Raw genomic sequence first — 114,667 nt, forward strand, 5'->3', positions numbered from 1 at the left:
CACCGACGCCTGCGAGGTGAGCTGTCGGGTTCGGGCCGGTTGAGTTGCCCGGCCGGGTCCCTCACGGGACTCGGCTCCACCCCTAGCCGCTCCGGCCGAACTGCCCGGTGCGGCGCTTACCTTGGGTCCCCCGCTCCTGCCTGCGGCGCTTGACGCGACGACTGTTCCCGTACCGCCGCTGGCAGGATTCGGCGTTGCGACGGCCGGGGCCCGCGATGGCGAGCGGTCACGACCGTAGACACGCGCTCCGCGGATTTTCAAAGACGATCACGGCTTCTGAGACCTATATCTCACGTGATCCAAAACGGACATACAGCCGCGAACCGTGACGCGAACTACCGCTGGTTTTCGTCCGGTTCGCCCACGACCGTGAGCGTCTGACCGGGCAGGATGTGGTCCGGGTCGGCACCCACGACGTCCTTGTTGCCGTCGTACAGGGAGCGCCACCCGCCGGTGAGGTCAAGGGAGTCGGCGATACCCCACAGGCTGTCGCCGGAACGGACGGTGTACGAACCGTCCGTGAGGCCGCGGGCGGCGTCCTCGCCGCGCGAGGCGTGCCGCCCGGACGACTCCGCGGTGCGGCCGTCCGCCGCGCCCTCCTCGGCGTTGCCGCCGCGATGCCGGCCGGTCGAGAACTCGTCGGCGCCGGTGCCCGCCGAAGCGGCGCCGCTCTGCCCCGACTTGTCTGACTCGTCACCGCTCGGCGCGGTGACGTCCGCCCCGCCGGACCCCCGCGCGCCACCGGCCGCCGGAGCGCCGGACGCGGAGGACGTGTCGGACTTGGCCGTTTCGCCCCCCGCGCTCGACGCGGCGTCAGGCGTGGCCGACGCGGACGGCGACGAGGACTGAGACTGGGACCGGGACGGAGAGGGAGTCGCCGAAGCGGACGATTCAGGGACGGACTTGGTGGAATCGGTCAGACCGGACGAGCCGGACGTGCCCGATCCGTCCGTTCCATCCTTGCGCGTCGACGCCCCGTCACCCGATGCCCGGGTGCCGTCGGTCACGCTGCCCGAGTCGTTGCCCAGCCCCGCGAGCAGGCCGCAGGTCGGCCAGGCGGCGATGCCCTGGTCCGCGAGCACCTTCTCGGCGACGGCGATCTGCTGCGAACGGCTCGCCTGGTCGGCGCTCGACGCGTAGCCCAGGCCGCCGTACCGCTCCCAGACGTCCTGGGAGAGCTGGAGGCCGCCGTAGTACCCGTTGCCGCCGTTCTGGCTCCAGGCGCCGCCCGTCTCGCACTCGGCGACCCGGTCCCAGTTCGTTCCGTCGGCCGCGTGGGCGCCGGTGGCCCCCAGCAGCGGGATCGCGATGGCGGAGCCGGTCACTCCTGCAGCGACGACCAGGGCGGGAGCCTGGCGGGGGCGACGGTGACGACCGTTCCCGGAGAGCATGCGACGACCTTTCACGAGACAGCGGGGACGGCGCGGCGAGTGAGGCTCGGCGCCACGCTGATCCGTGAAGGTATAGGCAGATGATCGCTTGTCACAAGTTCATGCCGCGCAGATCACGTGAAGATCACAGAGCTGAGCGCGTGTCATGTTTGCGGTGGCGACGGATTGCTCCCGGGCCGCGGCGCGACCGGTGTGAACGACACCGGGAGGGTACGCAGCCCCCGCATGATGAGCCCGCCGCGCCACCGCAGATCGGCCGGATCCGCGGCGAGGGCCAGGTCCGGGAGGCGGGTGAGGAGCGTGGCGAGCGCGGTCTGCCCCTCGAGCCGGGCGAGCGGGGCGCCGAGGCAGTAGTGGATGCCGTGGCCGTACCCGAGGTGCTGGCTGTCCCTGCGGGAGAGGTCGAGGGTGTCCGGGTCTGTGAACCGTTCCGGGTCCCGGTCGGCGGCGGCCAGGACGACGAGGACGGGATCGCCGGCGGCGATCTCCTGCCCGCCGATGGTGAGCGCCCGGGTGGCGAAGCGCCAGGTGGCCAGCTCCACCGGGCCGTCGTAGCGGAGCAGCTCCTCGACGCCGGTCTCCAGCAGGCCGCGGTCGCCGGCGGCGAGGGAGTGCTGCAGCCGGGCCCGCTCACCGGGGTGGGTGAGCAGGGCGTACGTGCCGTTGCCGACCAGATTGACCGTGGTTTCGAAGCCCGCGAACAGAAGGATGAAGGCCATCGCCGCGGCCTCGTTCTCGGTGAGGTGCTCTCCGTGGTCGGAGGAGCGGATGAGACCGGAGATGAGGTCCTCGCCGGGGCCCGGCTCGGCCGGCAGCGCGGCGCGCTTGCGGTGGATGAGGTCGGCCAGGTAGCCCCGCATCTTCTTCACCGAGCGGGCGACACCGCCCCGGGGACCGCCGCCGTGACGGATCATCATGCCCGCCCAGTCCCGGAAGTCGTCCTGGTCCTCGCGGGGGACGCCGAGCAGGTCGCAGATGGCGTAGATGGGCAGCGGGAAGGCGAACTCGTGGATGAGGTCGGCGGAGCCGGTGGCGGCGAACCGGTCGATCAGGCCGTCGGCGAGCTCCTGCACCCGCGGCGCGAACTCGGCGACGCGCCGGGGCGTGAACGCCTTGCTGACCAGTCGGCGCAGCCTGGTGTGGTCCGGCGGGTCGATGTTGAGCAGATGCGTCATCAGCTCGGCCTTGCGCTCGCCCGGGATGCCGGTCTTCCCCTTTGCGTGCGCGGGCTCGTCGTGGTGCGCCGGGTTCTTGGACAGCCGCTGGTCGGCGAGGGCCTGCCGAGCGTCGGCGTACCGGGTGACCAGCCACGCCTCCACGCCGCTGGGCAGCGTCGTCCGGTGCACCGGAGCGTGCTCGCGCAGCCAGGCGTACGCCGGGTAGGGGTTACTGGCGAACTCCCAGGTGAACAGCTCGGGAGCCGGACCGCCGGGGTCGGTGCGGGCGGTCACCCCTCGACCTCCCTGATGGCGTCCCGGTACGTCCGGGCCGCTGCCCTGAGGGCCGCCTCCGGGTCCGTGCCCTCGGACTCGGCGCGGGCGGCCAGGGCCAGGAGGTCGTAGCCGACGCCCTCGCCCGTGGGGAGCGGCACCCGGAGGCCCGCCGTGCGTACCCGGGAGGCCAGCTTGGCGGCGAGGGCCAGGCCGGGCTGGCCGAGGGGGACGCCCTCGGTGACCGAGGTGCGCCGCTTCTCCACCGCCTTGGTGCGCAGCCAGTGCTCCCGGACCTCCTCCGGCGTGGTCGCCGTCTCGTCGCCGAAGACGTGCGGGTGGCGGTGGATGAGCTTGGCGACGATGGTGGCCGCGACGTCGTCCACGGAGAACGGCGCCTCGGGGTCCTCCTCGGCGATCCGGGCGTGGAAGACGACCTGGAGGAGGACGTCGCCCAGTTCCTCGCGCAGTTCGCCGCGGTCGCCGTCCTCGATGGCCTCGACGAGTTCGTAGGCCTCCTCGATGGCGTACTTGGCCAGGCCCTGGTGGGTCCGCTGCGAGGACCAGGGGCATTCCACGCGGATGCGGTCCATGACCTGGACGAGGTCCAGCAGGCGGGCGCCCGGCAGGTCGTAGGAGGCGGGGAGCAGTTCCAGCTCGGGCATGGCGACGCGGCCGGAGCCGGCCAGGCGGGCCAGGCCGTCGGTGAGGGCGGGCTCGCCCTCACCGGTCGCGACCACGACCACGGTGCGGCCGCCCGCGCAGGCCCCGACCAGTTCCTCCGCCGCCGGGGACGCCACCTCGACCCGGGTGCCCGCCTCGCGCAGGTACGGCAGCTGCGGGTGCGCGGCGTCGGCGCACAGCACGCGGTCGGCCGTGCGCAGCGCCTGCCAGGCGGGCCAGGACAGCAGGCCGGGGGCGACGCGGTGGCTGGTGGTGAGCAGGACGATGCGGCCGGGGCCCGGGCCGGTACCGGGAGCGGGGTCGGCGCTGGTTGCGTTCACGGTCCGAACGTAACGCACGGCGCCGGCCGGCTCGTGAGCCGTCCGGCGGGAGGCGGTCCCCGGCGGGAGCGCTACGCCGGCTGGTTCCCGGCCTCCGCGACCTCCCGCACCCACGGTGCCGTCGCGTCGACGCGGCTGCTCTTCTGGACGTCCCAGGTGCCGTAGCGCGGGTTGAGGTCGATGTCGAGCTGCCTGGACGCCTTGGACAGGGCCTGCCAGAACTCGGGGCGGCTGGTGTCGGTGCCGAGGTGCTCGGCGAGCTTCTGGGCCTCGAGCTGGAGGCGGAGGTTCTCCTCGAGGCGCTCGGGGGCGACGCCGTACTGCTGGAGCCAGACGGTCTCCAGCTCCTTGGCGCCCCCGGCCTGCTGCTCCAGCCCGGTGCGCATCTGCTGGACCTCCTTGCGGGTGACGGTCACGCCCGCGTCCTGGGCGGCGCGGTGCAGGACGCGGTCGAGGACCATGCCGTGCAGGGTGTCGCGGGCGAGGGTGCCGCTGCGGGCGACGACCTGCTGGTACTGGGTCTCGTCCGGGACGGCGGCCCGCTGCGCCTCGCGTACCTCGTCGACCCGGTTCTCCAGCTGGGCGACGGTGATCCGCTGGTCGCCGACGACGGCGGCCGCGCCGGGATGCGCGTCGTTCCCGCAGGCGGTGAGCAGGGGTGCCGCGGCGGCGATCGCTGCGGTGAGGAGGAGCGCGGTGCGACGGCGGCGGTGCAAGGAAACCTCCCGAGGAGATTGTGCGACGGTGCACAAGGTCTTGCGATGATCGATGGTAGGCAGTGGCCCGGCTTTGGCCAACCCATTCGACCAACGATTCACGGGGACTTCGGGCACCGCCGCGCCGCCGCCGACGAGGCGGGCCGGTCAGCCGGTGACGGCCACCGGGCCGTCCCAGGCGTCGCGGTCGACGGTGAGGGTGTACCCGCCGCGCGTCTCCCTGCTGTTGACCTTGTACTGGTGGCCTCGGCTGTGGCCGGTGTAGTCCTTGGCGCCCCACGGCCAGTCGGCGGTCGTGGTGTCCTTGCCGTCCCACAGGGCGTACCAGAGGTTGCCGGGCAGGTCGGTACGGTTCTTCGCGGTGGCGACGGCCGTGGCGCCGGAGCTGGTGAAGCCGTAGAAGCCGGCGCGGTAGGTCCTGGCGCGCAGGCCCTTGTCGAAGGCGCGGACGTAGGTGAGGACGGCGTCGTTGCAGGACGTGTTCCTCGTGTCGTACGGCTCCATGTCCAGGTAGACGGGGCTGCCCGCCTTCATGCCGAGGGCGGCGGCCCGGGTGACGGCGTCGGCGGCGTCCTTGGCGCCGAGGGAGGCGGCGGTGGAGGCGGTGAGCTTCTCGGGGTTGCGGCTGTTCTGGCAGGGCGGCTGGGCGCCGACGTAGATCGGGACGAGTTTCCAGCCGGTGGCGCTGACGGTCCTGACCCAGGAGGCGGTGAGGTTGGGCTGGGCGCAGCCGCGGTTGCGGCCGCCGATGTAGACGGCGGCGGCACCGTAGTAGCCGGTGTGCCAGGCCTTCATGGCCGGGGCGGAGGGGGCCGTGCAGGTGTCGAAGGCGCGGCCGGTGTAGGTGCGCTGGGCGGGCCAGGCGGTGGCCGCTGTGGAGGTCTGGGCGGCGATGCCCGCGCCGGCGACGACGGTGGCGGCGGCGGCCGTCCACAGGGCGTATCTGTGCTTCTTCTTCTGACGATGGCTGGACATGGCCGTTCCCACCCCTGGTGTGTGCGTGTGCTGTGGTGTCGCGCTGTGCGAAACGCTGCGCAACGTAACCCGCGGCGTCTTCGGGTTCGGGAAACGCGGTCTCCAGGTGGGCCCAAGATTGTCCCTGGGCACGGCAAAAACTAGCCGCGTACCTGGCCGAGCCACTCGAGGGTGCGGCGGATCTCGGCCGCGAGGGGGTGTCCGGGGCCGTGGGCGCGGTCCACGTCGTGCAGGAGCCGGGCCAGTGTCTCGTGGGCGGCGGCGCGGTCGCCGAGGGCGAGGAGCAGGTGGCCGATGCGGCGGCGGACGTCGTGGGCGAGGTCGGGGTCGCCGGCGACGTACTGGTTCTCGTAGTACGGCAGCAGGGCGCGGTACTCGGCGAGGGCGGCGGCCGGTTCGCCGAGCTGCTCCAGGCACTGGGCGGCGTCGTAGCGGTGGCGCAGGGACTGCGGGTCGGCCTGACCGGCCTCGGCGGCGCGTTCGTCGGCGAGGCGGCGCAGTTCGGGCAGGGCGCGGCGGTACTGGCCGTCGTCCATGAGAGTGGCGGCGTACTGCTTGCGCAGGGTGCGCACGACCGGGGAGCGTTCGCCGTGCTGTTCGGCGGCGGCGGGCAGGATCGCGCCGAGGATGTCGACGGCCTGGGTGATGCGGCCCTCGCCGAGGAGGCGTTTGACGTCGTCGACGGCGCGGGCGACGTCGGGCTTGCCGGCCTCGGCGACGGGGGATGCCGGGGCGGGCTGGGGTGCGGGGGTGCGGGCGCGGTCGGGCCAGGGGGCGTGCGGGCGCACGAAGGGGCGGGTGGGGTCGAGGGGGCCGCCGGTGGGCATGCCGCGCGCGGGCAGCAGCAGGGCCAGGTGTTCGTAGACGTCCTGGGCGGAGGCGGGGCGGTGCTGCGGGTCCTTGGCGAGCAGGCGCAGGACGAGTGCTTCGAGGGCCTCGGGGACCTCGGGGCGGACGCGGCGCACGGGCAGCGGCGGTTCGTACAGGTGCCGGTGGAGGACGCCGAGGGCGGTGGAGCCGGCGAAGGGGACGTCGCCGCTGAGCAGTTCGTGCAGGAGGACGCCGAGTGCGTACAGGTCGGTGTAGGGGCCGACGGCGCCGCCCATCGCCTGTTCGGGGGCCATGTAGGCGGGCGAGCCTATGGGCGTGCCGGTGTGGGTGAGGCGGGTGGTGTCGGCGTCCATGACGGAGGCGACGCCGAGGTCGAGGACGGTGACGGTGCCGTCCTGTTTCACCATCACGTTGCGCGGCTTGAGGTCGCGGTGGACGATCGGCACGGCGTGCACCGCGCTGAGGACGGCGCAGAGCTGGGCGGCGACGGCGACCGCCCACTGCCAGGGGTAGGGGTCGTGCTCGGCGAGGTGGTCGGAGAGGTCGGCGCCGTCGACGTACTGCATGACGAGGAAGAGTTCCTCGCCCTCGCTGCCCGCGTCGTGCACGGTGACCAGACCCGGGTGGTCGACCTGTGCGGTCACCCGGCACTCGCGCACGAACCGGCGGCGCAGTTCGTCGGCCTCCTGGCCGGCGACCTTGTCGGGGCGCAGCAGCTTCACGGCGACGCGCCGGTCGAGCCGCTGGTCGTAGGCCGTCCAGACCTGTCCCATGCCGCCCTGTCCGATGAGTGTGGACAGCTCGTAGCGGCCGGCGACGACCCGTCCCGTCGTCACGGTCACCGCGGGCCCTCGTGGTCGCCGTTGCCGTCGTGCCTGCGGAGGTAGTCGCTGAGCTCGTCGAGTTCGGCGCGGACCTGGTCGATGCGGGCGGGGGCGGGGGTGTGCGGGGGCGGGGTGCGGGCCGGTTGAGGCGTCGGTATGTGGGCCGGTGCCGGCGGCATCGGGGGCGGGGTGTGGAGGGGGTGCGGTGCGACCGGCCGGTGGGCCGTCTGCGGGGCGGTGGTGGCGGTGTAGGGCGCCGCCGGGGACTGCGGGTAGCCGTATCCCGGTACGGGCCGCGGCGGGTGGCCGGCCCCGTAGCGGAGCTGGTGGAAGTGGCGGACGTCGGCCGCCAGGTAGTACGCCAGGGCGGCCACGAGCGTGCCGAACAGCAGGGCCATGCCCGTCCAGCCGCCGGCGGTGTGGATCTCGTCGCCGGGCTCGGTGCCGATGAGGACGAGTGCGAGGGCGTCGGCGGCGAGCGAGGCCACAAACAGGCCCCAGTCCAGGCCCTTGCGCGTGACGATCGCGAGGCGCAGCAGCATCGTCCAGGCCAGCAGGCCGATGGTGAGGATCGAGAGGGCCACGAACAGCACGCGCAGGAGGACCAGCCAGCCCGTCGGGGGTGACTGCTTCGACGGCTGCTGGTAGCCGTGGCCATGCATGGCTGCTCCTGGTACCTGGGACGTGGACCGACGTTGTCGGCATCGAGCGTATAGGCCGACAAGGACAACCGGCCCCGGGTTGTACCGAACCGTTGTCGTGCTGATCACTTCCCGCGCCCGGGGCCTCAGTCGGGGGTGACCGTGCCGTCCGTCAGGCCGTCGTACATGCCGCGTACGAGCTGTTCGCCGAGGCGGCCCGCGTGCCTGAGCGCCCGCTCGAACTCGTCGAGGGCGCGGAAGCGGGCTCCGTAGCGGTGCTGCGCGTCGAGCGGGAGCCGGGGGAGCTGGAGCCTGCGCACGTCGAGGCGGGTGGCGGTGGAGGCGTAGCTGCTGGCCTGGCGGTTGTTGGCGGTGCCGCGCAGGAACCCGGCGAGGAACCAGGGGTCGAGCGCGGCCGGGTCGGGGCGCAGCAGGACGAGGTGGCGTCCCAGGGCGGCGCCGGCGGTGGAGTCGTCGATCACGCGGGCGACGGAGTCGCCGCCGAGGACGGGCAGGACGACGTCCCCGGGCTCGGTGAGCACGGGTTCCTCGTCGCTCTCCGGGAGGGTGCCGGAGGGGCCGGTGCCGGCGAGGACGTCGAGGTCGGTGAGGACGGGCACGCGCGCGTGGCCGCCGTTGGTGCCGGTGCGCATCCTCAGGGCGCCGCCGCGGGCGAGTTCGCCGACGGTGGTGAGGGGCCAGCGGGGTGCCGTCCGTGCGGGGCCGGCGGGCGGCGGGGTGAGGTCGGCGGCCAGGCGCAGGGTCTCGCCGAGGCGTTCGCGTACGTCCGTGAGCTGTTCGGCGCCGTCGGCGGCGGTGGGCGGCGGCAGCCGGCGGGCGGGGGCCAGGTCGACGTCGTCGTCGAGGAGTTCGATGACGGGCAGGGAGCGGGCCAGGCCCGGGCGTTCGTCGAGGTGCCCGGCGCGGTCGAAGTCCCGCCAGGCGTCGAGCACGGCCTCCCGCACGGCCCGCCAGTCCGGTCCGCCGCGTCCCTCGCCGGCGAACTGGCCCACGTCGGCCAGGAGTACCTCGGGCTGCGCGGGCGCCTTCTCGGGGCGCCGCAGCACCCACAGGTGGAGCGGGATGTTGTACGGCGGCGCGGCGCCGACCGGCAGGGCGACGACGGCGCGCAGGGCGCCCAGGCGCAGCAGGCCGGCGCGGATGCGGCGGCCGGAGCGGCGGGAGGCGGCGGCGGGCGGCATGAGGAGGACGGCCGTGCCGCCGTCGGTCAGGCGGGCGAGGGCGTGCTGCACCCAGGCCAGCTCGGACTCGGTGCGGGCCGGGAAGCCGTACTCCCAGCGGGTGTCGTAGGCGAGTTCGTCGTGTCCCCAGTTGCGCTCGTTGAACGGCGGGTGGCACAGGACGGCGTCGGCGCGCAGCTCGGGGAAGGCGTCCGCGCGCAGGGTGTCGCCGGCGGCGATGCACACGGCGGCCGTCGTGCTGAGGGCGAGCCGCAGTCCGGTGAGCGCGGCGAGTTCGGGGGCGCTGTCCTGGCCGTACTGCTCCTGGCCGGGGCGGGCGGCGACGGCGCGGAGCAGGGTGCCGGTGCCGCAGGCGGGGTCGAGCACCGTCCGGGCGGGGCCGGCGAGTTCGGCCATCAGCTCGGCGAGGGAGGCCGGGGTGAGGGTGTAGTGCCGCGGGTTGGCGTCGAGGTGCCGGCCGAGCAGGAACTCGTACGTCTGCCGGGCGCCCTGGGCCGCGGCGAGTTCGGCGGTGCCGCGCAGGAGGGGGACGGAGGGGAGCAGCCGGGGGCTGACCGGGGTGGGGACGGTGCGGTCGCGGTCGGTGCCGAAGCGCGGGGTGAGCACCTGGTCGAGTGCGGCGGGCAGCAGGGCGGCGAGGCGCTCGTCGGAGCCGGCGCTCAGGTCCAGCCAGTCGGTGGGGCGGTCGTGGATGAGCAGGAGGAGGCAGCCTGCGTGGGTGAGGGCCGTGACCGGGCCGTCGGGGTGGCCGGCGAGTTGCTGCCAGACGCGTTCGCGCAGGGGGACCTCGGCGAGCTTGCCCTGGTCGCGCAGCCACCGCTCGACGTCGGCGAGGGCGAAGGAGGGGCTGGTCTCGGTGCCGCCGACGGGCTTGGGGAAGTCCGCGTGCCGGCGGCGCCAGTTGCTCACGGCGGCGCGGCCGACGCCGGCGAGCCGCGCGATTCCGGCGGCGGTCACTTCTGTCGCGTTGTCCTGCACCCGCACGCTCCCCTCGTCCAGTGTGGCGACGAGCATACCGAGGGCGCGTGGAGCGACGCATTCACGGGCGTGTACTCGCCCTACTCTGTGAACATGGTTGACTCGGTTCACAGCTTCTGTTCTTATTGACCTCGCCAACGAGCGAACGCCGACAGGAGGCGGTCGCCGTACGGGAGGGGACACAGCCATGGGCATGAAGGGCAAGGTCGCGCTGGGCGCCGTCGTGGGGATCGCCGTCATCGGAGCCGTCTCGGCGAACTCCGGCGGCGACGACGGCGGGTCCGACGCCAAGGGCTCTTCCGCGTCCGCGGGGCAGCAGGCCGGCAGCGGGAAGGACGCGGGTGCGGCCGAGGGCGCGGACACGGCGAAGGCGGAGAAGAAGGCCGCCTTCGAGGGGGACGGCGACTTCGAGGTCGGCTCGGACGTCAAGCCCGGCACCTACCGCACCACCGGCAACACGGACGGCATGTGCTACTGGGAACGGGCCAAGGACGCGTCGGGCGAGCTGGACTCCCTGCTGGCCAACGACAACGTGACCGGCACCTCCTACGTCACCGTCCAGGCCACCGACAAGTTCTTCAAGTCGAACGGCTGCGGCGACTGGGAGGCGGTCGACCCGAAGGCGAAGGGCACTCCCGCCGCCGAGATGTCCGGGGACGGCGGCATGTTCGCGGTCGGCACCGACATCGCCCCCGGCACCTACAAGTCCACGGGCAACACCGACGACATGTGCTACTGGGAGCGCACCAAGGACGCCGCCCACTCGCTCGAGTCGATCATCGCCAACAACAACGTGTCCGGCACGGCGGTCGTGCGCATCAGCACCTCGGACGCCTACTTCAAGACGGTCGGCTGCTCGGACTGGAAGAAGACCGGCTGACCCGCCGCGCACCCCCGGGCCCGGCCCCACCGATCCACCGAGGGTCCACCGCCGGTCCACGTCGCCTCCCCCTCACCGATCCACCCCCAGCACCATCAAGGAGCCCCCATGCGGCGCACCACACTCGTCGCCCTCTGCCTCGTGGCGACGACCACCGCCGGACTCGCCGGCTGCCAGTCGGGCACGGACGACGACCGGTCCGGCGGTTCGGGCACGCCGGCCTCCGCGTCCGCGTCGAAGCCGGCGTCGAAGGCCGCGTCCGCGGACCCGTTCGCCGGGCTGACCGGGGCGGAGATCGCCGACCGGGCCGTCGAGGCCACCACCGGGGCACGCTCGCTGCGCATGACCGGCAACGTCCCCGACGACGAGAGCGGCGGCACCATCCGGATCGACATGGCCATGGACCGGCAGGGCGAGTGCGCCGGCACGATGAGCATGGACGGGCAGGGCCAGGCCGAGCTGGTCAGGACCGGCGGCACGCTCTACATGAAGTACGACGAGAAGTTCCTGCGCGCCCAGAGCGAGGGCGAGCCCCAGGCGGACACCGACGCGGCCGTGGCGATGCTGGCCGGCCGGTGGACCAAGATGTCCGCCGGCGGCCAGGACGCCAAGGACATGACGGGCTTCTGCGACCTGGACACCATGCTCGGCGAGATGGAGGGCGCCGGCCAGGACGTGACGCGCGGCGAGTCCACCACCGTCGGCGGCACGCCCGCGCTCGTCCTGCACGAGAAGGACGGCGCGGACCGCAACACGCTCTACGTCGCCACCGAGGGCAAGCCGTACCTGCTGCGCTTCGACAGCGCGTCGAAGCAGGACCCCGGCACGATGACCCTCAGCGCCTACGACGAGCCGGTGGCCGCGAAGGCGCCCTCCGGGACGGTCCTGGACCTGGACGCGCTGGGCGGCTGAGGCGGCGCGGCCCGGCTCAGCCGCCGCACTGCCGCAGCATCGCCTGCCGGTCCGGCGCGGTCACCGCCAGTTCGTACTTGACGGCGACCTGGGCGAACCGGACGGCGTACGCGCACCGGATGCCCTTGCTCGGGGGCAGCCAGGTGGCCGGCCCGGAGTCGCTCTTGGCCGAGTTGGCCCGGCCCTCGACCGGGATGAGGTTGAGGGGGTCGTTCGCGAGCTGCCTGCGCTTGCTCTCCGGCCACCGTGAGGAGCCCAGCTGCCAGCTGTACGACAGCGGCACCACGTGGTCGATCTGGACCTCGCTCGCCTTCTGCTTGCGCCACTCGATGGTCGTGGCGGTGTACGGGTCGTCCAGCGTCATCGCGACGACCACGCAGTTGGAGCCGGACCGGAAGCGCACGTCCTGGCCGTCGCGTCGCAGCAGATCGTTGCGGGTTATCTCTATCGCCCTCCTGGCCTCGATGCACATGAGGCACAGCCGTAACCCCTTCGAGGGCACCGATCCGACCTCGGGCGACGTATGGGAGTGCGCTCTCATCGGGCTGACGGCGGGGCGCGGGCGCAGGTATACCGCCGTCCATGGCGACATCGACTTCCGTCCGGTGCGGCAGCGTTGGCTGCGGGAGCTGGTCAAGGAGTACGGCCGCACGGCGCGCCCCAGCGTCATGGACCTACGGCAGACCGTCTACGCGGCGACCATCGCGTCCTCCGCGTTGGCAGGCCGCCCCCACGGGGATGAGCCGGGGCTCCTCGCCATGGCTGACATGAACGCCGTAGTGGACATGTTCCGCATCACCAAGCGGCCCGAGGACGGGCACGACTACTCCACCAGCCACCGCAGAGCCCTGCTCCGCCACTGGCGCACGTTTCTGGACTACGCACGGCAGGCCGGGATGATGGATCACGTGCCCGGCGGGTTCGCGCTCAACCCCCGCTTCCACAGCATCGCCGCCGTGGAAGTGACCGAGGACGATCTCGGCCGTGCGATCCCCGAACACGTCATCGCCCAGCTCGACGCGCACCTCGATCTGCTGGGCACCTCGACGGGGTACGCGAGCGGAGGCTGGGCGGCCGCCGACTTCGCGCGGATGTACCAGGTGGTCTACGCGGTCCTCCGGGACACCGGCCGGCGTCCGGGCGAGATCACCAGCCTGCGCCGCGACTGCCTGGAGCGGATCGACGGCAAACCGACGCTGATCTACGACAACCACAAACGGCGCCGCCACGGCCGTCGGCTGCCCATCTCGGAGAGCACTGCCCAGGTGATCGAAGCCTGGCAGAAAGCACTCGATGCACTACCAGCCGTCCCGGCCTGCGACCAGTGGCTGTTTCCCTCGCCGGGACAGCGCAACCGTCCGCGCCGCGGGCATCTGAACGCTTCGCATTTCTGCAACCGGATCTTCCGGAACTGGGTCGACGAACTGATCCCAGACCTCGTGGACGACCGGCTCAGCAAGGACGGCACCCCACTCGCCTACGACCGCACCCAGGTCGTCCCGTACGGCTTCCGCCACGCTTACGCCCAGCGCCATGCGGACGCGGGCACCCGCCCCGACGTGCTGCGGGAACTCATGGATCACCGTTCGCTGGACGTGACCATGGGCTATTACAAGGTCTCCCTCAGCCGAAAGCAGGAGGCCGTGCGCACGGTCGCGGCACTCGCCGTCGACCGGCACGGAGCAGATCGCGGATTCGGCGATCCCCTCGCCTACGAGGTGGAAAGCGTCGGGGTTCCCTACGGCGGCTGCACCGAGCCGAGCAACGTCAAGGCCGGCGGCGGGCACTGCCGCATCCGCTTCCAGTGCGCCGGGTGCGACTTCTACCGCCCCGATCCCTCCTACCTCCCCGCCTTGGAACAGCAGGTCGCGGACTTGCGCGCCGACAAGGAAGCGGCCCTCGCCATGGAGGCCGCCGACTGGGTTGTGCGCAATCTCGACGACCAGATCCGCGCCTACTCGAAGTCGGCCGACGAGATGCGGCGGAAGCTCGACGCCCTGCCTGCCGAGGAGCGGGCCGCCGTCGAATCCGCCTCAAGCGAGCTGCGCAAGGCCCGTGCGGCAGCGGCCTTCATCCCTCTGCAGGCGCTGACGGCACGGAGCTCGGAATGAAAATCCCTGCTGCTTCCGGCGGCAACGACCGGCACGCCCGGGTCGAGCGGCTGCGCGTCAGCCGCGCCAAGGACAGCGAAGACAAGACCAGGCGTGCACTCGACACCGTGGACGGTCTTCTCCGCTCGGGACGACGGATCACCGTCGCCCAAGTAGCCCGGGAGGCCTCGGTATCCACGTGGTTCGTCTACAACCAGCCTCAGGTGCACCAGGCCGTTCAGGACGGCATCACCGCCCAGCGAACGCGGGGTCGCCGGAACTCCCATGCTCCGGAAGCGTCCCAGGTGTCTCCGGCCGGGTTGCGGACGGATCTCGCACTGGCCCGCGAAGAGATCAAGGACCTCAAGAAGGAGCGCGATCGGCTCCGTAACCGGGTCAGGCTGTCTCTGGGCGCCGAATTGGAGGGCGTGAACCAGCACGAGCTGGTCGAGCGGGTACAGCAGATCGAGCAGCGGAATACCGCGCTGGAGCATGCGTTGTCAGAGGCCAGGGATCAGATCGCCGCCCTGGAGGGTCAACTGCGTGAGGCGGAGGACGACCTCACCGCCGCACGAGCCGGTCTCCGCCGTGCCATGCGGGCTGTTCCGTCTCCGTAGCCCTTGCGATACCGCCCACTCGCGGCTGTCCGGCTTTCATACCGTCTTCGGGACAGCCGCGAGGAGGTCGGCGAAGTGGTCAGGAATTGACTCACGCGCCGGTCAGGACCGCGCTCAGTCGGTGTCCGTCGCGGCCAGCATCGCCAGTCGTCGGCGTTCTGGAGAGACCGCGACGAGGCCGATGTCCCAGGCCACACGGTCGAACCACTTGGTATCGGCGCCAAAGGCATACCAAGCGCATGCCCGTGCACTCGCCTCGACCTCTTCCGCGCGGCAGCCCTGTTCCGTACCGGAGAGGCTGGCCATGGACTGCCAGGCGGCCAGCCGGCCGTAGGCACCACGGACGCCGGAGTTGTAGGCACCGCCCGTGGATGCGGCGGCGAAGAGAACCCGCCATGGGTGCTCCGGCGGGCAGGCCGCAACCGATAGGGCGGCCTTCTTCGTCCCCGCGCCTTCCAAGCACTTCAGCCCGAGTGCCAACAGCATCCTCGGAACCGACTCGGCTTCCAGAGGAGCTGCCAGATCGAAGACTCGTGCTTCGATCCGGCCGTTCGACTCCTCGGCCCAGTTCGTCACAGCAACGCCGGTGGCCTTGGCAACGGCTTCGGTCGTCGTCTCCTCGACCGGCGGCACGGGCGCCCGGTCATCACACGGCACCTCACGGTTCGCCGGAGGGCCATACGGCATCGAGTGGCTGCCACCGCGCGCGCTGTAGCTCGGCAGATCCGGCTGGCCTTCCAGCTCCGACAGCGCCAACGGCAACCATCCCAGCGGATGAAGCCTCCAGTGCGGCGACGTCGCCCATCCGGCGACCCCCGGTGACTCCGTGACGTCCACGCCTCTGAGAACCAGCTCATGGACCAGGCACGCCCGAAGTTCCTCAGTGGCGTGTCCAGTGAACGCCACTGCGAGTTCCTCGACCGGCTGGCTGGAGGCCAGCAGGGAGGCGCTATAGCGGTCCAGCTTCCTGTCAGCGGCCTCTGCGCAAAAAATCAGCCGCAGTGCTTGGGCGACGTTGCCGGGACCAGGCGTGGTGGCCAGCAGCCGGAGCAAGTAGTCGAAAACGCTCCTGTACTGCCATATCCGACCGGCATCAGAGGCGTAGACCCCGGCGAGCGCAATAGCGAGGTCCGCGACGAAAGCAGCGTCTCCCCGCCCGAGACTGCGGTCAGCCGTCTTCCACACGTCGGTGACGCTCTTCATGCCGGGCAGCTTCGTCACGATCTTTTGTATGCGGTCAGCCACGGCAATGGACCCTATGCGGCCCACAGCCCGAAAGCGACGGCATTTCCCCAGTTCACCGCGCTCCTCTCAGATCCCGCACTGCTTGAGCATCACGCTCTTGTCCGGGGCTGTTACCGGGAAGCTCGTACTTTTCCGCTACCTGTGCGAACCGCACCGCGTACGAGCACCGGATCGACTTGTTCGGCGGCAGCCAGGACGCCGGGCCCGAATCGCGCTTGGCAGAGTTCGTGGAGCCTGAGACCGGCAGAAGATTGAGCACGTCGTTGGCCAGCTGCTCCCGCTTCTCCTTGCTCCAACGCGAGGCACCCATCTGCCAGGCGTACGACAGCGGCACCACATGGTCGATCTGCACCTCGGCGGCCTTCGCCTTCTTCCAGGCGATGTCTTTGCCGGTGTACGGGTCGTACAGGTCCATCGACACGACCACGCAGTCGGAACCCCTACGGAACTCGACGTCCTGTCCATGAAGTTTCAGCAAGTCGTTCCGCGTGTCGCAACCGTTCCGCGCCAGCGGCACCCCGTCCGCCGTGTCCATCCACGCATAGCCGAACCTGTCCCGTTCGTAGCCCGTCTTCGGCCCACGTCCCTTGACCGTGAGTGCGTCGACGAGCTTGCGCGCGTTGGCCTTGTCCGCCTCCGACGTGAGCGCGCCGAGCCCCGGCTTCGTTCCGTCCGGATTCGTCAGCGGGCTCGCCGCCTGCCCGGCAGCGGCGTCCGGTCCGGATCCCGCGGAGCTTCCGCCCGGCTCCAGGCCATCACAGCCTGCGACGAGCGTGACGGCAACGGTGACCGTGAGGACGCCCCTCTTCCCGCGCGTAAGCAGCGGCCCGTGACTCATGTGCCTCTCACTACGCACAGCTGACCACACCCCACGTACGCTGCGAGAACAGATCCATCACGGCGCGAAGCATAGAGATAATGCGGGTGTCGCAGCCGTTCCTCGCCAGCGGCACCCCGTCGGCGGTGTCCATCCAGGCGTAGCCGAACTCGTCCCGGTCGTAGCCGGTCTTGGGGCCGCGCCCCTTGGTCTTCAGGCTCTCGATGAGCTTGCGGGCCGTGGCCCGGCCGGCGTCGTCCGCGACCGGGGCGAGACCGGGCTTGGTCCCGTCGGGGTTGCGCAGCGGGCTGACGGCGCGTCCCGCGGCCGGTGCCTCGGCGCCGGCGCCCGGCGACGAGGTGCCGTCGCCCCCGAGGCCCTCGCACCCGGTGACCAGGGCCAGGGTCAGTGCCGCCCCTGCGGCCCATGCGGTACGGATTCTGCTGCGCCGGCTCATGCGCGCCCCTCCCCTTGCGTTTTCTCGGCACCACCGTAGCGAGGAAGAGGTCCAGACCATAGAGGGCTTTACTGGGCATGCGGGACATATCTGCCGTACGGTCGAGGGTGAGTCCCGTCTCGAAAGGAGCGCCGCATGGGCTTCCTCGACAAGATGAAGAGCATGGCCGGCAAGGACAAGGACCGATCACGGAAGATGTCCGACGCCGCCGAGCGCCAGGTCAACCAGCGGACCGGCGGCAAGCACGAGAAGCAGGTCGACGCCGCGCAGCAGCGTGCCGAGGACCAGCTCGGTTTCGGGCGCGAGCGGGGCGGTGACCGTCCGGAGCGGCCGTAGGCCCGCCGCTCCCTCGCACCACGCACGGAGAAAGCCGTCCGGTGACGGAGGTCCCCGGACGGCTTCTCGCGTGTCGGCCCGCGGGCAGGTGGCTACGAGCCCAGGATCGAGGTCAGGAACTCCCCGACCCACGCCAGCAGTTCCCGCCCGAGGAGCGGCTTGCCGCCCACCTTCGCGGTCTTGGGGCGCGGCACCAGCACCTGGTGGGCGGTCTCCTTGACGACCGTGCCCGGGTACAGGCGCTTGAGCCGCAGCTCCTGCGACTCGCGCAGCTCCACCGGGGCGAAGCGGACGTTGTTGCCCTGGAGGACGATCTCGCCGACCCCGCAGGCCCGCGCGAGCATCCGCAGCCCCGCGACCAGCAGCAGGTTCTCCACCGGTTCGGGCAACTTGCCGTAGCGGTCGACGAGTTCCTCGCGTACGGCCTTGACGTCCTCCTCGCTGTTGGCCGAGGCGATGGCGCGGTACGCCTGGAGCCGCAGCCGCTCGCCGGGGGCGTAGTCGTGCGGGACGTGCGCGTCGACCGGCAGCTCGATCTTCACCTCGAGCGGCGGCTCCTCCTCGACACCGCCCTCCAGCGAGGCCCGGTAGTCGGCGACGGCCTCGCCGACCATCCGCACGTACAGGTCGAAGCCGACGCCCGCGATGTGACCGGACTGCTCGCCGCCGAGCAGGTTGCCGGCGCCGCGGATCTCCAGGTCCTTCATCGCCACGTACATGCCCGCGCCCATCTCGGTGTGCTGGGCGATGGTCGCGAGCCGCTCGTGCGCGGTCTCCGTCAGCGGCTTCTCCGGCGGGTACAGGAAGTAGGCGTAGCCGCGCTCGCGGCCGCGGCCGACCCGGCCGCGCAGCTGGTGGAGCTGGCTGAGGCCGAAGTTGTCGCCGCGCTCGACGATGAGGGTGTTGGCGTTGGAGATGTCGATGCCGGACTCGACGATGGTCGTGGAGACCAGCACGTCGAACCGCTTCTCCCAGAAGTCGACGACGACCTTCTCGAGGGCCTGTTCCGACATCTGGCCGTGGGCGATGGCGATGCGCGCCTCGGGCACGATCTCGCGCAGCCGCGCCGCGGCCCGGTCGATGGACTCGACCCGGTTGTGGATGTAGAAGACCTGGCCCTCGCGCAGCAGTTCGCGGCGGATGGCGGCGCCGATCTGCTTCTGCTCATAGGGGCCGACGAAGGTCAGGACCGGGTGGCGCTCCTCGGGCGGGGTGGTGATCGTGGACATCTCGCGGATGCCGGTGACCGCCATCTCCAGGGTGCGCGGGATGGGCGTCGCGGACATGGTCAGGACGTCGACGTTGGCGCGGAGCTTCTTCAGCTGCTCCTTGTGCTCGACGCCGAAGCGCTGTTCCTCGTCGACGATGACCAGGCCCAGGTCCTTGAACTTGGTCTCGGAGGAGAACAGCCGGTGGGTGCCGATGACGACGTCCACCGAGCCCTCGCGCAGGCCCTCCAGGACCGCCTTGGCCTCGGTGTCGGTCTGGAAGCGGGACAGCGCCCTCACGTTGACCGGGAACTGGGCGTACCGCTCGCCGAACGTCCCGAAGTGCTGCTGCACCAGCAGGGTGGTGGGCACGAGGACGGCGACCTGCTTGCCGTCCTGGACGGCCTTGAAGGCGGCACGGACCGCGATCTCGGTCTTGCCGTAGCCGACGTCGCCGCAGATCAGGCGGTCCATGGGGACCGTCTTCTCCATGTCCTCCTTGACCTCGGCGATGGTGGTGAGCTGGTCGGGCGTCTCCGCGTAGGGGAAGGCGTCCTCCAGCTCGCGCTGCCAGGGGGTGTCGGCGCCGAACGCGTGGCCCGGCGCCGCCATCCGGGCGCTGTAGAGCTTGATCAGGTCGGCGGCGATCTCCTTGACCGCCTTCTTCGCGCGGGCCTTGGTCTTGGTCCAGTCGGCGCCGCCCAGGCGGTGCAGGGTGGGGGCCTCGCCGCCGACGTACTTGGTGATCTGCTCCAGCTGGTCCGTCGGGATGTACAGCCGGTCGCCGGGCTGGCCGCGCTTGGCGGGGGCGTACTCCACGACCAGGTACTCGCGGGTGGCGCCCTGCACGGTGCGCTGGACCATCTCGATGTAGCGGCCCACGCCGTGCTGCTCGTGGACGATGTAGTCGCCCGCCTCCAGGGTGAGCGGGTCGATGGTCTTGCGCCGCCGGGCCGGCATCCGGGCGCCCTCGCGGCCGGCGGCCTTCTGGCCGGTCAGGTCGGTCTCGGTGAGCACGACGAGCTTCAGCGCCGGGTCGACGAAGCCGTGGTCGACCGAGCCGCAGGAGACGTGCACGACGGCGGGGGACAGCTCGTCCAGGTCGTTGTCGAGACGGGCGGCGATGCCCTCGCCGCCCAGCACCTCGACGGTGCGGGACGCCGGGCCGTGGCCCTCGGTGAGGTAGACCGCGCGCCAGCCGTCGGACAGCCAGCCCTTGGTGTCGGCCAGCGCCCTGGCGGTGTCGCCGCGGTAGGTCTCGGTGGCGCGCATGCCGAGCTTGAGCGTGTCGGCTTCGTCGAGGGCGTCATCGGCGGCGAACGGCGACACCGACCACCACATCATGTCGAGCTCGCGGGCCCGGTCCCGGACGTCGGCGATGGACCACAGGGAGGCCGCGTCGACGTCGATCGGCGCCTCGCCGCCGCCCGCGGTGGCGGCCCAGGACGCCTGGAGGAACTCCTGGCTCGTGGCCACCAGGTCGGCGGACCGGGTCCGCACCCGCTCGGGGTCGCAGACGACGGCCATGGCGCCCTTGGGCAGCACGTCCAGCAGCAGCTCCATGTCGTCCACGAGGACGGGCGCGAGGGACTCCATGCCCTCCACGGCGATGCCCTCGGCGATCTTGCCGAGCAGCTCGCCGAGTTCGGGGTGCTCCTCGGCGAGGGCGGCGGCACGCTCGCGGACCTCGGGGGTCAGCAGCAGCTCGCGGCAGGGCGGCGCCCACAGTCCGTGCTCGGCGATCTCCAGGGAGCGCTGGTCGGCGACCTTGAAGTAGCGGATCTCCTCGACGTCGTCGCCCCAGAACTCGACGCGCAGGGGGTGTTCCTCGGTGGGCGGGAACACGTCGAGGATGCCGCCGCGCACCGCGAACTCGCCGCGCTTCTCCACCAGCTCCACGCGGGCGTACGCGGCGGCGGCGAGGGCCTCGACGACCTCGTTCAGGTCGGCGTTCTGCCCGGTGCGCAGGGACACCGGCTCCAGGTCGCCCAGGCCCTTGACCTGGGGTTGGAGCACGGAGCGCACGGGTGCGACGACGACCGAGACCGGGCCGGTCTCCGGGTCGTCGGGCCGCGGGTGGGTCAAACGCCGCAGGACGGCCAGGCGGCGGCCGACGGTGTCGCTGCGCGGGCTGAGCCGTTCGTGCGGCAGCGTCTCCCAGGACGGGTACTCGACGACGCCCTCGGGCGGCAGCAGCGAGCGCAGGGCCGCGGCCAGGTCCTCCGCCTCGCGGCCCGTCGCCGTCACCGCCAGGACGGTCCGGCTCGTCTCGCGGGCCAGCGCGGCGACCGAGAAGGGGCGGGCCGCGGGGGGACCGACCAGGTCGACGTGCATGCGGTTGCCGTCGGCGGCCGCGGTGATCGCTTCCGCGAGTGCGGCGTCCTTGACGACGGCGTCGAGCAGACCGTGCAGGCTCATTCGGGGGCGCTTTCCGTCCGGGGATGTACAACACGACGGGCCCGACGCGCGCTGCGGGCCGGGGGGTCTCCAGCGTACGTCGCCGCGCGGGCGGGTGCGGGAGCTGTGGACGGCGTCCCGCCCGTGTACGGGTGCCCCGGGACGCCCCACGGGCACCAGGGCGCTCCGCCCGCCTTCGCCCACTCACCACCCGGCTCGGCCGGCCGGAAGGCGGGCGATCGAAAGGAGCCCGGCGCCCGAGTCCCGTGGGACTCCGGCGCCGGGCCTCTCCTCCGCAACCCCCGTGTGCGGTGGCTGTGGGGTGCTACTCGGTCGCGATCGCGTTCAGGACGTTCATCCGGCCCGCCCGGAAGGCCGGGATCAGGGCGGCGAACAGGCCCACGAAGGCCGAGCCGATGAAGACCCCGATGATCGTCGGCCAGGGGATGTCGAGGACGTTCAGTCCCTCCAGGGCCAGCAGCTTCTGCGCCGTGGTGCCCCAGCCCATGCCCAGCCCGAGCCCCAGCAGGGCACCGAAGAGGGCGATGACCACGGACTCCATGCGGATCATCCGGCGCAGCTGGCGGCGGGAGAGGCCGATCGCCCGCATCAGGCCGATCTCTCGGGTCCGCTCCACCACCGACAGCGCCAGGGTGTTCACGACGCCCAGGACCGCGACGATGATCGCGAGGGCGAGCAGTCCGTAGACCATGTTCAGCAGCTGGCCGACCTGGTCCTTGAGCTCCTGCTTGTAGTCGGTCTGGTCCCGCACCTGGTACTGCGGGTACTGGTCCAGCGACTTCTTCAGCGCCGCGTACGCCGCGGTCTCCTGGCCGTCCTTCGCCTTGGCGAACATGATCATGTTCGGCGGGACGCGGTCGGCCGGCAGATACTTCCGCATCGTGTCGATGCCGATGTAGCGGGCGCCCTGGTCGATGGCCACGTCGTCGCTCGTGATCGCGGCGACCTTCAGCCGGGCCGTCCCGCCGCCCTTGAAGGCGACCGAGATCGTGTCGCCGACGCGCACGCCGTGCTTCTCGGCGTAGTCGGAGCCGACCGACATGGCGTCGGCGCCGTAGGCCGCGGCCAGGTCGCCGGCGGTGGTCTCGCGGCGCACGTCCTTCGCGTACGTCGGGTCGGCGGCGGTCAGGCCGTCCTCGTCCTTCTTGCCGTCGGGCGAGGTCAGCGTGGCGTCGAGCACCTTGTAGCGGGTGACGTGCTCCAGGCCGGGCGTGTCCAGCATCTTCTTCTCGGCCTGCGGCACGATCCGCTGGTTGCCCTCGACGATGAAGTCCGCGCCGACCGTCTTGTCCAGCTCGCTCGTGGCCGAGGTGACCATCGAGGAACCGACCACCGACAGGCAGGCCACCAGGGCCAGGCCGATCATCAGGGCGGCGCCCGTGGCGCCGGTGCGGCGGGGGTTGCGCAGGGCGTTGCGCTCGGCCATGCGGCCCACCGGGCCGAAGGCCCGCAGCAGCACCGCGCTGATCACCCGCACGACCGCGCCGGCCAGCAGCGGGCCGATCACGACGAAGCCGATCAGGGTGAGGACGATGCCCACCCCCAGCATCGACGCGCCGTCGCTCGCCTTGTCCGCCGTGCCGGCCGCGTACAGGGCCGCGGCGCCGGCGCCGGTGAGGACCAGGCCGATCAGGCCGCGGATCCAGCCGGCCCTGCCGTCGGCCGGGGTGCCGGCGTCGCGCAGGGCGGCCATCGGGGAGACCTTGCCGGCGCGGCGGGCCGGCAGGTAGGCGGCCAGGACGGTGACCACGACGCCGAGGACCAGGCCGACCACGGGCGTCACCGCCTTGACGGTCAGGTCGTCGGTGGACAGGTTCATGCCCGCCGCGGACATCAGCTTCATCAGGCCGACGGCGATCCCCACACCGGCCGCGACACCGAGCACCGAGCCGACGACGCCGAGGAGCAGCGCCTCGACCAGCACCGAGCGGTTGACCTGCCGGCGGGAGGAGCCGATGGCCCGCATCAGGCCGATCTCCCGGGTGCGCTGGGCGACCAGCATCGAGAAGGTGTTGATGATCAGGAAGATGCCGACCAGGAACGCGATCCCGGCGAAGCCGAGCATGGCGTACTTGATGACGTCCATGAACTCGCCGACGTCCGCGCGGTTCTCGTCGGCGGTCTCCTTGGCCGTCTGCACCTTGTAGGAGCCGTCCAGGGCCTTCGCGACGCTCTGCTTGAGCCGCGCGTCCGGGACGCCGGGCGCGGCGGTCACATTGATCTGGGTGAACCGGCCCTCGGCGCCGAGCAGTTCGCGCTGGGAGGTCGGGGTGTCGAAGTAGACGACGGCGGCACCGGGGTTGGTGACGGTGAAGGAGGCGATGCCGACGATGCGTGCCTTGAAGTCGCCGGTCTGCGCGATGGTGCGCAGCTCGTCACCGAGCTTCAGGTGGTGCTTGTCCGCGGTGTCGGAGTCGATCATCGCCTCGGTCGGGCCGCGCGGAGCGTGCCCGGAGGTGATCTCCATCGACCGCAGGTCGTTCTTCGTCCAGTTGCCGGCGATCGTCGGGGCGCCGCTGGTGGCGCCCACGTTGTCGTTGTCGCTGTTGACGACGGTCACGTTCATCGAGGAGACCGCGCCCTCGGCGGCCGCGACGCCCTCGGCCGAGCGGACCCGCTCCAGGGTGGACGCGGGCAGCGACTCGGGCACCCCGTTCTGCGGCGTGTCCTCGGCCTTCGCGTCCTTCGGACCGACCGTCACGTCCGAGGACGTGACCGCGAACAGTTTGTCGAACGTCGTGTTCATGGTGTCCGTGAACACCAGGGTGCCGCACACGAACGCCACCGACAGCAGCACCGCCACCGCCGACAGCGCCATCCGGCCCTTGTGCGCGAAGAAGTTGCGCAGCGAGGTCTTCACGACGGTCATGACGTACGCCCCCGGGCGTCGAAGTTGGGGGTCTGGGGGTCTCCCCCGGAAAAACGCAGCATGCGGTCCAGCACGGCTTCCGCGGTCGGCCGGTGCATCTCGTCGACGATCCGGCCGTCGGCGAGGTACAGCACCCGGTCCGCGTAGCCGGCGGCCACCGGGTCGTGGGTGACCATCACGATGGTCTGGCCCAGCTCGTCCACCGACCGGCGCAGGAAGCCCAGTACCTCGGCACCGGCCCGCGAGTCGAGGTTTCCGGTGGGCTCGTCCCCGAAGATGATCTCTGGCCGGGCCGCGAGGGCCCGGGCCACGGCGACGCGCTGCTGCTGGCCGCCGGAGAGCTGGGTCGGCCGGTGCTTGAGCCGGCCGGCCAGACCCACGGTCTCCACGACCCGGTCCAGCCACTCCCGGTCGGGCTTGCGGCCGGCGATGTCCATGGGCAGCGTGATGTTCTCGATGGCGTTCAGCGTCGGCAGCAGGTTGAATGCCTGGAAGATGAAGCCGATCCGGTCCCGGCGCAGCTGGGTGAGCTTCTTGTCCTTCAGGCCGGTGATCTCGGTCTCGTCCAGGTAGATCTGGCCGCCGGTGACGGTGTCAAGGCCGGCCAGGCAGTGCATCAGCGTCGACTTGCCGGAGCCCGACGGGCCCATGATCGCGGTGAACTGCCCGCGGGCGATGTCCACGTCCACGTGGTCGAGGGCGACCACCCGGGTCTCCCCGCTGCCGTAGGCCTTGACGACCTGCCGCGCCCGCGCGGCAACGGCCGTACGTCCTCCAGTGCTCCCGTGCCGGGGAATGGTTACGGCCGATGTCATGTCAAGTCTCCTATGTCGGTCATCGAGTGAGCCGTCGGTGCCCGCGGTACGCGTACCGCCGAAGTGCCGTGTGTCCGTGCCGCTGCGCCGGTGGTGCCGGGTCCGCCGCGTCCCGTGTGAGAAGTCTGGCCGGAACCAGGGGCCGGGCGCGCTGGTGCTCAGCGCACTCTTCACCGGGGGAAAACCCCACCCCCACTGCTCCGGTTCGCCGCCCCCCAGCGGCGTAAAGCCAGATTAAGGACCCGCCGGGGCCCTTCTCGTCCTCCGCCGGTACGAACCCTCCCCGGGCCGTAGTACGGAGGTACCCCTAGGGGCTGTCCACCTGTCGGTGGAGTTCTCCTAGGGGTGGCACTCCACCCTCGGACGCACCGAGCCTCCACCCTCCCGCCGCGTGAGGCGCAAGCGGCGAGCCCGGCCCGGGCAGGTGGATGTACAGGGCACGCACGTGGCGCCGCGGACGTCCCCGGTGCCGGGACCGTGCCGGGGCCCGGTCGCGCGGGCCGGTTGTGCCGGTGCCCTGCGGAAGGGGCCCGACTCTGGGCCGCGCGACTGAGGTTGCGGTCTCCTCGGCATACCGACCACTCAGTCGGCCGATGAGGCACCGTCGCGCCGGACCGACGAGTAGCGTGCGTGGCCCTCCACCCCCCACCTCCCTGCGGTCCGTCCACGGACCCCAGCCGCGCAAGGAGCACCGGGATGTCCTTCGCCCCCTACCCACCACCACGGCACGGCGCGCCACCGTCGTACGAACCCGCCCCGCCCTGGCAGCCGCCCGGGCACCACGGCGACCTGCGCGCCCTGCGCGGCGCCCACCGCAGGCAGCGGCGCACGGCCACCTTCGCCGCGCTCGGCTACTTCCTGCTGTTCCTCGGCGTGTCCGCGTTCGCCCCGTCGTCCCTGACCGGCGAGGTCACCGACGGACTGCCCCTCGGCCTGCTGCTCGCCCTGCTCCAACTGCCCGTCACCTGGCTGGCGATCGTCCTGTACGAGCACACCGCGCGCCGCACCGTCGACCCGCTCGCCGACCGCGTCCGCCGGGACCGCGAAGCGAATGCCGGGCGGGGGGCGGTCCGGTGACGGGGTTCGACGACAACACGCAGGCGATGGCCCTGGTCGCCTTCACCGCCATCGCCACGGTCACGCTGCTGCTGTGCGTGATGACCGGCCCGGACCGGGACGACCTCGACGAGTTCTACACCGGCTACGGCTCCCTGTCGCCGATGCGCAACGGCCTGGCCGTCGCGGGCGACTACATCTCCGCGGCGACCGTCCTCGGCACGAGTGGCGTGATCGCCCTGTTCGGTTACGACGGCATCGTGCTCGCCCTGAGCACCGCGCTGTCCCTGCTGCTGCTCATGTTCCTGATGGCCGAACCGCTGCGCAACGCGGGCCGGTTCACCATGGGCGACGTGCTGGCCCGCCGCACCCCGGCGCGCAGTGTGCGCGTCGCGGGCTGCGTGGTGACCATCGCCGCACTGCTGCCGATGATGCTGGTGCAGCTGGCCGGCACCGGGCAACTGCTGTCGTTCCTGCTGGGGTTCACCAGCGAGACGGTGCAGACGGGCTGCATCGTCGGCGTGGGCGCGCTGATGATCAGCTACGCGGCGATCGGCGGGATGAAGGGCACCGCCCTCATCCAGATCCTGAAGATCGTGATGCTGCTCGGGTCGGGCGCGGTGGTCACCGTCCTGCTCCTGGACCGCTTCGACTGGAACCCGGGGGCCCTGTTCGACGCCGCCGCCCGGAACAGCGGCGCGGGCCCCGCCTTCCTGCACCCCGGCCTGGAGTACGCCGCCGGGCCCCGTCCCGGGCTCGACATGGTCTCCTCCCAGCTGGCCGTGGTCCTGGGCGGCGCCTGTCTGCCGCACGTCACGATGCGCATGTACACCGCCTCCAGCGCACGCCAGGTGCGCCGGTCGATGTCCTGGGCGGTGTCGCTGGTGGCCCTGTTCGTTGTCGTCGTCACCGTCGTCGGGCTCGGCGCCACGGCGCTGGTCGGCCGCGAGACGGTCGCGCGCGTCGACTCGGCCGGCAACACCGCCTACCTGCTGGGCTCGCGGGCCGCCTTCGGCACGGACGTGACGACGGCGGAGACCCTGCTCTTCACCACCGTCAGCACCGCCCTCTTCCTCACCCTGCTCGCCTCCGTCGCCGGCATGATCCTGGCCTGCGCCAACTCCCTGGCACACGACGTGTTCGCCACCCGGCCGCGGGAGCTGTCGCCGCGCCGCGAGATGACGCTGGCCCGGCTGTCCGCGCTGGCGGTGGGCGTGCCCGCGATCGTGCTCGCCACCCTGGTGCAGCACCGCAGCCTGCAGCCGCTGGCCACCCTGTCGTTCTGCCTGGGCGCGTCCGCCCTGTGCCCGGCCCTGGTCTACGGCCTCTTCTGGCGCCGCTTCACCCGTACGGGCCTGCTGTGGACGTTGATCGGGGGCACCGTCACGGTCCTGGTGCTGATGCCGGGCACCAGCCTGGTCTCCGGCACCCCTGTGGCGGCCTTCCCGGACGCCGACTTCAACTGGTTCCCGTTCACCACCACGGGGCTGGTCTCCATCCCGGCCGGCTTCGCCTTCGGCTGGCTCGGCACGGTGGTCTCCGGCCGCGGGCGGACGGAGGAGCAGCGCCGACGGTACGAGGCACTGGAGCCGGAACTCCTCGCGGGGGCGGTCCTCAGGACCGGCTGACAGGACGCCCCCGGCCGGGCACCCGGAACACCGCCCGGCCGCCCCGCCCGCGCGGTCACCGGGCACGGGACCCGATGGCGGGGGGCTGGGGCCGCGCTGCGCGAGGCGCGACGCCGCGGTGGCAGGTCGCGTCACTCCACACCGCGGGTCGTCAGGGAGCCCAGGTGGCCGCGGAAGGAGCTGATCTGGTCCTGCATCTCGTCCCAGCGCTCCCCGTGCTCGCGCAGCACCCGCTCCGTCTCGCGTGCGACCTCCTCCGCCCGGGCCCGCGCCGTCGCGACGATCTCCGCGGCCCGGGCCCGCGCCTCCTCCTGCCGGAGCCCGGCCGACTCCTCCGCCTCGGCCAGGTCCCGCCGCGCCTCCGCCAGCGCCCGCTCGGCGCACACGATCAGCTCCTCGTGGTGGGCGTCCAGGGCGGCCGCCCGGCCGGTCTCCTCCCGTTCGGCCTCCGCCCAGCGCGCCGCGAACTCGCTCTCCTGCCCGGCGAGCGTCGACGAGGTCCGGCGCCGCGCCTCCCGCAGCACGAACAGCGCCTCGCCGCGCTCGGTCCGCACCTCGCGCCGGGCCGCGATCCGCACCTCGTCGGCCCGCGCACGCGCCGCCAGGACCAGCTCCCCGGCCCACTCGTCGGCCTCGGCACGCACGGCGTCGGCATACGCCCGCGCGGCGTCCCGCACCTCGGCCGCACGCGCCCGTGCCCCGCTCACCAGTTCCTCCGCCGCGCGCCGCTCCCGCTCCCGTACGGCCTCGGCCTCCTCCTGGGCGAGCCGGAAGAGGCAGCGCGCCCGTTCGCCGAGCGCCTCGTAGCCCTGCGGCTCGAGCCCGGCCACCGTCTCCCGCAGCCGGTCCAGTTCCGTCCCCATCTCGCGGGCCAGCACCGTGAGCCGGGCGGCCCGCTCCCAGGCCGCGTCGCGCTCCCGCGAGAGGGCCGCGGCACCCGCGTCGACCTGTTCGGGACGGTAACCACGCCCCCGTACGGTCACGAAGCCGTGCGGCGACACCGATGCGCTGCTCATGCCGGAACCCCTGTTTCGCCCGATCCACTGACAGACTTCCGCGATGTCCGGACATCTTTACGGATCAGACGTAAACACGCATAACGCGACACTCCGTGCATACCGCGCGACTACGGCCGCCCGGCCCGGTCCCGGAAACGCCGACGGGCCGGGCCGGCCCCCGAGAGGGTGACCGGCCCGGCCCGTCGTTCCGCGTCAGCGGCGCCGCCTCACAGCAGCCCGTCCCACATCTGCTCCAGCAGCACCGACCACCAGCTCTCGGCCGAACCGAGCGCCGCCGGGTCGATCGAGGCCAGCTGCGCCTGGAAGTCCACCGTCCAGCGCCCCGCCTGCTCCTGGTTCAGACCGAACCTGAGCCGCCACATCCGGCCCAGCAGCGCCAGGCAGCGGGCGAACTCCGGCAGCCCGGTGTTCACGAACTGCGGCGGCACGGGCGCACCGCCCGGCCCCGCCTCCACCGGCACCGCCACGATGTGCGCCGTGCCGTACTGCACGCAGACCGCCCGGCCGAAGTCGCTGCCCACGACGAGGTACGAGCCCGCGTCCGAGGCCGGCTGCACCCCCCGCTCGGCGGCCAGTTCCGCCAGCGTCGGCACCGGACGGCCCGGCTGGGCCTGCGCCCAGAAGAACGGGCCCATGTCCATCGGCAGCCCCGCCGCCACCAGCGTGTGCGCCACGACGGGCGGCACACCCTGCCGGGACACGGCGGCCTGCTCGAACCGGAAGACGGCCGGCCCGAACGCCGCCGCGAGCTCCTGCCCGATGGCCTCCGGCGGGACCGGCGGCGCCGGCTGCACCTGCGGCAGCGGAGCCCGCACCGGCGCCGGACGCGCCGGCCCGTCGGCCACCTGGTGCAGCTCGCCCTGGTGCGCGAGCAGTTGCCGCATGCCCTGCTGCCGGCTCGCGTGGTCGGTGCCGTACGGCGCGATGGACGTGATCCGCGCCTGCGGCCACTGCTCCCGGATCATCCGCGCGCAGTAGGCGCCCGGCAGCTCGCACGACTCCAGCTCGGTGTGCAGCTCGAGCACCTGGTCCGGGGGCACGTTCATGGCCCGCAGCTCGTGGAAGATCTGCCACTCCGGGTGCGGCGTGCCCGGCGCCGAACGCCGGATCAGCTGCTGCTCGGAGCCGTCCTGCGCGCGATAGCGCAGCACGGCCTGGTAGCCGGGGCCGACGGTCGGCAGACCGGTCGGCGGCTGCGGACGGCCGTACGCCGGCGGCGGCACCGCACCGGGCGGCACCGCGCCCGGCGGCACGGGATGCCCGGCACCGGGGACGCCCGGAGCGCCCGGAGGCTGCGGCGGGCCGGGCACACCCGGCGCCGACGGAGGCGGAGGCACGCCGGGACCGCCCACCGGGGGCGCGGCCAGCACCGTCTCCGCGTGGTGCACGGCACCACGTCCACCGCCGGACGGACCCTGCGTGCCGGACGCCCCGGCCGACGCGGGCGCACCGGGAGCGGCGGGAGGCGGCGGCGTACCGGGCGCCCCACCCGCGGCCGGGACACCCGGAGCACCCGGGACGCCCGGAGCAGCGGGAGCACCCGGCGCGCCCGGAGGCTGGGGTGCCCCGCCGCCCGTCCGGCCCGGGTCGGCCAGCATCGTGGCGGCGTGGTGCACCCCGCCCGGGGGCGTCCCGCCGGGGGTGCTCGGCGGGGGCGGCGTACCCGGACCGGCCGGACCACCCGCCGCTCCGCCCGGACCTCCCTGACTTCCCGGACCTCCCGGAGCACCGGGGCCCTCGGGGCCGAGGGACGACACCATCTGCGTCGGCACGTAACCGCCCGCCGGCGCACCCGGCGGAGGCGTACTGCCCGGCCGCGCACCCGGCACGCCCGGAGCGCCCGGCGGAGGCGGCGTGACCGAACCCCCGCCGCGTCGCGGAGGCGCCGCCTTGCTGGTCGCGGCGTCGGCGATGTCCCCGGCGTTCGGCGCGAGCGGCCGGGCCGGCGTACTCGGACCGGCCTGCGGCAGAGGCGCACCCGGCGGCGGCGTACCCGGCACGGGAGGCGCACCCGGCGGCGGCGCACCCGGCACGGGAGGCGCACCCGGCGGCGGCGTACCCGGCACCGGGGGCGCGGCCGGCGGCGGCGTGCCCGCACCCGCGGGCGTCGCGGGCGTGCCCGGGGTGTCGACCGCCGGTGCGAACGCCGTCCGGGGCAGACCGCTGCCGCCCGACATCAGCGCCGTCTTGGCGTCCGGCGCCGCCGAGGGCGGCGGAGTGTCCTCGGCACCGCTCAGCGGCGATGCGAACACCGTCTCGGGCAACGGCACCGAACGGTCGTCACCGGCGTCCGCGTTGGTGTCCGTCCCGGCCCAGGGAGTCGCCCCGGCGGGCGCGGCCGGCGCACCGGACCGGCCGGCGCCGGTACCGGAGGCGTCACCGCCGCCCGCCCCGGCGGCGGGCCAGGCCGCACCACTGCCCCGCGCCTCCGCGGCATCCCCGGCGGCGGAGGAAGCCGCGGCAGGAGCGGAAGGACCAGCGGGCGCGGCGGGCGCGGCCGACGGCACCCCGCCCCGCGTCCCGGGAAGCGCCGCACCTCCCCCGGTGCCGCCCTCCGCGGCACCGTCACCGGCGTCCCGCTCGCCCCGCCGGTCCGGGATGCCCAGCTTGTCCGCCGCCTCCTGCAACCACTCCGGCGGGCTCAGCAGGAACGACGTCTGATTCAGGTCCACCCGCGCCGCGGGAGCGGGCACCGGCTCCTCCACCACGTCCGACCGGCCGTACTCCTCCTCGTAGCGGCGGATCACCTCCCCCACCGCCAGCGCCGGCCACAGCGTGGCCTCACCACTGTCCCGCGCGATCACCAGCCGCTGCGCGCCCCCGTCCGAACGCGGGCCCTCCGCACGGTCCTCGGCCCACACCACGAACCCGAGACCGAACTCCCGCACCCGCACCTCACGATGCTGGTACGCCGGCAGCTCACCGTTGATCCACTCTTCCGCGCGCTCCTGCGCCTGCGCGAACGTCACCATCGCCAGCTCACTCCCCTACCGGCGCCGAGGACGCCGACGCCACGGGCACCGCACGCGCGAAACCACCGTCCACCATCAGGTTCGCCACCGTCTCCAACTCCGGCGGCGACCCCGCCAGCCGCGACAGGAACGCGTCGAAGTCCTCACCGCACGGCAGCAGCAACCGCTCCACCCGCTCCGCCGGCGTCCACGACGGATCCACGTCCCGCGCGTCGTCGTACGAGCAGAACCACACCGAACCGATCCGGTCGCCCTTCACCTTCACCGCCAGCAGGCCGCCCTGGACGAAGGCGACTCCCAGGTAGTCCTTCGTCAGATGGTCCCGCAGGCACTTGTTGACGTAGACCAGGTCGTTGACCGCCGCCTCCTCACGCACCGTGAAGAACGGCTGGTCCACCAGCAGCCCCAGCTCCGCGTCCAGCGCCGTACCCACCGGCGCACAACCACCCGCCGCCTTCAGGAACGACCGGTACGCGCCCGGCAGCCGGTACCCCAGGTCCTCCTCGACCCCCTGCACCTGCTGCTCCGTCACCGCCACACCCGACTTCGGCAGCCCGAAATGCGCCGGACGCGTCTCCTGCAACGGCCGCGTCCCCCGCTTGTCCTGGTCCACCGCCGCCGTCGCGATGCCGCCGTGGTGCCGCAGCAACGCCTTCACCTCGACCGGCACCAGCTCCATGCGCCGCGAACCGACCGCGTGGTGCCACGTCCAGCCGTGCGGCGTCGCCACCGCCGGCACCGTGTCCCACAGCTCGTGCCCCGACGCCGACAACGCCGCGTTCGCCGACACGTAGTCCGTCAGCCGCAGCTCGTCGACCCCGAACCCCACCGGCGGCTCCGCGATCTCCGCGACCGCACGGGCGTACGGCGAGAAGACGGGGTAACCCCCCTCGTCCACCCGTACCCCTCTCGGGTGACGGGCCGCCCTCACCGGATCCGGGAAATGCACGACCTGCCCGGCGTAGGCCGCGTTCGGCGGCGCGATCTGCCCGAGCCGACCTGTCGTCATGGCGGTAGCCCCCTGCGGCGTCTGTCTGTCAGCACTGTCTTCCATCACCGCACGCGAACGCGGTGCCGACAGCCTATGCGGTACGCCGACACCGGTCACCGGCCCCGCACACCCACCCCCGCCCCCACCCGTGACCAGCCGTCACCCCCTCGTGACGGACCGCCCATACGTGGGCGTGTCACCCCGCCCCAGCTACCGCACACGCCACGGGATTTGGCACCCTGTGTCCTCCGGGGGGATGCCCAGGAGGGGAACATGACCATGAGTGCGACGCAGACGGAACCACACACCGGCAGCTCCGGCGACCCCGGGACCGGCGACCCCCGCATCGGCTGGAGCGCCCCCGAAACCCCCCAGGCCCCCACCCTGCGCCACCGCCGCGACGGCATACTCCCCACCGTCGCCGCCGCCCTCTCCGTCCGCGGCACCACCCTCACCGGCACCGCCACCCGCGCCGACGCCCCGCCCACCCTGCACCACCTCGTCCAGGACTTCCTCGACACCCTCACCAGCGGACAGCGCGACCGCTTCACCGGCCGCTGCGCCGAAACCATCCTCATCTCCCGGCACCTCACCACCGCCGACTCCGCACGCAGCAAGCGCGCCGCGCGCAGGCCCATGAGCAACGGCGAGGCCCGCAAGGCCCTCAAACACGCCAAACTGACCACCCGCCGCATCCGCGAGGACGGCGACCCCCTCCACGGCAGCTTCGCCACCCCCTGCCGCGCCTGCACCGCCCTCAGCGCCCACTTCGGCGTCCGCGTCGTCGACCCCACCGCCGACGACTGACCGGCCCCGCACGCCGAACGACACCACCGACACGGACCAAGGGCAGATGCACGCCGACCGCACCTCCACCACCCGATTCCCCGTCCCCGTCGACGCCGCCCTGCGCGACGCCGGCTGGCAACCGGGACGCTGGGACATAAAGCAGGCCGAGATCTGGGCCGACACCCTGCGCGACCACACCTCGCCCGCGGGACACCGCCACCACGTCCTCCCCGCCGCCGTCGAGGCCTGGGCCGAGTTCGGCGGCCTCCACATCACCCCCACCGGCACGGGACGCCAGATCGCCCCCGCCGCCCTCCACCTCGACCCCCTGCACGGCCTCCACATGGCCCGCACCCTCGGCGACCTCGGCCGCGCCCTCGACACCCAGGTCTGCCCCCTCGGCACCGAGACCGACACCCAGGCCCTCATCGCCATGGACAGCGAAGGCCGCGTCTACGCCCTCGACCACACCGGCGACTGGTACCTCGGCCCCGACATGGACCAGGCCCTCGCCGCCCTCGTCACCGGCACCCGGCCCACCCGCCTCACCACCGGCGGCTGACCCGCCGCTACGACGCCGGAATCACCGCCGACACCCGGAAACCCCCCGCGTCCGTCGGCCCCGACACGAACACGCCCCCCAGAGCGGACACCCGCTCCTTCATCCCCACCAGACCGTTGCCCCCCGACGGCAGCCGCGCCGACGACGCCGACGACACCTCCGGCGGCGGCTCGTTCTCCACCTGCATCGCGATCTCCGACACCCGGTGCGCCAGCCGCACATACGTCTTCGCGCCCGCCGCGTGCTTGTGGACGTTCGTCAGCGCCTCCTGCACCACCCGGAACGCCGTCGACTCCACCTCCGCCGCGTACGGCCGCTCCTCCCCCTCCACCGACAGCGCCACGACCATCCCCGCCGCCGTCGACTGCCCGATCAGCTCCTCCAGCTCCGCCAGACACGGACCCTCCGCGAGACGCCCGCCGTCCTCCGCCGCCCGCGACGCGGCCGCCGCAGCGGCCACCCCCACCGCCGCCAGCGGCACCGCCGCCCGCTCGGCACGCCCCCCGTCCACACCGGTACGCAGCACCCCGAGCATCTCCCGCAGCTCGGTCAGCGCCTGCCGCCCCATGTCCCCCACCAGCGCGGCGTTCCTCACCGCCTTCTCCGGGTCCTTCCGCGCGACGGCCTGCAGCGCGGCGGCGTGCACCACCATCAGACTCACCCGGTGCGCGACCACGTCGTGCATCTCCCGCGCGATCCGCGTCCGCTCCTCGCCCCGCGCCCACTGCGCACGCTCCTCCGCCCGCTCCGCGAGCAGCTGCAACTCCCGCTCCAGGCTGTCCGCCCGCTCCCGCAGACTCTCCATCAGCCGCCGCCGCGCCCCCACGTACAGGCCCAGCAGCACCGGAGGGGCGGTCACCCCCAGGGACGTGGCGATCGACGCGAACGGAATGAACCAGTCGCCGATGTCCAGGTCCTCGTGCGCCATGTCCTGCCGCACCCGCACGAACGTGACGATCAACGTACCGAGCAGCGACATCCCGGCCAGCGACCCGATGATCCGCCGCGGCATCTCGGACGCGGCCAGCGTGTACAGGCCGACGACGGCCATCAGGAAACCCATCTGCGCCGGCGTGATGGCGATCGCCACCAGCACCACCGCGATGGGCCACTTCCGCCGCACCACCAGCATCGAACCCGCCAGCACCCCGAAGACGACCCCCGCCGCCCACGGAATCCCGGCGTCCCGCGCGAACGGAACCCCCTCCGCCGCGCACTCCAGCGCGGACACGGCACCGAGACTCACATCGAGTACCGCACCGCGCCGCCTGTCCCACCACCAAGGCCCACCCCGGGCCGGTACATGGTCTTCCCCCGTCGTGGTCATGCCCTCCACCCTACGGGCGCGGACCGACCGCTTTCCGGTGACTTTCCCCGGGCGATACGACGCGATATCCCTCGAACTGGTGAACCCTCCACCGCCCAGCACCGGAGCCATCCATTCCGGCCGGACGGTATGCCCATGGCACTTTCACGGAACAAGTACGCGGACTTCGAAGGGCTACAGGAACGAGCGGTCGCCCTGCGACGGGCCGGTTACAGCCTTCGGCAGATCCGGGACGAGCTGAAAATCTTCAACAACGACATCCTCAGCCAACTGGTCAAAGGCGAGCCGCCGCCTGAGTGGACAAAGCGACCGAACGCCAAGGACGACTTGAGGGGGCGAGCACGGGACCTCCGCCGCCAGGGCTGTACGTACGACCAGATCGAGGCCGAACTGGGCTGCTCAAGGAGTTCGGTGTCGCTCTGGGTACGGGATTTGCCGAAGCCCGAGCCGCGATACACGCCACAAGAGCAGCATGCGTTGATGCAGGAAGGACTCGCACGCTTTCGCGCCGCTCAGGACGAGGAGCGACAGCGCACCAAGGATGCGGCCAAGTTGGCCGTCGGCGACCTGTCCGCTCGCGAACTCTTCCTGGTGGGCGTCAGCCTGTACTGGGCGGAAGGCGGCAAGGACAAGCCGTACGACCGCCGCGAGAACGTCGCCTTCGTCAACAGCGACCCCAACGTGATCAAAGTCTTCCTGGCCTGGCTCAGGCTGCTCGGGGTCGAACGCGAGCGCCTCCGGTTCACGGTGATGATCCACGAGAACGCCGACGTGGCGGGCGCGGAGCGGTTCTGGGCCGAACTCGCCCACGCCGATCGCAGCGCCTTCAACAAGACGACGCTCAAGCGGCACAACCCCAAGACCGTACGCAAGAACGTAGGAGACGCCTACCATGGGTGCCTCGTGATCAAAGTCCTCAAGAGCGCCGATCTTTACCGTCGCATCGAAGGCTCTTGGTACGGCATAGTGTTGGGTGCTGACTCGGCGACCTAACCGAATGTCCGGTTTAGCCGAGCTTGATCCCCCATGGTGTAATCAGGCAGCACTGAGGGTTTTGGTCCCTTAAGTTCAGGTTCAAATCCTGATGGGGGAGCTGCTGCCCCGTACGGGTCCTGACCGGCGAAAGCCGGCGTCAGGGCCCGCACTCATGTCGGCTGCAAACCACCCCGGTATCCTGCGGATGTCCACCCCCACCCCCTCAAAGCCGAAGGGCATCCCGTGAGCGCCATTCGCCCGGCAGCCGTCGTCGTTCTCGCAGCGGGTGAGGGCACCCGTATGAAGTCGGCCACGCCCAAGGTCCTGCACGAGCTGTGCGGACGTTCCCTCGTCGGCCACGTGCTCGCCTCCGCCGGTGAGCTGGAGCCCGAGAACCTGGTCGTCGTCGTGGGCCACGCCCGCGAGAAGGTCACCGCGCACCTCGCCGAGGTCGCCCCCGACGTGCGCACCGCCGTGCAGGAGCAGCAGAACGGCACCGGGCACGCCGTCCGCATGGGTCTGGAGGCCCTGGGCGGCGCCGTGGACGGCACCGTCGTGGTGGTCTGCGGTGACACTCCCCTGCTGACCGGTGAGACGCTGCGGGCCCTCGCCGCCACCCACTCCGCCGACGGCAACGCGGTCACCGTGCTGACGGCCGAGGTGCCGGACGCGACGGGGTACGGCCGGATCGTGCGGGACGGGGTCTCGGGTGCCGTCACCGCGATCGTGGAGCACAAGGACGCCTCCGAGTCGCAGCGGGCGATCCGCGAGATCAACTCGGGTGTCTTCGCCTTCGACGGGCAGCTGCTCGCGGACGCGCTCGGGAAGGTGCGGACGGACAACAGCCAGGGCGAGGAGTACCTGACCGACGTCCTCGGCATCCTGCGCGAGGCCGGGCACCGCGTCGGTGCCTCGGTGGCCGGGGACCACCGGGAGATCGCGGGGATCAACAACCGCGTGCAGCTCGCCGAGGCCCGCCGGATCCTCAACGACCGGCTGCTGACGCGCGCCATGCTGGCCGGTGTGACGGTGGTCGATCCGGCCACGACGTGGGTGGACGTGACGGTGACGTTCGAGCAGGACGTGATCGTGCACCCGGGTACGCAGCTCCAGGGGTCCACGCACCTGGCCGAGGGGTCCGAGGTCGGGCCGCACTCCCGGCTCACGGACACGCGCGTGGGCGCGGGCGCGCGGGTGGACAACACGGTGTCCCTGGGCGCCGTGGTGGGCCCGGAGGCGACGGTGGGCCCGTACGCGTACCTGCGGCCCGGTACCCGGCTCGGGCCGAAGGCGAAGGTCGGCACCTACGTCGAGACGAAGAACGCGTCGATCGGCGAGGGGACGAAGGTCCCGCACCTGTCCTACGTGGGTGACGCGACGATCGGCGAGTACACCAACATCGGTGCCGCGAGCGTGTTCGTGAACTACGACGGGGAGAGCAAGCACCACACGACGGTGGGTTCGCACTGCAAGACGGGTTCGGACAACATGTTTGTGGCTCCCGTCACGGTCGGGGACGGTGCCTACACCGCCGCCGGCTCGGTGATCACGAAGGATGTGCCGCCCGGTTCGCTGGCCGTGGCCCGCGGCCAGCAGCGGAATATCGAGGGTTGGGTGGCCCGTAAGCGTCCGGGGAGCGCGGCGGCGAAGGCGGCCGAGGCGGTGTCCCGGGAGACCGGTGGCGAAGGCTGACCGGAAACCGGCGCGTCGAACACGGCGTACCGTGATAAGTGCACATCCGCACCCCACCAGCTGAGACGCCTCCGGCACCCAGCCGGACGAGCCCATGAGGCTCAGCTGCGAAACCTCTGAGGAGAAAGTGCTGTGACCGGGATCAAGACGACCGGCGTGAAGAAGATGATGTTCTTCTCCGGCCGCGCCCACCCCGAGCTTGCCGAGGAGATCGCCCACGAGCTGGGTGTCGGGGTCGTCCCGACGAAGGCCTTCGACTTCGCGAACGGTGAGATCTACGTCCGTTACCAGGAGTCGGCGCGTGGTGCGGACTGCTTTCTGATCCAGAGCCACACGGCTCCGATCAACAAGTGGGTCATGGAGCAGCTGATCATGATCGACGCGTTGAAGCGCGCGTCGGCCCGCTCCATCACCGTCATCGTGCCGTTCTACGGTTACGCGCGGCAGGACAAGAAGCACCGGGGACGTGAACCGATCTCGGCGCGTCTGATCGCGGACCTGATGAAGACCGCGGGCGCGGACCGGATCCTGGCGGTGGACCTGCACACGGACCAGATCCAGGGCTTCTTCGACGGCCCGGTGGACCACCTGTTCGCGCTGCCGCTGCTGGCGGACTACGTGGGCGCGAAGGTGGACCGTTCGAAGCTGACGGTGGTGTCTCCGGACGCGGGCCGGGTGCGGGTGGCGGACCGTTGGTGCGACCGTCTGGGCGCGCCGCTGGCGATCGTGCACAAGCGGCGCGACAAGGACGTGGCGAACCAGGTCACGGTGCACGAGGTCGTCGGTGACGTGAAGGGCCGTATCTGCGTCCTGGTCGACGACATGATCGACACGGGTGGCACGATCTGCGCTGCGGCGGACGCGCTGTTCGCGCACGGTGCGGAGGACGTCATCGTGACGGCGACGCACGGTGTGCTGTCGGGTCCGGCGGCGGACCGGCTGAAGAACTCGAAGGTGAGCGAGTTCGTGTTCACGAACACGCTGCCGACGCCGAACGAGCTGGAGCTGGACAAGATCACGGTGCTGTCGATCGCGCCGACGATCGCGCGTGCGGTGCGCGAGGTGTTCGAGGACGGTTCGGTGACGAGCCTGTTCGACGAGCAGTAGGGGTTCGCCTGGTCCCTCCGGCCTCCGCTCCCGGGACCGTTGTAGATCGTTTTGGGTACGGCCTTCCTCTCCGAGTAGACTGCTGAAGTTGCTCGGCGAGGGAGGCCGTACTCGTGTTCGCGGGTGTGGCTGTCCGTTATCGACGCGCTCTTCGTAGCAGGCCGTTCGTGGCCGGGTGACCACGTCCGTCTCTACCTGTACGAGGAGTGATCATGTCCGAGGTGAAGCTCACCGCCGAGACCCGCAGCGAGTTCGGCAAGGGTGCCGCGCGTCGCATCCGCCGTGACAACAAGGTCCCGGGTGTTCTGTACGGCCACGGTTCCGACCCGATCCACCTGACCCTTCCGGGCCACGAGCTGCTGCTGGCGCTGCGTACGCCGAACGTGCTGATCGCGCTGGACATCGACGGCGAGACCAGCGAGCTGGCGATCCCGAAGTCGGTGCAGCGCGACCCGATCAAGGGCTTCCTGGAGCACGTCGACCTGCAGCTTGTGCAGCGTGGCGAGACGGTGGGCGTCGAGATCTACGTCCAGACCGAGGGTGAGTTGGCCGCGGGCGGCAACCTGCTGGAGTACGTGCTGAACCCGCTGCCGGTCGAGGCCGAGGCGACGCACATCCCGGAGTCGGTCACCGTCTCCGTGGAGGGTCTGGAGGCCGGCGCCTCCGTCCTGGCGAAGGACATCCCGCTGCCGGCCGGCACCAAGCTGGCCGTCGAGGGTGACACGGTGGTCCTGCAGGTTCTGGCCGCGCAGGCCGAGGAGCCCGCCGGCGAGGGTGAGGGCGAGGCGGCCGCCGAGGCCTGATCCTCTCCCGGTCATCGTTTGGTCGGCCGCTGTTCCCGTGCGGGGCAGCGGCCGACGTGCATGTGTGGACGGACGGGCAGGTAGGGAGACATGGACGTGACGACGGACGCGAGTGCGCCCTGGCTGGTGGCCGGTCTCGGCAATCCGGGCCCCGAGTACGCCGCGAACCGGCACAACGTCGGTTTCATGGTGGTGGATCTGCTGGCGGAGCGCATCGGGGCGCGGTTCAAGCGGCACGGCAAGGCGCAGGCGCAGGTGGTGGAGGGGCGGATCGGGCCTCCGGGGCCGGGCAACCGGCGGGTGATCCTGGCGAAGCCGATGTCGTTCATGAACGTGTCGGGCGGGCCGGTGACGGTGCTGCGGGACTTCTACAAGGTGCCGGTCGGCAACATCGTGGCGGTGCACGACGAGCTGGACATCGACTACGGCGTGCTGCGGCTGAAGCTGGGGGGCGGCGACAACGGGCACAACGGGCTGAAGTCGATCACGAAGTCGCTGGGGGCGGACTACCACCGGGTGCGGTTCGGGATCGGCCGGCCGCCGGGGCGGATGCCGGTGGCGGACTTCGTGCTGAAGGACTTCTCGTCGGCGGAGCGCAAGGAGCTGGACTACTTCGTGGACCGTGCGGCGGACGCGGTGGAGTGTCTGGTGATCGAGGGGCTGGAGCGTGCGCAGGGCACGTACAACTCCTGACTTGTCCGTGCTTGCCGCCCGGGTGAGTTGACCCACCGCATAGGTATGGCCAATGATCCCGGCCATGCCTGTCTCAGCCGTCGCCGCCGCCCGTCCCCGACGGGCCTCGCGCGCCTCGCGGGCCGCGCTGCGGTTCGGCCGGGTCGCGGCGATGGGCACGGTCGCGGCGTTGATCCTGATCGCCGGGGTGTGGGCGTCGTGGGGGACGGCGCAGCACGTGATGCTGACCAAGGGACGCGAGCAGGGCACGGTCGAGGTGACGCGGTGCGGGGACGGTGCGTGCAGCGGGCCCTACGCGCCGGTGTCGGCGGGGTCGCGGGCGCGGGTGAGCGTCGTGCTCGAGGACTCGGTGGCCGTGTCGGAGGGGCGTACGTACTCGGTGGTGGTGAAGCCGGGCAGTGACGACGCGGTGCGCTCGGGTCCGGCCGGGGTGCTGTACGCGTGGGTGCCGCTGGGCGGTGCGCTGCTGCTTGCGTCGGTCGTCGTGGCGGGCGGGCTGCGGCGGACCCGGGCGGCGTGGGTGCTGGCCGGGTCGGGGGTGGGGTTGCTGACCGCGGCGTTCCTCGCGGTGTGACGTGGATACGGCGGTGCCCCCGCGCTCGTGGTGAGCGCGGGGGCACCGCCGTGTCCGGGGTGGCGGGGCGTCAGCCGGTGTTGCGCAGGCCGGCGGCGACGCCGTTGACGGTGAGCAGCAGGGCGCGGGCCAGCAGCGGGTCGGCTTCCTCGCCGGCGGCGGCCGCTTCGCGCTGGCGGCCGAGGAGGGCCACCTGGAGGTAGGAGATCGGGTCCAGGTAGGCGTCGCGGATGGCGAACGTCTGCTTGAGGACGGGGTCGGCGTCGAGCAGTTCGTCCTCACCGGTGACGTTGAGGACCTCGGCGACGGTCAGCTCGTGTTCGGCCTTGATGGCGTCGAAGACGTGCTTGAGCTCGTCGGGGACGAGGGTGTCGACGTAGTGCTGGGCGATGCGCAGGTCGGTCTTGGCGAGGGTCATCTCGACGTTGGAGATGAAGTTCCGGAAGAAGTGCCACTGCTGGTGCATCTCCGCCAGGACGCTGTCCAGGCCGGCCTCGCGCAGGGCCTTGAGACCGGAGCCGACTCCGTACCAGCCGGGGACGATCTGCCGGGACTGGGTCCAGCCGAACACCCAGGGGATGGCGCGCAGTCCGTCGAGCGAGACGCCCGATCCGGGGCGGCGGGAGGGCCGGGAGCCCAGGTGCAGGTCGGCGAGCTGGTCTACCGGAGTGGAGGCCAGGAAGTACGTCGGCAGGTCGGGGTCCTCGACCAGCTTGCGGTAGGCCTGGTGGGCGGCCTCGGAGACGACGTCCATGGCGGCGTCCCAGCGGGCGAGGGCCTCGTCGGACTGGCGGGGGGCGGTGTGCAGGGCCGAGGCCTGGAGGGTGGCGGCGACCGTCAGTTCCAGGTTCTCGCGGGCCAGCGCCGGGATCAGGTACTTGTCGGAGATGACCTCGCCCTGCTCGGTCACCTTGATCTCGCCCTCCAGGGTGCCCCAGGGCTGGGCGAGGATGGCGTCGTGGGTGGGACCGCCGCCGCGGCCGACGGTGCCGCCGCGGCCGTGGAACAGCCGGAGCCGCACTCCGTACCGGTGGGCGACGTCGCGCAGGCGGCGCTGGGCGCGGTGGATCTCCCACTGCGAGGTGGTGATGCCGCCGAACTTGGAGGAGTCGGAGTAGCCGAGCATGACCTCCTGGACGTCGCCGCGCAGGGCGACGAGGCGCCGGTAGGAGGGGTCGGCGAGGAGGTCCTCGAGGATGGTGTCGGCGGCCTTGAGCTCGTCGGTGGTCTCCAGGAGCGGCACGATGCCGATCTTGGCCCAGCCGGCGTGCAGGTCGACGAGGCCGGCCTCCCGGGCCAGCACCGCCGCGGCGAAGACGTCGTCGGCGCCCTGGCACATGGAGATGATGTAGGACTCGACGACCTCGGGGCCGAAGACCTCCAGGGCGCGCCGGACGGTCTGGAAGACGCCGAGGGTCTTCTCGCCGGCCGCGTCCACCGGGGCGGGCGTCGGGGCCAGCGGCCTGCGGGAGCGCAGCTCCTTGGCGAGGAGCTTGGTGCGGTACTCGCGGGGCATGTCGGCGTAGCGCCAGGACTCCTCGCCGAGGCGGTCGAAGAGCTGGCCGAGGGCGTGGTGGTGGGCGTCGGCGTGTTCGCGGACGTCCATGGTGGCGAGCTGGAGGCCGAAGGCGGCGAGGGTGCGGATGGTGCGGGCGAGCCGGCCGTCGGCGAAGAGGCCGCCGCGGTGCTCGCGCAGGGAGGTCTGGAGGATCCGCAGGTCGGCGATGAGTTCGGCGGTGCCGAGGTAGTCGTGGCCGTCCTCGTGGGGGGTGCCCTTGGCGAGGCGCTGCTTGGTGTTCTCCAGCTTCTGCCGGATGCAGGTGGCCTTGAGCCGGTAGGGCTCCTCGGCGTTGAGGCGCTTGTAGCGGGGGCTGATCTCGGGGAGCCGGTCGAGGTCGGCCTGGAGCGAGGTGAGGAGTTCCTCCGTCGCGCCGGTGTAGCGGATGGAGTTGGACAGGAAGCCGCGCAGCTCGTCGATCATCTCCAGGGCGTCGTTGATGCCGTGCTCGTGCTGGAGGATGAGGACGTCCCAGGTGACCTGGGGGGTGACGTTGGGGTTGCCGTCGCGGTCGCCGCCGATCCAGGTGCCGAAGGTGAGGGGGCGGGTGTCGTCGGGGAGCTTGACGCCGGCGCGTTCGAGTTCGGCCGTCAGGTCCTCGAGGACGTCGCCGACGGCGCCGGCGTGGAGTTCGTCGAGGTAGTAGATGGCGTTGCGGGCCTCGTCGGCGGGTTCGGGGCGCACGACGCGGAGTTCGTCGGTCTGCCAGACGAGGTCGATGTTCTCGGCGAGGCGGGTGTCGAGGCGGCGCCGGTCGGACTCGATGACGGGGGTGTCGAGGAGGGCGGCGATGCGGCGCAGCTTGTTGAGGACCGAGCGGCGGGCGGCCTCGGTGGGGTGCGCGGTGAAGACGGGGCGCACGTTGAGGTTGCGGACCGTCTCGCGCAGGTGCTCGGGGTCGGCGTCCTTGAGGCGGTCGGCCGTGCGGGCGAGCAGTCCGCCCTCGGCGGAGCGCCGGGCGCGCAGTTCGCGGCCGCGGTGGACCTGCTCGGTGACGTTGGCGAGGTGGAAGTAGGTGGAGAAGGCGCGGACCAGCTTGGCCGCGGTCTGCAGTTCGGTGCCGCGCAGCAGTTCCGCGGCGGCCTCGCCGTCCTCTCGGGTGAGTCGGCGTACCTTCTCGACGAGGTCCAGCAGCTCGGGGCCCTCCTGCCGGACGAGGGTCTCCCCGAGGAGGTCGCCCAGTCGGCGGATGTCGGCCCGCAGTTCGGTGCTGGTGGTCGCCTGGGACACAGTCTGGTCGTCGGCACTGCTCACAGGTGCGGCTCCTTGCAGTGTTGAAGCTCGTCTGGGAGGGAACCCGGACGGCGTCTCGCGCGGCGGGCGCCGCTTACGGGGCTGGACGTCCGGGAAGAAATCTGAGCGGACCGCGCTGTCCGACCGCTCTCCAGGATAGGTGTCGACCGGGACGCGCAGGCTCTCGGGCTCTTGCCGCGGGATGACGCACTGCCATACTTACGTCGCCGTAGGTTACGGAACCGTAGGAAACTGTGCGTGGTTTCCGCGGTGTGTTTCCGCAGCCCGCGGCACGGCCACGACCCTCGACCCCCCAAGGACGCGCATGACCACGAGTTCCGATGTGATCCCGGACGCTCCGAAGGCCCCCGACGACGAGTCCGCGGACTCCGCCACCCTGGGCGGTGAGCAGAAGCGGTCGATCGAGCAGATCACCCTGCTGCTGTTCATCGCCGTCCCCTTCCTCGCGCTGGTGGCGGCGGTGCCGCTGGCGTGGGGGTGGGGGGTGAGCTGGCTGGACCTGGGCCTGCTGGTCTTCTTCTACTACCTGGGCTGCCACGGCATCACGATCGGGTTCCACCGTCACTTCACCCACGGCTCCTTCAAGGCGAAGCGGCCGCTGAAGATCGCGCTGGCGATCGCGGGCTCGATGGCGGTGGAGGGCCCGCTGGTCCGCTGGGTCGCGGACCATCGCAAGCACCACAGGTTCTCCGACGCCGAGGGCGACCCGCACTCGCCGTGGCGGTACGGCGAGACGGTCCCGGCCCTGATCAAGGGCCTGTGGTGGGCGCACATCGCGTGGATGTTCGACGAGGAGCAGACCCCGCAGGACAAGTACGCGCCGGATCTGATCAAGGACCCGGTGCTGCGGGCGGTCTCCCGCCAGTTCGTGCTGTGGACGGTGGTGTCGCTGGCCCTGCCGGCGGTGATCGGCGGGCTGGTCACGATGTCGTGGTGGGGTGCGTTCACCGGGTTCTTCTGGGGGTCACTCGTCCGGGTGGCGCTGCTGCATCACGTCACGTGGTCGATCAACTCGATCTGCCACGCGGTCGGCAAGCGTCCGTTCAAGTCCCGGGACCGGTCGGGCAACGTGTGGTGGCTGGCGGTCCTGTCCTGCGGTGAGTCCTGGCACAACCTGCACCACGCCGACCCGACGTCCGCGCGGCACGGTGTGATGCGGGGCCAGCTCGACTCGAGTGCCCGCCTGATCCGCTGGTTCGAGCAGCTGGGGTGGGCGTACGACGTGCGGTGGCCGTCACGCTCGCGTATCGATTCGCGCCGCGACGCGGACCATGGCGGCTCCCGCCGCCGGAAGGAAACCGTCGAGGCGGCATGATGGTCGGCGTGGCGACCGACTCCAGCACTCCCAGCAATGACAAGCCGCGGCGTGCGCGCCGTACCCGGATGACCGGTGTCGAGCGTCGCCAGCAGCTGCTGGAGATCGGTCGCACCCTCTTCGCCGAGAAGGGTTTCGAGGGCACGTCGGTGGAGGAGATCGCGGCGAAGGCCGGGGTGTCCAAGCCGGTGGTGTACGAGCACTTCGGCGGCAAGGAGGGCCTGTACGCGGTGGTGGTGGACCGCGAGATGCGGCGGCTGCTGGACATGGTGACCAGTTCCCTGACCGCCGGCCACCCGCGTGAGCTGTGCGAGCAGGCGGCGTTCGCGCTCCTGGACTACATCGAGGAGTACACGGACGGCTTCCGTATCCTGGTGCGCGACTCCCCCATCCCGCAGTCGACGGGCACCTTCGCCTCGCTGATCTCCGACATCGCCACCCAGGTGGAGGACATCCTGGGCCGCGAGTTCAAGAACCGCGGCTTCGACGCCAAGCTGGCCCCGCTGTACGCGCAGGCGCTGGTCGGGATGGTGGCGCTGACCGGCCAGTGGTGGCTGGACGTGCGCCGTCCGAAGAAGGCCGAGGTGGCGGCGCACCTGGTGAACCTGGCGTGGCACGGCCTGGACGGCCTGGAGCCGAAGCCGCGGCTGATCGGTCACCGGAAGAGCTGATGTACACGAAATAGTGCAACCAGTGACTCACTAGGTGCATCTTGTGGCATCCTGTCGGTATGACTGAGATCGCGATCAGCGCTGCCCGTTCCCAGCTCGGCGACCTGGTCCGCCGCGCCGCCCACAGCCGCGAGACCATCGCCCTCACCGACCACGGGCACGTGGCCGCGCTGCTCGTGTCGCCGCACGTCATAGAGGATCTCGAGGACGCTCTGGCCGTTGCCGACTACCAGCGGCGCAAGGCCGAGGGCACGCTTGGTCCGGGCATCCCCATGGCAGAGGTGCGCAAGCGGCTGGGGCTCGAAAAGAAGTGACTTACGAGATCATCTTCGAACCGCAGGCCCTCGACTCCGCCGCCCGGTTCCTGAAGGAGGATCCCGACGGCCTCGCCACCGTCCTGGACGCTATCGACAAGCTCGCGGAAAGCCCTCGTCCGACAGGATCGATCCCCTACGGATCGCCAGACATCCGTCGTCTGCATGTCGGCGACTACCGCGTGCTCTACGTCATCGACGACGACGTGGTCCGCATTCTCGTGACCCACCTGGGCCGCACCCCCTGAGTCACCCTTCCTTCCGGGCGACGGCGAAGACGCGGCGGAAGGGGAACGGGGTGCCGTGCGGGCCCGGCGGGTAGGCCTCGCGCAGGGCCGTGCGGTACTCCTCGGTGAACGCGTCCCGGGCCTCCGGGTCGTCGTCGAGCGCGGTGAGGACGGGGCGCAGTCCGGTGCCCCTGACCCAGTCGAGGACGGGGTCGTCCCCGGTCAGCAGGTGCAGGTACGTCGTCTCCCAGACGTCCGCCGTGCAGCCGAGGGCGGTCAGCCGCTCGAGGTAGGCCTCGGGGGTGTGGACGGCGTCGCCGTGCCGCAGGGTGCCGGCGAGGCGGTCCCGCCAGCGCGGGGAGCCGGCGATGTCGCGCATCAGCCGGTGGCTGGGGGCGTCGAAGTTGCCGGGGACCTGGAAGGCGAAGGTGCCGCCGGGGCGCAGGGCGCCGATCCAGTCGGCGAAGCGCTCGGCGTGGCCGGGGACCCACTGGAGGGTGGCGTTGCTGATGATCAGGTCGTGCGGTCCGGCCGGGGTCCAGGTGCGGACGTCGGCGCGGGCGAAGTCGAGGCGGCCGCCGCCCGGGGTGGGACCGGCGTGCTCGCCGGCCCGCGCGAGCATCTCGGCGGAGTTGTCGTAGCCGGTGATGCGGGCGGTGGGCCAGCGGTCCGCGAGCAGGGTGGTGACGTTGCCGGGGCCGCAGCCGAGGTCGGCGACGCGGGGCGGCGCGGTGGGGAGGCCGGGGACGCGTGCGAGGAGGTCGGCGAACGGCCGGGCGCGGTGACCGGCGTGGCGCAGGTACTGGGCGGGGTCCCAGGCGGGGGTGGTGGCGGACATGGTGCCTCCGGGTGGCGGCCGTGCGGGTCGGGTACCCAGCGTCACCGGATATTTATCTCGATGTCAAGATGGTTGACCTCAAGAGACTTCACATCGACACAACCACTACACTGATCGTCATGGAGGACGAGGTCGATCGGCTGGTCGCAGCATGGCGCCGGGAGCGTCCGGACCTCGACGTGGAACCGCTCGAGGTGCTGAGCCGGGTGAGCAGGCTCGCCCGGCACCTGGACCGCGCACGCCGGCTGGCCTTCTCGGAACACCAGCTGGAGCCGTGGGAGTTCGACGTCCTGACGGCGCTGCGCCGGGCGGGCACCCCGTACCAGCTCTCGCCGGGCCAGCTGCTCACCCAGACCCTGGTCACCTCCGGCACGATGACCAACCGCATCGACCGCCTCGCCAAGAAGGACCTGGTGGAACGCCTGCCCGACCCCAGCGACCGGCGCGGCGTGCTGGTCCGGCTCACGGACGAGGGCCGGGACCGCGCCGACCAGGCGCTCGCCGGGCTCCTGGAGCAGGAGCGCGCGATCCTGGGCGAGCTCTCCCGGGCCCAGCGCAGTGAACTGGCCTCACTGCTACGCCAGTTGACCGCCCCGTTCGACAACATTCCCGGTTAAGGGTTTCCCGGGCGGATCGGGCCGCAGACGCGAGGGCTCACCTGCGTCGATCAGGCACTGTTGCTCTCCTCCGACCCGATCCGCCCGGGAGGCCCCAGGTCCACCGGGCCCACCCCGGCCCGGCGCGCCAGCGCGACGGCGGCGAGGGTGGAGTGGACGCCCAGCTTGCCCAGCACGTTCTGCATGTGGGTCCGCACCGTGTGCGGGGAGAGGTAGAGCCGCTCGGCGACCGCCTTGCGGCCGAGTCCGGCGACCATGCAGCGCAGCACCTCCCGCTCGCGCGGGGTCAGCGACTCCACCAGCCGTTCGCTCTCGGTGCGGTGCTTGCGTGCGGCGGTCAGCTCGCGCAGGACGCCGGTGAGCAGCGCGGGCGGCAGATGCGTCTCGTCGCGCAGCACCCCCCGGATCACGCTGAGCAGCCGCGACAGGGAACAGTCCTTGGCCACCCACCCGCAGGCACCGGCCGCCAGCGCCAGGGCCGCGCGGCGGGGGTCGTCCTTCCCGGCGAGGACGACGATCCGCACGCCGGACTGCGCCGACCGCACCCCGGCGACCAGCGAGATGCCGTCCACCAGCCCCTCTTCGTTGCCCTCCCGCACCGGCACGGCCGGCCGGGCGCCGGGCACCCGGCCCCCCAGGTCGGCGTCGACGAGCAGCACGTCGAACCGCCGCCCCTCGGCCGCGGCGCGCTCCAGGCAGCGCAGCGCGGCCGGACCGCTGCCGGCCGCGGAGACGTCGACGTCCGGCTCGGCGGCCAGGGCGGCGGCGAGCGACTCGGCGAAGATGCGGTGGTCGTCGACGACCAGGACTCGGATACGAACCACGGAACCCCCTTCCCCACGCTCCCGCGGAGCAGGGGATACGTCGCATGAGGCGACACCTGCGCGGGCACGGAGCCCGAAGCCCCAGTGCCCGCCTTCGCGTTCGGTACCGGGGACGGGTCGCCGCGGCCGCACGACCGCCGCCGTGCGGTGACCGATGCCCCCGTCCCGGGTTCCGTACCCGGCCGTCCCGCCCCCTGATCGGCACCGGCCCCCACCGGCGCTGTGCATCAGAGTACGGGCGGGCGCCGGGAGCGGAAGGTTATTTGCAGAACTGACAGGCCCGCGCGTTTATGGTGAGCCGCATGTTTCGTCTTGTGACAGAAGTAGACAAAGCACGGCGCGATCTGCTGCGCACCCGCCTGCGGGAGACGAACACGGCCGCCTCCCCGATCCTGCGTACGCTGCGCGGCACCCCTCACGAACGCGAATTCCCCCTGCACGTCTGGGTGCTGGACGCCGACGGCGGCCTCGCGGGCGGTCTCGTCGGGCACACCTGGGCGACCTGGCTCCACGTGACCTACCTGTGGGTGGACGACCGGTGCCGGGGGGCGGGGCTGGGCGCCGCACTGCTGGCCGAGGCGGAGCGCGCGGCCCGCGACGAACGCGGCTGCGCGGCGGCGCGCGTGGAGACCTGGGACTTCCAGGCGCCGGACTTCTACCGCGGGCGGGGCTACGAGGTGGTGTGCGTGATCCCCGACTATCCGCCGGGGATCACCGAGTACACCCTGGTCAAGCGGCTGGGCTGAGCCGCCGCGCGCCCGCCGCGGGCACCGCCTCGAACACCCGGGGGGTGGTGAAGCCGGCCGCGGCGAACGCCTCCTCGACCGCCTTGGTGACGCCGTCGACGTCCGCCGCCTCCACCAGCACGATGGCCGAGCCGCCGAAGCCGCCGCCGGTCATCCGCGCGCCCAGGGCACCGGCCTCCAGCGCGGTGTCGACGACCAGGTCCAGCTCCGGGCAGGAGATGCGGAAGTCGTCCCGCAGGGAGGCGTGGCCCTCGACGAGGACCGGGCCGATGGCGCGGGTGTCGCCGGACTCCAGCAGCGCCACCACCCGCTCCACGCGCTCGTCCTCCGTGACGACGTGCCGGACCAGGCGGCGGACCTCCTCCTCGTCGCCCAGCCGCTCGAGCGCCGCGTCCAGCTCCCCGTAGGGCACGTCCCGCAGCGCGTCGACGCCCAGCAGGGCGGCGCCCTTCTCGCAGCCGGCACGGCGCTTGCCGTACTCGCCCTCGCTGTGGGAGTGCTTGACCTGCGTGTCGACGACCAGCAGACGCATGCCCTCGGCGGCCAGGTCGAAGGGGATCTGGCGCTGGGAGAGGTCGCGGGTGTCCAGGAACAGCGCGTGGCCGGCCTCGCAGCAGGCGGACGCCGTCTGGTCCATGATGCCGACCGGCGCGCCGACGTAGACGTTCTCGGCGCGCTGGCACAGGCGGGCGAGCTGCCAGCCGCGCAGGCCGAGGGAGTACAGGTCGTTCATGGCCAGGGCGACGACGACCTCCAGGGCCGCCGACGAGGACAGGCCCGCGCCCGACGGGACGGTCGAGGCCAGGTGGACGTCGGCGCCGGTGATCTCGTGCCCGGCCTCGCGCAGCGCCCAGACGACGCCCGACGGGTACGCCGTCCAGGACCTGTCCGCCTCGGGGGTCAGGTCGGCGACGCGCAGCTCGACGGGGTCGGCGCCGATGTCCGCCGAGTGCAGGCGCAGGACGCCGTCGTCGCGCCGGGAGACCGCGGCGACCGCGGTGTGCGGCAGGGCGAACGGCATGACGAAGCCGTCGTTGTAGTCGGTGTGCTCGCCGATGAGGTTGACCCGGCCCGGCGCCGCCCACACCCCCTGCGGCCGCTCCCCGTACAGCTCGCGGAACCGCTCACCGACCGTCCGCGCGACAGCCTCGCTCATGTCCTGACCCCTCGCCCTTTCCGCACTTCTCCACGTACCGCAGGTCTACTTCGCGTGCCGCTGCGCGAACTCCCACGCGTCGGCGACGATCCCCGCGAGGTCCGCGCGGGACGGGTTCCAGCCCAGCTTCTCGCGGGCGGTGCCGGCCGACGCCACCAGGGTGGCCGGGTCGCCGCCCCGGCGCGGGGCCACCACCTCGGGGATCGGGTGGCCCGTCACCCGGCGGACGGTCTCGACGACCTCGCGGACCGAGAAGCCGTTGCCGTTGCCCAGGTTGCAGATGAGGTGCTCGCCGGGGACGGCCGCGTCCAGGGCGAGCAGGTGGGCCTCGGCCAGGTCGGCGACGTGGATGTAGTCGCGCACGCAGGTGCCGTCCGGCGTCGGGTAGTCGTCGCCGTAGACGGAGATCGCCTCGCGCCTGCCCTGCGCGACCTGGAGCACCAGCGGGATCAGGTGCGACTCGGGGTCGTGCCGCTCGCCGTACGCGCCGTACGCGCCGGCGACGTTGAAGTAGCGCAGCGAGACCGCGCCGAGCCCGTGGGCCGCGGCCTCGCCGGTGATCATGTGGTCGACGGCGAGCTTGGAGGCGCCGTACGGGTTGGTGGGCCTCGTCGGCGCGGACTCGACGATCGGCACCTCGTCGGGCTCGCCGTAGGTGGCGGCCGTGGAGGAGAAGACGAGCCGGCGCACGCCCGCCGTGCGCATGGCCTCCAGCAGGGCCATGGTGCCGCCGACGTTGTTGTCCCAGTACTTCTCGGGCTTCACGACGGACTCGCCGACCTGGGAGAACGCGGCGAAGTGCAGGACGCCGTCGTAGGAGGAGTCCAGCCATTTGGCGGCGTCGCGGATGTCGCCCTCGACGAACGCGGCGCCCGCCGGGACGCCCTCCCGGAAGCCGGTGGACAGGTTGTCGAGGACGGTGACCTCGTGCCCCGCCTCCAGCAGGTGCTGGGCGACGACGCTGCCGACATAGCCCGCGCCACCTGTCACCAGGTACTTCCCACTCATGAACTCGCTACCTCTCGCAGTCGCTCGGCCGCGCGCTCCGGGGGCACGTCGTTGATGAACACGTTCATGCCGGACTCGGAGCCCGCGAGGAACTTCAGCTTGCCGGACGTCCGGCGAATAGTGAAAAGCTCCAGGTGCAGCGCGAAGTCGTCCCGCGTCACGCCCTCGAAGTCCTCCAGCTGCCCGAACGGGGCCTGGTGCCAGGCCGCGATGTACGGCGTCGGGGCCTCGCCCTCGCCGAAGATCCGGTCGAAGCGCCTCAACAGTTCCAGATAGACCTGGGGGAACTCTGTGCGCGCCGCCTCGTCGAGGCCGAGCAGGTCGGGCACGCGCCGCTTGGAGTAGAGGTGCACCTCGTACGGCCAGTGGGCCGCGTACGGCACGAAGGCGGCCCAGTGCTCGCTCTCCAGGACGACCCGCTCGCCCGCCAGTTCCTCCGCGACCACCGCGTCGAACAGGTTCTCCCCGCCTGTCGCCTCCTTGTGCGCGGCGAGCGAACGGAGCATCAGGGCGGTGCGGGGGGTGGTGAACGGGTAGGCGTAGATCTGCCCGTGCGGGTGACCGAGCGTCACACCGATCTCGGCGCCGCGGTTCTCGAAGCAGAAGACCTGTTCGACGGAGGGCAGATGCGACAGCTCCGAGGTGCGGTCGGTCCAGGCGTCGAGGACGAGCCGGGCCTGCTCCTCGCTCAGGTCGGCGAACGAGGCGTTGTGGTCGGAGGTGAAGCAGACGACCTCGCAGCGGCCGGAGTCGCCGGCCAGCGAGGGGAAGCGGTTCTCGAAGACGACCACGTCGTACGACGAGTCGGGGATCTCGCTCAGCCGCTCGCCCACGGACGGGCACAGGGGGCATTCGTCGGCGGGCGGGTGGTAGGTGCGGCCCTGGCGGTGCGAGGCGACGGCGACCGAGTCGCCGAGCAGCGGGTCGCGGCGGATCTCCGAGGTGGTGACGGTCCGCTCCAGCGGGCGGCGGTCCACGGCGTCCCGCACGGTGTCGTCGCGCAGGTCGTAGTGGATGAGCTCGCGACCGTCGGCCAGCCGGGTCGAGGTCTTCTTCACTGCCGCACTCCTCTGCACCCACACTCAGTCATCCAACACAATCAAACATAACACTTCACAACCTACCAGCGCCCCGATCATCACAATCAAACAAAGAACATCACCACAAGTGTTCATTTACTGAACGCGGAGGCGTAGGTTCCGCTGCGGATCAGTTCGCGCAACGAAGCGAGTTCGTATGCATACCCCCACATATCTAGCCGCGGAGCTTCGACTCCCCACCAACTGGCTCGACTACACGATCCTCGGGATCTACTTCGTCGTCGTGCTCGGCATCGGGTTCGCCGCCCGCCGCTCGGTGCGGACCAGCCTGGACTTCTTCCTGTCCGGCCGGTCGCTGGCCGCCTGGATCACCGGCCTCGCCTTCATCTCGGCCAACCTCGGCGCCACCGAGATCCTGGGCATGGCCGCCAACAGCGCGCAGTACGGCGTCTACACGACGCACTGGTACTGGATCGGCGCCATTCCGGCGATGGTCTTCCTCGGTCTGGTGATGATGCCGTTCTACTACGGCTCGAAGGTCCGCTCGGTCCCCGAGTTCCTGCTGCTGCGCTTCGACAAGGCGGCACACCTGCTGAGTTCGATCCTGTTCGCCTTTGCGGCCATCCTGATCGCCGGAGTGAACCTCTACGCCCTCGCGATCGTCGTCGAGGCGCTGCTCGGCTGGCCGGAGTGGGTGGCCATCGTGGTCGCCGGCTTCTTCGTCCTGGCGTACATCACCCTCGGCGGACTCTCCTCGGCCATCTACAACGAGGTCCTCCAGTTCTTCGTGATCATGGCGGCGCTCATCCCGATCACCATCCTGGGCCTGAAGAAGGTCGGCGGCTGGGACGGCCTGTCCGACTCCCTCACGCAGTCCCACGGCGCCGACTTCATGACCTCGTGGGGCGGCACGGGCATCGGCAGCGCGAACCCGCTGGGCGCCAACTGGCTGACCATCGTCCTCGGCCTCGGCTTCGTGCTCTCCTTCGGCTACTGGACGACGAACTTCGCCGAGGTGCAGCGCGCCCTGTCGGCGAAGAACCTCTCGGCGGCCCAGCGCACGCCGCTGATCGCCGCGTTCCCGAAGATCTTCATCGTCTTCCTGGTGATGATCCCCGGCCTGGTCGCCGCGGTGCTCGTGCCGAAGATCGGCACGCCGGGCTCGGACCTCCAGTACAACGACGCGATCCCGTACCTGATGCAGCAGTTGCTGCCCAACGGTGTCCTCGGCATCGCCGTGACCGGCCTCCTGGCGGCCTTCATGGCGGGCATGGCGGCGAACGTGTCCTCGTTCAACACGGTGTTCACCACCGACATCTGGGCGAAGTACGTCGTGAAGGACCGCGACGACGCGTACTACGTGCGCTTCGGCCGGCTGATCACGGTGATCGGTGTGCTGGCGTCGATCGGGACGGCGTTCCTCGCGTCGTCGTTCTCGAACATCATGAGCTACCTCCAGACGCTGTTCTCCTTCTTCAACGTCCCGATGTTCGTGGTCTTCATCATCGGCATGTTCTGGAAGCGGGCGTCGATGAAGTCCGGCTTCTGGGGGCTGATCGCGGGCACCACCGCCGCGATGGTCAACTACTTCGTCATCTACAAGCAGGGCATCGTCGACATCCCCTCCGACCAGGGCGCCAACTTCGTCTCGGCGATCGCGGGCTTCGTCGCCGGAGCGGTCGTCATGGTCGCCGTGTCCCTGTTCACCAAGCCCAAGCCGGTCGCCGAGCTCCAGGGCCTGGTCTACGGGACCCGCTCCCCGGGCATGTCCGAGCCGCCCGCCGAGGGCGACGACGCGTGGTACCGCAAGCCGGCCCTGCTGGGCTGGGGCGCGGTCGTGCTGGCCGCCGCCTGCTACATCCCGTTCTCGTTCTGACCGCGGGAGGATTGAGAGAGCATGTCCGATTCCTACTCCGACAAGAACGTCCAGGACGAGGTCTCCGAGCTGGAGGGCAAGTCCGCCACAGCAGCGCGGCTGTTCGACATCCGGCGGATCATCGGCGGGCTGTTCGTGGTCTACGGCGTCATCGTGACCATCGCGGGCTTCGCGGCGTCCGACGACGACATCGACAAGGCGCAGGGGGTGAACATCAACTTGTGGACCGGGCTGGGGATGCTGGTGCTGGGGCTCTTCTTCCTGGCCTGGCTGAAGCTCCGCCCCACGACTCCGCCGGCCTCGGCGGAGGAGCCTCCGCCGGAGTGACGGCCGCTCGGTGAACGCCGTCCCCGGGCGCCCGGCGTGGGCGCGGGGGGTGGGTCACGCGGCCCGGCTGCCCGAGGCGAGGCGAGCCGACGGCCCGCCCGGCGAGGCGGCTGACGGCTCGCCGCCACCGGCACGGCGTTCAGCCGCCCGCGGCGCCCGCGCGGTCCAGCAGGCCCGTGCGGGCGGCCAGGGCGGCGGCCTCCAGGCGGGAGCCCACGCCCAGTTTCATCAGCACCCGCTGCACATGCGTACGCGCCGTGGACGGTGCGATGCCCATGCCGGCCGCGATCAGCCGCGTGTCCTCGCCGTCGGCGACCCGGACCAGGACCTCGACCTCCCGCGGCGTGAGCATCGACAGCAGCCGCTGCCCCTCGTCGTCCGGCTGCGCCGCCGGATTCAGCAGCTCCCCGAACGCCCCCTGGAGCAGCGCCGGCGCCACCGCCGCCTCGCCCGCCCGCGCCTTCATGATCGCCCGCTCGACCCCCTCGATGCGCTCGTCGTGCCGGACGTACCCCGACGCCCCCGCCGCGAACGCCGCCGCGATCCCGCGCGGACTCGGCACCGGCCCCAGCACCAGCACCGCCACCTGCGGCCGCTCCCGCTTGATCCGGACCACCGGATCGAAGATCCCCGGCTCGGCCGGTGTCGCCGTGCCCAGCAGACACACCTCCGGCGCCCGGCCGATCACCAGCTCCGCCGCCCCCGCGGCGGGCGCCGTCGCGGCGAGCACCCGGTGCCCCCGCAGCTTCAGCGCCGAGGCCAGCGCCTCGGCGAGCAATCGGTGGTCGTCGACCACCATGAGCCGCACTCCCATAGAGCAACCCCCCAGTTCCCCCCGGTACTGCCCCCGGAAGCTACACGCAAGAGCGACGTCGCGCTGCCCCTACCGGCAAGAACCGCCCCCCGACGCCGAAACCCCGCACCGCGTCCCGCGCGCCACGGCCCCGCCCCCGGGAACGGGGGCGGGGCCGTGGCGCGCGGGACGCGGTGCGGGGACGGACCGGCTCAGCCGGCGGTGGCGAACCCGATGGCCAGGTACTCCTTCTCGTCCGCGCTGGTCACCTCACTGGCGTACACCTGCGACATGTACAGGTGCCCCTGGGAGTACAGGTACTCGGAGTACTCCGGCAGCATGCTGGTCTCCACGTCCCGCACCGCCTCGGTCGCCGGGTTCTCCAGCAGCGTGGTCGGCTTGAACGACCCGCCGTCGATGCTGACGATCTGGCCGCCCTTGTCGTACGGCGGGCGCTTGTACGCGATCACGTTGCCGCCGTCCATGCGCAGCGGGGTGATCGTGTAGCCGTCGCCGGCGTCGGCGCGCTGCCCGGTCTGCTTTCCGGTGGCCAGGTCGAGGGCGACGATCTCGTTGGTCTGGGAGTAGCTCTCGCCGCCGCCCTCGTGCTCCTCGGTCGGGATGTAGATGCGGTCGTTGCCGACCACGAGCCCGGAGCACTGCTCGATCTTGCTGATGGTGTCGCAGCGGGCGGCGTACTGCTCGCCCGGCGCCGAGATGCGGGTGCGCAGCTTGCCGGTCTTGTTGTCGATGGAGAAGAAGTCCGAGATACCGCTGCCGTCACCGGCGGAGTCACCGACGTCGGCGGCCACGACCAGGGGGTTGGTCGAGACGATGCCCGCGTACTCGATGCCCTTGGCCATCTTGTACTCCGAGAGCACCTTGCCGGTCTTCGGGTCGAGGGTCTGGATGTTGAGCTGCCGTGCGTCGTACGAGCCGCACTTGCGGACCGCGACCAGCTTCTCGCCACCGCCGTAGCCCGCGTCGTAGCAGGAGTCGGTCGTCTTCGGGGACCACAGGACGTCGCCGCTGGCGAGGTCCCAGGCGACGCCGCCGCTGGTGCTGCCGGCGGCGACGGTGCCGCCGCTGATCGTGACGTTGTCGAAGGAGATCGGCTGGTCACCGGACTTGGCGGACTTCGTCCACACGGTCTTTCCGGTACCCAGGTCGATCAGCGCGACCTGGCTGCAGCCGTGCGAGGGCTCGGCCTTGGTCGGCATGGCGGGCTCGTGGACGACGACCGCCTTGTCGTCCGCGGTGAGGTGCCGGCTGGTGGTGCAGACCGGGCCCGCCAGCGGGATGGTCCACAGCTTGCTGCCCTTGTCGGGGTCGTAGCCGACGATCTGGGCGATGCCGCTCTTGGCGTACACCGAGTCGGTGAGCCAGGAGCCGGCGACGACGACGCTGCTGTCGTCCTTGCTCACCGCGGGGGCCGGGACCTGGAAGAGGACCTTGGCGGCCGGGTCCGCGGGCACCTTCTCCTTGCCGCCGGAGGAGGTGCCGCCGGAGCCGCCCTTGCCGTTCGTGCCGCCCTTGCCGCTGGTGCCGCCGCTGGAGCCCGCCGTGTTGTTCTTGTCGTCGTCCTTGCCGGAGGAGCTCGCGTACCAGACCCCGCCGCCGATGATGAGGGCGATGGCGACGACGGCGGCCACGATGATGGCCATCGACGCACTGATCCTCCGCCCGCCGCCCTGCCCGCCGGCCTGGGCCTGCATGGGCACGGTCGCCTGGGGATAGCCGTAGCCCGGCTGACCGGGCTGCCCCGGCTGCCCGTACGGCGGCGTCGGCTGCGCGTACGGCGGCGTCGGCTGCGCGTAGGGTCCGGGCGGCGTCGGCTGCCCGTAGGGCCCGGGCTGCTGCGGCTGCCCGTACGGGCCGGGCCCGCCGGGGTAGCCGTATCCGGGCTGGGGCGTCTGCGGGGGCTGCGGATACCCGTACCCCGGCTGCGGTCCGCCCGCCGGCGGAGCCGGCGGTGCCACGGGCGGCTGCGGGGACGCCGGAGGCGTCCCCGGGGCCTGCGGGTAGCCGTACCCGGGCTCGGGGGCCTTGCCGAGGTCCGGTCCGCCGCCCGACGGCGGGGTGGGGGGCTGGGACGGCTGCGACGGCTGGTCCTGCGGCGGTCCGAAGCCCCCTGACTGCGGGGGCTGGTTCGGCGGCGGGGGCGGCGGCTGGGTCATGGCGTGAGTACCTCGGTGAGCGGGGACGACGGGACCGGCCGGGCCGGCCGGACGGATCCGGCGCGGCGGCGGACGGGGCGGGCGGCCGGGGCGGAGAAGGTCACTTGCCGTAGGCGAGCATCAACTTCTCCTTCGCGTCGTCGTTCCCGGTCAGGCGGGTGCTGGAGATGTAGAAGCGCCCGTCGGCCCAGTCGATGTCCCGCGAGTAGAAGCTGCCCTCGATGTCCGCGGTGCCCTCCGGGTTCTGCAGCAGCTTGGCCGGCGTGTGGGCGGCGCCGCCCGTCGGGATCGACACGACCTGACCGCCCGCGTCGTACGACGGCTCCACGTAGGCGACGAGGGCGCCGCCCTCGGCCTTCACCGGCAGCATCGACTCGTCCGCGGGGGACTTGGTGCGCCACTTCTCCTTGCCGTCGGCGAGGCCGATCGCGACGATCTCGTTGGCGCCGGTGGTCGCCTTGGTCGGCAGGTAGAGGGTGTTGTCGGCGACGACGACACCCGTGCAGCCCTGGAGGTCGCGCTCGAGGATGGCCCAGCCGCACTCGGGGGCGAAGTCCTCGTCGACACCGACCTGCGCCTGGACCCGTCCGGCGGAGGTGAAGCTGGAGATGTTCCAGACCTTCTTGTCCTCGTTGGTGGCGTAGACGACGAGCGGGTCGACGGAGTAGGTCCGGGCGACCTGCCAGCCCTTCTCGTACTTGTAGGTCCACAGGACCTTGCCGGTCCTCGGGTCGAGGCCCTGCATCTCGTCGTGCGCGTTGTCGCCGCCGGCGCCGCAGGAGGCGACCTGGACGAGCTTCGTCGCGCTGCCCGCGAAACCGGCGGGGAAGCAGGCGTCGCCGTACCGCTTCTTGTCGTACAGCTTCTTGCCGCTGGTCACGTCGTAGGCGGTGCCGGACTGGGAGCGGCCGACCATCAGGGTGCTGCCGCTGACGTTGAGTTCGAGGGAGAGCGTCGAGTCGAACAGCTCGCCGTCCGCGACCTCTTCCTTCCAGCCCTGCTTGCCGGTGGCGAGGTCGATCTGCTGGAGCTGGTTGCACTCGGCGCGGTCGCTGGAACCGCTCATGTAGGCGACGACGATCGTGTTCTGCGCCGTCGCCTCCGGGGTGACCGCGCAGATCTTCTGCGGGAAGGTGATGGGGTCCCAGGTGGGCTTGCCGTCACCGATGTCGTAGGCGAGGACCTGCTTGTACGCAGCCTTCACCGCGGCCTTGTCGGTGATCCACATGCCGTCGGCGTCGGCGCCGGAACCGGGGGCGTCGGGCGCCTCCTTGTACCAGAGCACCTTCGACTCGCCGGCTTTGCGGCCCTCGTTGAGGTCCTGGGTGTCCTCGGCGCCGTCGCCGCTGCCGTCCCCCGGGTCGACCGGGGCGCCGCCGGAGGCCGAGGGCTTGGGGTCGTCGCTCTTCCCGGCGACCGGCTTCTTGTCCGGGCCGTCGTCCCCGGTGCCGGTGACCGCCCACACGGTGCCGCCGATGACGAGCAGGGCCGCGACCGCGGCGCCGATCGCGAGGGCGGGCTTGCCCTTGAAGGGATTGCGGGATCCGGAGCCGCCGGGCGGCGGGGTGCCGGGGCCGCCGGGGAACTGCGGCTGCGGGTAGCCGTAGCCGGGCTGCTGACCGTACGGGCCCGGCTGCTGCGGCTGGGCGTACGGGCCGGAGTTGTACGGGCCGGGCTGCGCGTACGGGCCGGGCTGCTGGGGGTATCCGTACCCCGGCTGCGGGGGGCCCTGCGGAGGCTGGGGCATCTGGGGCGGGCCCTGCGGGGGCTGCGGCGCCCCGAAGCCACCACCCGGCGGCGGGTCCTGCGGTGCTCCGAAGCCACCCGGCTGCGGCGGCTGGTTGGGCGGCTGGCTCATCAGCGCGTTCCCCCTTATTGCTCACTGATTTCTCGCCACGTCCCGAGGTACGCGCTGGCCCCGGAAGCGTCGTCGGGCGATTGGTCAGACAGTCGTCAGACGGCTCTTTCTATCACCCGGTGCCGACAGCACACCGGGCCGCGTCCGCCCCTGTTCCCAAGGGAGGACCGGCCCGTGATGCCTCTGTTACGCGCCTTCACGCCCTCTTCACGCCTCGCGCGCCCCCGGCCCGCGAGGTGTCAGGCGTCCTCCGCCAATTCCAGCCAGCGCAGCTCCAGCTCGTCGCGCTGCCCGGCCAGGGTGCGCAGCTCGGCGTCCAGTTCGGCCACCTTCGCGAAGTCCGTGGCGTTCTCGGCGATCCGGGCGTGCAGTTTGGTCTCCTTCTCGGAGACCTTGTCGAGCTGCCGCTCGATCTTCTGGAGCTCCTTCTTGGCGGCGCGCACGTCGGCGGCGCTCTTCTCGGGCACCTCCGCGGCCGCTTTCGCCGCCGGCGCGGGCGAGTTGGCCGCCGCGGCCTCCTCCATGCGCCGGCGCCGCTCCAGGTACTCGTCGATGCCGCGCGGCAGCATGCGCAGCGCGCCGTCGCCGAGCAGGGCGAAGACCCGGTCGGTGGTGCGCTCGACGAAGAACCGGTCGTGGGAGATGACGATCATCGAACCGGGCCAGCCGTCGAGGACGTCCTCCAGCTGGGTCAGGGTCTCGATGTCGAGGTCGTTGGTGGGCTCGTCGAGGAAGAGGACGTTGGGCTCGTCCATGAGCAGACGCAGCAGTTGGAGCCGCCGCCGCTCACCGCCGGACAGGTCGCCGACCGGCGTCCACTGCTTCTCCTTGCCGAAGCCGAACGTCTCGCAGAGCTGGCCCGCGGTCATCTCACGGCCCTTGCCGAGGTCGACGCGCTCGCGGACCCGCTGCACGGCCTCCAGCACCCGCCAGGTGGGGTCGAGTTCGGCGACCTCCTGGGACAGGTAGGCCAGCTTGACGGTCCTGCCGACGCGCACCTGCCCGCCGGCCGGCTGCCGTTCGCCCTCGCTGCGGGCGGCCTCGGCGAGGGCGCGCAGCAGGGAGGTCTTGCCGGCGCCGTTGACGCCGACCAGGCCGATGCGGTCGCCGGGGCCGAGCTGCCAGGTGACGTGCTCGAGCAGCACCTTGGGGCCGGCCTGGACGGTCACGTCCTCCAGGTCGAACACGGTCTTGCCGAGCCGGGACGAGGCGAACTTCATCAGCTCGCTGCTGTCGCGGGGCGGCGGGACGTCGGCGATCAGCTCGTTGGCGGCCTCGACGCGGAAGCGGGGCTTGGAGGTGCGGGCGGGGGCGCCGCGCCGGAGCCAGGCCAGCTCCTTGCGGACGAGGTTCTGCCGCTTGGTCTCCTCGGTGGCGGCGATGCGCTCGCGCTCGGCGCGGGCGAAGACGTAGTCGGAGTAGCCGCCCTCGTACTCGAACACGTCGCCGCGCTGGACGTCCCACATGCGGGTGCAGACCTGGTCGAGGAACCAGCGGTCGTGGGTGACGCAGACGAGCGCGGAGCGGCGTTCGCGCAGGTGCGCGGCGAGCCAGGCGATGCCCTCGACGTCGAGGTGGTTGGTGGGCTCGTCGAGGACGATCAGGTCCTGCTCGTCGATCAGCAGCTTGGCGAGCGCGATCCGGCGCCGCTCGCCGCCGGAGAGCGGCCCGATGACGGTGTCCAGCCCCTGCGGGAACCCGGGCAGGTCCAGCCCGCCGAAGAGGCCGGTCAGCACGTCGCGGACCTTGGCGTTGCCCGCCCACTCGTGGTCGGCCATGTCGCCGATGACCTCGTGGCGGACGGTGGCCTCCGGGTCGAGGGAGTCGTGCTGGGTGAGCACGCCCAGCCGCAGCCCGCCGGAGTGGGTGACCCGGCCGGTGTCGGGCTCCTCCAGCTTGGCGAGCATCCGGATCATGGTCGTCTTGCCGTCGCCGTTGCGGCCGACGACACCGATGCGGTCCCCTTCGGACACGCCGAGGGACACGCCGTCGAGAAGTGCACGGGTGCCGTACACCTTGCTGACGTTCTCGACATTGACCAGGTTGACGGCCATTTCTCTCCTGCCTGGGGGACGATCGACCCTCCAGGGTAGTCCCGGCCGCGGGTGCCCGGGATCTGCCGTCGGATCGGGCCGGCCGAGGGGGACGGTGCGTCCCGGGCCGGCGTGGTCCGAACGGCGGGCCCCAGGTCCTGTCGTCGAACTCCCGTCGTTCGCCCGAAGGGCGGGCCTGGCGGCGTCAGGTGCGTGCTCTCGGCGCGCGGGGCTCTGAGCCTCGTACTGGATGTACTCGGTTCAGGGCCCCGTGCGGCGAGATTGCGTGCATGGCGTCGCCAGGCAGACGGGAGTTCGACGACAGGGCCTAGGAGCCGAGCACCGTCGCCCCCGCCGCGGGACCCGACGCCGTGCGCACGTCGCGGCAGGTGCCGGACGCCCGGAGCACCCCGGCGATGTCGGACGCGGACCCGGCGTCCGTGGCGAGGAAGGCCGTGGTCGGGCCCGAGCCCGAGACCAGGGCCGCCAGCGCACCCGCCGCGCGCCCCGCCGCGAGGGTGTCGGACAGCTCGGGGAAGAGGGACAGGGCCGCGGGCTGGAGGTCGTTGGTGACGGCGACGGCGAGCGCGGCGGGGTCGCCCTTGGCGAGGGCGTCGAGGACCGGCTGCGCGGCGGCCGGCTCGGGGATGTCCCGGCCCTCTCCCAGGCGGTCGAACTCGCGGAAGACGGCCGGCGTGGACAGGCCCCGCGCGGCCAGGGCGAAGACCCAGTGGAAGTCGCCGCCGGTCTCCAGTGCCGTCAGCCGCTCCCCGCGCCCGGTGCCGAGTGCCGCCCCGCCGACCAGGCTGAACGGGACGTCGCTGCCGAGCTCGGCGCAGATCTCCAGCAGCTCGGAGCGGGAGGCGCCGGTGCCCCACAGGGCGTCGCAGGCGACCAGGGCGCCGGCGCAGTCCGCGCTGCCGCCCGCCATGCCGCCGGCCACGGGGATGTCCTTGGCGATGTGCAGGTGCACGTCGGGTTCGCGGCCGTACCGCTCGGCGAGGGCGAGGGCGGCGCGCGCCGCGAGGTTGGTGCGGTCGAGCGGGACCTGGTCGGCGTCCGGGCCCTCGCAGGTGACGCGCAGGGCGCCGGCCGGGGTCGCGGTGACCTCGTCGTACAGGGAGACCGCGAGGAAGACGTTGGCCAGGTCGTGGTAGCCGTCGGCGCGGGCGGCGCCGACCGCGAGCTGGACGTTGACCTTGGCGGGGACGCGGACCGTCACGCTCACTTGCTCGTCACTCCTTGTGTTCGGCGATACGCGCGAACTCTTCCACGGTCAGCGCCTCTCCGCGCGCCTGCGGCGACACGCCCGCGGCGACGAGGGCGGCCTCCGCGGCGGCGGCCGACCCGGCCCAGCCGGACAGGGCGGCCCGCAGGGTCTTGCGGCGCTGGGCGAAGGCGGCGTCGACGACGGCGAACACCTCGCGCCGGGACGCGGTGGTCTTCAGCGGCTCGGTCCGCCGGACGAGTGACACCAGTCCGCTGTCGACGTTCGGCGCGGGCCAGAAGACGTTGCGGCCGATGGCGCCGGCCCGCTTCACCTCGGCGTACCAGTTGGCCTTCACGGACGGCACGCCGTACACCTTCGAGCCGGGTCCGGCGGCGAGCCGGTCGGCGACCTCGGACTGGACCATGACGAGGGTGCGCTCGATGCTCGGGAAGGTCTCGAGCATGTGGAGGAGGACGGGCACGGCCACGTTGTAGGGCAGGTTGGCGACCAGCGCGGTCGGGGCGGGGCCCGGCAGCTCGGTCACCTGCATGGCGTCGGAGTGGACGAGCGCGAACCGGTCGGCGCGCCCGGGCATCCGGGCGGCGACGGTGGCGGGCAGGGCGGCGGCGAGGACGTCGTCGATCTCGACGGCGGTGACCCGGTCGGCCGCCTCGAGGAGGGCCAGGGTGAGCGAGCCGAGACCCGGTCCCACCTCGACCACCACGTCGTCGGGGCGTACCTCGGCGGTGCGGACGATACGGCGGACCGTGTTCGCGTCGATGACGAAGTTCTGGCCGCGCTGCTTGGTGGGGCGCACGCCGAGGGCGGCCGCGAGTTCACGGACGTCGGCGGGGCCCAGGAGGGCGTCGGGGGTGGGGCTGCTCACCCGGCAAGGGTAGCCGGGGGCGCTCCCCGGCCGTCCGGGGCGGCCGGGCAGGGCCGCTCAGTAGCCGAAGGCGCGGGCCGTGTTCGCCGCGAGTGCCGTGGCCAGGGCGTCCTCGTCGATGCCGCGCACGGCGGCCATCGCCCGCACCGTGACCGGCACCAGGTAGGGGGCGTTGGGGCGGCCCCGGTAGGGGGCCGGCGTCAGGAACGGCGCGTCGGTCTCCACCAGGACCAGCTCCAGCGGGGCGACCGCGAGGGCGTCGCGCAGGTTCTGCGCGTTCTTGAAGGTGACGTTGCCGGCGAAGGACATGTAGTACCCGGCCTCGGCGCAGATCCCGGCCATCTCCGCGTCGCCGGAGTAGCAGTGGAAGACGGTGCGCTCGGGGGCGCCCTCCTCCTCGAGGACGCGCAGGACGTCGGCGTGGGCGTCGCGGTCGTGGATGACCAGGGCCTTGCCGTGCCGCTTGGCGATCTCGATATGGGCGCGGAAGGACCTTTCCTGGGCCTCCTTGCCTTCGGGCCCGGTGCGGAAGTAGTCCAGGCCCGTCTCGCCGACCCCCTTGACCTGCGGCAGCGCGGCCAGCCGGTCGATCTCCGCGAGGGCCTCGTCCAGTGCCGTGTCCCCGCCGGGCTGCCGCGCGCCCTGCCGGGACCAGCCGTCGGGGTCGCCGTGCACGATGCGCGGTGCCTCGTTGGGGTGCAGGGCGACGGTGGCGTGGACGGCCTCGTGCTCCGCCGCCGTCTCGGCCGCCCAGCGGGAGCCGGCGAGGTCGCAGCCGACCTGGACGACCGTGGTGACCCCCACCGACGCCGCTTTCGCGAGGCCCTCCGCCACCGTGCCCGACTGCATGTCGAGGTGGGTGTGCGAGTCGGCGACCGGTATCCGCAGCGGTTCGGGGAGCGGCGGGGCGTCGTTCTTGTCGGTCCGGTCCGAGGCGTTCGAAGGCATGCCCCGATCCTACGGAAGGAGCGTGCCCGTACGGTTCGCCCGAGGTCCCGGGGCGGTCAGCCGGCCCTGCGCTGGAGGTGGAGGGCCCGCAGCAGGTCGGACAGGTGCCAGTGCCGGTGCCCGGGCGAGAGCCCCGGCGCCCCCGGTCCCGGCTGCTCGGGCACCCGGGGGACCTGCAGCGGCCCGGCCGGCGGCACCCGGTGCACGCCGGCCGCGGTGCCGCGCACCGAGGCGACACGCCCCGGCCGCATGATCCGTACGACGTGGTTGTCGCAGATGGCGCACGTGGGCCGGCTCAGCGGGGAGGGCACCGGGCGGCCGTCCGCCCGGTAGAGCACGAACTCGTGGCCGTCGGCGTCCCGGTGGTGCTCTATCTCGAACGACTGCTCCCAGCCGTGCCCGCAGCGCATGCACGCGAAGGAGTACGACTCGTGGACGACGGCGGTGACCCCGGCCCGCAGGCCGGTCCGCCGGGTGATGTCACTCATGCCAGCTCCTGCTGTCCGCTGGACGCCGGGGACAGGTACGTCCCCCTTCGTCCAGTGGACGCCTCGTCCGACCGGAATGCATCAACCCTGTTGAGTATTGGAGCCTTTTTGGGCGTTCCTTGCCCGTTCACCCCCGGCGGGCGGGCCGGGGCTTTGCCTTGCGGGCAGGTTGTTTGCCCGGCCATGGGGCGCGGGCGCGCCCGGGCGGCGCTCCCCCGCGCGGGCGCCCTCGCGTCCCGCCGTCACGCGCCGGCGTGCTTGGCCGCCACCACCGCGTCGAAGACCTCCCGCTTGGGCACGCCCGCCTCGGCGGCCACCGCGGCGATCGCCTCCTTGCGCCGCTCGCCGGCCTCCTCGCGCACCCGCACCCGGCGCACCAGTTCCTCGGCGCCGACCTCCTCGGGCCCGGTGTCCGGCGCCCCCTCGACCACGACGGTGATCTCGCCGCGCACCCCTTCGGCGGCCCACGCGGCGAGTTCGCCGAGGCCGCCGCGCCTGACCTCCTCGTACGTCTTGGTCAGCTCCCGGCAGACGGCGGCCCGCCGGTCGGCGCCGAACACCTCGGCCATCGCGGCGAGGGTGTCGTCGAGGCGGTGCGGGGCCTCGAAGTAGACGAGGGTCCGGCGCTCCCCGGCGACCTCGCGCAGCCGGCCGAGCCGTTCGCCGGCCTTGCGCGGCAGGAAGCCCTCGAAGCAGAACCGGTCGACCGGCAGCCCGGACAGCGCGAGCGCGGTGAGCACGGCGGACGGGCCGGGCACGGCGGTCACCCTGACGTCCCGCTCGACGGCCGCGGCGACCAGCCGGTAGCCCGGGTCGGACACCGACGGCATGCCGGCGTCGGTCACCAGCAGCACGCGCGCGCCGCCCACCAGTTCCTCGACCAGTTCGGGCGTACGGGCGGACTCGTTGCCCTCGAAGTACGACACGACACGCCCCCTGGGCGTCACCCCGAGCGCCTGGGTGAGCCGGCGCAGCCGCCGGGTGTCCTCGGCGGCGACGAGGTCGGCGCCCGCGAGTTCCTCGGCGAGCCGGGGCGGGGCGTCCTGGACGTCGCCGATGGGGGTGCCCGCCAGTACAAGGGTTCCAGTCACGTCCCCCATCCTCCCAGGGGTGTGCGGACGGGGACGCATCCGGACCCGTGAGGGCCGTGCGCGGGACGCGCACAGAACGGTTCCCTACGATGGCGCGGTGACCAGTACCGCGTCCTCCACGGACCTCCGGCAGGACCAGGCCCCGCCCGGCGAGGGGCCCACCTGGCAGCAGCGGCTGCGCCGCTTCGGCTACACGGCGGGGCAGCCCGCGGGCGACGTCCGCGACCGGCTGGTGCCGCCGTACACGCGGCCCGGCCCGCGGCTGTGGGTCTTCCTCGGCCTGTCGAAGGCGGCGGCCGACCGGATCGGGCGCTGGTCCGGCTGGGGCGGTCCGCTGCTGGTCGCGCTGCTGGCGGGTGTGCTGCGGTTCTGGAACCTGGGCAGCCCGAAGGCGGTGATATTCGACGAGACGTACTACGCCAAGGACGCCTGGGCACTGATCCACCGCGGTTTCGAGGTCAACTGGGACAAGAACGCCAACGACCTGATCCTGAACTCGGGCGGGCACGTCCCGATCCCGACGGACGCGGCGTACGTCGTCCATCCGCCGGTCGGCAAGTACATGATCGGGCTGGGCGAGCTGCTGTTCGGGTTCGACCCGTTCGGCTGGCGGTTCATGACGGCGCTGCTCGGCACGCTGTCGGTACTGATGCTGTGCCGGATCGGGCGCCGGCTGTTCCGCTCCACGTTCCTCGGGTGCCTGGCGGGCGCGCTGATGGCGGTGGACGGGCTGCACTTCGTGATGAGCCGCACGGCACTGCTGGACAGCGTGCTGATGTTCTTCGTGCTGGCCGCGTTCGGGTGCCTGGTCGTGGACCGCGACCGGGCCCGCGGCAGACTCGCCGCCGCGCTGCCGGTGGACTCCGACGGCCGGGTCCGCCCGGACACGCACGTCGCCGGGTCGCTGAGGCTCGGGTGGCGGCCCTGGCGGCTGGCGGCCGGGGTGATGCTGGGCCTGGCCGCGGCCACCAAGTGGAACGGCCTGTACATCATGGCGGCGTTCTGCGTGATGGCCGTGCTGTGGGACGTCGGCTCCCGCCGGGTCGCGGGCGCCGACCGGCCGTACCTGGCGGTGCTGAGGCACGACCTGGGCTGGGCGTTCCTGTCGACCGTGCCGGTCGCCGTCGTCACCTACATCGCGACCTGGACCGGCTGGATCCTCTCCCCCGCCGACGGCTCCGGCGGCTACTACCGCGACTGGGCGACGGCCGGCGGGCGGACCAGCTCCTGGTCGTGGCTCTTCCCGGACTGGTGGCGCAGCCTGTGGCACTACGAGACGCAGGTGTACGAGTTCCACACCCACCTGACGTCTCCGCACACGTACCAGTCCAACCCGTGGAGCTGGCTCGTCCTGGGCCGCCCGGTCTCCTACTTCTACGAGTCGCCGGGGCCCGGCACGGACGGCTGCCCGGCCGACGCGGGCGAGAAGTGCGCCCGCGAGGTCCTGGCGATCGGCACGCCGCTGCTGTGGTGGATCGGCTGCTTCGCCCTGCTGTACGTCCTGTGGCGCTGGGCCTTCCGCCGCGACTGGCGCGCGGGTGCCATCGCCTGCGGGCTGGCGGCCGGCTACCTGCCCTGGTTCCTGTACCAGGAGCGCACGATCTTCCTCTTCTACGCCGTCGTCTTCCTGCCCTTCCTGTGCCTGGCGGTGGCGATGCTGCTGGGGGCGATCGTGGGCCGGCCGGGCTGCGGGGACACCCGGCGCGTGGCGGGGGCGACGGGCGCGGGCGTGCTGGTGCTGCTGATCGCCTGGAACTTCATCTACTTCTGGCCCCTCTACACGGGGACGGCGATCCCGATGGAGGAGTGGCGGTCACGGATGTGGCTGGACACCTGGGTCTAGCCGAGGATCCGCCGCTGAAGTTCGTACAACCTTCACCCACTGGCGCGTGTCTAGTTGTACACGGCATGTACCACGCCGTACTGAACTCAGGAGCACTCCTATGTCCAGCGATGCGCTGATGACCTTCAAGAGCCACATCGAAGGCAAGAACGCCGACGTGGCCATCTACAACGACCGGGTCGAGTGGGCCCGGAGCCGCGGTATGAGCGCCAAGAAGCTCACGGCCGGCTTCCTGACCGGTGGCGCATCACTCCTGGCCACGGGGGTCCGCAGCTCCGACGCAGGCACCGAGATGGTTCCGATCAAGAGCATCTCCAGCGTGGTGACCAAGCGGGACGGTCTGATGTACACCAAGGTGGTGGTGGTGGCTTCGGGCAACACGATCGAGTTCCGGGTCCCGCATGACTCGGCTCCCGGCATCAAGGCGCTACTCACCGACTTGGTGCTCGGAAAGATCCCTGCCCCTGACCAGGCTTCCTTTGCCGTCGCTCGCCCCGTTCCGGCGGCGGCCCCCTCGTCGCAGGCGAGTACACCCGTCGAGCAGCTGCGACAGCTGGCGGAGCTGCGAGATGCCGGCATCCTCTCGGAGGAAGAGTTCACGACCAAGAAGGCGGAGATCCTCGCCCGCATGTAACGCAATCGACGCGGCGGTCGCGAGGAGTGGCGGATGTGGCTGGACACCTGGGTCTGACCCGGAACGTCCGGATCCCGCCCGCCCGGGCCGGTCTCCGTTCGGCCAACATCCGGAAACATCCGTACCATCGGCCACCCTCTGCGCATAGAGTGCCACCCACAACTACTTCTGAACGCGTTCAAGAAAGCGCGTGCGGGGTCGAACGGGGAGGGGACTGCCGATGGGCAGGGGGGTGAAGGCCGCCGTCATAGGCGGTGTGTTCGCGGTGATGGTGGGCGGGGCCGCGTACGGGGCCTACAACGTCGTGTCGGCGCTCGACGAGGGCGGGGGCTCCGGCGCGGCCGGGGCGGCCACGAAGAGCGGGCCGCCGAGCGCGGACGAGGTCGAGGAGACCACCGGCGAGTTCTTCGCCGCCTGGGAGAAGGGCGACGCGACGACGGCGGCCTCGTACACGAACAACGCCTCGGTCGCCGGGACGCTGCTGGCGGCCTACGGCCGGGCCGCGCACATCACCGGCGTCGAGATCACGCCCGGCGAGCCGACCGTGAGCGGCATGACCGTGCCGTTCGCGGTGAAGGCGAAGGTCTCCTACGACGGCACCACCAAGCCGCTGACGTACCGCAGCCAACTGACCGTGGTGCGCGGGCAGACCTCCGGGCGGGCACTGGTCGACTGGGACCCGGCCGTCGTCCACCCGCGGCTGAAGGCCGGCGACACGCTGGTCACCGAGGAGTCGGCGACCCCGCAGATCCAGGCCGTCGACCGTGACGACACCGTGCTGACGCCGCAGAAGTACCCCTCGCTCGCCCCCGTCCTCGCCACCCTGCGCGAGAAGTACGGCGACAAGGCGGGCGGCACGCCCGGCGTCGAGCTGGTGATCCGGCACGAGGCCACCCAGGCCCCGGACACCCCGCTGCTGACGCTGACCGAGGGCAGGCCCGGCAAGCTGCGTACGACGCTCAGCGCGGGCGTGCAGGCGGCGGCCGAGAAGGCCGTGCAGCGGTACGGCGAGTCCTCGGTGGTCGCCGTCCGGCCCAGCACCGGCGAGGTGCTGGCCGTGGCGAACAACCGCGCGGACGGCTTCAACGCCGCCTTCCAGGGCAGGGTCGCCCCCGGTTCCACCATGAAGATCATCACGGCCGCCATGCTCATCGACAACGGCGTGGCCTCGATGAACGGCCCGGCGCCCTGCCCGGACACGGCGACCTGGCAGAGCCAGACCTTCAAGAACCTCACCGGCATGGAGCCCGACATGGGCGCCACGCTCGCGGGCGACTTCATGCGGTCCTGCAACACGGGCTTCATCAAGCTCATCGACGAGGACCCGCTCACCGACTCTTCGCTGACGCAGGAGGCCCAGGAGCGGTTCGGGCTGGGTCGGGACGACTGGCAGACCGGCATCGTCTCCTTCGACGGCAGTGTTCCCGCCGTCAGCGGCCCGGACCGCGCGGCGGGTGCCATCGGCCAGGGCCAGGTCCAGATGAATCCGCTGAACATGGCGTCGGTGACGGCGACCGCCATCACCGGCGAGTTCCGCCAGCCGTACCTGGTGTCGCCGGAGCTGGACGGCCGGCAGCTGGCCACGGCCAAGGGGCTGCCGCAGGGCACCGCCTCCCAGCTCAAGCAGATGATGCGGCTCACGGCGACCCAGGGCACCGCCGTGAACGCCATGTCCGGGCTCGGCGGCGACATCGGCGCCAAGACCGGCTCGGCCGAGGTCGACGGGAAGGCCACGTCCGACAGCTGGTTCACCGGCTTCCGTGACGACGTCGCGGCGGCGGCCATGACCGAGCAGGGCGGCCACGGCGGTGACGCGGCCGGCCCGATCGTGGCGGACGTCCTGCGGGCCGGCGGCTGAGCGGGGTTCCCCGGGGTGGGACGCCCTGGGGGACGCCGCGACGCCGCGGGCATGTGCCGGACACCCCCTAGGGTGGTCGCCGTCGTGGCAAGCGTGCGGCAGCAGGGTCCCGGGGATGTCCGGGCGACACGGAGGAAACGGGACGCGAGTGGGCAGCAGAAGGGCCGTCGCCGGGCGACGGAAGACGAGACCGGCCCTGGTCGGCGGGGTGGCCGCCGTGGTCGTGGGCGGCGCGGGAGTCGGCGCGTGGGCGCTGTACGGCGGCGGGGCCGCGGCCGAGGAGACCGGGCGGACGACGTCCGCGGCGGCCGAGAACAAGGCGCCGGCCGGCCCCCTGACGGCGGCCGAGGTCACCACGGCCACCCAGCGCTTCCTCACCGCCTGGCAGCGCGGCGACGTCGCCGGTGCCGCCGCCGCGACCGACGACGCCGAGGCGGCCGCGGCCCTGCTGACCGGCTGGACGAAGGACGCCCGGATCACGGGCGCGACGTTCACCCCGGGCACCCCGGCCGGCGCCCGGGTGCCGTTCTCCGTCAAGGCGAGCGTGGCCTACGAGGCCGGGGCGCGGGACGGCACCTCCCGGGCCGGGGGGATCAGCGTGCCGCTCGCCTACGACAGCGCGCTTACCGTCGTCCGCCGGGCCGGCGACGGCGAGCCGCGCGTCGACTGGCACGCCGCCGTCGTCCACCCGGAGCTGAAGGACGGCGACACGCTGGTCACCGGCGAGGCCGGCACGCCCCCGGTCAAGGCCCTGGACCGCGACGGCGGGGAGATCACCGCCGCGAAGTACCCGTCGCTCGGCACCGTCCTGGACGGGCTGCGCGAGAAGTACGGGAAGAAGGCCGGCGGCACCGCGGGCGTCGAACTGCGCGTGGTCCGCGGCAAGGAGTCCAAGGCGGCGAAGGCGTCCGACAAGACGCTGCTGGAGCTGAGCGAGGGCACGCCGGGCACCGTGCGGACCACCCTGGACCCCGGCCTCCAGGCCGCGGCCGAGCAGCAGGTGGCGGGCAAGGCCCGGGCGTCGGTCGTGCTGCTGCGCGCCTCGACGGGGGAGATCCTCGCGGTCGCCAACGGCGGCCACGGCTTCAACACCGCGTTCCAGGGCTCCCTGGCCCCCGGCTCCACGATGAAGGTCGTCACCGCCTCGCTGCTCATCGAGAAGGGCCTGGCCTCGGCCGACAAGCAGCACCCGTGCCCGAAGTACTTCAGCTACGGCGGCTGGAAGTTCCAGAACGACGACGAGTTCGAGATCAAGAACGGCACGTTCAAGGCCAGCTTCGCCCGCTCCTGCAACACCGCCTTCATCAGCCAGGCCCCGAAGCTGGAGAACGACGACCTGAGCAGGCAGGCCCAGGAGGTCTTCGGCCTGTCGCGGAACGACTGGGCGATCGGCGTGCCCAGCTTCGACGGCTCGGTGCCGGTGCAGAGCGCGGCGCCGATGGCCGCCTCCCTCATCGGGCAGGGCGGGGTGCGGATGAACCCGCTGAACATGGCGTCGGTGTCGGCGACCGTGCGGACGGGCGCCTTCCGCCAGCCGTACCTGGTCGCCCCGTCGGTCGACGGACGCAAGGTGGCCACGGCCTCCCGCACGCTGTCCGCGTCCACGCTGGGCCAGCTGCGCGAGCTGATGTCCTACACCGCCACGAACGGCACCGCGGCCGGGGCGATGGCCGGCCTGGGCGGCCAGTCGGGCGCGAAGACGGGATCCGCCGAGGTCGACGGCCAGGACAAGCCCAACGGCTGGTTCACCGCGTACCGGGGCGACCTGGCCGCGGCGGGCGTGGTCCAGCAGGGCGGCCACGGCGGCGACACCGCGGGACCCATCGTGGCGGCGCTGCTGAAGGCGGGCGGCTGAGCGGGCGGCCCGGCCGGGCGGCCGGACGGGTGCCGGCTCAGTGCGGCACCGGCTCGGCCGCCGCCGCGTAGGTGCGCTGCAGGAACCGGATGAGCGTCCTGGTCTCGAACTGGACGACGGAGCAGCCCTGCGGGGAGTGGAACTCGACGACGGCCTGCACCCGGCCGCAGGGCCACACCCGCACCTCTCCGCTCCCGGTGGGCACCCGCAGGCCCCGTTCGAGCAGGTCCCGGGAGAACCTCCACTCGCGCGCGGCCGTGTTCCGGCCCCGGCCGGGCAGCCCCACGGACACCGTGTCCGGATCGCGGTCGGGGTCGTAGCGCAGCACGACCGGTATGGCGCCGCCGTCGTCCTCGCCGGGGAGGTCCGCGTCCGTGAGGATGTGGGCTCGCGCGTACTGCTCGACAACGGACATGGGATCGCCCCTCACGCTCTGCGACCGGCACGGAAGCTGTGTGTCCACTCCTGTTCAATGTCCCATATTTTCCGAATAACACCTTTTGATGGCGTATCACCTCCGCCCCCGCGGGGTCGCCTGCCTCACGGACGGGGTGACGAGGACGTCGCTCTTGCAAGAGGTTCGCAACAAGCCTCTATCATCGTCTCGTGCATGTACCTGACGGATTCATCAACGCCCCGACCTCCGCCGTGACCGGAGTCGTCGCCGCCGGCGCCGTCGCGGTGAGCCTGCGCGGTGCGCGGCGCGAGCTGGACGAGCGGACGGCGCCCCTGGCGGGCCTGGTCGCGGCGTTCATCTTCGCGGTGCAGATGCTGAACTTTCCGGTCGCCGCGGGGACCAGCGGGCATCTGCTCGGCGGCGCGCTCGCCGCGATACTCGTGGGTCCCTACACCGGGATCCTGTGCGTCTCCGTCGTCCTGCTCATGCAGGGCATCCTCTTCGCGGACGGCGGCCTGACCGCGCTCGGCGTGAACATCACCGACATGGCGATCGTCACGACGGTCGTCGCCTACGCCCTCTTCCGGGGCCTGGTGAAGGTCCTGCCGCGCACCCGCCGGTCGGTCACCGTCGCCTCCTTCGTCGCCGCGCTGGTCTCCGTCCCGGCCGCCGCCCTCGCCTTCACGTTCCTGTACGGGATCGGCGGCACCACCGACGTCTCCATCGGCAAGGTCGCCACCGCGATGATCGGCGTGCACGTCCTGATCGGCATCGGCGAGGCCGCGATCACCGCGCTGACCGTCGGCGCCGTCATCGCCGTGCGCCCCGACCTCGTGTACGGCGCGCGCGGGCTCCAGCAGCGGCTGAAGCTGCGGGTGAACGGCGAACTGGTCGACGCCCCCGGCACCGAGCCGGCCCCCGCGCCCGCCGCCGCCCGATCGCCGCGCAAGGTGTGGATCACCGGCCTGGTCGCCTCCCTGGTCCTCGCCGGGTTCGTCAGCTTCTACGCCTCCGCCGACCCGGACGGCCTGGAGAAGGTCGCAGCCGACGAGGGCATCGACAAGAAGGCCGAGGAGCACGCCAGCGCCGACTCCCCGCTCGCCGACTACGGCGTCAAGGACATCTCGGACACCCGCGTCTCCGGCGGTCTCGCGGGCGTCATCGGCGTCGGCGTCACCGTCGTCGCGGGCAGCGCGGTGTTCTGGGCCGTGCGCAGGCGGCGCGGCGGCGACACCTCGCCGAGCAGCACGACCGGCACCACCAGCGGCACGAGCGTCTGAGATGGGCGCCGGGCACGCGCACAGGCTGTACCGGCACGGGCACTCCCCCGTGCACGGCCTGCCGCCGCACACCAAGCTCGCCGCGGCCTTCGCCTTCGTGGTCGTCGTGGTGTCGACGCCCCGCGAGGCGATGTGGGCCTTCGGCCTGTACGCCCTCCTGCTGGCGACGGTGGCGTACGCGGCCCGCGTCCCGGCCGGGTACCTGCTCAAGCGTCTGCTGATCGAGGTGCCGTTCGTCGCGTTCGCGGTGCTGATGCCGTTCGTGGCCGAGGGCGAGCGGGTCGGCGTCCTCGGGATGTCGCTGAGCGTGAACGGCCTGTGGGGTGCCTGGAACGTGCTCGCCAAGGGCACCCTGGGCGTCGCCGCCTCCGTGCTCCTCGCCTCCACCACCGAGCTGCGCGAGCTGCTGCTCGGCCTGCAACGGCTGAGGCTGCCGCCGCTGCTGGTGCAGATCGCCTCCTTCATGATCCGGTACGGGGACGTGATCACCGACGAGATGCGCCGGATGCGGATCGCCCGGGAGTCGCGCGGCTTCGAGGCGAAGGGCGTCCGCCACTGGGGCGTGCTCGCCAAGTCCGCCGGGGCCCTGTTCATCCGCTCCTACGAACGCGGCGAGCGCGTCCACCTGGCCATGGTCAGCCGCGGGTACGCCGGTTCGATGCCGGTGATCGACGAGGTGACCGCGTCCCGGGCGCAGTGGTCGTACGCACTGACCCTCCCGTGTGCGGCGCTGGTCGTCTGTCTGCTGGGATGGGTGCTGTGACAGCTTCTCTGGAGGTCTCCGGCCTCGCCTTCGCCTACCCCGACGGGCACCAGGCCCTCTTCGGCGTGGACTTCTCCGTCGCCCGCGGCGAGCGGGTCGCGCTGCTCGGCCCGAACGGCGCCGGCAAGACGACCCTGGTGCTCCACCTCAACGGCATCCTGTCCGGCGGCACCGGGACGGTCGCCGTGGCCGGGCTGCCCGTGGACAAGCGGAACATGGCGGAGATCCGGCGCCGGGTCGGCATCGTCTTCCAGGACCCCGACGACCAGCTCTTCATGCCGACCGTGCGCGAGGACGTGGCCTTCGGGCCGGCGGCGGCCGGGCTGAAGGGGGCCGAGCTGGAGGCGCGCGTGGACCGGGCGCTCGGCCTGGTCGGCATGGCCGCGTACAAGGACCGGCCCCCGCACCACCTCTCCTTCGGCCAGCGGCGCCGGGTGGCGGTCGCGACCGTGCTCGCCATGGAGCCGGAGATCCTGGTCCTGGACGAACCCTCCTCCAACCTGGACCCCGCCTCCCGCCGCGAACTCGCCGACATCCTGCGCTCGCTCGACGTCACGGTCCTGATGGTCACCCACGACCTGCCCTACGCCCTGGAGCTGTGCCCCCGCGCCCTGGTCCTCAGCGACGGCGTGATCGCGGCGGACGGCCCCACCGGCGACCTGCTCTCCGACGACACGCTGATGCGCGCCCACCGCCTGGAACTCCCCTTCGGCTTCGACCCGCGCTCGGTGTCGACGGGTACATGAGGAATCGCCGGCGGTCGGTGGCTGTTGCACCCACTGCCGCAGGCGACGGGCCGGGACAGGCCGGGGCATCGGGAAGGGACGCAGGGAAGTGGACGCGAGCGTGGACGTGCACGGCACAGTGGCCGGGGGCTTCGAACCGGTCAGGGACGCGTTCGCACGGAACTTCACGGGGCTCGGGGACCGGGGCGCGGCGGTCGCCGTCTACCGGGACGGGCGCAAGGTCGTCGACCTGTGGGGCGGCACGCGCGACGTCGACGGCACGGCACCGTGGCGCCGGGGCACCGCCCAGGTCGTGCGCTCCGCGACGAAGGGCGTCGCCGCCGCCGTACCGCTGCTGCTGCACCAGCGCGGGGCACTGGACCTGGACGCGCCGGTGGCCGAGTACTGGCCGGAGTTCAAGGCGCACGGCAAGGAGCGGGTGCTGGTCCGGCACGTGCTGAACCACCGGGCCGGACTGCCGGTCCTGGACCGTCCGCTCACACCCGAGGAGGCCCTCGACCCGCTGCGGGGCCCCGAGGCCGTCGCCGCCCAGGAACCCGTCTGGGAGCCGGGCACCGGCCACGGCTACCACGCGCTGACCTACGGCTGGCTGCTCGACGAACTGGTGCGCAGGGTGACGGGCGGGCGGAGCACGGGCGAGTGGATCGCCGACGAGATCGCCGGTCCGCTGGGCCTGGACCTGTGGCTCGGCCTGCCCGCCGAGGAGGAGAGCGCGGGCCGCGCCGGCCGGGTCGGCCGCCTCGAGGAGCCCGAGTCCTCCGGCGGGCCGCGCCTGCGCCCCAAGCGCTCGGTCACCGAGGCCTACGAGGACCCGGACTCCCTCACCCGCCGCGCCTTCGCCGCGATCACGCCGTTCCCCGACCAGAACGACCCGGCGTACCGGGCGTCCGCCCTCCCGGCGACCAACGGCATCGCGACGGCCGACGCGCTGGCGCGCTTCTACGCGGCGCTGACCGGCGACGTCGACGGGGTGACGCGGCGCGTGCGGCTGTTCGACGCGGCGACGACGGAGCGGGCCCGCGCGGAGGAGTCGGCGGGACCGGACCGCGTGCTGGTCGTGAACACCCGTTTCGGGCTCGGCTACATGCTCCACGGCAGCGCGTCCCCGTTCCTGTCCCCCGGCTCCTTCGGCCATCCCGGCCGCGGCGGCGCCCTCGGGTTCGCCGACCCCGAGGCGGGGATCGCGTTCGGCTACGTCACCAACGGCTTCCGCCGGTCCGTGACCGCCGACCCGCGGGCCCAGGCCCTGGTGCGGGCGGTGCGGACGTCGCTCGAGGCGGCCTGAGACCCGGCGGACGCGGCCGGACCGCCGGGATCCCGCTCACACGTGGATCGGGTGGGACACCCTCCCCGACGCGTCGTCGATCTCGCCGTGCGCCTTGGTGAGCAACTGCATGGCGAGCTCGTTCAGCGCCCGCGCTCCGGCGACCTCCTCCCCGACGCGGGGCTGCTGGGAGTCCACCTGGTGACGGCTGGCGTGGCCGTTCGCCCGCACCTCCGTGCCGTCGGGCAGCCGCACCATCGCGACGGCGCGGGTGTGCTGGTCGTCCTCCATGAACTCCATCTCGACGTGCCATCCCACAGCGGTGTGCATCATGACGATCACCTCCGGAACACCTGCTTCCAGGGTGCGCCTCGTCGCCGCCGCACGCACTATCCCGCGTGCAGCATCAGCCCGATCCCCACGACCAGGAGTCCCGCCGCGGCGATCCTGGGAGCGCCGAACCGCTCCTTGAAGAACAGGGCCCCGATCGCGGCGCCGACCAGGATGGAGGACTCACGCAGCGCGGCGACCGGCGCGAGTGCGGCGCGGGTCTGCGCCCACAGCACCAGGGCGTAGGCGGCGACGGACAGGGCCGCGCCGAACAGACCGAGCCCGGCCCGCGGGCGCAGCAGCGCCCAGGCGCCGGCACGGTGGCGGTACAGGAAGTACGCCGGGAGGGCCGTGCCCTGCACCGCCATCAGCCAGGCGATGTACCCGAGGGAGGACCCGGAGGCGCGGACGCCCAGCCCGTCCACGACGGTGTACACCGCGATGGTCGCCCCGGTCGCCAGGGCCGCGCCGATCGCCGCCCAGTCGGGCCGGCGTCCGCGCAGCCCCCACAGGGCGACGCCGGTCAGTCCGGCGCAGGACAGCGCGATGCCCGCGGTCGCCCAGCCGTCGGGCACCTCGTGCGCGAAGACGGCGGCCAGGACGGTGACCAGCAGGGGCGCGCTGCCCCGGGCGATCGGGTAGGCCTGCCCGAAGTCGCCGAGCCGGAAGGACCGCATCAGCAGGGCGTAGTAGGCGACGTGGACGGCGGCGGAGACGAGCAGGTAGGGCCACGCCCCGGCCGCGGGGAGCGCCGTGAACGGCAGCAGCGCCAGCCCGATGAGCAGTCCGCCGCCCGAGATCAGGGCGAAGCCGGTGAGCTTGTCGGTGATCCGGTGGGCGATGGCGTTCCAGCCGGCGTGCGTGACGGCCGCGAGCAGGACCGCGGCCGTCACCAGCGGGGTCACGCGGCGGACTCGCGGACGTCCACGAGGGTGGCGCCGGCGGTGGCGACGAGCTCCTTGGGCTCCATGGGGAACACGCTGTACGGCGTGCCGGCGGCGGCCCAGACGACCTCGTGCGCGAGCAGGGACCGGTCGGCGAGGACGCGGGTCCGGCTGCGGTGCCCGAAGGGCGGCACGCCGCCGATGGCGTACCCGGTGGTCTCCCGTACGACGTCGGCCTTGGCCCGGGTGACCTTCCCGGCGTCGAGCTCCGCGCGGACCCGCTCCACGTCGACGCGGGAGGCGCCGTCCATGAGGACCAGCACGGGGACCCCGTCCGCGGCGAAGATCAGCGACTTGCAGATCTGGCTCAGCCCGCACCCGATCGCGGCGGCGGCCTCGGCCGCGGTCCGCGTGGCCTCCGGAAACCGCCGCACCTGCCCGACCAGGTCGTCGAGGCCGAGTTCTCGCAGGGCGGCGGCGAAACGGGGGTGGGCGCCGGAGGCGTCGTCGGTCGTCGTCATGGTGGGCACCGTAGCGGTACGTGCAGCGTGCACGCGACCGGGTTCGCGTGCCCCGCGCACGGCGGAGCCGGTGAGGGCCGTCCCGTCCCCACGGGGCCCTCACCGGCTGGTCTGCTGCCGGGTGCGGTGTGTCAGGTGCGGGCCGGCACCCGGTCCTCGTCGGGGTCCGAGCCGCGTCCGGCGTCGCCGGCCGTGCGCAGGCCCTCGCCCTCGACGTCCACGTTGGGCAGGGCGCGGTCCAGCCACTTCGGCAGCCACCAGGCCCGCTTGCCCAGCAGGGCGAGGACGGCCGGGACGATGGCCATGCGGACCACGAACGCGTCGAAGAAGACGGCGATCGCCAGGCCGAAGCCGATCATCTTGACCATGGACTCGCTGGAGCCGATGAAGCCCGCGAAGACCGCCATCATGATCACCGCGGCCGCGGTGACGACGCGGGCGCCGTGCTTGAAGCCGGTGACGATCGCCTGGTTCGGCTTCTCGCCGTGGACGTACGCCTCCCGCATGCGGGTGACCAGGAAGACCTCGTAGTCCATGGCCAGGCCGAAGACGACGCCCACCATGAAGATCGGCATCATCGACATGACCGGGCCGGTCTCCTCGACGCCCATCAGGCCGGACAGCCAGCCCCACTGGAAGACCGCGACGACCGCGCCGAGCGCCGCCATGACCGACAGCAGGAAGCCCAGGGCCGCCTTCAGCGGGACCAGGATCGAGCGGAAGACCACGATCAGGAGGAGGAAGGCGAGGCCGACGACCAGGACCAGGTAGGGCAGCAGCGCGTCGTTGAGCTTCTGGCTGACGTCGATGTTCATCGCCGTCGAGCCGGTGACCAGGGTCTCCGCGCCGGTGTCCGCCTTGATGTCGCCGCCCGCGTCGCGGATGGCGTGCACCAGGTCCTCGGTCTGCACGGAGGACGGCTTGGAGTCCGGGATCACGGTGATCGTCGCGGTGTCGCCGGCCTTGTTGGGCGCGGGCGGGGTCACCGCCACGACGCCGTCGAGGCCCTCGATCACGTCGGAGACGTCGGTGAACACGTCCTTCGGGGCGTCGCTGCCCTTCGCGTCCACCACGACCATCAGCGGACCGTTGAAGCCGGCGCCGAAGCCCTCCGACAGCAGGTCGTACGCCCGGCGCTGGGTCGTGGACGTCGGCTGGGAGCCGTCGTCGGGCAGGCCCAGTTCGAGGGAGGCCGCGGGGATCGCGGCGGCACCGAGGCCGAGGACGCCGAGCAGCAGGACGGCGACGGGACGGCGGACGACGAAGCTCGCCCAGCGGGTGCCCATGTTGGCCTTGGCGGGCCTGCCGTCCTGGTTCTTCGCGGCGCGGCCGCCGCCCAGCAGCTTGCTCTTGGCGCCGGCCGGCTTGACCCTGCGGCCCGCGTAGCCGAGCAGCGCGGGGATCATCGTGAGGGCGATCAGGACCGCGATGGCGACCGTGCCGGCCGCCGCGACGCCCATCTTGGTCAGCATCGGGATGTTGACGACCGCCAGGCCCACCAGGGCGATGACCACGGTGAGGCCGGCGAAGACCACGGCGGAGCCGGCGGTGCCGACGGCCCGGCCGGCCGCCTCCTCGCGCTCGCGGCCCTCGGCGAGTTCCGCGCGGTAGCGGGAGACGATGAACAGGGCGTAGTCGATGCCGACCGCGAGGCCGATCATCATGGCCAGGATGGACGTCGTGGAGCCCAGCTCCAGCGCGCTCGCCAGCGCGGTGATCGTCGAGACGCCGATGCCGACGCCGATCAGCGCGGTGAGCAGCGGCAGCCCGGCCGCGACCAGCGAGCCGAAGGTGATGACGAGGACGACGGCCGCGACCGTGATGCCGATGACCTCCGTGGCGCCGGTCTCGGGCACGGCCTGGAGCGCGTCGCCGCCGATCTCGACGGTCAGCCCGGCGTCGCGGGCCTGCTGCGCCGCGTCCTCCAGGGCCTCCTTGGTGGACTCCTCCAGCTCCATGCCGGAGACGTCGTACCGCACCGAGGCGTAGGCGACCGTGCCGTCCTTGCTGACGGCGTTCCCCTGGTAGGGGTCGGCGACGGAGGCGACCTCGGATCCGTCCGACAGTTCGTGGACGGTCTTCTCGACGGTCGCCTTGTGGCCGGCGTCCGTCATCTTCTCGCCGGACGGTGCCTTGAAGACGACGCGTGCGGTCGCCCCGTCGGCGCTCTGGCCCGGGAAGCGCTGTTCGAGCAGGTCGAAGGCCTTCTGGGCCTCGGTACCGGGGATGGAGAAGGAGGAGTTGCCGGCGGGCGGGGCGCTGGCCGCGCCGACACCGGCGAGCGTCAGCAGCGCCACCCAGATCAGGGCGACGAAGTGCCGCCGCCGGAAGGCGAGCCGGCCGAGTTTGTAGAGGAATGTGGCCACGAGGGCGTACTCCCGGTCAGGTCGTGGGGTCTTCAGGGCAGGGGTGATCAGCCCGACGACGTGAGCGGTGACGTCAGCTGGGGCTCGAACGGGGGCGCAGGTGGGGCCTGGCCGAGGGACGTGTCAGGAGACTCGGACGCCGAGGGCGGGGAGGATCACGGCGTCGATGTACGAGGTGAGGAAGGCCCGGGTGGGCGGCTGGTCCTCGAGCAGCGTGCGGGTGGCGAAGGCGCCGACCAGCATGGGCACGAGGAAGTCCAGGGCGGGACAGTCCGGTCTGATCTCGCCCCGGTCGACCGCTCGCTGGAGCAGTCGGCGGAACTCCGCCATCTCCGGTTCGATGAGCTGTTCCCGGAACGCCTGGCGCAGGTCCGGATTCTGGTGGAGCGCCATGGCGACGCCCCGCATCAGCGCGGAGTTCTGCTCCATGGTGCAGTCGTCCTCGCGGGCCATCAGGGCGTGCAGGTCGCCCCGGAGGGAACCGGTGTCGACCTCGCCCGTCTCTCCGGGCTTGTTGTGCCGGATGGCCTTGACGACCAGCTCGGGCTTGCCGCCCCACTGACGGTAGAGCGTCGCCTTGCTGGACCGGGTGCGGGCGGCCACGGCGTCCATGGTGAGGGCGTCGTAGCCGACTTCCCGGAGCAGGTCGAGCACGGCGCCGTACAGCTCGGCCTCGCGCTCGGGAGTGATCCGACTGCGGCGCGCGGTCGCGACCTCGGTCATCTCGCTCTCCCCTCTCCGATCAGAACGACACCGTTTCGTACATGGTGAATGTACCCCAGCCTCTATCGAAACGAAACGGTTTCGTTCGTGTCGTGGGTCACGGTTGTCAGCTCCCCATAAGTTGCCGGTGCCCTGCCCGCGGCAAAGCATGGGAGGGGTGAGTTATCTGCGCCTTCCCCACCTCAGCGGCGACCGGATCTGCTTCGTGGCCGAGGACGACCTCTGGATCGCCGGTCTCGACGACCCCCACCCCGCCTGGCGGCTCACCGTCGACCGCACCAAGGCGGGCCACCCGCGCTTCTCGCCCGACGGCCGCCACATCGCCTACACCACCTGGCGCACCCTGGTCCCGGAGGTCCACCTCGTGCCGGTCGGTGGCGGGCCCGCGCGCCGGCTCACCCACTGGGGCGGCTTCGACACCCGCGTCTGCGGGTGGACGCCCCCCGACCCCGACGGCAGCAGCGCCGTCCTCGCCGTCGCCTCCCACGGCGAGCCCTTCTCGCACCTGACCTGGGCCTACAAGATCGCCCTCGACGGCGACCCGGGCCGCAAGCTGCCCTGGGGGCCGGTCACCGACATCCAGGCCGCCGATCTGGCCGGCGAGCGCAGGACGCTCCTGCTCACCGGCACCCCGCCGCACGAGCCGGCCTCCTGGAAGCGCTACCGGGGCGGTGCCACGGGACGGCTGTGGCTGCACGGGCAGCGGCTGCTCGCGGACCTGGACGGGCACCTCTCCTGCCCCATGTTCACCGGCGGCCGGATCGCGTTCCTCTCCGACCACGAGGGCGTCGGCAACCTCTACTCGTGCGCCCACGACGGCTCCGACCTGCGCCGCCACACCGACCACGACGCCTTCTACGCCCGCCACGCCGCCGGCGACGGCACCCGCGTCGTCTACCAGTGCGCGGGCGACCTCTGGATCGTCGACGACCTCTCGCCCGGCTCGGTGCCGCGCCGGCTCGACGTCCGGCTGAGCGGACCGCGCGCGGGACGGCGTACGTACCAGGTGCCCGCCGCCCAGAACGTGGGCGGCGTCTCCGTCGACGAGACGGGCCGCGCGAGTGCCGTCGTCGTCCGCGGCAGCCTGTACTGGCTCACCCATCGCGACGGCCCGGCGCGCACCCTCGCCGACACCCCGGGCGTACGGGTCAGGCTCCCCGAGATGCTGGGGGCGAGCGGCCGGGTCGCCTACGTGACGGACGCGGACGGCGAGGACGCCGTCGAGCTCTCCTTCCTGCCGCGGGCGACGGGGAGCCGGGCGCCCCGGCGGCTGGCCTCCGGCAGGCTCGGCCGGGTGCTGGAGCTGGTCTCGGACCCGGCGGGCGAGCGCCTCGCCGTCGCCTCGCACGACGGGCGGCTGTTGCTGATCGACGTCCCGGAGGGGACGCGGACCGCCGAGACGCCGGAGCCGCCCGAGGACGGCGGCGAGGACGCGGGCGAGGACGCGGGCGAGGACGCGGACGCCGTCGGTGGGGATGCGGGCGAGGACGCGGACGCCGTCGGTGGGGAGGTCCCGGACGACCGCGCCCCCGGCGACGTCACCGAGCTGATCCGGTCGGACAACGGCCCCGTCCGCGACCTCGCCTTCTCCCCCGACGGGGCCTGGCTGACCTGGTCCCACCCGGGCATCGGGCGGTCGTTGCGGCAGATCAAGATGGCCCGCATCGACGGAGCGGACGGGCCGGTCGTCGTCGACGTGACCAACGGCCGCTTCGAGGACGAGAACCCGGTGTTCACCAGCGACGGCCGCTATCTCGCGTTCCTGTCCTGGCGCGGCTTCGACCCGGTGTACGACGTGCACACCGGGGACCTGTCCTTCCCGCTGGGCTGCCGGCCCTACCTGGTGCCCCTGTCGTCGGCGACCCCCTCCCCCTTCGCCCTCAACCCGGAGGGCCGCCCGGCCGCCGGCGGTCTGGACCCGCTGGAGGACGAGGCCGGCGAGGGCGGCCCGGTGACCGTGGAGGCGGAGGGCCTGGAGGCGCGCGTGACGCCGTTCCCGGTGACCGCCTCGAAGTACTCGGCGCTGCACCCGGTCGCGGGCGGCGGCCTGGTCTGGCTGCGCTGGCCGATCTCGGGCGCGCTCGGCGAGACCTTCGCCAACCCCGACGACCCGAGCGAACGCCCCACCCTGGAGCACTTCAGCCTCGCCAAGGCGAAGAAGTCCGAACTCGTCACCCACCTCGACTGGTTCCGGGTCAGCGGCGACGGCACCCGGCTGGTCGTGCTCGACGAGGGCGACCTGCGCGCCGTACCGGCGACCGAGGCTGGCGACGGGGACTCCACCACCTGGATCGACCTGCGCCGCATCCTGCACGAGGCCGACCCGGCCGCCGAGTGGCGCCAGGCGTACGCCGAGGCCGGCCGCCTGATCCGCGCCTACTTCTGGGACCCCGGCATGTGCGGCATCGACTGGGACGCGGTGCTCGACCAGTACCGCCCGCTGGTCGAACGGGTCGCCACCCCGGACGAGTTCGCCGACCTGCTGCGTGAGGTCCTCGGCGAACTCGGCACCTCGCACGCCTACGTCGCCGCCGCCCGGCGCAACGAGGGCCCCGCGCACTACCAGCGCTGGCAGGGGCTGCTCGGCGCCAACTTCGTGTGCCGGGACGGCCGCTGGACCGTCAAGCGGATCCTGCCCGGCGACTCCTCCGACTCCAAGGCCCGCTCGCCGCTGGCCGGCACGGGCATCCGCGAGGGCGCCGTCCTCACCCACGTGGACGGCCGCCCGGTCGACCCGGTCGCCGGGCCGTCCCCGCTGCTCGCCGGCGCCGGCGCCACGACCGTGGAGCTCACCTTCGTACCGGCCGGGGACGGCCCGGGCCCCGCCCGCCGGGTCGCCGTCGTCCCGCTGATCGACGAGCGGCCGCTGCGCTACCAGGACTGGGTGACCAAACGCCGCGAGGTGGTACGGCGGTTGAGCGGCGGACATTGCGGCTACCTGCACATCCCCGACATGGGCGGCTCGGGCTGGGCGCAGTTCAACCGCGACCTGCGCATGGAGGTGTCCATGCCCGCGCTGATCGTGGACGTGCGCGGCAACGCGGGCGGGCACATCAGCGAGCTGGTCATCGAGAAGCTGACCCGCACGATCCTCGGCTGGGACCTGACGCGCGACGCGCAGCCGGTGTCGTACACGTCCAACGCCCCGCGCGGGCCGGTGGTGGCGCTCGCGGACGAGGCGACGTCCTCCGACGGCGACATGATCACGGCCGCCTTCAAGCTGCTGCGGCTCGGCCCGGTGGTCGGGCAGCGCACCTGGGGCGGAGTGGTCGGCATGACCGGCCGGCACCGGCTGGGCGACGGCACCGTGATCACGGTGCCGATGAACGCGGCCTGGTTCGACGCGTACGGCTGGTCCGTGGAGAACTACGGCGTCGCCCCCGACGTGGAGGCGCTGCGCACCCCGCTGGACTGGGCGGAGGGCCGCTACCCGGTGCTGGACGAGGCGGTGCGGCTCGCGCTGGAGCTGCTGGAGACCAACCCGCCCGCCACGCCTCCCGGTTACGGCGACGCGCCGGACCGGTCCCGGCCGCCGCTGCCGCCGCGGCGGTGACGCCCGCCGCCCGGGCGGTGCGCGGACGCCCAGAAGGCGCCCTCCGTGCGGCGGAGGGCGCCTTCCCGGATCAGCCGCGGCGCGTCAGGCGTCGTGGCTCTCCTCGAACCGCTCGTCCGCGTCCCGGCGCGAGGACGGGTCCATCTCGTCCTGGTCGCGGCGGCGGTCGCGGTTGTGCATCTGGTCCTTGCCCTGCTCCGCGCGCTGCTTGCCCTGCTCGGCACGCTGCTTGCCCTGCTCGGCACGCTGCTTGCCCTGCTGCTGCATGCGCTCGGCCTTGTCCTGGAACTGGTCCTTGATACCCATGTGGGCTCACTCCTGTGGTCTTTCGGGCCGGCCGGTTCGGCCGGCCCGATCAGATTCACACGGGCGGTGACCCCGCGCATGTCGATCAGTTACGGACCGTAGCGGAGGTCGTCCGGTGCTCCTCGTCGGCCGTTCCGCCGGCGCCCACCAGCCCCGTGCGCATGCCGTTCAGCCGGTCCGCGAAGCGCCGCATCTCGCGCTGACCGACGGTGCCGATGACGGCCGGCAGGTAGCCGCGCACACCCTGCATCCCGCGCAGCCACCACTGCCCGTACACGTGGCTCGAGCGCCGCTCGATGCCCTCCACCAGCCGGTCCACCGCCGGGCCCAGCGGATAGGTCTTGTTCGACGGCCACGGCAGCCGCTGCCGCAACTCCCGCATGACGTCGTCCTGGTCCGCGCCGCGCACCATGTCGGTGTCGGTCCAGGACAGGTAGCCGACGCCGACCTTCACGCCCCGGTGACCGACCTCGGCGCGCAGGCTGTGCGCGTACGCCTCCACACCGGACTTGGAGGCGCAGTAGGCGGTCATCATCGGCGCGGGCGTGATGGCGGCCAGGGACGCGATCTGGAGCAGGTAGCCGCGGCTCTCCGTCAGTGCCGGCAGGAATGCGCGGGCCGTCACCGCCGAGCCGATGAGGTTGACCTCGATGACCCGCCGCCAGGACTCCGGGTCGGAGTCGACGAACGGACCGCCGGTGGCGACACCGGCGTTGGCGACGACGACGTCGATCCTGCCGAACCGCTCCTTCACCTCGCCGGCCACCCGGGCCATCACCTCGTGGTCGGTGACGTCCGCGTGCCAGACCTCGCTCTCGGTGTGCAGCCGCGCCGCGACCTGCTTGAGCCCCTCCGGCTCCAGCCCGACCAGGGCCACCTTCACCCCGCGCGCGGAGAGCTTGCGGGCCAGCAGCTCCCCGACGCCCCGCGCCGCCCCGGTGACGACGGCGACGCGTCCTTCCAGGCTCACCCTGCTCATGCGCTCTCCTCGGCGTGTACGGCGTCCGTCTTCGCGGACGCGTCGGAAATGTGGGCGGCGGCCAGCGCGCGGATCTTCCCGGTGACCACCTCCGGCGCCTCCACCGGCGTCATGTGGCCGGCGCCCGGAAGCTCCGTCAGGCCCACGCAGACGGGCAGCGCCGCCGCCAGCGCGCGGGCGTGCACGGGCGGGGTCAGCCGGTCCGCGGTCCCGACGACCACCTCGACCGGCATCCGCAACTCCCGTACGCCGTGGTCGAGGTCGAGCAGGTCGAGCACCCGCGACCAGGCGTGACGCGCCCGGCGCGGGCAGGCGTGCACGATGCGGGCGCAGGCCTCGACCATGTGGGGTGCCGAACCGGGGCCCATCGTGCCGTACTTGAGGATCCTGAGCGCCAGGGGCGTGACCGGCCCGAGGGGCGCCCGCGAGCCGAGCAGGCGCCGGGTCAGCCAGGTGCGCACCCGGCCCTCCCGCAGCGGCAGCACGGTCGCGGACGCCACCAGCCGCGAACTGCCCGTGCTGCACAGCAGGACGGCGGCGGCGTGCTCGCGCAGCGCGGGCCGTGCGGCGGCGGCCAGGACCGTCATCCCGCCCATGGAGTGCCCGGCGATCACCGCGCGTTCGCCCGGCGCGAGCGTGGCCGCGAGGACGGCCTCGAGGTCGTCGGCGAGGGCGTCGGTCCCGCACACCCGGCTCGCCGGGCTGCGGCCGTGACCGCGCTGGTCGTAGGCGATGACCCGGTGGTCGGCGGACAGGGCGCGGATCTGCGCCGCCCAGAAGGCGGTCGAGCAGGTCCAGCCGTGGGAGAGGACGACCGCGGGCGCGTCCTCGGGGCCGTGCACCTCGACGTGCAGCCGGGCGCCGTCCGCGGAGACGACGGTCAGCTCGCGGGCCGGCACGGGCGGGGCGTAGGGGCCGGAGGCGACGTGCGCGAGGCGGCTCACGCGCCCACCTCCGCGCTCTCGGAAGCGGGGGCCTTCCGGGCGGCCGGGGCGCGCAGCACCTCGTACTCGGCGAGGTCCACACGCCGGGTCGCCCGCCGGAACTCGGCGGTCGTGCCGGGCCAGATGGTGGTGTTGCGGCCGCTCGGGTCCAGGTACCAGCTGGTGCAGCCGCCGGTGTTCCACACGGTGCGCTTCATGCGCTCCTGCACCCGGTGGTTCCAGCCCCGCACGGCGGTGGGGCGGGCGTCGAGGGCGACCCTGCCGCCGAGCACGTCCAACTGGCGCAGGTAGTCGGCCATGTAGTTCAGCTGGGACTCGATCATGAGGATCATGGAGGAGTTCCCGAGGCCGGTGTTGGGCCCGATGACCGTCATGAAGTTGGGGAAGCCGGCCGCCGAGGCGCCGCGCAGGGCCTCCATGCCGCCCTTCCAGGTCTCGGCGAGGGTCCGCCCGTCCGCGCCCACGACCCGCTCGGCGATGGGCATGTCGGTGACGTGGAAGCCGGTGCCGAAGATGATCGCGTCGGCCTCGGCCTCGGTGCCGTCCGCGGCGACGAGGGTGCTGCCGCGGACCTCGCTCAGACCGCTGGCGACCACGTCCACGTTCGGCCGCGCGAGCGCCGGGTAGTACGCGCTCGACAGCAGGATCCGCTTGCAGCCGATGCGGTAGTCGGGGGTGAGCTTGGCGCGCAGGGCCGGGTCCTTGATCGCGGAGGCGATGTTGCGCCGGGCGATCGCCTCGACGAAGCCCAGCTCGTCGGGGTGCTTGGTGAAGGCCTGCACCTGGAGCTCCCGGATGCCCCACAGCAGGCCGCGGCGCAGCTTGGTGGTGACGGGCAGCGCCCGGTGCAGGGCGCGCTCGGCGGCGCTGATCGGCCGGTCCATGCGGGGCATCACCCAGGCCGGGGTGCGCTGGAAGAGGGTGAGCCGGCCGGCCTCGGGCTGCACGGCCGGCACGATCTGGATGGCCGAGGCGCCGGTGCCGATCACGGCGACCCGCTTGCCGGTGAGGTCGTAGTCGTGGTCCCAGCGGGCCGAGTGGAAGACCTTGCCGGGGAAGGTGTCGAGGCCGGGGACGTCCGGGACCTTGGGGTCGGACAGCGGGCCGGTCGCGGAGACGACGACGTCGGCGGTCAGGTTCCCGCTCGCCGTCTCGATCTCCCAGCGCAACCGCTCGGTGTCCCACGCCATCCGCTTCACCTCCGAGCCGAAGCGCAGGTGGGGGCGCAGCCCGAAGGTGTCGGCCACGTGCTCCAGATACGCCCGGATGTGCCGCTGACCGGAGAAGGTGCGCGGCCACTCGGGGTTGGGCGCGAAGGAGAACGAGTACAGGTGGGACGGCACGTCGCAGGCGCACCCCGGGTAGCTGTTGTCGCGCCAGGTGCCGCCGACGCTGTCGGCCCTCTCGAGGACGACGAAGTCGGTGATCCCCTCGCGGCGCAGCCGCACGGCGGCCCCCAGCCCGCCGAAGCCGGACCCGATCACCGCCACCCGCACGTGTTCTTGAACCTGCTCGTGCTCGGCCATCCCGAAGCCTCCACGCGTCGCCTAGAACTCTGCCAGTGAACACTGGCGCAATGGGGAGAGTAGAGCAGCTCCGTACTGATGGGTAGGGGGCACGGCAAGGAAAGTTACCGGCGGTACGACATAGGCTTCCGGCGTGGCAGAAGACGCAGGAGACGCTGGACGACACGTTGGCCCCCGCGAGTACCGCATGGAGGAACTGGCCCGGCTGGCCGGCATCACGGTGCGCACCCTGCGCTTCTACCGCGAGCGCAAGCTGATCCCGCCGCCCCGCCGCGAGGGCCGTATCGCCTGGTACGACGACCACCATCTGGCCCGCCTGCGCACCATCGCGGCCCTGCTGGAACGCGGCCACACCCTCAACGGCATCGCCGAGCTCGCCGACGCCTTCGACCACGGCCGGGACGTCGGTGACCTGCTCGGCATCGGTGAGCCCACCGAGGAGACCCCGGTCCGCCTCACGCCCGAGGAACTCGCCGCCCGCTTCGAGGGCGAGGTCACCCCGGAGAACCTCGCCGCCGCGATGGAGCTGGGCTACCTCGGCACCGACGGCGACGAACTCGTCCACATCAGCCACCGTCTGCTGGACGTCTCCTCCGCCCTGGTCCGCGAGGGCATACCCCTCGCCGCGGTCCTCGACGCCGGCAAGCGCGTCCGCGAACACGCCGACGCCCTGGCCGCGCTCTTCGCCGACCTGATCTCGCGCCACGCCCCCGAACAGGACCTCCAGCGCCTGCGTCCGCTGGCCCGCAGCGTGGTGGAGGCGGAACTCTCCCTCGCCCTGGACCGACGGCTGCGGCCGGGGCCCGAGGAGGGTCAGCGTCCGTAGACGACGGTCACCGGCGCGTGGTCCGACCAGCGCTCGGCGTGCGTTGCGGCCCGCTCGACGTATCCCTTGACGGCCCGGGCGGCCAGTCCCGGGGTGGCCACGTGGAGGTCGATCCTCCATCCTGAATCATTGTCGAAGGCCCGGCCCCGGTACGACCACCACGAGTACGGCCCCTCGGCGTCCGGGTGCAGCGCGCGCACCACGTCCACGTAGCCGCCGTCCGCCGGGTCGAGCACGCGGCCCAGCCACTCGCGCTCCTCCGGGAGGAAGCCGGAGCTCTTCTTGTTGGCGCGCCAGTTCTTCAGGTCGGCCTCGCGGTGGGCGATGTTCCAGTCGCCGCAGACCAGGACCTCGCGGCCCTCGGCGGCGGCGCGCTCGCGCAGTCCCTTCAGGTAGGGGAGGAACTCGCCCATGAAGCGGACCTTCTCCTCCTGGCGCTCGGTGCCGACCTCGCCGGAGGGCAGGTAGAGCGAGGCGACGGTCACACCCGGCAGGTCCGCCTCGACGTACCGGCCGGCGGTGTCGAACTCCGGCGACCCGAAACCGACCTGTACGCGGTCGGGTTCGCGGCGCGTGCAGAGGGAGACGCCGGCGCGTCCCTTGGCGGCGGCGGGGGCGTGCGTGACGTGCCAGCCGTCGGGCGCGCGGACGGGCTCGGGGAGCTGGTGCGGCTCGGCGCGCACCTCCTGGAGGCACAGCACGTCGGCGGAGGTGCCCGCGAGCCATTCCACGAAGCCCTTCTTCGCGGCGGCGCGCAGACCGTTCACGTTCACGGAGGTCACGGTGTACAAGAAACTCTCCCAGGTGTGCGGAGACGTACGTTACGCGAGCCGCAGTTCACCCCTGGGAGGGGCCCTTGGGCCGGCGCCGCACTGGTCGAGGACCGCGGCGAGGCCCGCAGCGCACGAAAAAAGGCCCAGCCGAGAGGGCTGGGCCATAAAATTCCGTCACCCCGGGTGATCCGGTCCGGAGTGACGGTTCAGCCTAGTTGATCAGAAAAGGCGCAACCATATGTTTAAAGTAAAATATCTACACTTTACCCGGCGGCTGAATTGTCGCCGCGCGACTCACACAGAATACTGTTGAAAAAATCATTCTCGGTGATCGTGTCGAAGGCACACAGGCCACCACGGTCGTGAATGTCTTCGACGGCGATCAACAGACCGGCGACACCTCGGACCAAGGCGACGACCATGACGACGCCACCGAAGACCTTGCCGATCCCGATCCTCCTCCTGACTCGGTTGCCGTCCGAACGATGTGGACTTGGCCGGGTCGAGGAATCCATGTTCGCTGTTGAGTTTTCCTCGATGCCACTGCCGGCACGACCGAACAGCCGCGCAACAGTCTCTCTGATATTCATTTTCTCTCCATTCATCGGGAAGTGCGGCGAATGCCGCACAGGGGTGGAGCTCACCCGATGGATGAACCCCCTGCGCGGCACTCGCCCCCGGTGAAGGGAGCGGTGCGAGTGACCTCTGACGGAGCAGGCACTCCCTGAGATCCTAGGGGCCGCCACGATGCGCACGCCATCCTCCGCACGGATGATGCGACCTGCACACTGGGTGACGCCCCCCTTCGCACGATGTATCAATATACGGTAGGAAGCATGAACATACGCCGGGTCGCCTTCGACCACCCCGACGCCGTGAAGCTGAACGACGAGGTCCAGGCGGAGTACGACGTCCGCTACGGCGACGGCGGCGACGCCACGCACCTCGACGCAGCGGACTTCGCGCCGCCGAACGGCCTCTACCTGATCGCGTACGACGAGAACGACGTCCCGGTCGCCTCCGGCGGCTGGCGCAGTCAGGACGCCAACGACGAGGGCAACCGCGACGGGGACGCCGAGCTCAAGCGGATGTTCGTGATCGAGCAGGTGCGCGGCCGGGGACTGGCCCGCCGCATCCTGGCCGCCCTGGAGGAGGACGCCCGCGCGGCCGGCCGGACCCGCATGGTCCTGGAGACCGGCACCAAGCAGCCGGAGGCCGTCGCCCTCTACCTCTCCAGCGGCTACGAGCCCTGCGAGAAGTTCGGCTACTACCGCTTCCACCGGGACAGCCTCTGCTACGCGAAGGCCCTCCAGGTCCCGTAGGCCCGCAGGACTACCCGGCGAGGTATGCCTGGCCCCACCCCAAGTCTCGCCCCTGCCGCACCGACCCGGAGGGTGCCGGCGCGGTTTCGTGGACCCCACGAGCACACCGGACGAGTGGGGGCGGCGAAGGACATGGGCATCACGAGTGCCAGGACCAGTGCGGTCGAACTGCGGGACGTGCGCAGGCGGTACGGCTCGGGCGGCGGCCGGGTGGCCGCCCTGGACGGGGTGACGCTCGCCTTCCCGGCCGGCAGCTTCACCGCCGTCATGGGCCCGTCCGGCTCGGGCAAGTCGACACTGCTGCAGTGCGCGGCGGGCCTCGACCGGCCCACCTCGGGCTCGGTACGGCTCGGGGAGACGGAGCTGACCGCGCTGAGCGAGCGGCGGCTGACGCTGCTGCGCCGGAAGCGGATCGGGTTCGTCTTCCAGGCGTTCAACCTGCTGCCGTCCCTGACGGCCGAGCAGAACGTCGCCCTGCCGCTGCGCCTGGCCGGGCGCCGCCCGCGCGGGTCCGAGGTGCGGGAGGTGCTGCGGCGGGTCGGACTCGGTGAGCGTGCCCGGCACCGCCCGTCCGAGCTGTCGGGCGGCCAGCAGCAGCGCGTGGCGCTGGCCCGGGCGCTGATCACGCGGCCCGAGGTGCTGTTCGGCGACGAGCCGACCGGCGCGCTCGACTCGCGGACGGCCCGCGAGGTGCTGGCGCTGCTGCGGGGGATGGTCGACGACGACGGCCGCACGGTGGTGATGGTGACCCACGACCCGCTGGCCGCGTCGTACGCGGACCGGGTCGTGTTCCTGGTCGACGGACGGGTGCACGGGGAGCTGGCGGCCGCCGCGCCCGGGGAGATCGCCGCGCGGATGGCCGTACTGGAGGCCGCGGAGCAGGAGGCCGTGCCGTGCTGACCGTCGCCCTGCGCACCCTGCGCGTCCGTTGGACCGCCTTCGCCGGCGGCTTCGTCGCCCTGGCCCTCGGGGTCGCCCTGCTCGCGGTGACCGGCTCGGCCCTGGCCTCCTCGCAGAACGCCCCCGAGCGCCCCCCGGAGCGGTTCGCGGCGGCGCCCGTGGTCGTGCGGGGGCACGACACGCTGCGCGTACCGACGGCGCACGGTGTCGGGACGCAGCCGCTGGCGCACCCCCGCCCGGTGCCGGCCGGCACGGTGGCGGCGCTGCACGCGCTGGGTCCGGTGACCGAGGACCGTGCCTTCCCCGTGCGGGTGGAGGGCGGGCCCGGCGCACTGGTGGGCCACCCGTGGTCGACGGCGGCCTTCGCCCCGTACGAGCTGAGCGGGGGGCGCGCGCCGGAGGCCGCCGGCGAGGTGGTGGTCACGGGCGGCTGGGCGGCCGTGGGCGAGCGGCTGCGCACCTCCCACGGGACCGTGCGCGTCGTCGGCACGACGGTGGACCTCGGTTTCGAGCGGGCCGTCTTCTGGACGGACGCCCGCGCGGCACGGCTGTCGCCGCCGAGTGCGCAGCTGGTGGTGGACGCGGACGCGGCGGACGTGCGGCGCGTGGTGGGGGACGACGCCCAGGTCCTGACCGGTACGGCGCGCCGGCTGGCGGACGCCCGGCCGGACCGGGACCGGGAGGCGGTGACGGCGCTGAACGCCCTGTTCGGGACGGCTGGCGGGGTGGCCGCCTTCGTGTCGGTGTTCGTGGTGGCGTCGACGTTCTCCTTCACGGTGGCGCAGCGGCGCCGGGAGTTCGGTCTGCTGCGCACGGCGGGTGCGACACCGGGCCAGGTGCGCCGGCTGGTGGCCGCCGAGGCGCTGCTGCTGGGGGTCCTCGCGTCGGCGACGGGCTGTGCGCTGGGCGCGTACGGGGCCCCGCGGGTGGCCGCGTGGGTGGTCGGGCGGGGTCTGGCGCCCGGCTGGTTCGCGATCGGCGACCATGTGTGGCCGTACCACCTGGCCTTCTGGACGGGTCTGCTGGTGGCCCTGTGCGGGGTGGTGGCGGCGTCCTGGCGAGCGGGGCGGACCGGGCCGGCCGAGGCGCTGCGCGAGGCGGCCGTGGACACCGGGACGCTGACCCGGGGCCGTCTGGTGTGCGGTGCGGCGCTGCTGCTGACGGCGGCCGTGACACTGGCCTGGGCGCTGTTGACCGACCCGGGGGACCTGCTGCACCGCAAGACCTACATCGTCCGGCCGATGCTGCTGATCACGGCGGTGGCGTTGCTGGCGCCGCTGTCGGTGCGCCCGCTGGTCCGGCTGCTGGCCTGGGGGCCGTCGCGGCTGCCGGGCGCGGGCGGGACGCTGGTGCGGGAGAACGCCGCCGCGGCCGTCCGGCGCACGGCGTCCGTCGCGGCGCCGGTGCTGGTGACGGTGGCGCTGACCGGGTCGCTGCTCGGGGCGACGGCCACGCTGGACGGGGCGCGGGCGGCCGAGGCCCGGGAGCGGACGCGGGCCGATCTGGTGGTGACGGCGGACGGCGGCCTCGACCGGGACGCGGTGCGGCGGCTGCGCGCGGTGCCCGGTACGGCGGCCGTCTCGGCGACCGCGCCGACCGCCGTGTACGTCGTGGAGGAGGGCGTGGCCCTGATCCGCTCCGAGGCCCGGGCGGCCGACCCGGGGGCGCTGGCGGCGACCGCGCGGATCCCGTTGACGGGCGGCCGGATCGGTGACCTGGACGACGACTCGATCGTCGTCAACGAGGAGTGGGAGCGGCACGCCGTGGGGCAGCGCGTGACGGTCCGGCTCGGCGACGGGACCCGGCGCTCGCTGCGGATCGCCGCGGTGATGCCGGTCGGCACCGGCGACAACGGGGCGTACGTCACCCCGGCGAACGCGCGGGGCGCGGTCGTCGACCGGGTGGAGGTGACGGTGGCGCGGGGCGCGGACCCGGGGGCCGTGGCGGCGGGGCTGCGGGAGGCGGTGGGGCAGCCGGGCGGGCAGGTGCTGACCGGGCGGGCGTGGCTGGAGGCGTCGGCACCCGGGGCGGACGGGACGGCCCGCACGGGGCTGCTGCTGGTGCTGGGGATCGCCCTGCTGTACGCGGTGATCTCGCTGGCGGCCACCCTGGTCATGGCGACCTCCGACCGGCTGCGCGAGCTGGGCACCCTCCGGCTGGCGGGTGCCACCCGGGGGCAGGTGCTGCGGCTGGTGGCGGCGGAGTCGGTGGCGGTGGTGGCGGTCGGCACCGTGCTGGGTGTGGTGGTGGCTGCCCTGAACCTGGGCGGGATGCGGGGCGCGCTGGCCCTGTCGTCGGCCCCGTCCGCCCCGCTCGCGCTGCCCTGGCCGGCGCTGGGCGCGGTGGCGGGTGCGTGCGCGGTGGCCGCCGTGCTCGCGGCGACGGTTCCGGCGGCGGTGGCGCTGCGGCGCGGCACGGGTGAGGGGCTGTCAGTCCGCGCGGCGGGCTGAGACCCGGGGGCGGTCGCGGGGGTGCCGGAACACGATGAAGCCCCTGTCAGTGATCTGACAGGGGCTTCATGCTGCGTGGACCTGAGGGGATTTGAACCCCTGGCCCCCTCGATGCGAACGAGGTGCGCTACCGGACTGCGCCACAGGCCCTTGCAACGAGTGAAACTTTAGCACCCCGATCGGCCTGCTCAAAAATCCCTTCCCGGAGGCCGGGCGGGGGCGCGGTCCGGGTGCGCTACTCGTTGGCCGCGCGGGGTCGGTCGCCGTCCTCGTACTGGTCGAACAGCGGGGTACGGCCCCGCCCCCGGGCGCGGCGGGCGGACGCGCCGCGACGGACGCCGCCGCGGCCGGTGCCCTCGGGCCGGTCCTCGGCGCGGTCGGCCGGGGGGTCCGGTGCGGGCCGTTCCGCCGCGTCCCTCCGGTCCGTCCGGTCCGGGGCGACGGCGCTGGAGCGGGCCGAGCTCCACGCGTCCGGCGCCGCGAGGTCCACGTCGGGGGTGGCGCGGGGAGCGACCGGCGCGGTGACGTAGGTGGGCAGGGGGACCGGCACGGGGTCCCAGCTGTCGCCCTGGCCGGGCCGGCGCTGCCGTTCGCGCTGCTGGTCGACCCACTCGGCGTGGTCGGTCTGCTCCACCAGCGCCCGGCGGTCCGCGGCGAGCGCGGAGAGTCCGGGGTCGGGTGCGGCGCCGGACGTCTCGTCCGGCTCCTCGGCGTCGGAGTCGCCGGTGAGGTCGGCGGGGGCGTGCCGGCGCGGCCGGCGGTCGCGCAGCCGCTGGGCGGCGACCTCGGCCTGGCGGCGGTCCATGTGGAAGGCGAACCGGCGGCGTTCCTGGGTGCGCAGGTGGACGATGTAGGCGCTCAGCAGTATCGCGGGTACGCCGGGCGCCCACAGGAAGGCCAGTCCGCCGACCGCGGCGACGACCGAGCCGAGGGTGAAGGCCAGGAAGAGCATCACGGTGGTGCGCCGGCGGCGGGCGAGCACCTTGGTGCGCCGGGCGCGGGCCGCCGCCGGTGAGCCCGGGGCGGGCCGGGCGGCGGGCACCCGCCTGCGGGCCGGTGCGGCGCCGGACTCGGAGGCCCGCGCGGATCCGGCGCGGTCGGTGCGCGGGTCCGTGTCGCCGCGGTCCGGCGCGGGCCGCTCCGCGGCGTCCTGCGGGACGGGCCGGGTGTGCCGGCGGGTCTGGGACACGGCGAAGGCCCGGACGTCCACCGAGTCGGTGACGGCGTCCGGGGCGTCGGCGTCGGGCTCCGCCTCGTCGGCGGAGCGCGACCGGAGGTCCTTGGCGTACCGGCGCTCCATGCCCGCCCGGCCGGAAAGCAGCCGGATGGCGGTGCTGAAGCGTTCCGTCGGACGTGCCTCGTTCAGCTCGTCCTGCCTACGGAGCCACATCGGCACCAAGTAGGCGGCCCAGGCCCCGACGATGACTGCGTAGATGAGGCCGCTGCTGCTCACGCCTCACACGGTAGAGGGGTTTGCGCGGGGCCATCCGCCAATTGGGCCGGTGTGTCGCACGATCCGGCTGATATTTCGAACTTTTTTTGCGACCGATGCGACCAGCCGACTGTCAGGGACGCGAAATACCCGCTACCGCGTGGTCGCGACCCGATCAATTTCGAACATTTATTCAATTCCGGTGCCGGGCCGGGCTGGATTCCCCGAGGTGTTCCGCGCGCTCCGGTCCCGTGACCGGTGCCAGCGCCGCAGCAGCCCCTCCGGGACCTCCTCGGCGGTGAGGGCGAACACGAGATGGTCGCGCCAGCCGCCGTCGATGTGGAGATAACGCGGCCTGAGCCCCTCCTCGCGGAATCCGAGTTTCTCCACCACCCGGCGGCTGGGCCCGTTCTCCGGGCGAATACAGACCTCGACGCGGTGCAGGCCGACCGTGCGGAAACAGTGGTCCACGACCATCGCGACGGCCGTGGGCATCACCCCGCGCCCGGCCACCGCCGCGTCCACCCAGTAGCCGACGTGGCCGGAGCACATGGACCCCCAGGTGATCCCGGCCACCGTCAGCTGTCCGGCCAGCCGCCCCTGGTACTCGATGACGAAGGGGAGCATCCGGCCCGCGTTCGCCTCGGCCCTCAGGTGGCGGACCATCTGGCGGTACGTCGGCCGCTGCGCGAGCGGCCCGCCGGGCGCGGGCGGCGGAATGGTCGCCTCCCAGGGGCGCAGCCAGTCGCGGTTGCGCCGGTTGACCTCGCGCCACGCCCGCTGGTCGCGCAGCTTTATGGGCCTCAGGACGATGTCGCCGTCCACCAGCTCGACGGGCCAGGATGGGCTGTTCAGCTCGCACCCCCGTCTCCGGACGCCGTGGGGTGGTCACCGCCGCGCAGCTGGTCCACGGCGTGCTTCAGCAGCGGCTCCAGGACCGCGAGGCCGTCCTTCACGCCGCCGGTGGAGCCCGGCAGGTTGACGATCAGCGTCCCGCCCGCCACCCCGGCCAGGCCGCGGGAGAGCGCCGCGGTGGGCACCTTGTCGCGTCCGTACGCCCGGACGGCCTCCGCGATGCCCGGGACCTCGCGGTCGATCACCGCCCGGGTCGCCTCGGGGGTGCGGTCGGTGGGCGAGATGCCGGTGCCGCCGGTGGTGACGATCACGTCGTAGCCCGCGGCGACGCCCTCGCGCAGGGCGGCCTCGACGGGGTCTCCGTCGGGGCGGACCCGGGGACCGTCGACGGCGAAGCCGAGGCGGCCGAGGCCCTCGGCGATCAGGGGGCCGCCCCGGTCCTCGTAGACGCCGGCGGCGGCCCGGTTGGAGGCGGTGACGACCAGGGCGCTGTAGGGCGCGGACAGGGCGCCGCCCACCGGCGCGTCCGGTGTCACGACCGGCTCCAGTCGCCCGACTTGCCGCCCGTCTTCTCCTCCACGCGCACGTCCGTGATGACCGCTCCCTTGTCGACCGCCTTGACCATGTCGATCACGGTGAGCGCGGCGACGGAGACCGCAGTGAGCGCCTCCATCTCGACACCCGTGCGATCCGTCGTCCGCACCGTGGCGGTGATCTCCACGGCGTCGTCCGCGACCGACAGGTCCAGTTTCACACCGGAGAGCGCCAGGGGGTGACACAGCGGGATCAGATCCGGGGTGCGCTTGGCGCCCATGATGCCCGCGATCCGGGCGGTGGCCAGGGCGTCGCCCTTGGGGACGCCCTCGCCGCGCAGCAGCTCGACCACGCGGGGCGCGACCAGGACGCGTCCGCTGGCGCGCGCGGTGCGCGCGGTCACGTCCTTGGCGGACACGTCGACCATGCGGGCGGCGCCCGCCTCGTCGATGTGCGTCAGCCGGCCCTGCGTGTCCTGGCCGTCCTGCGGGGGTCGGTCCTGCGTGCTCATGCTGTGTGGCGCTCCCGGTCCCGGCCCGGCGCGGTGCGGCGCGTGGGCCTGCTGTGCGCGACACGGTACCGCCAACCGGGCGGGGTCAGCGGAGCAGGACCACCTCGACCTCGGTGCCGGGCTCGACCGATTCGACGTCCTCGGGGACGACGATCAGCGCGTCGGCCTGCGCGAGGGCCGCCACCAGGTGGGACCCGGCGCCGCCGACCGGGGTGACCGACCCGTCGGCGCAGGTGCCGCGCAGGAACTGCCGGCGGCCCCTGGGCGAGCTCAGCGCCTTGTCGGCGGTGAGGGTCGCGGTGACGGTCGGGCGGTGGACGTCGGTGAGCCCCATGAGGGTGCGGATGGCGGGGCGGACGAACAGCTCGAAGGAGACGTACGACGACACCGGGTTGCCGGGCAGGGCGAGCAGCGGGGTGTGGTCGGGGCCGATGGAGCCGAAGCCCTGGGGCTTGCCGGGCTGCATGGCGAGCTTGCGGAACTCCACGCCGCTGCCCGGCTCGTCCTCGTCGGCGACGTGCGCCAGCGCCTCCTTGACCACGTCGTACGCCCCGACGCTGACCCCGCCGGTGGTGACCATCAGGTCGGCGCGGACGAGCTGGTCCTCGATGGTGTTGCGCAGCGTCTCGGCGTCGTCGTCGACCGCGCCCACGCGGTAGGCGATGGCGCCGGCGTCGCGGGCGGCGGCGGTGAGGGCGAAGCTGTTGGAGTCGTAGATCTGGCCGTGGGCCAGTTCCTCGTCGGGCTGGACGAGTTCGCTGCCGGTGGACAGCACCACCACGCGCGGGCGGGGGTGCACCCGGACCCTGCCGCGCCCGATCGCGGCGAGCAGGGCGATCTGCGGCGGCCCGAGGACCGTGCCGGCCTCCAGGGCGCGGTCGCCGGACTTCACGTCGCTGCCCGCGGCGCGCACGTGGGCGCGCGCCCCGGCCGGCCGGTACACCCGGACCTGCCCCTCGGCTCCCTCGGGGGCGAGGCTGCGGGCGCGCATCCCGGTGACCGGGCCCTCGCCGAGGCCGCCGTCCGTCCACTCGACGGGGACGACGGTCTCGGCGCCGGGCGGCAGCGGGGCGCCGGTCATGATGCGGGCGGCCTGGCCGGGGCCCACGGACGGCGGGTCGGCCTGGCCGGCGGCCACGTCGCCGACGACCTCCAGGGCGGCGGGGAACTCCTCGCTCGCGCCGGCCACGTCGGCGACCCGCACCGCGTACCCGTCCATGGAGCTGTTGTCGAACGGCGGCAGCGAGACCGGCACCGTGATGTCGTCGACCAGGACGCATCCCTGGGCGTCGAGCAGGTTCAACTCGATCGGTTCCAGGGGGCGGACGGTGGCGAGGATGTCGTCCAGGTGGTCCTGCACCGACCACAGCCGGTCCGGACCGAAGTCCCCGGCGGCGTCGTGGCCGGTGTCACGGGGCGCGGCGCTGCTCAACGTCGTTACATCTCCTCGGCTACGTAACTGCGGAGCCAGGACCGGAAGTCGGGGCCCAGGTCCTCACGTTCGCACGCCAGTCTGACAATGGCACGCAGATAGTCGCCGCGGTCGCCGGTGTCGTAGCGGCGGCCCTTGAAGACGACGCCGTGCACGGGGCCGCCGGCCTTCCCCGCGGCGGTGGCCGCTGTCGTGTGCGTCTCGGCGAGCTGCTGGAGGGCGTCGGTGAGCTGGATCTCGCCGCCGCGGCCGGGCTCGGTCTTGCGCAGTATGTCGAAGATGTGCGGGTCGAGGACGTAACGGCCGATGATGGCGTAGTTGGAGGGGGCGTCGGCCGGGTCGGGCTTCTCGACCAGTCCGCTCACCTTGACGACGTCGCCGTCCTCGGTGGCCTCGACGGCGGCGCAGCCGTAGAGGTGGATCTGCTCGGGCGCGACCTCCATGAGGGCGATGACGCTGCCGCCGTGCCGCTCCTGCACGTCGATCATGCGCTGCAGCAGCGGGTCGCGCGGGTCGATCAGGTCGTCGCCGAGCAGGACCGCGAAGGGCTCGTCCCCGACGTGCGGGGCGGCGCACAGCACCGCGTGGCCGAGGCCCTTGGGGTCGCCCTGGCGGACGTAGTGGATCATGGCGAGGTCGCTGGACTCCTGGACCTTGGCCAGCCGGCCGGCGTCGCCCTTCTTCTGGAGGGCGGACTCCAGCTCGTAGTTGCGGTCGAAGTGGTCCTCCAGCGGGCGCTTGTTGCGGCCCGTGACCATGAGGACGTCGCCGAGACCCGCGGAGACGGCCTCTTCGACCACGTACTGGATCGCCGGCTTGTCGACGACCGGCAGCATCTCCTTGGGAGTGGCTTTGGTGGCCGGCAGGAACCGGGTACCAAGTCCGGCTGCGGGGATGACAGCCTTGCTGATCCTGGGGTGGGACTGAGTCATGCCCGCCACCATATCCGGTGACTTTGGGAGGGTCCGCAACTCGGGATCACCCTTGCTCACATGAGCACACGAGTACGGTACAGGAGTCACCTTTGACGTTCAGCGGACGTTGCGACGAGTCCGGCAAGCGGGCCCTGCGGCGGGAGTTCCTCGGGGCGAGGGCCGCTCTGACGGCGGACGACGTGCGGAGCGCGGCCGACGCGCTGGCCGGCCGGGCGCTGGCGCTGCCCGAGGTCGCGGAGGCGGGCGTCGTGGCGGCGTACGTCTCCGTCGGCACCGAGCCGGGCACCCTCGCGCTGCTGGACGCGCTGCGCGCGCGGGGCACGCGCGTGCTGCTGCCGGTGCTCCTGCCCGACAACGACCTCGACTGGGGCGTCTACGCCGGGGAGGACTCCCTCGCGCGCGTGCGGCACGGCGGGCGGATGGCCCTGTACGAACCCGCCGGCGAGCGTCTCGGCCCGGACGCGGTGACCGCGGCCGGCGTCGTGCTGCTGCCGGGCCTGGCGGTCGACGCGCGCGGCATGCGGCTGGGCCGCGGCGGCGGGTCCTACGACCGGGTCCTCGCCCGGCTGGAGCGGGCGGGCGCGCGGCCCGCGCTGCTGGTCCTGCTGTACGACCGGGAGGTCGTCGCGCACGTCCCCGAGGAGCCGCACGACCGGCCGGTGGACGCGGTGGTGACGCCGTCGGGGGTGCGCAGGTTCCGCTGAGACCGCTCCCGACGACGGAAACGGCCCCCACGCACGCGTGGGGGCCGTTCCTCGTTCCGGTCGTTCCGGTGCGCCGCGCTACGGCTTGAGCACCAGGGTGTCGCTCGTGCTGCCCTCGACCGCCTTCGCGGAGAAGGACCACGGCAGCAGCTCACCCGCGGCCCACTTGTCCGTCTGGTCGGTGTAGTGGGCGCTGTAGGCGTGTCCGGAGGCGCCGGTGAGGTTGATCCACCGGGACTTGTCGAGGTCGCCGAGGTTGACCACCATCCGCATGGACGGCACCCACACCACCCCGTAGCCGCCGGCCGCGTTCCAGCCGGTGGCGTTGACCGCCGCCTCGCCGCCGCTGAGCTTCCACGGGCCGCGGTTCAGGACGTACTTCACGAAGCCGGGGCCCTCGGTGCCGAGGGTCTGGTTCTTCAGGAACAGGCGGTGCAGCCGGCCCCAGTTCCAGCTGTCGATGTCCTTGCCGAGCTTGGCGGTGAGCTCCCAGCGGGCGTCGACCATGGCGCGCTTGAACAGGTCGTCGCGGTTGTGGTCGGCGCCCTTGCGGGTGCCGTTCGCCGGGGTCGTCCACCAGTCGCTCTTCGGCTTCTCCATCAGGGTGCGCACGACCTCGAACCAGCGGTCGCCGCCGTCCGGCTGCGCCTGGCCGGCGTCGCGCTGACCGCACTCGTAGACCTTGCTGATCTCGTCCGCGGGTCCGGTGCTGTTGACCGGGTCGACCCACAGGCACTGGCCCTCGACCCGCAGCTCCTTGGGCAGCTTGTTGCCGAAGGCGAGCTTGAGGACGTTGCGCCACACCGCGTTGAAGTAGGCGGCGGCGGCCGAGTCGGCGTCCTGGGTGTAGTCCCAGCCCTCGAGCAGCTTCTGGGCCTCGCGCACGTCCTTGTCGGCGATGTCGATCTTCAGCAGCTGGGGCACGAGCAGTTTGGCCATCTCGCTGCTGTTGTCCAGCTGCATCTGCCGCATGTCGTCCGTGGAGATCTTGCCGCCGTCCTTGATCTTCTGCTCGATCAGGGCGGTGATCCGCTGACTGCGGGTGCCGTAGCCCCAGTCCGTGGTCAGGGTGTACGGGTACTTGTCCTCGTCGATCACGGCCTGGTTGGCGGTGACGATGTAACCGCGGTCGGGCTCGTACTCGTAGGGCAGTTCGTCCGGCTTTATGTACTTGCCGGTCCAGTGGTACCCGGAGTCCCAGCCCGGCGCCGGCACGGAGCCGTCGTGGCCCTTGGCGCGGATCGGGATCCGGCCCGGCAGCGTGTAGCCGATGTGGCCCTCGGTGTCGGCGTAGACCAGGTTCTGGGACGGCACGTCGAACAGGGCCGCGGCCTCGCGGAAGGTGTCCCAGTCCTTGGCGCGGTCGATCGCGAAGACGGCGTCCATCGTGGTGCCCGCCTCCAGCGCCGTCCAGCGCAGGGAGACGCCGTAGCCGTCGGCGCGGTCGGGCGCCGCGGTGTTCACGGTGGCCTTCTTGCCGACCTTGACGAGTTCGTCGTCGCGGTCGGACAGGAGGGGGCCGTTGTTCGTCTCGCGGACGACGATCTTCTTCGGCTCGCCGCCGGCGACCTTGATGGTCTCCTCGCGGGTCGTGAAGGGCACGACCTTGCCGTCGTACTGGTAGCCCTCGCCGGTGATCTTCTCCAGGTACAGGTCGGTCACGTCGGCGCCGGAGTTGGTCAGGCCCCAGGCGACGTCCTGGTTGTGGCCGATGACGACGCCGGGCATGCCCGCGAAGGTGTAGCCGGTGACGTCGTACTGGCACTTGGCCGAGACGGTGCGGCAGTGCAGGCCCATCTGGTACCAGACGGAGGGCAGCGAGGGCGACAGGTGCGGGTCGTTGGCCAGCAGCGGCTTGCCGGTGATGGTGTGCTCGCCGGAGACGACCCAGGAGTTGGAGCCGATGCCGTTGCCGTTGACGCCGACGGCGGTGGGCAGGTCGTCCAGGACGTTCTGCAGACTCGCGAGTTGACTCTCCAGCGCGCTGCCGCTGCCGGTGCCTGTGCCCGTACCGGTCCCGGTGCCCGTGCCGGTGCCGTCCGAGGAGTCGGCCCCGCCGCCCTCGAACGTCTCGGTGAGCTCGTCGTACTGGCCCTCCTGGACGATGGCCTTGTTCCGGCTGTACGGGTACGCCGGGTACAGGTCGGCGATCTGCTTGGGGCCGAGACGGCTGGTCATCAGGGCGCGGTCGACCTCGTCCTGCATGTTGCCGCGCAGATCCCAGGCCATCGCCTTCAGCCACGCGACGGAGTCGACCGGGGTCCAGGCCTGCGGCGCGTAGTCGTTGGTGAAGCCGAGGGCCGCGTACTCCAGCGAGATGTCCGCGCCGTCCTTGCCCTCCAGGTAGGCGTTGACTCCCTTGGAGTACGCCTCGAGGTACTTCTTCGTGGAGGCCGACAGCTTCTCGTCGTACTCCTTCTTCGCCACCCGGTCCCAGCCCAGGGTGCGCAGGAACTCGTCGTTGTCGACCTGGCCCTTGCCGAACATCTCCGACAGGCGCCCGGACGTCATGTGACGGCGCACGTCCATCTCGTAGAACCGGTCCTGCGCCTGGACGTAGCCCTGCGCCATGAACAGGTCCTCCTCCGAGGAGGCGTAGACCTGCGGGATCCCGTAGCCGTCGCGCTTGACGTCGACCGGACCGGACAGGCCCTTCAGCGTGAGGGAGCCCTTGGTCTGCGGGAAGGAGGCGCGGACGGTGCTGATGGACCAGTACGCCCCGTAGGCGAGGCCGCCGATGATGGCCAGCACCAGCACGAGGACGAGAAGGCGTGCTTTGCGCCCCTTCTTCCTGCCGGACTTGCCGGGCTGCTGACCCGAAGAGGCGGTGTTGGTGGGGGGCATCGCTGTCCTTGCTGTCCTAACACGAGCGGCAGGGGCGGGCTGTGCTGCGTACTGAGCGCTGGAGCAACTGTAGGCGCAGGGCCCGCTCCCCCTTGACGCGGAGTCGGGTACGGGCGGGCACGGGCGTTCGATCTTGCCAAGCCGAGCGTCAAGAAAGCGTCAAGAGTTAGGTAAGGTAACGAAGTAGTTGGCCGCGGACTCCCGCGGCTTCGTGTGCCATGTATGTGCGCTCGCGCGCGCTGTGTCCGCACACCGACCCGCGCCTCGTGGCGTGCGCACCGGCGACCGCGCACCCGCGCGCGGGCCCTCGGTGCACCGCGACGCGCGTGGGTGCCCGTGCGCCAGGGAAGGGAACGGCCGCTGACTGTCCACCACCTCAACCAGCTCCTGCTCGTCTGCTCGCTCGTCCTGCTCATCGCCGTCGCGGCGGTCCGCATCTCCTCGCGCAGCGGGCTCCCCAGCCTGCTCGTCTATCTGGCCATCGGCGTCGCCATGGGCCAGGACGGCATCGGCCACATCCAGTTCGACAGCGCCGAACTGGTGCAGGTCATCGGGTACGCGGCCCTGGTCGTGATCCTGGCCGAGGGCGGTCTGGGCACGAAGTGGAAGGAGATCAGGCCGATCCTGCCGTCCGCCTCCGCGCTGGCGCTGGTCGGCGTCGCGGTGAGCGTCGGCGTGACCGCCGCGGGCGCGCACTACCTGACCGGGCTGGAGTGGCGGCAGGCGCTGATCGTCGGGGCGGTGGTGTCCTCCACGGACGCGGCGGCGGTCTTCTCGGTGCTGCGCAGGATCCCGCTGCCCGCGCGCATAACGGGCACGCTGGAGGCGGAGTCGGGCTTCAACGACGCCCCGGTGGTCATCCTCGTCGTCGCCTTCTCCGCGGCCGGACCGATCGAGCACTGGTACCTGCTGCTCGGCGAGATCGCCCTGGAGCTGGCCATCGGCGCGGCCATCGGACTCGCGGTGGGCTGGCTGGGCTCGTGGGGACTGCGGCACGTGGCACTGCCCGCCTCCGGCCTCTACCCCATCGCCGTCATGGCCATCGCCGTCACCGCCTACGCGGCCGGTGCCATGGCGCACGGCAGCGGCTTCCTCGCCGTGTACCTGGCCTCGATGGTGATGGGCAACTCGCGGCTGCCGCACTGGCCCGCCACCCGCGGCTTCGCGGACGGGCTCGGCTGGCTCGCCCAGATCGGCATGTTCGTGCTGCTCGGCCTGCTGGTCACCCCGCACGAACTCGGCGACGACATCGTCCCCGCCCTGGTCATCGGGCTGGTGCTGACGATGGTGGCGCGTCCGCTGAGCGTCGTGCTGTGCCAGCTGCCCTTCCGGGTGCCCTGGCAGGAGCAGGCCCTGATGTCCTGGGCCGGGCTGCGCGGCGCCGTGCCCATCATCCTCGCGACGATCCCCATGGTGGAGGGCGTCGCGGGCAGCCACCGGATCTTCAACATCGTCTTCGTCCTGGTCGTCGTCTACACCCTGATCCAGGGCCCGACCCTGCCCTGGCTGGCCCGCAAGCTGCACCTGGGCAAGGGGGACGAGGCCGCCGACCTCGGCATCGAGTCGGCACCCCTGGAGCGGCTGCGCGGACACCTGCTGTCCGTCACCATCCCCGAGGGCTCCCGGATGCACGGTGTCGAGATCAGCGAACTGCGGCTGCCCGCCGGGTCCGCCGTCACGCTGGTCGTGCGGGACGGCACGTCGTTCGTGCCGCTGCCGACGACCGGACTGCGGCGCGGCGACGAGCTCCTCGTGGTCGCCACCGACCCCGTCCGGGACGCGGCCGAGGCCCGGCTGCGCGCGGTCGGACACGGCGGCAAGCTCGCCGGCTGGCTCGGCACCGCGGGCACCGGTACGAAGGGCGGGTGAGCGGGGTCGGGGTGCTCGCTTTCACAGGTGGCGACCTGGTCGTCCCCTGTACGATGAAGGCGGCACCTGATCGAACCAACTCTGCCTGAAGCAGAGCTGGCGCGACCGTATGGCGGCCGGAACGTCCCGCGAGCCGGGCTCCGGTATCTACCGCAGTCCGCGCAAGAGGACAGCTCTCGGCGCTCCCGCACGGCGACAGCCACGAGGCGGACCGGCGCTACCAGGCGGCAGAAAGGCACGGCCGTGGCATCCACGGTCACCCCGTCGAAGAAGTCGCCGGAGGGGACGCCGCACACCGCGTCCTCCCGCCCCGGATACGGACCGCTGCTGCGCACCCGCGGCGCCTGGACGTTCCTGCTTCCCGGCTTCGCGGCCCGCCAGCCGTTCGCCATGCTGACGATCTCCATCGTGCTGCTGGTGCAGCACACCACCGGCTCGTACGGCGTCGCGGGCGCCGCCGCGGCCGTCACCGGCGTCTCCATGGCCCTGTTCGCCCCCTACAGCGGCCGGCTCGCCGACCGTCTCGGCCAGCGCGCCGTTCTGCTGCCCGGCGTGCTCGTGCACGCCCTGTCCGGCCTGACCCTGACCGTCCTCGCCCTCTCGGACGCCCCGTTGTGGGCGCTGTTCGCGGCGGCCGTGCCCACCGGTGCCTCGGTGCCGCAGATCGGGCCGATGGTGCGCGCCCGCTGGGGCGTGAAGCTGGGGGGCTCCCCGCTGATGAGCACGGCCGCGGCCTTCGAGTCGGTCACGGACGAGCTGACCTTCGTCCTCGGCCCGCTGCTGGCGACCGCCCTGTGCACGGCCGTGGACCCGGCCGCCGGCCTGGTCACCGAGGCCGCGCTGACGCTGGTGGGCGGTCTGCTGTTCGCCGCGCAGAAGAGCACCCAGCCGCGGGTCGGCGGTGGCGACGGCGGCCACGCGCGCGTGGCGCACGTCCCGGCGCTGCGGGTGCCCGGTGTGCGGGTGCTGGCCGTGATCTTCCTGGGCATCGGTTCCGTGTTCGGCGGCATGCAGGTCTCACTGGCCGCGTTCACCGAGTCGATCGGCGAGCCCGGCATGAACGGCGTCCTGTACGGCGTCTTCGCCGCGGGCAACATGCTCTCCGGCCTGGTCTGCGGCGCCGTCGCCTGGAAGGTGGCCCCGCAGCGGCGCCTCCTCGTCGGCTACACCGCCCTCGCCCTGACCGCCTCGGGTCTGTGGGCCGCGCACTCGGTGCCCGTGCTGGCGGGCCTCGGCCTGCTGGTCGGCATGTGCATCGCGCCCGCCCTGGTCACCGGGTACACGCTGGTCGAGGACCTGGTCCCGGCGGGCGCCCGCACCGAGGCCTTCACCTGGCTGACCGGCGCCGTGGCGCTGGGCCAGGCGGCGGCCGTCACGATCGCCGGGCAGTTGGAGGACCGGTTCCGGGACGGCGCCGGATTCCTGGTCCCGATGGGCGGCACGGTGCTCGCGCTGGCGGTGCTGGTGGCCCTGCGCTCCCGGCTGGCGACACCGTCCCGCGACCGGACGGTCGCACGTGGCGTGGGTCACCGCACGCCCGCCACAGTGGACTGAGCCCCAGGAATACGTCACTATGGACCGTCGTTAGCACTCATCGAGTGAGAGTGCCAGGAGGAAGACAGTGCCGACGTACCAGTACCAGTGCACCGAGTGCGGCGAGGGCCTCGAGGCGGTGCAGAAGTTCACCGACGACGCCCTGACCGAGTGCCCGAACTGCAAGGGACGCCTGAAGAAGGTCTTCTCCGCGGTCGGCATCGTCTTCAAGGGCTCCGGCTTCTACCGCAACGACAGCCGCGGCAGCTCGTCCAGCAGCTCGCCGGCGTCGTCGGCGGCGTCGTCGAAGCCCGCCTCGACGTCCTCGTCCTCCTCGGACTCGGGTTCGTCGGCCGGCACGGGCTCGTCGAACTCCGGCAGCTCCTCCTCGAGCACCACCGCCGCGTAGCACGTTCCACCGGGCACCCTGTCGTCGTGCGACGACAGGGTCTTCGGCGTTCCCGCGTCCCCCGAACGGGGGGCGGTTAGGGTGCGGGCATGGCGAACATGGTGAATGCCGAGATCGGCGTGATCGGCGGCTCCGGTTTCTACTCGTTCCTCGACGACGTGACCGAGATAGAGGTGGAGACCCCGTACGGGCCGCCCAGCGACTCCCTCTTCCTCGGCGAGATCGCCGGCCGGCGGGTCGCGTTCCTCCCCCGGCACGGGCGCGGCCACCATCTGCCGCCGCACCGGATCAACTACCGGGCCAACCTGTGGGCGCTGCGCTCCGTCGGCGTGCGCCAGGTCCTCGGCCCGTGCGCGGTGGGCGGGCTGCGCCCCGAGTACGGGCCGGGCACGCTGCTGGTGCCGGACCAGTTCGTCGACCGGACGCTGTCCCGCGCGTCGACGTACTTCGACGGGCTGCCGCTGGCCGACGGCACGGTGCCCAACGTGGTGCACGTGTCGCTGGCCGACCCGTACTGCCCCGCCGGGCGGGCGGCCGCGCTCAAGGCGGCGCGGGGGCGGGACTGGGAACCGGTGGACGGCGGCACCCTGGTCGTGGTCGAGGGGCCGCGCTTCGGGACCCGTGCGGAGTCGTCCTGGCACCGGGCGCAGGGCTGGTCGGTGGTCGGCATGACCGGCCATCCGGAGGCCGCGCTCGCCCGTGAGCTGGAGCTCTGCTACACCTCGATGAACCTGGTCACCGACCTGGACGCCGGGGCCGAGAGCGGTGAGGGCGTCTCGCACGAGGAGGTGCTGCGGGTGTTCTCCGCCAATGTGGACCGGCTGCGGAGCGTGCTGTTCGACGCGGTGGCGGCGCTGCCGGCGGCCGGGGAGCGGGACTGCCGGTGCGGGCATGCGCTGGGCGGGATGGACCCGGGCTTCACGCTGCCGTAGGGCGTGCGGAACGCCCCGATCGGGTGACGGAGTTCTCCACAAGCGGCCGGTGGTCCACGGGCCCCGGCGGGAATCGGCGGGACGGCTCATCGTGGTGTCCGCCAGCCGATCCCTCGTCACAGGTGGTGCCTGCCGTGTCCCGTTCCGCCGTTCCCTTCCCGCAGCCGCTCGGCGCCGACGCCCCGCCCACCTGCGAGGTGCCGCACTTCGCTCCCGTGCGGGTGCGCGGCGGACGCCATCAGCTGCACCGGCTCGTCCGGGACCGGCGGCGTGCCGTGGCCGCCGGTCTCGCGGTCACCGCGGCGGCGCTGGTGGCGGCGGGCCCGCATCCGGGCTCCGGGGCACAGGACGGCGGCCGGGCGCGGGGGCATCCGGTGTCCGACCGGGCGCGCGAGCGGGCGGCCGGCCCGGTGGCGGCGCCCGTGCGGATCGCCGACGCCGCGACGGTGCGGCTGCTGGCGCCGGGGGACCATGTCGACGTCGTCGCGTCCGGGGAGGGCGCGGACGGCGGTGCGTCCGTGATCGCGCGGCGGGCGCGGGTGGTGGAGGTGCCGGAACCCGCCGCCGGGGTGGCGGGGGACGGGGTGCCGGACGCCGGGGCGCTCGTCGTGCTGTCGGTGCCGGCCGCCACCGCGCACCGGCTGGTCGGCGCGGGGGCCCGGGCGCGCCTGGCGGTGACGCTGTGCTGACCCTGCCGGGCCCCTCCACCGAAGGGCCGGACTGGACAGCACCGCCGGGCGTCGGCGTAGGTTGCGGAGCGGTTTGTTCCACAACCTGTTCATGTGAGGAGTGCCCCCGAGGTGAGCGCGAAGAAGGATCCGAGCGTCTGGCAGGGCTTCAAGGCCTTCCTGATGCGCGGGAACGTCGTCGACCTGGCGGTCGCGGTGGTCATCGGTGCCGCCTTCACCAACATCGTCAACTCGTTGGTGAAGGGCATCATCAATCCGCTGGTCGGTGCGTTCGGCACGCAGAACCTCGACAGCTACAGCTCCTGTCTCAAGGGCCCGTGCACCGGGACGGGCGACAGCGCGACCGGCGTCCGGATCCTGTGGGGTTCGGTGCTCGGCGCCACCCTGACCTTCCTGATCACGGCGGCCGTCGTCTACTTCATGATGGTCCTGCCCATGTCGAAGTACCTGGCCCGCGTGGAGGCCCGCCGCAAGGCGCGGGAGAACACGCAGGAGGTCGTCGAGGTGTCCGAGCTGGAGGTGCTCAAGGAGATCCGCGACGCGCTGATCGCGCAGCGGGGCCCGGACCACGACCGCGCCTAGGCCGGCGGGCGGCTGCCCGCGGGGGTCACAGGTGGTGGGGCGGCTTCTCGTCGAGGAAGCGCTTCAGGTCGGCCGCGCTGTCGGCGTCGGGCCGCTCGCCCCACCCCCGGTCGGTGTCGTCCGAGGACTGCTGGTCGAGCGGGTCGTCGAAGACCAGCGCGGGCTTCGACGCGCGCGGCTCGGGTTCGGGGGCGGTGCTCATGGAATCCAGGGTACGACCCGCCCCCGCGCACGCTCTCGCGTCCCGTCTCTGGTGTGCTGTGACCCATGATGTCCAGTCCCGTTCCCCCGCCCGAGTCCTCCGCCCCGGCCGCCGGTCACCGGCCGCTGCGCAGGCTCACGGCCCGGCCCCGTCACGAGTCCCACCGCGTCGCCTCGTCGCTGGAGCTCTTCTTCGACCTGTGCTTCGTCGTGGCCGTCGCCCAGGCGGGCGTGCAGCTGGTGCACGCCGTCGCCGAGGGGCATGCGGGCGAGGGGGTCCTGTACTACGCGATGGTCTTCTTCGCCATCTGGTGGGCGTGGATGAACTTCACGTGGTTCGCCTCGGCGTACGACAACGACGACGTGCTCTACCGGATCGTCACCCTGGTGCAGATCGCCGGTGTCCTGGTCCTCGCCGCCGGGATCTCCCGGGCCTTCGAGGACCACGACTTCACGGTCATCGTGCTGGGCTACGTGATCATGCGGCTCGCCATGTCGGCGCAGTGGTTGCGGGCCGCGCGCGGTGCCGGACCGGCGGAACGCGCGATGACCCTGAGATACGCCCGTGGCGTGCTGCTCTGCCAGATCGGCTGGGTGGGGCTGCTGTTCGTGCCGGCCGCCGGGCGGGCGTGGCTGTTCCTGGTGATGGCGCTGCTGGAGATGTGCGTGCCGACGCTCGCGGAGAAGGACCACCAGTCGTCCTGGCACGCGCACCACATCTCCGAGCGGTACGGGCTGTTCACGATCATCGTGCTCGGCGAGACCATCGCCGCCGCCACGGTCGCGGTGAAGTCGGGCATCGACGAGAACGACGCCTTGGGCGAACTGCTGCCGATCGCGGTGGGCGGGCTGCTGATCGTCTTCGCCGCCTGGTGGATCTACTTCGTGGTGCCCATCCACGGCCACCTGCGCACGAGCAGGCAGGCGTTCGTGTGGGGCTACGGCCACTACCTGGTCTTCGCCTCGGCGGCGGCGATCGGCGCGGGGCTTGAGGTGGCGGTGGAGCAGGCCGTCGGCCAGGCGCACATCTCGACGCTCGCGGCGTCCGCCGCGGTGACCCTGCCGACGGCGACGTTCCTGCTCACGGTCTGGGTGCTGCACGCGCGCCACTTCAAGGTGGGCGTCGCGCAGCAACTGGTCCTGCCGGCCGCCGCGCTGCTGGTGGTCGGCTGCACGTTCCTCGGGGAGGCGGCCGTGCTGGTGGCGGGCATCGTCCTGGCGCTGGCGGTCGCGACGGGGGTGGTCCTGACGGCCCGCGCGGGCGTGCCGGACCGGGGGACGACGACACCGGCCGCCTGAGCGCGCGCCGCCGCTCGGGGTGCCGGGGACCGGCCGACACTGGGGGCATGACAGTTGACGCATTGACGGACGTCGCCGGGGTCAGGGTCGGGCACGCGACGCGGGCCGGTGACGGGTGGCTCACCGGCACGACGGTGGTGCTCGCGCCGGAGGGCGGGGCGGTCGCCGCCGTGTCCGTGCGCGGCGGCGGCCCCGGCACCAAGGAGACCGACGCGCTCGATCCGCGCAATCTGGTGCAGAGGGTCGAGGCGGTCGTGCTGACCGGCGGCAGCGCCTACGGGCTCGACGCGGCGTCCGGGGTGATGGCCTGGCTGGAGGAGCGCGGGCGCGGGGTGCGGGTCGGGCCCGACCCGGCGCACGTCGTGCCGGTGGTGCCCGCCGCCTGCGTCTTCGACCTGGGGCGGGGCGGCGACTTCCGGGCCAGGCCGGACGCGGCGACCGGTCGGGCGGCCGTCGAGGCGGCGCACGCGAGCGCACCGGGTGCGCGGGTGGCCGAGGGAGGGGTCGGGGCCGGCACGGGAGCCGTGGTGGGGCTCCTGAAGGGCGGGGTCGGCACCGCGAGCACCGTGCTGGAGTCGGGCGTCACGGTGGCCGCGCTGGTGGTGGCCAACGCGGCGGGGGCGGCGGTGGATCCGGAGACGGGGGTGCTGTACGGGGAGTTGTTCGGGGGACGGCGCGTGGCGTATCCGGCGGCGGACGTGCACGAGGCCGCGCGGCGGCGCCTCGCCGAGGTGGCGGCGTGCAACGTCCCGCCTCCGCTCAACACGACGCTCGCCGTGGTCGCCACCGACGCCGGGCTGTCCAAGGCGCAGGCGCAGAAGCTGGCCGGCACGGCGCACGACGGCATCGCACGTGCCGTGCGTCCGGTGCACCTGCTCAACGACGGGGACACGGTGTTCGCCCTGGCGACCGGTGAGCGCCCGCTCGACGCGACGCTGCCGCTCGCTCTGAACGAGGTACTCGCGGCGGGCGCGGACATGGTCACCCGGGCGATCGTGCGCGCGGTGCGCGCCGCCGGGCCGGTGGACGGGCCGGGCGGATCCTGGCCCTCGTACGGCGCGTTGTACGGGGGCCCCTCGGACGCGTAGACGCGCGGGGCGTCGTGGCGGAGCGGGGGTCCGGCGGGGTCAAGTGCACGGCGTCGAGGGGCGATTGTCGCGGTTCTGTCACTGATCGCCTTTTCCGGCGGCCGGCGGGAACCCCGCCCGGCGCCGGGCCGCTCTTCAGGGCTGAAGCGGAAACGCACATCACCCGAAAACATGGAGCAGCCCGTGACAACGCAGGACATATCAGCGCGTCGTGCACTGGTGGCCTGCGCCGCCCTCGTGGTCGGCGCCCTGACCCTCACCGCCTGCGGCGGCAGCGCCAGCGCCGACGACAAGAGCGGCAAAGACGGCAAGGGCGGCACGGGCTCGGTGAAGACCTCGGTGGCGAAGGTCGTGATCTCCGCGAAGGACGGTTCGACCGGCGCGTCGATCAACGCGACCGGCGTGAAGGTCAGCGACGGCCGGCTGACCGAGGTCAGGATGACGGTGGCGGGGACGGGGACGGCCGTACCGGGCTCGGTGTCCGCCGACGGCGCGAGCTGGAAGCCGAAGGAACAGCTGGAGCGCGGCACCAAGTACCGGATCAGCGCGACGGCGAAGGACGCGGACGGCCTGCCGTCCTCGGCCGACTCGACCTTCACCACCGTCTCCTCGGACAACAGCTTCATCGGCACGTACACCCCCGACGGGGGCGCCACGGTGGGTGTCGGCATGCCGGTGTCGTTCACGTTCGACAAGGAGATCGGCGACAAGAAGGCCGTGCAGTCGCACATCACGGTCACCTCCAGCAGCGGGCAGGAGGTGGTCGGGCACTGGTTCGGCGCGCAGCGGCTCGACTTCCGGCCCGACGACTACTGGAAGGCCGGCTCCAAGGTCACGATGAAGATCGACCTGGACGGGGTGGAGGGCGCGAACGGCGTCTTCGGCGTGCAGAAGAAGACCGTCACCTTCACCGTGGGCCGCTCGCAGGTCTCCACGGTGGACGTGAACACGCAGACCATGACGGTCGTGCGCGACGGCGAGACGGTCAAGTCGATTCCGATCTCGGCGGGCAGCGCCGAGAACCCGACGTACAACGGGCAGATGGTGATCTCCGAGAAGTCCCTCCAGACGCACATGGACGGCTCGACGGTCGGCTTCGGCGGCGAGTACGACATCCCGGACGTGCCGCACGCGATGCGGCTGAGCAGCAGCGGCACGTTCATCCACGGCAACTACTGGTACGTGCGGGGCAATCCGCCCTTCGGCAACCAGGGCACCAGCCACGGCTGCGTGGGACTGCGCGACGTGCGGGGCGGCCAGGGCGACACGCCGAGCAAGTGGTTCTACGACCACTCGCTCATCGGTGACGTCGTCGTGGTCAAGAACTCCCCGGACGACACGATCGCGCCCGACAACGGCCTCAACGGCTGGAACATGGGCTGGAGCGAGTGGGTCGCCGGCAGCGCCGCCTGACCGGCCCACCGGCTCGCTGAGCAGCGGGTTCTGACGGATCGCCGGGTCGCGCGGGAACATCTCGCGCGGCCCGGGCGTTTTTCGTGCGTACGTTTTCCCGGTTCCCAAACATGATGTCCGACCGAGGGGCTACGGTATGCACCCACCAGGTGACATGCAGCAACGCCGGGAGAAACCTTGAGCGTTCCGTACGAGACGGCAGCGTACGAACCAGCCGAGTCGCCCGAGTCTCCGGAGGAGCACCTCATGCGACTGCTCGGCCG

At 72.4% G+C, this 114,667-nt stretch carries 98 protein-coding genes, 1 tRNA gene, 3 pseudogenes and 1 riboswitch (2 of these 103 cut by a window edge); of the genes and pseudogenes, 47 read left to right on the top strand and 55 right to left on the bottom strand.

The features are described 5' to 3' along the window. Positions 1–158, bottom strand: a riboswitch (cyclic di-AMP (ydaO/yuaA leader); it reaches 9 nt to the left of the window's first position. A gap of 177 nt (positions 159–335) precedes the next feature. The 8 genes from AC0VYN_RS32000 to AC0VYN_RS32035 form a co-directional block, all read right to left on the bottom strand. After that, positions 336–1,391, bottom strand: coding sequence for a transglycosylase family protein (locus tag AC0VYN_RS32000; protein ID WP_475533786.1), 1,056 nt, complete (start codon positions 1,389–1,391; stop codon positions 336–338). A gap of 143 nt (positions 1,392–1,534) precedes the next feature. Continuing rightward, entirely contained in the window at positions 1,535–2,842 is a 1,308-nt protein-coding gene (locus AC0VYN_RS32005; protein WP_475533787.1) for a cytochrome P450 family protein, read from the bottom strand. Then, entirely contained in the window at positions 2,839–3,825 is a 987-nt protein-coding gene (locus tag AC0VYN_RS32010; protein WP_475533788.1) for a nucleoside triphosphate pyrophosphohydrolase, read from the bottom strand. The genes AC0VYN_RS32005 and AC0VYN_RS32010 overlap by 4 nt, the downstream gene beginning before the upstream one ends. A 71-nt stretch (positions 3,826–3,896) precedes the next feature. Beyond that, positions 3,897–4,541 (bottom strand): SurA N-terminal domain-containing protein, encoded by a 645-nt coding sequence (locus AC0VYN_RS32015; protein WP_475533789.1) that lies wholly within the window; start codon positions 4,539–4,541, stop codon positions 3,897–3,899. Between the two features lie 147 nt (positions 4,542–4,688). Then, complete coding sequence (locus AC0VYN_RS32020) at positions 4,689–5,516, bottom strand: glycoside hydrolase domain-containing protein (protein WP_475533790.1); 828 nt, start codon at positions 5,514–5,516, stop codon at positions 4,689–4,691. Positions 5,517–5,656: 140 nt separating this feature from the next. Beyond that, complete coding sequence (gene pkaE, locus AC0VYN_RS32025) at positions 5,657–7,147, bottom strand: serine/threonine protein kinase PkaE (protein WP_475537028.1); 1,491 nt, start codon at positions 7,145–7,147, stop codon at positions 5,657–5,659. Positions 7,148–7,185: 38 nt separating this feature from the next. After that, positions 7,186–7,833: a hypothetical protein gene (locus tag AC0VYN_RS32030; RefSeq protein WP_475533791.1), complete on the bottom strand. Its 648-nt coding sequence runs from the start codon at positions 7,831–7,833 to the stop codon at positions 7,186–7,188. A gap of 125 nt (positions 7,834–7,958) precedes the next feature. Then, on the bottom strand, positions 7,959–10,028 hold the full coding sequence (locus AC0VYN_RS32035) for an N-6 DNA methylase (protein WP_475533792.1): 2,070 nt from the start codon (positions 10,026–10,028) through the stop codon (positions 7,959–7,961). A gap of 151 nt (positions 10,029–10,179) precedes the next feature. Here AC0VYN_RS32035 and AC0VYN_RS32040 point away from each other — a divergent pair, with 151 nt between their 5' ends. After that, a complete protein-coding gene (locus tag AC0VYN_RS32040; RefSeq protein ID WP_475533793.1) occupies positions 10,180–10,872 on the top strand; it encodes a hypothetical protein in 693 nt (230 codons plus the stop codon). A 108-nt stretch (positions 10,873–10,980) separates the two neighbouring features. Beyond that, positions 10,981–11,784 (top strand): hypothetical protein, encoded by an 804-nt coding sequence (locus AC0VYN_RS32045; protein WP_475533794.1) that lies wholly within the window; start codon positions 10,981–10,983, stop codon positions 11,782–11,784. A gap of 16 nt (positions 11,785–11,800) precedes the next feature. On the opposite strand, the pseudogene AC0VYN_RS32050 reads toward AC0VYN_RS32045, so the two are convergent. Beyond that, a pseudogene (locus AC0VYN_RS32050) lies at positions 11,801–12,223 on the bottom strand (HNH endonuclease family protein); the annotation flags it as partial. Between the two features lie 31 nt (positions 12,224–12,254). On the opposite strand from AC0VYN_RS32050, the gene AC0VYN_RS32055 reads away from it, so the two are divergent. Beyond that, positions 12,255–13,895, top strand: a complete 1,641-nt coding sequence (locus AC0VYN_RS32055) for a tyrosine-type recombinase/integrase (protein ID WP_475533795.1) — start codon at positions 12,255–12,257, stop codon at positions 13,893–13,895. After that, on the top strand, positions 13,892–14,491 hold the full coding sequence (locus AC0VYN_RS32060) for a DUF6262 family protein (RefSeq protein ID WP_475533796.1): 600 nt from the start codon (positions 13,892–13,894) through the stop codon (positions 14,489–14,491). Before AC0VYN_RS32055 ends, AC0VYN_RS32060 begins: the two co-directional genes overlap by 4 nt. Before the next feature lie 114 nt (positions 14,492–14,605). On the opposite strand, the gene AC0VYN_RS32065 is transcribed toward AC0VYN_RS32060, so the two are convergent. The 3 genes and pseudogenes from AC0VYN_RS32065 to AC0VYN_RS32075 form a co-directional block, all read right to left on the bottom strand. Continuing rightward, positions 14,606–15,736 carry a DUF6183 family protein gene (locus AC0VYN_RS32065; protein WP_475533797.1) on the bottom strand — a complete coding sequence of 377 codons (1,131 nt, stop codon included), beginning with the start codon at positions 15,734–15,736 and terminating at the stop codon, positions 14,606–14,608. 66 nt (positions 15,737–15,802) lie between these two features. Continuing rightward, a pseudogene (locus AC0VYN_RS32070) lies at positions 15,803–16,574 on the bottom strand (HNH endonuclease family protein). Positions 16,575–16,656: 82 nt separating this feature from the next. Then, a pseudogene (locus AC0VYN_RS32075) lies at positions 16,657–17,010 on the bottom strand (HNH endonuclease); the annotation flags it as partial. A 135-nt stretch (positions 17,011–17,145) separates the two neighbouring features. Here AC0VYN_RS32075 and AC0VYN_RS32080 point away from each other — a divergent pair. Then, complete coding sequence (locus AC0VYN_RS32080) at positions 17,146–17,346, top strand: antitoxin (protein ID WP_385459049.1); 201 nt, start codon at positions 17,146–17,148, stop codon at positions 17,344–17,346. A gap of 92 nt (positions 17,347–17,438) precedes the next feature. On the opposite strand, the gene mfd is transcribed toward AC0VYN_RS32080, so the two are convergent. The 3 genes from mfd to AC0VYN_RS32095 form a co-directional block, all read right to left on the bottom strand. Then, positions 17,439–20,972: a transcription-repair coupling factor gene (gene mfd / locus AC0VYN_RS32085; RefSeq protein ID WP_475533798.1), complete on the bottom strand. Its 3,534-nt coding sequence runs from the start codon at positions 20,970–20,972 to the stop codon at positions 17,439–17,441. Positions 20,973–21,276: 304 nt separating this feature from the next. Beyond that, on the bottom strand, positions 21,277–23,841 hold the full coding sequence (locus AC0VYN_RS32090; protein ID WP_475533799.1) for an ABC transporter permease: 2,565 nt from the start codon (positions 23,839–23,841) through the stop codon (positions 21,277–21,279). Then, positions 23,838–24,656 carry an ABC transporter ATP-binding protein gene (locus AC0VYN_RS32095; RefSeq protein ID WP_475533800.1) on the bottom strand — a complete coding sequence of 273 codons (819 nt, stop codon included), beginning with the start codon at positions 24,654–24,656 and terminating at the stop codon, positions 23,838–23,840. The genes AC0VYN_RS32090 and AC0VYN_RS32095 overlap by 4 nt, the downstream gene beginning before the upstream one ends. Before the next feature lie 696 nt (positions 24,657–25,352). On the opposite strand from AC0VYN_RS32095, the gene AC0VYN_RS32100 reads away from it, so the two are divergent. After that, on the top strand, positions 25,353–25,733 hold the full coding sequence (locus AC0VYN_RS32100) for a DUF485 domain-containing protein (protein ID WP_475533801.1): 381 nt from the start codon (positions 25,353–25,355) through the stop codon (positions 25,731–25,733). A gap of 26 nt (positions 25,734–25,759) precedes the next feature. Continuing rightward, positions 25,760–27,340, top strand: coding sequence for a sodium/solute symporter (locus AC0VYN_RS32105; protein WP_475537029.1), 1,581 nt, complete (start codon positions 25,760–25,762; stop codon positions 27,338–27,340). Between the two features lie 131 nt (positions 27,341–27,471). Here the strand turns inward: AC0VYN_RS32105 and AC0VYN_RS32110 are convergent, their stop codons facing one another. The 3 genes from AC0VYN_RS32110 to AC0VYN_RS32120 all read right to left on the bottom strand — a co-directional run bounded on the left by AC0VYN_RS32110 (position 27,472) and on the right by AC0VYN_RS32120 (position 32,340). Next, positions 27,472–28,356, bottom strand: coding sequence for a cellulose-binding protein (locus AC0VYN_RS32110; protein WP_475533802.1), 885 nt, complete (start codon positions 28,354–28,356; stop codon positions 27,472–27,474). 209 nt (positions 28,357–28,565) lie between these two features. Next, complete coding sequence (locus AC0VYN_RS32115; RefSeq protein WP_475533803.1) at positions 28,566–31,331, bottom strand: SUKH-4 family immunity protein; 2,766 nt, start codon at positions 31,329–31,331, stop codon at positions 28,566–28,568. Between the two features lie 7 nt (positions 31,332–31,338). Continuing rightward, positions 31,339–32,340, bottom strand: coding sequence for an SMI1/KNR4 family protein (locus tag AC0VYN_RS32120; RefSeq protein WP_475533804.1), 1,002 nt, complete (start codon positions 32,338–32,340; stop codon positions 31,339–31,341). Positions 32,341–32,601: 261 nt separating this feature from the next. On the opposite strand from AC0VYN_RS32120, the gene AC0VYN_RS32125 reads away from it, so the two are divergent. Continuing rightward, on the top strand, positions 32,602–33,129 hold the full coding sequence (locus AC0VYN_RS32125; protein WP_475537030.1) for a YwqJ-related putative deaminase: 528 nt from the start codon (positions 32,602–32,604) through the stop codon (positions 33,127–33,129). A gap of 46 nt (positions 33,130–33,175) precedes the next feature. After that, positions 33,176–33,673, top strand: coding sequence for an SUKH-3 domain-containing protein (locus AC0VYN_RS32130; protein WP_475533805.1), 498 nt, complete (start codon positions 33,176–33,178; stop codon positions 33,671–33,673). A gap of 7 nt (positions 33,674–33,680) precedes the next feature. Here AC0VYN_RS32130 and AC0VYN_RS32135 read toward each other — a convergent pair whose 3' ends face one another. Then, positions 33,681–35,000: a sensor histidine kinase gene (locus AC0VYN_RS32135; protein ID WP_475533806.1), complete on the bottom strand. Its 1,320-nt coding sequence runs from the start codon at positions 34,998–35,000 to the stop codon at positions 33,681–33,683. A 135-nt stretch (positions 35,001–35,135) separates the two neighbouring features. Here AC0VYN_RS32135 and AC0VYN_RS32140 point away from each other — a divergent pair, with 135 nt between their 5' ends. From AC0VYN_RS32140 to AC0VYN_RS32165, 6 genes are all read left to right on the top strand, one after another. After that, the gene (locus AC0VYN_RS32140) at positions 35,136–35,993 is read left to right on the top strand and encodes a hypothetical protein (RefSeq protein WP_475533807.1); all 858 of its coding nucleotides are present in this window, start codon (positions 35,136–35,138) and stop codon (positions 35,991–35,993) included. A 225-nt stretch (positions 35,994–36,218) separates the two neighbouring features. Further along, positions 36,219–37,667 carry a bifunctional UDP-N-acetylglucosamine diphosphorylase/glucosamine-1-phosphate N-acetyltransferase GlmU gene (gene glmU, locus AC0VYN_RS32145; RefSeq protein ID WP_475533808.1) on the top strand — a complete coding sequence of 483 codons (1,449 nt, stop codon included), beginning with the start codon at positions 36,219–36,221 and terminating at the stop codon, positions 37,665–37,667. Positions 37,668–37,799: 132 nt separating this feature from the next. After that, the gene (locus AC0VYN_RS32150) at positions 37,800–38,774 is read left to right on the top strand and encodes a ribose-phosphate diphosphokinase (RefSeq protein ID WP_385465697.1); all 975 of its coding nucleotides are present in this window, start codon (positions 37,800–37,802) and stop codon (positions 38,772–38,774) included. A 212-nt stretch (positions 38,775–38,986) separates the two neighbouring features. Continuing rightward, the gene (locus AC0VYN_RS32155) at positions 38,987–39,577 is read left to right on the top strand and encodes a 50S ribosomal protein L25/general stress protein Ctc (protein WP_475533809.1); all 591 of its coding nucleotides are present in this window, start codon (positions 38,987–38,989) and stop codon (positions 39,575–39,577) included. A gap of 90 nt (positions 39,578–39,667) precedes the next feature. Beyond that, complete coding sequence (gene pth, locus AC0VYN_RS32160) at positions 39,668–40,270, top strand: aminoacyl-tRNA hydrolase (protein ID WP_475533810.1); 603 nt, start codon at positions 39,668–39,670, stop codon at positions 40,268–40,270. Positions 40,271–40,322: 52 nt separating this feature from the next. Continuing rightward, positions 40,323–40,844 carry a hypothetical protein gene (locus AC0VYN_RS32165; RefSeq protein WP_475533811.1) on the top strand — a complete coding sequence of 174 codons (522 nt, stop codon included), beginning with the start codon at positions 40,323–40,325 and terminating at the stop codon, positions 40,842–40,844. A gap of 70 nt (positions 40,845–40,914) precedes the next feature. On the opposite strand, the gene ppc is transcribed toward AC0VYN_RS32165, so the two are convergent. Then, on the bottom strand, positions 40,915–43,656 hold the full coding sequence (gene ppc, locus AC0VYN_RS32170; RefSeq protein WP_475533812.1) for a phosphoenolpyruvate carboxylase: 2,742 nt from the start codon (positions 43,654–43,656) through the stop codon (positions 40,915–40,917). A gap of 304 nt (positions 43,657–43,960) precedes the next feature. On the opposite strand from ppc, the gene AC0VYN_RS32175 reads away from it, so the two are divergent. From AC0VYN_RS32175 to AC0VYN_RS32190, 4 genes are read left to right on the top strand one after another with little or no spacing between them, the layout of a single operon-like run. Continuing rightward, positions 43,961–44,971, top strand: coding sequence for an acyl-CoA desaturase (locus tag AC0VYN_RS32175; protein WP_475533813.1), 1,011 nt, complete (start codon positions 43,961–43,963; stop codon positions 44,969–44,971). Next, positions 44,968–45,642, top strand: a complete 675-nt coding sequence (locus tag AC0VYN_RS32180; protein ID WP_475533814.1) for a TetR/AcrR family transcriptional regulator — start codon at positions 44,968–44,970, stop codon at positions 45,640–45,642. Before AC0VYN_RS32175 ends, AC0VYN_RS32180 begins: the two co-directional genes overlap by 4 nt. 59 nt (positions 45,643–45,701) lie before the next feature. Further along, a complete protein-coding gene (locus AC0VYN_RS32185; protein WP_475533815.1) occupies positions 45,702–45,956 on the top strand; it encodes a type II toxin-antitoxin system Phd/YefM family antitoxin in 255 nt (84 codons plus the stop codon). After that, positions 45,953–46,204: a type II toxin-antitoxin system RelE family toxin gene (locus AC0VYN_RS32190; protein WP_475533816.1), complete on the top strand. Its 252-nt coding sequence runs from the start codon at positions 45,953–45,955 to the stop codon at positions 46,202–46,204. Before AC0VYN_RS32185 ends, AC0VYN_RS32190 begins: the two co-directional genes overlap by 4 nt. A 1-nt stretch (position 46,205) precedes the next feature. Here the strand turns inward: AC0VYN_RS32190 and AC0VYN_RS32195 are convergent, their stop codons facing one another. Beyond that, on the bottom strand, positions 46,206–47,021 hold the full coding sequence (locus tag AC0VYN_RS32195; protein ID WP_475533817.1) for a trans-aconitate 2-methyltransferase: 816 nt from the start codon (positions 47,019–47,021) through the stop codon (positions 46,206–46,208). Positions 47,022–47,140: 119 nt separating this feature from the next. On the opposite strand from AC0VYN_RS32195, the gene tamR reads away from it, so the two are divergent. Next, complete coding sequence (tamR, locus tag AC0VYN_RS32200) at positions 47,141–47,638, top strand: MarR family transcriptional regulator TamR (RefSeq protein WP_475533818.1); 498 nt, start codon at positions 47,141–47,143, stop codon at positions 47,636–47,638. A gap of 50 nt (positions 47,639–47,688) precedes the next feature. Here the strand turns inward: tamR and AC0VYN_RS32205 are convergent, their stop codons facing one another. Beyond that, entirely contained in the window at positions 47,689–48,462 is a 774-nt protein-coding gene (locus tag AC0VYN_RS32205) for a response regulator transcription factor (protein ID WP_475533819.1), read from the bottom strand. A 290-nt stretch (positions 48,463–48,752) separates the two neighbouring features. Here AC0VYN_RS32205 and AC0VYN_RS32210 point away from each other — a divergent pair, with 290 nt between their 5' ends. After that, positions 48,753–49,208 (top strand): GNAT family N-acetyltransferase, encoded by a 456-nt coding sequence (locus AC0VYN_RS32210; protein WP_385465668.1) that lies wholly within the window; start codon positions 48,753–48,755, stop codon positions 49,206–49,208. Here AC0VYN_RS32210 and galK read toward each other — a convergent pair. Genes galK through galT form a run of 3 tightly spaced genes read right to left on the bottom strand, consistent with a single transcriptional unit; the run spans position 49,192 to position 52,430 of the window. Then, positions 49,192–50,364, bottom strand: coding sequence for a galactokinase (gene galK, locus AC0VYN_RS32215; protein ID WP_475533820.1), 1,173 nt, complete (start codon positions 50,362–50,364; stop codon positions 49,192–49,194). The genes AC0VYN_RS32210 and galK overlap by 17 nt on opposite strands. Before the next feature lie 45 nt (positions 50,365–50,409). Further along, positions 50,410–51,372 (bottom strand): UDP-glucose 4-epimerase GalE, encoded by a 963-nt coding sequence (gene galE / locus AC0VYN_RS32220; protein ID WP_385465662.1) that lies wholly within the window; start codon positions 51,370–51,372, stop codon positions 50,410–50,412. Continuing rightward, positions 51,369–52,430 (bottom strand): galactose-1-phosphate uridylyltransferase, encoded by a 1,062-nt coding sequence (gene galT / locus AC0VYN_RS32225; RefSeq protein WP_475533821.1) that lies wholly within the window; start codon positions 52,428–52,430, stop codon positions 51,369–51,371. The genes galE and galT overlap by 4 nt, the downstream gene beginning before the upstream one ends. A 178-nt stretch (positions 52,431–52,608) precedes the next feature. Here galT and AC0VYN_RS32230 point away from each other — a divergent pair, with 178 nt between their 5' ends. Together AC0VYN_RS32230 and AC0VYN_RS32235 are read left to right on the top strand one after the other, a co-directional pair. Beyond that, positions 52,609–54,288, top strand: a complete 1,680-nt coding sequence (locus tag AC0VYN_RS32230; protein ID WP_475533822.1) for a sodium:solute symporter family protein — start codon at positions 52,609–52,611, stop codon at positions 54,286–54,288. 21 nt (positions 54,289–54,309) lie between these two features. Beyond that, positions 54,310–54,615 carry a hypothetical protein gene (locus AC0VYN_RS32235; protein ID WP_475533823.1) on the top strand — a complete coding sequence of 102 codons (306 nt, stop codon included), beginning with the start codon at positions 54,310–54,312 and terminating at the stop codon, positions 54,613–54,615. A 139-nt stretch (positions 54,616–54,754) separates the two neighbouring features. On the opposite strand, the gene AC0VYN_RS32240 is transcribed toward AC0VYN_RS32235, so the two are convergent. The 9 genes from AC0VYN_RS32240 to rsmI all read right to left on the bottom strand — a co-directional run bounded on the left by AC0VYN_RS32240 (position 54,755) and on the right by rsmI (position 66,099). Then, a complete protein-coding gene (locus AC0VYN_RS32240) occupies positions 54,755–55,429 on the bottom strand; it encodes a helix-turn-helix transcriptional regulator (RefSeq protein WP_475533824.1) in 675 nt (224 codons plus the stop codon). Between the two features lie 191 nt (positions 55,430–55,620). Continuing rightward, a complete protein-coding gene (locus AC0VYN_RS32245; protein ID WP_475533825.1) occupies positions 55,621–57,585 on the bottom strand; it encodes an outer membrane protein assembly factor BamB family protein in 1,965 nt (654 codons plus the stop codon). A gap of 100 nt (positions 57,586–57,685) precedes the next feature. Further along, positions 57,686–59,443: an outer membrane protein assembly factor BamB family protein gene (locus tag AC0VYN_RS32250; RefSeq protein WP_475533826.1), complete on the bottom strand. Its 1,758-nt coding sequence runs from the start codon at positions 59,441–59,443 to the stop codon at positions 57,686–57,688. 239 nt (positions 59,444–59,682) lie between these two features. After that, positions 59,683–61,497 carry an ABC-F family ATP-binding cassette domain-containing protein gene (locus AC0VYN_RS32255; protein WP_475533827.1) on the bottom strand — a complete coding sequence of 605 codons (1,815 nt, stop codon included), beginning with the start codon at positions 61,495–61,497 and terminating at the stop codon, positions 59,683–59,685. 307 nt (positions 61,498–61,804) lie between these two features. Further along, positions 61,805–62,704, bottom strand: a complete 900-nt coding sequence (locus AC0VYN_RS32260; RefSeq protein ID WP_475533828.1) for a 4-(cytidine 5'-diphospho)-2-C-methyl-D-erythritol kinase — start codon at positions 62,702–62,704, stop codon at positions 61,805–61,807. 7 nt (positions 62,705–62,711) lie between these two features. Then, on the bottom strand, positions 62,712–63,572 hold the full coding sequence (rsmA, locus tag AC0VYN_RS32265) for a 16S rRNA (adenine(1518)-N(6)/adenine(1519)-N(6))-dimethyltransferase RsmA (protein ID WP_385465635.1): 861 nt from the start codon (positions 63,570–63,572) through the stop codon (positions 62,712–62,714). Positions 63,573–63,629: 57 nt separating this feature from the next. Next, a complete protein-coding gene (locus AC0VYN_RS32270; protein ID WP_475533829.1) occupies positions 63,630–64,520 on the bottom strand; it encodes a TatD family hydrolase in 891 nt (296 codons plus the stop codon). Between the two features lie 56 nt (positions 64,521–64,576). Beyond that, complete coding sequence (locus AC0VYN_RS32275; RefSeq protein ID WP_475533830.1) at positions 64,577–65,008, bottom strand: hypothetical protein; 432 nt, start codon at positions 65,006–65,008, stop codon at positions 64,577–64,579. Between the two features lie 242 nt (positions 65,009–65,250). Beyond that, positions 65,251–66,099 carry a 16S rRNA (cytidine(1402)-2'-O)-methyltransferase gene (gene rsmI / locus AC0VYN_RS32280; RefSeq protein ID WP_385465627.1) on the bottom strand — a complete coding sequence of 283 codons (849 nt, stop codon included), beginning with the start codon at positions 66,097–66,099 and terminating at the stop codon, positions 65,251–65,253. A gap of 97 nt (positions 66,100–66,196) precedes the next feature. Between rsmI and AC0VYN_RS32285 the strand changes: the two genes are divergently transcribed. The 4 genes from AC0VYN_RS32285 to AC0VYN_RS32300 all read left to right on the top strand — a co-directional run bounded on the left by AC0VYN_RS32285 (position 66,197) and on the right by AC0VYN_RS32300 (position 72,289). Beyond that, positions 66,197–67,942 (top strand): dolichyl-phosphate-mannose--protein mannosyltransferase, encoded by a 1,746-nt coding sequence (locus AC0VYN_RS32285; protein WP_475533831.1) that lies wholly within the window; start codon positions 66,197–66,199, stop codon positions 67,940–67,942. Between the two features lie 100 nt (positions 67,943–68,042). Beyond that, entirely contained in the window at positions 68,043–68,576 is a 534-nt protein-coding gene (locus AC0VYN_RS32290; RefSeq protein ID WP_475533832.1) for an SHOCT domain-containing protein, read from the top strand. Positions 68,577–68,796: 220 nt separating this feature from the next. Continuing rightward, positions 68,797–70,434, top strand: coding sequence for a penicillin-binding transpeptidase domain-containing protein (locus AC0VYN_RS32295; RefSeq protein ID WP_475533833.1), 1,638 nt, complete (start codon positions 68,797–68,799; stop codon positions 70,432–70,434). 148 nt (positions 70,435–70,582) lie between these two features. Continuing rightward, entirely contained in the window at positions 70,583–72,289 is a 1,707-nt protein-coding gene (locus AC0VYN_RS32300; RefSeq protein WP_475533834.1) for a penicillin-binding transpeptidase domain-containing protein, read from the top strand. A gap of 37 nt (positions 72,290–72,326) precedes the next feature. Here the strand turns inward: AC0VYN_RS32300 and AC0VYN_RS32305 are convergent, their stop codons facing one another. Further along, the gene (locus AC0VYN_RS32305) at positions 72,327–72,704 is read right to left on the bottom strand and encodes an SsgA family sporulation/cell division regulator (RefSeq protein WP_385471081.1); all 378 of its coding nucleotides are present in this window, start codon (positions 72,702–72,704) and stop codon (positions 72,327–72,329) included. Positions 72,705–72,895: 191 nt separating this feature from the next. Here AC0VYN_RS32305 and AC0VYN_RS32310 point away from each other — a divergent pair, with 191 nt between their 5' ends. The 4 genes from AC0VYN_RS32310 (at position 72,896) to AC0VYN_RS32325 (ending at position 76,760) form a co-directional block, all read left to right on the top strand. Then, positions 72,896–73,966, top strand: coding sequence for an energy-coupling factor ABC transporter permease (locus AC0VYN_RS32310; RefSeq protein ID WP_475533835.1), 1,071 nt, complete (start codon positions 72,896–72,898; stop codon positions 73,964–73,966). A 1-nt stretch (position 73,967) separates the two neighbouring features. Continuing rightward, entirely contained in the window at positions 73,968–74,729 is a 762-nt protein-coding gene (gene cbiQ, locus AC0VYN_RS32315; protein ID WP_475533836.1) for a cobalt ECF transporter T component CbiQ, read from the top strand. Continuing rightward, the gene (locus AC0VYN_RS32320; RefSeq protein WP_451686283.1) at positions 74,717–75,475 is read left to right on the top strand and encodes an energy-coupling factor ABC transporter ATP-binding protein; all 759 of its coding nucleotides are present in this window, start codon (positions 74,717–74,719) and stop codon (positions 75,473–75,475) included. The genes cbiQ and AC0VYN_RS32320 overlap by 13 nt, the downstream gene beginning before the upstream one ends. Before the next feature lie 100 nt (positions 75,476–75,575). Continuing rightward, positions 75,576–76,760: a serine hydrolase domain-containing protein gene (locus AC0VYN_RS32325; protein WP_475537031.1), complete on the top strand. Its 1,185-nt coding sequence runs from the start codon at positions 75,576–75,578 to the stop codon at positions 76,758–76,760. A gap of 36 nt (positions 76,761–76,796) precedes the next feature. On the opposite strand, the gene AC0VYN_RS32330 is transcribed toward AC0VYN_RS32325, so the two are convergent. From AC0VYN_RS32330 to AC0VYN_RS32350, 5 genes are all read right to left on the bottom strand, one after another. Then, on the bottom strand, positions 76,797–77,072 hold the full coding sequence (locus tag AC0VYN_RS32330; RefSeq protein WP_475533837.1) for a DUF1876 domain-containing protein: 276 nt from the start codon (positions 77,070–77,072) through the stop codon (positions 76,797–76,799). A 56-nt stretch (positions 77,073–77,128) separates the two neighbouring features. After that, positions 77,129–77,974 (bottom strand): EamA family transporter, encoded by an 846-nt coding sequence (locus AC0VYN_RS32335; protein WP_475533838.1) that lies wholly within the window; start codon positions 77,972–77,974, stop codon positions 77,129–77,131. Continuing rightward, complete coding sequence (locus AC0VYN_RS32340; protein WP_475533839.1) at positions 77,971–78,474, bottom strand: YbaK/EbsC family protein; 504 nt, start codon at positions 78,472–78,474, stop codon at positions 77,971–77,973. Before AC0VYN_RS32340 ends, AC0VYN_RS32335 begins: the two co-directional genes overlap by 4 nt. A 131-nt stretch (positions 78,475–78,605) precedes the next feature. Then, the gene (locus AC0VYN_RS32345) at positions 78,606–80,840 is read right to left on the bottom strand and encodes an MMPL family transporter (RefSeq protein WP_475533840.1); all 2,235 of its coding nucleotides are present in this window, start codon (positions 80,838–80,840) and stop codon (positions 78,606–78,608) included. 123 nt (positions 80,841–80,963) lie between these two features. Beyond that, positions 80,964–81,563 carry a TetR/AcrR family transcriptional regulator gene (locus tag AC0VYN_RS32350; RefSeq protein ID WP_385471096.1) on the bottom strand — a complete coding sequence of 200 codons (600 nt, stop codon included), beginning with the start codon at positions 81,561–81,563 and terminating at the stop codon, positions 80,964–80,966. A 148-nt stretch (positions 81,564–81,711) separates the two neighbouring features. Between AC0VYN_RS32350 and AC0VYN_RS32355 the strand changes: the two genes are divergently transcribed. Continuing rightward, positions 81,712–85,116 carry a S41 family peptidase gene (locus AC0VYN_RS32355; RefSeq protein ID WP_475533841.1) on the top strand — a complete coding sequence of 1,135 codons (3,405 nt, stop codon included), beginning with the start codon at positions 81,712–81,714 and terminating at the stop codon, positions 85,114–85,116. A gap of 84 nt (positions 85,117–85,200) precedes the next feature. Here AC0VYN_RS32355 and AC0VYN_RS32360 read toward each other — a convergent pair whose 3' ends face one another. The 4 genes from AC0VYN_RS32360 to AC0VYN_RS32375 all read right to left on the bottom strand — a co-directional run bounded on the left by AC0VYN_RS32360 (position 85,201) and on the right by AC0VYN_RS32375 (position 88,871). After that, on the bottom strand, positions 85,201–85,422 hold the full coding sequence (locus tag AC0VYN_RS32360; RefSeq protein ID WP_475533842.1) for a hypothetical protein: 222 nt from the start codon (positions 85,420–85,422) through the stop codon (positions 85,201–85,203). 85 nt (positions 85,423–85,507) lie between these two features. Beyond that, entirely contained in the window at positions 85,508–86,401 is an 894-nt protein-coding gene (locus AC0VYN_RS32365) for an SDR family oxidoreductase (protein ID WP_475533843.1), read from the bottom strand. Beyond that, positions 86,398–87,345: an alpha/beta fold hydrolase gene (locus AC0VYN_RS32370; protein WP_475533844.1), complete on the bottom strand. Its 948-nt coding sequence runs from the start codon at positions 87,343–87,345 to the stop codon at positions 86,398–86,400. The genes AC0VYN_RS32365 and AC0VYN_RS32370 overlap by 4 nt, the downstream gene beginning before the upstream one ends. Beyond that, a complete protein-coding gene (locus tag AC0VYN_RS32375) occupies positions 87,342–88,871 on the bottom strand; it encodes a flavin-containing monooxygenase (protein WP_475533845.1) in 1,530 nt (509 codons plus the stop codon). Before AC0VYN_RS32375 ends, AC0VYN_RS32370 begins: the two co-directional genes overlap by 4 nt. Positions 88,872–89,058: 187 nt before the next feature. Here AC0VYN_RS32375 and AC0VYN_RS32380 point away from each other — a divergent pair, with 187 nt between their 5' ends. Next, complete coding sequence (locus tag AC0VYN_RS32380) at positions 89,059–89,697, top strand: MerR family transcriptional regulator (RefSeq protein WP_385462266.1); 639 nt, start codon at positions 89,059–89,061, stop codon at positions 89,695–89,697. On the opposite strand, the gene AC0VYN_RS32385 is transcribed toward AC0VYN_RS32380, so the two are convergent. Both AC0VYN_RS32385 and AC0VYN_RS32390 read right to left on the bottom strand, forming a co-directional pair. Then, positions 89,685–90,488 carry an exodeoxyribonuclease III gene (locus AC0VYN_RS32385; RefSeq protein WP_475533846.1) on the bottom strand — a complete coding sequence of 268 codons (804 nt, stop codon included), beginning with the start codon at positions 90,486–90,488 and terminating at the stop codon, positions 89,685–89,687. The genes AC0VYN_RS32380 and AC0VYN_RS32385 overlap by 13 nt on opposite strands. Before the next feature lie 245 nt (positions 90,489–90,733). Continuing rightward, complete coding sequence (locus tag AC0VYN_RS32390; protein ID WP_475533847.1) at positions 90,734–91,114, bottom strand: hypothetical protein; 381 nt, start codon at positions 91,112–91,114, stop codon at positions 90,734–90,736. A gap of 192 nt (positions 91,115–91,306) precedes the next feature. On the opposite strand from AC0VYN_RS32390, the gene AC0VYN_RS32395 reads away from it, so the two are divergent. From AC0VYN_RS32395 to AC0VYN_RS32405, 3 genes are all read left to right on the top strand, one after another. Then, entirely contained in the window at positions 91,307–91,792 is a 486-nt protein-coding gene (locus tag AC0VYN_RS32395; protein WP_475533848.1) for a GNAT family N-acetyltransferase, read from the top strand. 132 nt (positions 91,793–91,924) lie between these two features. Continuing rightward, positions 91,925–92,692: an ABC transporter ATP-binding protein gene (locus tag AC0VYN_RS32400; protein ID WP_475533849.1), complete on the top strand. Its 768-nt coding sequence runs from the start codon at positions 91,925–91,927 to the stop codon at positions 92,690–92,692. After that, positions 92,686–95,142 (top strand): FtsX-like permease family protein, encoded by a 2,457-nt coding sequence (locus tag AC0VYN_RS32405; RefSeq protein ID WP_475533850.1) that lies wholly within the window; start codon positions 92,686–92,688, stop codon positions 95,140–95,142. Before AC0VYN_RS32400 ends, AC0VYN_RS32405 begins: the two co-directional genes overlap by 7 nt. A gap of 76 nt (positions 95,143–95,218) precedes the next feature. On the opposite strand, the gene AC0VYN_RS32410 is transcribed toward AC0VYN_RS32405, so the two are convergent. From AC0VYN_RS32410 to galU, 7 genes are all read right to left on the bottom strand, one after another. Further along, positions 95,219–95,292 (bottom strand) — tRNA-Ala (locus tag AC0VYN_RS32410). 85 nt (positions 95,293–95,377) lie between these two features. Beyond that, positions 95,378–96,595, bottom strand: a complete 1,218-nt coding sequence (gene sepX / locus AC0VYN_RS32415) for a divisome protein SepX/GlpR (protein ID WP_475533851.1) — start codon at positions 96,593–96,595, stop codon at positions 95,378–95,380. Positions 96,596–96,763: 168 nt separating this feature from the next. Continuing rightward, entirely contained in the window at positions 96,764–97,399 is a 636-nt protein-coding gene (locus AC0VYN_RS32420) for a GNAT family N-acetyltransferase (protein WP_475533852.1), read from the bottom strand. 26 nt (positions 97,400–97,425) lie between these two features. Then, positions 97,426–97,965: a MogA/MoaB family molybdenum cofactor biosynthesis protein gene (locus tag AC0VYN_RS32425; RefSeq protein WP_475533853.1), complete on the bottom strand. Its 540-nt coding sequence runs from the start codon at positions 97,963–97,965 to the stop codon at positions 97,426–97,428. Further along, complete coding sequence (moaC, locus tag AC0VYN_RS32430) at positions 97,962–98,474, bottom strand: cyclic pyranopterin monophosphate synthase MoaC (protein ID WP_475533854.1); 513 nt, start codon at positions 98,472–98,474, stop codon at positions 97,962–97,964. The genes AC0VYN_RS32425 and moaC overlap by 4 nt, the downstream gene beginning before the upstream one ends. A gap of 85 nt (positions 98,475–98,559) precedes the next feature. Next, positions 98,560–99,906, bottom strand: coding sequence for a molybdotransferase-like divisome protein Glp (gene glp / locus AC0VYN_RS32435; protein ID WP_475533855.1), 1,347 nt, complete (start codon positions 99,904–99,906; stop codon positions 98,560–98,562). A gap of 5 nt (positions 99,907–99,911) precedes the next feature. Next, positions 99,912–100,838: a UTP--glucose-1-phosphate uridylyltransferase GalU gene (galU, locus tag AC0VYN_RS32440; protein ID WP_475533856.1), complete on the bottom strand. Its 927-nt coding sequence runs from the start codon at positions 100,836–100,838 to the stop codon at positions 99,912–99,914. A 92-nt stretch (positions 100,839–100,930) separates the two neighbouring features. On the opposite strand from galU, the gene AC0VYN_RS32445 reads away from it, so the two are divergent. Beyond that, a complete protein-coding gene (locus AC0VYN_RS32445; protein WP_475533857.1) occupies positions 100,931–101,545 on the top strand; it encodes a 5-formyltetrahydrofolate cyclo-ligase in 615 nt (204 codons plus the stop codon). A gap of 78 nt (positions 101,546–101,623) precedes the next feature. Here AC0VYN_RS32445 and AC0VYN_RS32450 read toward each other — a convergent pair whose 3' ends face one another. After that, positions 101,624–104,389, bottom strand: a complete 2,766-nt coding sequence (locus tag AC0VYN_RS32450) for a penicillin acylase family protein (RefSeq protein WP_475533858.1) — start codon at positions 104,387–104,389, stop codon at positions 101,624–101,626. A gap of 222 nt (positions 104,390–104,611) precedes the next feature. Here AC0VYN_RS32450 and AC0VYN_RS32455 point away from each other — a divergent pair, with 222 nt between their 5' ends. The 6 genes from AC0VYN_RS32455 (at position 104,612) to mscL (ending at position 110,403) form a co-directional block, all read left to right on the top strand. Beyond that, positions 104,612–106,258, top strand: a complete 1,647-nt coding sequence (locus tag AC0VYN_RS32455) for a potassium/proton antiporter (RefSeq protein WP_475533859.1) — start codon at positions 104,612–104,614, stop codon at positions 106,256–106,258. Between the two features lie 243 nt (positions 106,259–106,501). Then, complete coding sequence (locus AC0VYN_RS32460) at positions 106,502–107,812, top strand: MFS transporter (RefSeq protein ID WP_385462159.1); 1,311 nt, start codon at positions 106,502–106,504, stop codon at positions 107,810–107,812. A gap of 67 nt (positions 107,813–107,879) precedes the next feature. Further along, positions 107,880–108,200 carry an FmdB family zinc ribbon protein gene (locus AC0VYN_RS32465; protein ID WP_475533860.1) on the top strand — a complete coding sequence of 107 codons (321 nt, stop codon included), beginning with the start codon at positions 107,880–107,882 and terminating at the stop codon, positions 108,198–108,200. A gap of 89 nt (positions 108,201–108,289) precedes the next feature. Beyond that, positions 108,290–109,132, top strand: coding sequence for an S-methyl-5'-thioadenosine phosphorylase (locus AC0VYN_RS32470; RefSeq protein WP_475533861.1), 843 nt, complete (start codon positions 108,290–108,292; stop codon positions 109,130–109,132). Positions 109,133–109,266: 134 nt separating this feature from the next. Further along, complete coding sequence (locus AC0VYN_RS32475; RefSeq protein ID WP_475533862.1) at positions 109,267–109,821, top strand: hypothetical protein; 555 nt, start codon at positions 109,267–109,269, stop codon at positions 109,819–109,821. A gap of 111 nt (positions 109,822–109,932) precedes the next feature. After that, a complete protein-coding gene (mscL, locus tag AC0VYN_RS32480; protein WP_475533863.1) occupies positions 109,933–110,403 on the top strand; it encodes a large conductance mechanosensitive channel protein MscL in 471 nt (156 codons plus the stop codon). A 25-nt stretch (positions 110,404–110,428) separates the two neighbouring features. Here the strand turns inward: mscL and AC0VYN_RS32485 are convergent, their stop codons facing one another. After that, entirely contained in the window at positions 110,429–110,605 is a 177-nt protein-coding gene (locus tag AC0VYN_RS32485) for a hypothetical protein (protein WP_475533864.1), read from the bottom strand. Positions 110,606–110,670: 65 nt separating this feature from the next. Here AC0VYN_RS32485 and AC0VYN_RS32490 point away from each other — a divergent pair, with 65 nt between their 5' ends. From AC0VYN_RS32490 to AC0VYN_RS32505, 4 genes are all read left to right on the top strand, one after another. Continuing rightward, the gene (locus AC0VYN_RS32490; protein WP_475533865.1) at positions 110,671–111,903 is read left to right on the top strand and encodes a low temperature requirement protein A; all 1,233 of its coding nucleotides are present in this window, start codon (positions 110,671–110,673) and stop codon (positions 111,901–111,903) included. A 47-nt stretch (positions 111,904–111,950) separates the two neighbouring features. Next, on the top strand, positions 111,951–112,991 hold the full coding sequence (locus AC0VYN_RS32495) for a P1 family peptidase (RefSeq protein ID WP_475533866.1): 1,041 nt from the start codon (positions 111,951–111,953) through the stop codon (positions 112,989–112,991). A 183-nt stretch (positions 112,992–113,174) separates the two neighbouring features. After that, complete coding sequence (locus AC0VYN_RS32500) at positions 113,175–114,404, top strand: L,D-transpeptidase (RefSeq protein WP_475533867.1); 1,230 nt, start codon at positions 113,175–113,177, stop codon at positions 114,402–114,404. Positions 114,405–114,581: 177 nt separating this feature from the next. After that, on the top strand, positions 114,582–114,667 hold the beginning of the coding sequence (locus tag AC0VYN_RS32505) for a DUF6227 family protein (RefSeq protein ID WP_475533868.1). It continues 661 nt past the right edge of the window; the window shows 86 of its 747 coding nt (coding positions 1–86); it begins with the start codon at positions 114,582–114,584; its stop codon lies off the right edge, out of view.

The organism is Streptomyces sp. 63XJN7_1_ISO-PGPR-S23-121 (genome assembly GCF_056173025.1).

Bases quoted from the DNA above. Each gene is read 5' to 3' on its own strand.
- AC0VYN_RS32095 (WP_475533800.1), bottom strand. From the start codon at position 24,656: ATGACATCGGCCGTAACCATTCCCCGGCACGGGAGCACTGGAGGACGT.
- AC0VYN_RS32485 (WP_475533864.1), bottom strand. From the start codon at position 110,605: ATGAGCACCGCCCCCGAACCCGAGCCGCGCGCGTCGAAGCCCGCGCTG.
- galU (WP_475533856.1), bottom strand. From the start codon at position 100,838: ATGACTCAGTCCCACCCCAGGATCAGCAAGGCTGTCATCCCCGCAGCC.
- tamR (WP_475533818.1), top strand. From the start codon at position 47,141: ATGGAGGACGAGGTCGATCGGCTGGTCGCAGCATGGCGCCGGGAGCGT.
- AC0VYN_RS32400 (WP_475533849.1), top strand. From the start codon at position 91,925: ATGGGCATCACGAGTGCCAGGACCAGTGCGGTCGAACTGCGGGACGTG.
- AC0VYN_RS32080 (WP_385459049.1), top strand. From the start codon at position 17,146: ATGGGCTTCCTCGACAAGATGAAGAGCATGGCCGGCAAGGACAAGGAC.
- AC0VYN_RS32240 (WP_475533824.1), bottom strand. From the start codon at position 55,429: ATGGGAGTGCGGCTCATGGTGGTCGACGACCACCGATTGCTCGCCGAG.
- AC0VYN_RS32035 (WP_475533792.1), bottom strand. From the start codon at position 10,028: ATGCTCGTCGCCACACTGGACGAGGGGAGCGTGCGGGTGCAGGACAAC.
- AC0VYN_RS32020 (WP_475533790.1), bottom strand. From the start codon at position 5,516: ATGTCCAGCCATCGTCAGAAGAAGAAGCACAGATACGCCCTGTGGACG.
- AC0VYN_RS32000 (WP_475533786.1), bottom strand. From the start codon at position 1,391: ATGCTCTCCGGGAACGGTCGTCACCGTCGCCCCCGCCAGGCTCCCGCC.
- AC0VYN_RS32230 (WP_475533822.1), top strand. From the start codon at position 52,609: ATGCATACCCCCACATATCTAGCCGCGGAGCTTCGACTCCCCACCAAC.
- AC0VYN_RS32450 (WP_475533858.1), bottom strand. From the start codon at position 104,389: ATGCCCCCCACCAACACCGCCTCTTCGGGTCAGCAGCCCGGCAAGTCC.
- AC0VYN_RS32490 (WP_475533865.1), top strand. From the start codon at position 110,671: ATGATGTCCAGTCCCGTTCCCCCGCCCGAGTCCTCCGCCCCGGCCGCC.
- moaC (WP_475533854.1), bottom strand. From the start codon at position 98,474: ATGAGCACGCAGGACCGACCCCCGCAGGACGGCCAGGACACGCAGGGC.
- AC0VYN_RS32245 (WP_475533825.1), bottom strand. From the start codon at position 57,585: ATGACCCAGCCGCCGCCCCCGCCGCCGAACCAGCCCCCGCAGTCAGGG.
- AC0VYN_RS32380 (WP_385462266.1), top strand. From the start codon at position 89,059: ATGGAGGAACTGGCCCGGCTGGCCGGCATCACGGTGCGCACCCTGCGC.
- AC0VYN_RS32040 (WP_475533793.1), top strand. From the start codon at position 10,180: ATGGGCATGAAGGGCAAGGTCGCGCTGGGCGCCGTCGTGGGGATCGCC.
- AC0VYN_RS32175 (WP_475533813.1), top strand. From the start codon at position 43,961: ATGACCACGAGTTCCGATGTGATCCCGGACGCTCCGAAGGCCCCCGAC.
- AC0VYN_RS32130 (WP_475533805.1), top strand. From the start codon at position 33,176: ATGCACGCCGACCGCACCTCCACCACCCGATTCCCCGTCCCCGTCGAC.
- AC0VYN_RS32275 (WP_475533830.1), bottom strand. From the start codon at position 65,008: ATGAGTGACATCACCCGGCGGACCGGCCTGCGGGCCGGGGTCACCGCC.
- AC0VYN_RS32155 (WP_475533809.1), top strand. From the start codon at position 38,987: ATGTCCGAGGTGAAGCTCACCGCCGAGACCCGCAGCGAGTTCGGCAAG.
- AC0VYN_RS32350 (WP_385471096.1), bottom strand. From the start codon at position 81,563: ATGACCGAGGTCGCGACCGCGCGCCGCAGTCGGATCACTCCCGAGCGC.
- AC0VYN_RS32320 (WP_451686283.1), top strand. From the start codon at position 74,717: ATGGGTGCTGTGACAGCTTCTCTGGAGGTCTCCGGCCTCGCCTTCGCC.
- cbiQ (WP_475533836.1), top strand. From the start codon at position 73,968: ATGGGCGCCGGGCACGCGCACAGGCTGTACCGGCACGGGCACTCCCCC.
- AC0VYN_RS32235 (WP_475533823.1), top strand. From the start codon at position 54,310: ATGTCCGATTCCTACTCCGACAAGAACGTCCAGGACGAGGTCTCCGAG.
- AC0VYN_RS32375 (WP_475533845.1), bottom strand. From the start codon at position 88,871: ATGGCCGAGCACGAGCAGGTTCAAGAACACGTGCGGGTGGCGGTGATC.
- AC0VYN_RS32100 (WP_475533801.1), top strand. From the start codon at position 25,353: ATGTCCTTCGCCCCCTACCCACCACCACGGCACGGCGCGCCACCGTCG.
- AC0VYN_RS32455 (WP_475533859.1), top strand. From the start codon at position 104,612: ATGTGCGCTCGCGCGCGCTGTGTCCGCACACCGACCCGCGCCTCGTGG.
- AC0VYN_RS32355 (WP_475533841.1), top strand. From the start codon at position 81,712: ATGGGAGGGGTGAGTTATCTGCGCCTTCCCCACCTCAGCGGCGACCGG.
- AC0VYN_RS32060 (WP_475533796.1), top strand. From the start codon at position 13,892: ATGAAAATCCCTGCTGCTTCCGGCGGCAACGACCGGCACGCCCGGGTC.
- AC0VYN_RS32365 (WP_475533843.1), bottom strand. From the start codon at position 86,401: ATGAGCAGGGTGAGCCTGGAAGGACGCGTCGCCGTCGTCACCGGGGCG.
- AC0VYN_RS32255 (WP_475533827.1), bottom strand. From the start codon at position 61,497: ATGGCCGTCAACCTGGTCAATGTCGAGAACGTCAGCAAGGTGTACGGC.
- AC0VYN_RS32295 (WP_475533833.1), top strand. From the start codon at position 68,797: ATGGGCAGGGGGGTGAAGGCCGCCGTCATAGGCGGTGTGTTCGCGGTG.
- AC0VYN_RS32125 (WP_475537030.1), top strand. From the start codon at position 32,602: ATGAGTGCGACGCAGACGGAACCACACACCGGCAGCTCCGGCGACCCC.
- AC0VYN_RS32180 (WP_475533814.1), top strand. From the start codon at position 44,968: ATGATGGTCGGCGTGGCGACCGACTCCAGCACTCCCAGCAATGACAAG.
- AC0VYN_RS32120 (WP_475533804.1), bottom strand. From the start codon at position 32,340: ATGACGACAGGTCGGCTCGGGCAGATCGCGCCGCCGAACGCGGCCTAC.
- AC0VYN_RS32340 (WP_475533839.1), bottom strand. From the start codon at position 78,474: ATGACGACGACCGACGACGCCTCCGGCGCCCACCCCCGTTTCGCCGCC.
- AC0VYN_RS32110 (WP_475533802.1), bottom strand. From the start codon at position 28,356: ATGAGCAGCGCATCGGTGTCGCCGCACGGCTTCGTGACCGTACGGGGG.
- AC0VYN_RS32185 (WP_475533815.1), top strand. From the start codon at position 45,702: ATGACTGAGATCGCGATCAGCGCTGCCCGTTCCCAGCTCGGCGACCTG.
- AC0VYN_RS32140 (WP_475533807.1), top strand. From the start codon at position 35,136: ATGGCACTTTCACGGAACAAGTACGCGGACTTCGAAGGGCTACAGGAA.
- galE (WP_385465662.1), bottom strand. From the start codon at position 51,372: ATGAGTGGGAAGTACCTGGTGACAGGTGGCGCGGGCTATGTCGGCAGC.
- AC0VYN_RS32045 (WP_475533794.1), top strand. From the start codon at position 10,981: ATGCGGCGCACCACACTCGTCGCCCTCTGCCTCGTGGCGACGACCACC.
- pth (WP_475533810.1), top strand. From the start codon at position 39,668: ATGGACGTGACGACGGACGCGAGTGCGCCCTGGCTGGTGGCCGGTCTC.
- AC0VYN_RS32250 (WP_475533826.1), bottom strand. From the start codon at position 59,443: ATGAGCCAGCCGCCCAACCAGCCGCCGCAGCCGGGTGGCTTCGGAGCA.
- AC0VYN_RS32270 (WP_475533829.1), bottom strand. From the start codon at position 64,520: ATGCCTTCGAACGCCTCGGACCGGACCGACAAGAACGACGCCCCGCCG.
- AC0VYN_RS32305 (WP_385471081.1), bottom strand. From the start codon at position 72,704: ATGTCCGTTGTCGAGCAGTACGCGCGAGCCCACATCCTCACGGACGCG.
- AC0VYN_RS32165 (WP_475533811.1), top strand. From the start codon at position 40,323: ATGATCCCGGCCATGCCTGTCTCAGCCGTCGCCGCCGCCCGTCCCCGA.
- AC0VYN_RS32135 (WP_475533806.1), bottom strand. From the start codon at position 35,000: ATGACCACGACGGGGGAAGACCATGTACCGGCCCGGGGTGGGCCTTGG.
- AC0VYN_RS32395 (WP_475533848.1), top strand. From the start codon at position 91,307: ATGAACATACGCCGGGTCGCCTTCGACCACCCCGACGCCGTGAAGCTG.
- AC0VYN_RS32470 (WP_475533861.1), top strand. From the start codon at position 108,290: ATGGCGAACATGGTGAATGCCGAGATCGGCGTGATCGGCGGCTCCGGT.
- AC0VYN_RS32055 (WP_475533795.1), top strand. From the start codon at position 12,255: ATGAGGCACAGCCGTAACCCCTTCGAGGGCACCGATCCGACCTCGGGC.
- AC0VYN_RS32360 (WP_475533842.1), bottom strand. From the start codon at position 85,422: ATGGGTATCAAGGACCAGTTCCAGGACAAGGCCGAGCGCATGCAGCAG.
- galK (WP_475533820.1), bottom strand. From the start codon at position 50,364: ATGAGCGAGGCTGTCGCGCGGACGGTCGGTGAGCGGTTCCGCGAGCTG.
- AC0VYN_RS32210 (WP_385465668.1), top strand. From the start codon at position 48,753: ATGGTGAGCCGCATGTTTCGTCTTGTGACAGAAGTAGACAAAGCACGG.
- AC0VYN_RS32030 (WP_475533791.1), bottom strand. From the start codon at position 7,833: ATGCATGGCCACGGCTACCAGCAGCCGTCGAAGCAGTCACCCCCGACG.
- AC0VYN_RS32105 (WP_475537029.1), top strand. From the start codon at position 25,760: ATGGCCCTGGTCGCCTTCACCGCCATCGCCACGGTCACGCTGCTGCTG.
- mfd (WP_475533798.1), bottom strand. From the start codon at position 20,972: ATGAGCCTGCACGGTCTGCTCGACGCCGTCGTCAAGGACGCCGCACTC.
- AC0VYN_RS32115 (WP_475533803.1), bottom strand. From the start codon at position 31,331: ATGGTGACGTTCGCGCAGGCGCAGGAGCGCGCGGAAGAGTGGATCAAC.
- AC0VYN_RS32195 (WP_475533817.1), bottom strand. From the start codon at position 47,021: ATGTCCGCCACCACCCCCGCCTGGGACCCCGCCCAGTACCTGCGCCAC.
- AC0VYN_RS32290 (WP_475533832.1), top strand. From the start codon at position 68,043: ATGTCCAGCGATGCGCTGATGACCTTCAAGAGCCACATCGAAGGCAAG.
- AC0VYN_RS32090 (WP_475533799.1), bottom strand. From the start codon at position 23,841: ATGACCGTCGTGAAGACCTCGCTGCGCAACTTCTTCGCGCACAAGGGC.
- AC0VYN_RS32330 (WP_475533837.1), bottom strand. From the start codon at position 77,072: ATGATGCACACCGCTGTGGGATGGCACGTCGAGATGGAGTTCATGGAG.
- AC0VYN_RS32495 (WP_475533866.1), top strand. From the start codon at position 111,951: ATGACAGTTGACGCATTGACGGACGTCGCCGGGGTCAGGGTCGGGCAC.